This window comes from Streptomyces sp. JLBT605 (assembly GCF_058215555.1).
Genome location: NZ_CM177087.1, coordinates 3,975,649 through 4,090,660 on the forward strand (window position 1 = coordinate 3,975,649; position 115,012 = coordinate 4,090,660).

The window sequence follows — 115,012 nt, forward strand, 5'->3', positions numbered from 1 at the left end:
GCTGTATCTGACCCGCTCCACGATGCGCAGCGCCTGGGGCCAGCCCTCGTACAACCCGCCCTCCCGCTTCCTGGAGGAGATCCCCGACCAGTATCTGCACTGGAAGCGCACCGGCCCTTCGGCGCCCTCGGCCTCCATGAACTCCATCGGCGCCGGCTCCGGCATCGCCTCGTCGCTGTCGTCGTCGGCCTCCCGGTCGTCCTCGCGCTCGAGGGGGGCCGTGGGCGGCGGGGCGAGCGGCTTCGCGACCCGGCGGGCCAAGGACCGGCCGGTGGTCTCGCTGGCGATCGGCGACCGGGTCACCCACGACTCGTTCGGGCTGGGCACCGTGGTCGGCGTCAAGGGCAGCGGGGACGCGGCCGAGGCGACCATCGATTTCGGTGACGAGAAGCCGAAGCGGCTGCTGCTGCGGTACGCACCGGTGGAGAAGCTCTGACGGAGCAGCGCTGATGGCGGCGGCCCCGGCCGGTGGGCCGGGGCCGCCGCCATCAGTCGGTGGGCTTGATCAGCGGGCCTGTTATGTGGGGTCGAGCCCGTGCGTGCGCAGCCAGGGGAGCGGGTCGACCGCGGAACCGCCGCCCGGGCGTACTTCGAAGTGCAGATGCGGCCCGGTGGAGTTGCCGGAGTTGCCGGAGTAGGCGATGACGTCCCCGGCCTTCACCGAACCGGACCGGATCTTGGTGCTGCTCAGGTGGCAGTACCAGGTCTCGGTGCCGTCGGGCGAGGTCACTATCGCCATGTTGCCGTAGGCGCTGTTCCACTGGGTGCGTACGGTGCCGTCGGTCGCCGCCATCACCGGCGTGCCGTAGCTGACCGGGAAATCTATGCCGGTGTGCACCGACATCCAGTTGATGCCCGCCTGGCCGAACTGGGCGCTGAGGCCGTGCTGGGTGACCGGGAGTGCGAACTTCGGGCGCAGCGCCTCCTTGCGCGCCGCCTCCGCCGCCCTGCGCTTCTTCTCGGCGGCCTGCCGCTCCTTGAGGTCGATGCGCTCCTGGGTGCGGCTGGCCCGGTCGGCGAAGTCGTCGGCGCGGTCGGAGAGTCCGGCGAGCTGGGTGTCGAGCTTGCTGTTGGCGACCGACGGTTTGACCGAAGCCGCGTCGGGCGCGGCCTGGGTGGTCGAGTCGTCCTTGTCGCTGTCGCCGCCGACACCGCTGACGGCGGCCGCGGCCACGGCCGTCACGCCCATGATGGCGACGGAGGGCACGGCGACGGTGAGCAGCGCGGACCGCTTGGGGCGGGCGGCGGTACGGCGGCGGCCGCGTGCGCCGTCCCGGCGGGAGCTCTCGCGACGGGAGCCGTCGCGGCGCGGGCCGTCGGGGTAGGAGGGGGCCGAGACCAGGACCGGCTCGTCGTCGGTGCGGTCGGCGCCATCGGCGTGCGGGGCCTCGCCGGCTTCGCCGCTGCCATCGGCCTGGTGGGCGTCGTGGATCCGGTGGTTCCCGGCGCCGCCGCTGCCGTCCGTGCCGGCCGCCGCGTCGAACGCGTCGCCCGAGCCGTCCGAGGTGCCGTACGGCTCGCCGCCGGGCTGCTGTTCGTAGATCGAGTCGCCGGCTGTCCAGGCGGTGGCGTCCCAGGTCTGGGTCAGCCCGGTGTCGACTCCGGTGGTCTCGTACGCGCCGGCCTCATCCCAGGGCCGGTTCTCGTCCCACTGACCGGAGTCCGCGCCGCCGGTCTCCCACAGCGCGCTGGTGTCCCACTGGCCGGTGCCGTCCGCCTGGCCGCTCAGGTCCCACTGGCCGGTGGCGTCCGTGGTCTGCTGGGCGGGGATGGCGCCGGAGAGCTGATAGCCGGTCTCGCCCCACGCCGCGGCGGTGTCGTAGCCACCCGTCGGGTAGCCGCCGGTGCCGGGTTCCGTGGACTGCTGGGGGATGCTGCCGAGGCTCCACTGCCCGGAGGCGTCCCACTGTCCGGTCTCGTAACTCCCGGTGTCGTACTGGCCGAGGTCGTAGCTGCCGGTGGCGTACTGACCGGTGGTGTCGTACTGACCCGTGCCGGTGTCGTACAGGCCCGCCGTGAACTGCCCCGTCGGGAACTGGCCGGTGCCGTAGGCGTCGCCCGCGAGATCGGTGAGGAGTGGATCGGTGCCGTCATAGGCCGCGCCGAGCTGGCCGAAGTCGCCGGTGGAGTAGCCGTCGTACCCGGCGTAGCTCTGCTCACTGCCCTGCTGCTCGTCGTACGCCCCATAGAACTGGGCATATGAGGCGTCAGCAGCGGGGACGGTCGGGATCGAGCTCCCCGACGGGTGACGGTCGTTCACCACCAACTTCTCTTTCGCCTCGGCAGCAGGAGAATTAGCGGCGACTGTACCCGGCGGTATGCGACGCCGACAATCTTCGGCAGGTTTCCGACGGTGCGGGAAAGGGCATTTGGTCGCCTTTCGGCGTCCTGTGTGCCATTACTTGGCCGGGTGTTCGATTGCTGTTCGGTAATGATCCGCGTGATCAAGCAACCGATGCGGCCCCGGAAGCGTCGTCCCCGCCGTCCTGCCCGGCATGCCGGGGTTCCGTTTTCTGCCGTTCCGTCAGTGCCTGGCACACGCCGCCCGCGACGATCCGGTGCACGGGGAGGGCGAGATGGCCGATTCCGGTCACCCGCACGTTCTCGGCCGCCAGGTCGGGGTGGTCGATGCGGGCCATTTCCGCCGGTGTCACCACGGGATCCACATCGCTCCAGAAACTCACGAAGCGGGTGCGGCAGTGCGGCGCCGGCTGTCGCAGCGCCTCGATCACCGGGGAGCCCGGCCGCATCTGCCGCACGATCGGGTGCGCCGACAGCAGCGGGGCCACCACCCGGGTGCCGCCATGCGGGGTGCCCAGGGTGACCAGCGTCCGCACGCGCGCGTCACCGCCCAGCAACTGCACGTAGTAGCGGGCGATCAGCCCGCCCAGGCTGTGCCCGACGAGGTCGACGCGGTCGTGCCCGGTGCGCCGGCAGACCTCCTCGACGCGGTTTCCGAGGGCCGCCGCGGCGGTCGGGACGTCGCAGGTCAGCGGTGAGTAGTTGAGGCCCTCCACGTGGTGACGGCCGGCCTGGCGCAGGGAGCGGCGCAGGAGCACGAAGACCGAGCGGTTGTCGATGAACCCGTGCAGCAGCAGCACCGGGCGGTGGGCGGCGGACCGTCTCCCGCCCGGGGCGGACGGGTCGGGTACGCCGTCCGGGCGATCCGCGCCGGCCGGTCCCTCCGACGCGGCCGGTCCATCCGGGCCGTCCGGTGCGTCCGGACCGTCCAGCGTGCCCGGCTCGCGGTACGGGCGCTCCTGGGCCAGGCCGGTCGGATAGAGGATGACGTGTGCGGCGAGGACCGCCGCGTCCACCGCGGTGGCCCGGACCAGGGCGGTCGACGAGCGCAGCGGCCCGATCAGCGAGAGCGGAAAGGGCAAGGTCTTCATGGCCGGCCTCCCGAACGACCCGCGGAAGCGGCTCTGCTCCGCGTGCCCTGACGAGCAGCCGAGGCGGGTGGGCCGGGCTCGAGGATCCGTCGCTCCGGGGGCCGTCGCTCCGGTCGGTCTTCCCGGTGACCGCACCACCGCGTCGGCCGGCTCGCGACACCGGTTCACGACGCGGCGGTGCGACTTCCCCGCTGCGGTTGCTGTGCGGCCGAACCAGGCGAACGGCGGCCCCGCCCCCTGACGGCGCGGGACGGGCTCGGCCGGTGCGGCTCCGTGTGGACGTGTCCCACTGTGTGATTTCCCCCTCGCTGCTCGCCGCGAAACTGCTGCGTGCGGGAAGCTGGCGATAACGTTCGTTCACCGCTTACCGCCGGTGACGGCAGTCGAGCACGGAGGCATGGAGGCAGTGATGGGAGTGACCGGTCCGATCCGAGTGGTGGTGGCCAAGCCGGGGCTCGACGGCCATGACCGCGGGGCCAAGGTCATCGCGCGAGCGCTGCGTGACGCCGGTATGGAGGTCATCTACACCGGGCTGCACCAGACGCCCGAGCAGATCGTCGACACCGCGATCCAGGAGGACGCCGACGCGATCGGGCTGTCGATCCTCTCGGGTGCGCATATGACGCTCTTCGCGAAGGTGCTGGAGCTGCTGCGGGAACGCGAGGCGGAGGACATCAAGGTCTTCGGCGGCGGCATCATCCCGGAGGACGACATCCCGCTGCTGAAGGAGAAGGGCGTCGCGGAGATCTTCACTCCGGGTGCGACGACCACCTCGATCGTGGAGTGGGTCCGGGCGAACGTCCGCCCCGTCGCCGCCTGACCCCGGCACACCGCGCGTCGGCCGGGTGCCGTGATGTGCCGGAGGGCACGTCAGGGCACCTCGGCACGCGCCGGGGCACCCGGGGAGCAGCCCGCGGTGCCCGGGCGCGGCCGGGGACTTCAAGTCCCAGGTCCGAGCGTCTGGGGGCCAGGCCGCAGGTTCGGGGCGCCCGGGAGGCGGGCCGAGGCGCCGGGCGCGGCGGGGGAGTCAAGTCCCGGGTCCGGGCGTCCGGCAGCTCGAGCCGCAGGTCCGAGGCGGCCGAGGGTCAGGCCGCTGGGTCCGGCGCGGCCCGGGGCTGCGGGGGCCCGTCGAGCTCGGCCCGCATCGTGGCGCGCAGCCGCAGGGTCCCCACCAGCCGCTGGAACGCCTCGGACCAGTACCCCACCGCGCCCGGAGCGCCGTCTTCCGGTTCGTCCGGTATCGCGGTGAGAACCTCCAGACAGTCCGCCTGGGCCGGGTCCAGACACCGCTCCGCGAGCCCCATCACCCCGCTGAAGCTCCACGGATAACTGCCGGCGTCCCGCGCGATGTCCAGGGCGTCGACCACGGCTCGGCCCAGGGGCTCGCTCCAGGGCACGGCGCATACCCCCAGCAGCCGGAAGGCGTCGGACAGCCCGTGCGCGGCGATGAACTCCGCCACCCATACGGCCCGTTCCTCCGGCGGCAGCGCGGACAGCAACTTCGCCGGATCCCGCCAGGACGCGGCGACCGCGGCCGCCGCCTGCGCGGGCTCGCCCGCCGCGTGCGGCGCGGTGGGCGAGGCGGTCGGGGAGCCCAGCAGCGCGCGCGACCACGCGGGGTCCCGCTGCCGGACGGCGGCCCGGCACCAGGCGGCGTGCAGGTCCGGCTGCCAACCCTCGGCGACCGGCAACGCGACGATCTCGGCCGCGCCCCGGCCGCCGAACCACTCCGTCCAGCATTCCAGCGGCGTCGCCTCCACCAACTGGCCCAGCCACCAGGAGCGTTCGCCCCGGCCCGACGGGGGCTTCAGGACCACGCCGTCCCGCTCCATCCCGCTGTCGCACTCCGCCGGGGCCTCGACCTCGATACACAAAGCCGTGCCGTCAGGCGAAGTCGCGCCGTCGGGCGACCTGCCGTCTGGCGAAACCGCGCCGTCGGGCGACTCCGCCAGACGTACCAGCGCCCGGGCCCGTCCGGCCATCCGCAGCGCCAGCCGTGAGCCGGGCAGTGCGGCCAGCAGCTCCGCCGCGGTGGCCCGCACATTGCGGCTGCGGTCGGACAGCGCCTGCTCCAGGAACGGCTCGTCGCCCGGAGCGAGCTCGTCGCGGAGCGAGTCCAGGAACATCAGCCGGTCCTCCGCCCGCTCCGTCGCCCAGGTGCTCGCGAGCAGCGCCAGCCCGGCCGCCGGGTCGCGGTGGCGCTCCACCGCCAGCAGCGAGACGCGCTCCGCGAACAGCCCCTCCTGCCAGAGCTTCGTCACCTCCTCGGGGTCGGCCGTCTCGCGCGGAGCCGCTCCCGGACCCCGGCCAGGCCCGCCGCGCCGTACGAACTTCCACTCGTCGTTCAGCTGGGCCAGCCACCGGCCGCGCGGTCCGGCGAGCGCCAGCGCTTCCGGGCGCAGATCGGTACGGGAGCGGGCCGCGTCGAGCAGCGCGGGCAGCAGCGCGTCAGGCGCGCGATAGCCGCGGCCGTTGGCCATCGCCAGCCATTGGGGGAGGAGTTCGGTGAGATCGGGTGCGGTGCGCGGAGTGGACTGCCCTGGGCCGGCGCGGTCGGCCAGCAGCAACGACAGCCGGCGGCGGGCCGCGGCGGGCAGCGCTGGACGGGTGTCGGCCGGTGCGGGCGCCGGGAGCGGCCAGGCGGCGGCGGGCCGCAGCCCGGCCCGCCGCGTCACGGTGCTCAGCGCGGCGGCGTCCAGCAGCGCGGTCGGCACCTGCTGCCCGGGGCGCACGGCGACCGGTGGGGTGCGCCGCTCGGTCCCCAGCAGCGCGGCGGCCAGCAGCTCCTCCCAGGGCGCGGCCCTGGTGGCGGCCTCGCCCGGGACGGCGCAGGTGGCGACGGCAGCGGCTGCGGCGGCCTGCTGGGCGGTGGGGCCCGCTTCCGCGCCACTTGCTTCGGCGCCAGTCGTCTCCGCGCGAGTCACCTTCGCGTCAGTTGCTTCGGTGGCACGTGTTTCTCTGGCTGTCGCCTTCGTCGTGGTGGCCGCGGGTGTGGTGGTCGCGCATGCGATGCCCTCGACGAGGGAGGTGGTCGCGGCGGTGTCGGCGACGGCGTCGGTCGCGGTACGGGTCACGGCGTCCCTTCGTGCGGTGTCGAGTCAGGTGCCGGGTGCGGGCGGAGCCGAGTCGGTGGGTGGGATCAGAGCGACACGGGAGCGGGGTCCCAGGTGGTGATGGGTGCGAAGCCACGGTGGCCGCATTCGCCGAAGACCGTGACCGGGGCGCCGCCGGAGACCGCGGTGAGCTGCCAGAGATTGACGCGGTCCAGGCAGCGCGGGTCCACCGGGAGAGCGGTGGCCGTCCGCGCGTCCGCCAGCTGCCAACCGGCGGGGCCGGGTATCGGGGTCACGTCGGTGAGCACGGTGGGCCAGGCGTCCAGCCAGGGATCGTCGCGCAGCCCCTCGCCGTAAGCGGCGAGCGCGGCCGCCAGGGGGATGCCGGGCGGAGCGGATTCCTCCGCTGGCGCCACCGGTGGTCCGTGGCGGGCGCCGAGCACGGCGCGCAGCGGGCGCGCGGACGGGTAGTAGACGAGGTCGGCATCGACCACGAGCCCGGTGGGCAGGGCCGGCTCGGGAGCACGCCCGGCCGCGCCGAAGGAGAGCAGCAGCGCCATCCGGCCGCTCTCCTCCCCGCGCAGCCACACCCGGCGTGTGGTGATCCTTCCGTCGCTGCTGTCCTGCCGGCCCAGCACCAGCCAGCCGTCCCGGACGACCGGGCCCGAGGCGAGCAGCTCGGCCGCGTTCGTCGTGATGCCCACCCGGGCTCTGGTGGTGGCGGCCAACTCCGGCGGCAGCTCGTCCTGGTGGAGAAAGCCCTGGTTGAGCAGGTGGGTGAGCGCGCACTCCTCCAGCAGCCGGGCCGGCCAGCCGGGGCCGGAGGAGCGCACCGCCGCCAACTCGCGGACCCGGGTCCCCAGCCCGGGTGCCTGCGCGTCGACCATCCGTGCAGCCGTCTCGTCCCAGGCGGCGTAGCCGGCATGCGAGTCGTCGGTCGTGGCCAGCCCCTCGCGCAGCAGATCCGCCAGACGCTGCTCCAACTCCGAGGCGCCCGCCGCGATCCGCTGCGCACGCTGCTCCGCCCGGCGCCGCACCGCCGCCGGATCGGCGGCCCCCGCGCCGCTTCCGACCGCGTGCTCCGGCCCAGTGCTCCCCGAGACGGCGTCCCCGGAGACAGCGCCGCCGGAGACGGTGTCGCCGGTGGCGGTGCCCCCCGAGACCGTTTCGCCGGTTGCGGTGTCGGTGGAGGCAGCGTCCGCGGCCTGGCGCCCGGTGCGCTGCCGCCGACCGCTCAGCCACTCCTCGGCCCACTGAGGCGGCTGCTCCGCCTCCCGCACACTCCCCTCTCCCGTCTCGCCCGCCCACAGCAGCAGCAGGCCGAGCGCGTGCTTGCACGGAAACTTGCGGCTCGGACACGTGCACCGGTATCCCGGGCCGTTCCCCCCTGCCAGGTCGACGACGGTCTGATACGGCTTGCCGCCGCTGCCCTTGCAGAGCCCCCACACACTCCGCTCGCGCGTCCCCGTCCCCGACCACGGATCGGCCGTGGCGAGCTTGCCGCCCGCCTTGCGTGATGCGGCGTCAGGAGCCAGCGCGAGCACCTGTTCCGCCGTCCAGCGTTCCCCCTGCGGATTCATGTCCACGACGCTACGGGGCACCACTGACAATCGCCTCTGACCTGCGGGTTCGCCGTGCCGGCGGTCGATTGTCAGTGGTCGGGTGCAAGGTGGGTCATGTATCCGGAGACGGACTGAGTGCGAGTTGGGGGAGCTGTGACCATGACTGTGCCCGGAACCGACACCACGCCTGATACCGCGACACCTGATGCCATGACAGAAGAAGGCGCGGGTGGTCCGCAGGCCCTGCGCCCGCACGCGGAGCACGCCTTCGCCGACGAGCTGAAGGCCCTGGCGGCCGCCGACGACCGGCCCCGGCCCGCCCGCTGGCGGCTGTCCCCCTGGGCCGTCGCCACCTATCTGCTGGGCGGCACCCTGCCGGACGGCACCGTCATCACACCCAAGTACGTGGGCCCGCGCCGGATCGTCGAGGTCGCCGTGACGACCCTGGCCACCGACCGCGCGCTGCTGCTGCTCGGCGTGCCGGGCACGGCCAAGACCTGGGTCTCCGAGCACCTCGCGGCCGCCGTGAGCGGGGACTCGACCCTCCTGGTCCAGGGCACCGCGGGTACCCCGGAAGAGGCGATCCGGTACGGCTGGAACTACGCCCGGCTGCTCGCCCACGGGCCCAGCCGGGAGGCACTGGTCCCCAGCCCCGTCATGCGGGCCATGGCGGAGGGCATGACCGCCCGGGTCGAGGAGCTGACCCGCATCCCCGCCGATGTGCAGGACACGCTGATCACCGTGCTCTCCGAGAAGACCCTCCCCATCCCGGAGTTGGGCGAGGAGGTCCAGGCGGTGCGCGGCTTCAACCTGATCGCCACGGCGAACGACCGTGATCGCGGGGTCAACGAGCTGTCCAGCGCGCTGCGCCGCCGGTTCAACACCGTGGTGCTCCCGCTGCCCGACACCCCGGAGGCCGAGGTCGGCATCGTCGCCCGGCGGGTCGACCAGATCGGCCGCTCCCTGGACCTGCCCGCGACACCGGAGGGGCTGGACGAGATCCGCCGGGTCGTCACGGTCTTCCGCGAGCTGAGGGAGGGCGTCACCAGCGACGGACGCACCAAGGTCAAGTCGCCGTCCGGCACGCTCTCGACGGCGGAGGCCATCTCGGTGGTCACCGGCGGGCTGGCGCTGGCCGCGCACTTCGGCGACGGGGTGCTGCGAGCGGGTGACGTGGCCGCCGGCCTCCTCGGCGCGGTGGTCCGCGATCCGGCGGCCGACCGCGTCATCTGGCAGGAGTACCTGGAAACGGTGGTCCGGGAGCGGGACGGCTGGAAGGACTTCTACCGCGCGTGCCGGGAGGTGAGCGCATGACGGCCGCGGCACGCGAGGCGCCCGATCTCGCCGAAGGGCCGGTGCTGCTGGGCGTGCGGCACCACGGCCCCGGGTCCGCGCGGGCCGTGCGGGCGGCGCTGGAAGCCTGCCGGCCGAGCGCCGTGCTCATCGAGGGGCCGCCGGAAGGGGACGCGCTGGTCGGCCTAGCCGCCGAGGAGGGGATGCGTCCGCCGGTCGCTCTGCTGGCGCACGCGGCGGATGATCCGGGCCGTGCCGCCTTCTGGCCGCTGGCCGGGTTCTCGCCCGAGTGGGTGGCCATCCGATGGGCTCTGGAGCAGCAGGTTCCGGTGCGTTTCATCGACCTCCCGGCGGCGCATTCGCTGGCCCTCGCCGGGCGCGACGACTCGGCTGAGGGCGACGGAAACGGGGGAACGCAGGGCGCGGACGCGGCGCCGGGGCCGGAGGAGCTGCGGGTCGATCCGCTCGCCGTACTCGCCCGGGCCGCCGGGCAGGACGACCCCGAGCGCTGGTGGGAGGACGTCGTCGAGCACCGTGGCCCGGGCCGGGCGACCGCGGCCGCGGAGACCGGCGAGGTCGCCGGGCCGGCCGCGCGAGCCGCCGCACTGGAGCCGTTCACGGTGCTCGGCGAGGCGATGGCGGCCCTGCGCGCCGAGTTCGGGCACGGCGGCCACCCGCACGACGCGGTGCGCGAGGCCCATATGCGGCTGCGGCTGCGCGAGGCGCGACGCGAGTTCGGCGACGGCGTCGCCGTGGTCTGCGGCGCCTGGCACGTCCCGGCGCTGTCCGAGCGGGCCAAGGTCACCGCCGACCGGCAGCTCCTCAAGGGGCTGCCGAAGGTCAAAGCCGAGCTGAGCTGGGTGCCGTGGACCCACCGCCGGCTCTCCCGGCGCAGCGGTTACGGGGCCGGGGTCGCCTCGCCCGGCTGGTACGGCCACCTCTTCCACGCCCCTGACCGGCCGGTCGAGCGGTGGCTGACCAAGGTCGCGGGGCTGCTCCGCGCCGAGGACTACCCCATCTCCTCCGCGCATGTCATCGAGGCCGTGCGGCTCGCGGAGACGCTGGCCGCGATGCGCGGCCGGCCGCTCGCCGGGCTCACCGAGACCATCGACGCGGTGCGGGCGGTGATGTGCGAGGGATCCGATGTGCCGCTGGCGCTCGTCCAGGCCCGGCTCGTCGTCGGGGACGTGCTGGGCGAGGTGCCCGACTCGGCCCCCGCCGTCCCCCTCCAGCGGGACCTCACCCGTATCCAGCGCTCGCTGCGCCTGAAACCCGCGGCGATGGAGCGGGAGCTCGATCTGGACCTGCGCAAGGAGACGGACGCGGCGCGCAGCCGCCTGCTGCACCGGCTGCGGCTGCTGGGCATCGACTGGGGCACCCCGGCGCGTTCGGCCCGCGGCAGCGCCGGCACCTTCCGGGAGACCTGGCGGCTGCGGTGGGAGCCGGAGCTGTCGGTGCGGGTCGCCGAGGCGGGGGTGTGGGGCACGACGGTGGGCTCCGCCGCCACCGCCAAGGCCGAATCGCTGGCGCTGGGCGCGGCGGCGCTCGGCGAGGTGACCGAGCTGGCCGAGCGGTGTCTGCTGGCCGGGCTCGGCGACGCGCTCCCGGTGGCGATGCGGGTGCTCGCCGAGCGGGCCGCACTCGACGCGGACGTCGGCCACCTGGCACAGGCGCTGCCCGCCCTGGTCCGCTCGGTGCGGTACGGGGATGTGCGGAGTACCGACACCGCCTCGCTCAGCGAGGTGGCCGTCGGGCTGGCCGAGCGCGTCATCGTCGGCCTGCCGCCGGCCTGCGTGGGGCTGGACACGGACGGCGCGGCGGAGATGCGCGGCCACATGGAAGCGGTGCACCAGGCGATCGGCCTGCTCTCCGAGACGCGCGGGACCGAGGCTTCCGCTGCCTCGCCACCCGGCGCCGCGCCGCAGGCGGCATCGGTCGCGGGGGCCGGGCTGCGGGGCCGGTGGAGCGGGGTACTGCGGGCCCTCGCGGGGCGCGACGGCGTCTCCGGGCTGATCCGCGGCCGCGCCGCGCGGATGCTGCTGGACGACGGCCGCCTCACCGAGGACGAGGCGGCCCGGCTGATGCGGCTGGCACTCTCGCCGGGCACCGCGCCGCCCGAAGCGGCCGCCTGGATCGAGGGGTTCATCGGTGGTGGGGCGGGCGGAGGGATGCTGCTGGTCCACGACGAGCGGTTGCTGGCGCTGGTCGACGGCTGGCTGACGGCCGTGTCGGCGGAGGCGTTCACCGATGTGCTGCCGCTGCTCCGCCGCACCTTCTCCGCGTACGAGCCCGGGATACGCCGCACGCTGGGCGAGTTGGTCCGCCGAGGCCCGTCCGCGGCCGCCGCTCCGACGGCCGGCGGCGGTCCGCTCGCGGCACCGCCCGCGCCCGGGTTCGGCCCCGGCCTCGATCCGGAGCGCTCGGCGGCGGTGCTGCCGACGCTCCGCCTCCTGCTGGGCATCGGCGCCGTCGGGGAGCCCGAGAAGCCCGGGGCGACAGAGAACCCCGGGGAGCCCGGTGGGCAGGTGGAGGCAGGGTCTACCGAGCCAGGTGGGTCTGGTGGTGCGGGCGCGCGCGGGGACGCGGGCCAGGCCGTCGCGGACGAGGCTGTCGCGGGCGCGGCGTGACGAGGGCCGCGCGCGTCATGAGACGGCGGATACCTGCCGCGTAAGGGGCCCCGGGCCACGGACGCACGGGGCGGATGGGCGCGGACGCACGGGGCGGATGGGCGCGGCTGACCGGGGTGGGTGGCGCGGCTGACGGGGTGTGTGGCGCGGCTGACGGGACACGCCGCGTGTGTGGGGTGACGGATGGTTGGGACGCGGGCGGATGGGACGGGCGGATACGGCGTGAGGGGAGAGGGCATGAGCGTCGCGGTGGACGACGGCGGGGTGGCCGCTCAGGAGCGGCTGCGGCGGTGGCGGTTGGTGCTCGGCGGGGAGACCGGCGGCAGCGGTGGGTCGGCTGACGGCACGGGATACGTGCCGACCGGCCGGGACGCGGCGATGGACCGCACCCTCGACGCGCTGTACGGGGGGCCGGGAGCCGGCGCCCCGGGGTCTGGCGGCGCGGGGGGCGGCCCGCGGTCCGCGGGGCTCGGCGGGTCCGCGCCCCGGGTGGCCCGCTGGCTGGGCGACATCCGCGCCTACTTCCCGACCTCGGTCGTCCAGGTCATGCAGCGGGACGCGATCGACCGGCTCGGCCTGTCGGCCCTGCTGCTGGAGCCCGAGATGCTGGAGGCGGTCGAGGCGGACGTCCATCTGGTCGGCACGCTGCTGTCGCTCAAAGCGGCGATGCCGGAGACCACCAAGGAGACCGCGCGGGCGGTGGTCCGCAAGGTGGTCGACCAACTGGAGGAGAAGCTCGCCACCCGCACCCGCGCGACCCTCACCGGCGCGCTCGACCGCTCCGCCCGGATAAGCCGTCCGCGCCACCGGGACATCGACTGGGACCGCACCATCCGGGCCAATCTCAAGAACTACCTGCCCGATCAGCGGACGGTGGTGCCGGAGCGGCTGGTGGGTTACGGGCGGGCGGCGCGCGGGGTCCGCAAGGACGTCATCCTCTGCGTCGACCAGTCGGGATCGATGGCCTCCTCCGTCGTCTACGCCTCCGTCTTCGGCGCCGTGCTGGCCTCGATGCGCTCCATCGCCACCCGCATCGTCGTCTTCGACACCGCGGTCGTCGATCTGACGGACCAGCTGGACGACCCGGTGGACGTGCTGTTCGGCACCCAGCTCGGCGGCGGCACGGACATCAACCGGGCACTGGCCTACTGCCAGTCCAAGATCACCCGCCCCGCCGACACCGTCGTCGTGCTCATCAGCGACCTCTACGAGGGCGGCATCCGGCAGGAGATGCTCGGCCGGGTCGCGGCGATGAAGGCGGCCGGCGTGCAGTTCGTGGCGCTGCTCGCGCTCTCCGACGACGGCGCGCCGTCCTACGACCGGGAGCACGCGGCGGCCCTCGCCGCCCTCGGTGCGCCTGCTTTCGCCTGTACGCCCGACTTGTTTCCGGATGTGATGGCGGCGGCGATCGAGAAGCGGCAACTGCCCATACCGGACAAGGCCCCGCAACGGTAACCGGGGGCTTGCGCGGCCCCCCGTGGGTCGTGCGAGGATCACCGCACCGGCCGGGGCGTGTCGCTGTCCGTCCGTCCGGCCCCTCCATTCCAGACGCATTCGATCCGCATTCGCGCCGACGCCCGCTCGTCGGTCCCATTCCCCACCGGAAGGCCCCTCGTGTCCGCTGTTTCCGTCGTTGCCGCGACCGTGCGCCCAGTGCGCACCGTCGTGCTGCGGCGGGCGCTGCTGGCGGTGCTGTTCCTCGGGGGCTTCCTGTTCCTCGGCTTCGTCTTCGGCGGCAGCGCTCAGGCCGCCGCGCGGGACGGGCTGAGCCTGCCGGACGGCGGGCGGACCAGCAGCTCGGAGCGGACGTTCGACGCCGACGGCGCCGACACCCTGCGTCAGCGGGCCAAGGAGGGCGCCGCGGCGTCCTTCGAGCGGTCCGCCGAAGCGGCGGACGAGACGTCCGAGAAGACCTCCGACAAGACCTCCGAGACCCGGTCCCGCGTCACCGAGACGGTCACGCGCCAGGCGCTGCGGCCGGTCGAGGACGGGGTCCGGTATGTCACCGACCCGGTCGGTGACATGGTGCGCGACACCACCGGCGCGCTGCCCGTGCGGCTGCCTGGAACCGGTCTGGTGACGGGCGAGGACGGGATTCTCGACGCACATGAGCTCGCCGGCCGGCAGTCGGCCGGGGCCGGTGCGTCCGCGGACGACACCGCGGTGGCGCACCGCCGGACGGGCATAGCGGGCAACGACTTCCTGGCGTGGACCGCGGCATGGCCGCAGCCCGCGACCGGGTGTGCCGGAGCCGATGACGAGCGGGTGGCACCGGTCGCCCAAGCGGCCGCGGACAACGGCCTCTCGGGCCACCACGCCCCGTTCCAGGCTCCCTTCCCGCAGGCTCCCTCCGGGATGGCACCGCAGTACACCGGCGACAACGGCGTGCCCCGTGGCGGGGAGCACCACGCTGCGCTGCCGCCGGCCGGCTCCGCGCGCTTCGGGCTGGTGCCCGGCGCGGTCGCCGCCGACAGCTCCGCGCCGACGCGTGAGCGGTTCAACGAAGTCCTCGAATTCCCTGGCTAGGGCAGACCTTCCCCCGTCTGCTGAGACCTGCCGCGCGGGGGCGGGACAGGTCTGCCCAATGCCAATCTCCGGACTTCGTAAGGACGTTCCCTCATCATGCGTAACAACATCCGCCGTTCCATCCTCGTCGCCGCCGCTGCCACCGGGATCTGGGCGCTCGGCACCGCCGCCGCCAGCGCCGACGAGCTGCCGGAGGTGCCCTCCACCGACACCGTCACCACCACGGTGACCAGCGCGACCAACACCGCCCAGGACACCCTGCCGGCCGACGCCTCCCAGGTGACCGGCGCGACCGGCACCGTCAAGGGCGCGGTGGACGGCGCCGGTTCGAAGGTGACCGACACCTTCCGCGGCGGGCTGCCCGGTACCCCGGACGTGACCGGCGTGACGGACGGCATCGGCGGCGTCGGTGGCACCGACGTGCTCGACGGCGTGACGGGGCAGGCCGGCCAGGCCACGAAGACGGACGCCGCCAAGACCGCGAAGCAGGCGCAGAAGACGGCGACCAAGACCGCCAAGAAGGCCGCCAAGGGCGCCGACCTGGACCTGCCCACCGGCGAGGTCCCCGGCACCGTTCCGGCCGTCCCGGGCCTGCCCTCCGCTCCGGCCGTCCCCGCCACCCCGGGCGTGCCGACCCTCCCGGCCACCCCCAAGGTGCCCGCCACCCCTGAGCTGCCCACCCCCGGCTCCGCCGACGACCTGCTGGCCGCCCTGTCCGGCGCGGGTGTCCGTCCCGAAGAGCTGACCGGCGCGGTCCAGCGGGCCATCGCCCAGACCCGGCCGACCGTCGACGGTGTCGCCGCCGACGTGCTGCCGCCGGTCGCGCACCGCACCGTCGTCCAGGTGCTGCCGGTCGCCGAGAAGGCCGTCGGCAACGCCGGTGAGCTGGCCGGCCACGTGGTCGTCCGCACCACCCCGTTCGCCCAGCAGGTCGTGGGTGACGTGCGCTTCTTTGTGACCGGTGTGGCCGGTGACGCGCAGACCCTGGCGACCGGTGTGACCGCCGACGCCACCCCGTACGCCCAGGGCCTGGCCGGCACCGCCGTCCAGGACGCCCGGGGCACCGTCGCCGACGCGACGGCCGGCGTGCAGCGGCTGGCCCCGGCCGTCCCGGGCCTGCCCGCGGCCCCGGCGGTCCCCGCGGCCCCGGCCGTTCCGGCCGCGGACCTGCCCGCTGTCCCGGCGACGCCGGCCGTGCCCGCCGTCCCGGCTGCCCCGGCCGCGGACCTGCCCGCCGTCCCGGGTCTGCCCTCCGCCCCGTCCGTGCCCGCCGTTCCGGGCGTCCCCTCCACCCCGTCCGTGCCCGCCGTCCCGGCCGTCCCCTCCACCCCCGCCGTCCCGGCCGTCCCGGCGGCTCCGTCGGTGCCGTCCCTGCAGGCCCTCCCGGCGGTGCCCGTCGACCTGACCGACGCCGCCAACATCCCGGCGCTCCCGGTGCTGCCCACCACCCTTCCGGCCACCGGCGGTCTCGGCGTCTGACACCGGCGCCCACCGAGTCGGCTCAAGGGGAATCGAGCCACCTCGGTCGTGCCCGTCAGTCATGTCACTCGGACTGATCCACAACCCCGTCACTGACCCAGGCGCCTGTCGCCGTCACTGACGTACACACCTACGACGCACCATCCCCGCCATTCGGCCCTACGGCGGTTCGGCCGAACGGCAGGTGTGTCAGCCGACCGGGCAGCCCTCTTTGGGGAGAGGGCTGCCCGGCCGCCGTGTGCGGGCCTACCGGTGTTTCCCGGGCCGTGGCCGGTCGCGGGATCTGTGACCGTAATCACCGCGTGAGTGTGACCTGTGATTTAGGGGTCGACGTCCAGCGGGGATAACCTGCGTGGCGGACATGCCGCGTACCCGGCGCACGTGTGCCGCCCTCGTAAAAGATCGCGTCGTCACGCTGCCCCTGCGGCACGCCCGCGCAGACAACGAACCGCGATTTCCAGGAAAAGGGACGGACGCGCGTGGACCTGTTCGAGTACCAGGCGAGGGACCTCTTCGCCAAGCACGGTGTACCGGTGCTGGCCGGTGAAGTCATCGACACGCCTGAGGCGGCGCGCGCGGCGACTGAGCGCCTGGGCGGCAAGTCGGTCGTCAAGGCCCAGGTCAAGGTCGGTGGCCGTGGCAAGGCCGGCGGCGTGAAGCTGGCCGCCACCCCGGATGAGGCCGTCGCCCGCGCGACGGACATCCTCGGCATGGACATCAAGGGCCACACGGTCCACAAGGTGATGATCGCCGAGACGGCTCCGGAGATCCTCGAGGAGTACTACGTCTCCTACCTCCTCGACCGCACCAACCGCACCTTCCTGGCCATGGCCTCGGTCGCGGGCGGCATGGACATCGAGGAGGTCGCGGAGAAGACCCCCGAGAAGCTCGCCAAGATCCCGGTCGACGCCAACGAGGGTGTCTCCAAGGAGAAGGCCCAGGAGATCGTCGCCGCGGCGAAGTTCCCGGCCGAGGTCGCCGACAAGGTGGCCGACGTCCTGGTGACCCTGTGGGAGACCTTCATCAAGGAGGACGCCCTCCTCGTCGAGGTCAACCCGCTGGCCAAGGTCGCCTCCGGTGACGTGATCGCCCTCGACGGCAAGGTGTCGCTGGACGCGAACGCCGAGTTCCGTCACCCCGAGTTCGAGGAGCTCGAGGACAAGGCGGCGGCCAACCCGCTGGAGGCCGCGGCCAAGGCCAAGGGCCTCAACTACGTCAAGCTCGACGGCGAGGTCGGCATCATCGGCAACGGCGCGGGTCTGGTCATGTCGACCCTCGACGTCGTCGCGTACGCCGGTGAGAACCACGGTGGCGTCAAGCCCGCCAACTTCCTCGACATCGGTGGCGGCGCCTCCGCCGAGGTCATGGCGAACGGCCTGGAGATCATCCTCGGCGACCCGGCCGTCAAGTCGGTCTTCGTCAACGTCTTCGGCGGCATCACCGCCTGTGACGCCGTGGCCAACGGCATCGTGCAGGCCCTGGAGCTGCTCAAGTCCAAGGGCGAAGAGGTCAACAAGCCGCTGGTCGTGCGCCTCGACGGCAACAACGCGGAGCTGGGTCGCAAGATCCTCACCGACGCCAACCACCCGCTCGTGCAGCAGGTGGACACGATGGACGGAGCGGCCGAGAAGGCCGCCGAGCTGGCTGCGAAGTAAGGGACGAGGGACACCAACACCATGGCTATCTTCCTCACCAAGGAATCCAAGGTCATCGTCCAGGGCATGACCGGCTCCGAGGGCCAGAAGCACACCCGTCGGATGCTCGCCTCCGGCACCAACATCGTCGGTGGTGTGAACCCGCGCAAGGCCGGCACCTCCGTCGACTTCGACGGCACCGAGATCCCGGTCTTCGGCTCCGTGGCCGAGGCCATCGAGAAGACCGGCGCGGACGTCACGGTCATCTTCGTCCCGGAGAAGTTCACCAAGGACGCGGTCATCGAGGCGATCGACGCCGAGATCCCGCTGGCCGTGGTGATCACCGAGGGCATCGCGGTCCACGACACCGCCAGCTTCTGGGCGCACGCCCAGGCCAAGGGCAACAAGACCCGCATCATCGGCCCGAACTGCCCGGGTCTGATCACCCCGGGTCAGTCGAACGCCGGCATCATCCCGGCCGACATCACCAAGCCCGGCCGCATCGGTCTGGTGTCGAAGTCCGGCACCCTGACCTACCAGATGATGTACGAGCTGCGTGACATCGGCTTCTCGTCCTGCGTCGGCATCGGCGGTGACCCGATCATCGGCACCACCCACATCGACGCCCTGGCCGCCTTCGAGGCCGACCCCGACACCGACCTGATCGTGATGATCGGCGAGATCGGCGGCGACGCCGAGGAGCGGGCCGCGGACTTCATCAAGGCCAACGTCTCCAAGCCGGTCGTCGGCTACGTCGCGGGCTTCACCGCGCCCGAGGGCAAGACCATGGGCCACGCCGGCGCCATCGTCTCCGGCTCCTCCGGCACCGCCCAGGCGAAGAAGGAGGCCCTGGAGGCCGCGGGCGTCAAGGTCGGCAAGACCCCGTCCGAGACCGCGCGTCTGGCGCGCGCCGCGCTCGAGGGCTGATTGGCTCACCCGGACCGCTGAGCCGCCTACTCGAAGGCTGAGTGACGGCACCCGGCTGGACCATCGCGGGCCCGCACCCCTGATATGGGGGTGCGGGCCCGTGGTCGTTGCGGGCGGTTCGTCGGCCGGCCGGGTTGCGAGCCGGATGCCAGGGGGGTTCAGCGCGCCCGCCGTCCTCGTCGACGCCCGCCCGCCGTCCTCGTCAGGGCGACGCCGCGGGGGCGGGGCGGGCCGGCTCGGAGGACGGGTCGTCGCGGTCCTGCCCGACCAGCGTCGTCCCGGCGGCGCCCAGCACCAGCACCGCCAGGAACCCGGCCGCCGCTTGCGTCCACCGGCGCATGGCCCGCTCGCTGCCCGCCCGTACGGCCCCCGCCGGGGGGATCTCCAGGGAGTGCGCGTCGGCGGCGGCGTCGGCCAGCTGTCCCCGGAGGATCCGACTCCGCTCGTCCGGCCCGGCGGACCGCAGCTCGGGCAGGTGCGCGGCCAGCGCCTCATGCGCGTGCCGCAGACGGTTGGCGGTGGCCCGCGTGGTCGCCTCCGATTCGGCGGCGGTCTCCGGGAGGCCGAGGCCCACCCCGTCGAAGAGCAGCAGGGCACGCCGGTACGGGCGGGGCAGGCAGAGCAGCGCGTCGAGCAGGGGCGGGAGGCTCTTGCCGGGGCGGCGGTCGCGAGGCCGTGGGCGTGGCGAGAGCGCGTACTCATAGGCGGCCGCGCGCACCCAGCCCGCCGGGTCGCGGTCCTTGGCGACCTGCGGCCAGCGCTGCCAGGCCAGCCGGAAGGCGCGCTCCACGGAGCGCCGCGCCGCGCGCGGGCTGCCGGTGAGGAGATACGCCTGACGGGTGAGATCCGCCGCGTGGTGGGCGTAGAGGACGTCGAAGGCCCTGGCCGGGGTGGCGCCGTCGGCCGCCGCCGTGGGACCGGGCGGGCCGACGCCGGCGGGCACCACGGGCAGCGGAACGGTGTCCTCCTCGTCCGTGCCGGGCTCAGGGCCGGGCCCGGCACCGGCTATGCCGGGCGCCATATCGCCTCACCCGTCTCGTCAGAGGTGTCACTCGCGCTGCAACCGACAAACTGTGCGAAATGTGGCATACCGACATCTTCCGCGACACGGCGACTATTCGCCTGCTGCGCGAACAAATCGGATGTTCTTGGCAGCATGGCCGGGTGACCCAATTGACCGACCGCAGCCCGTCGTTGTTTCCCCGTGGCTACTCCGCGGCCCGTGACACCTCGGCGGTCGGGCAGGCGTTCTTCAGCGGAGTGGTGGCCGCCGCGCTCGGCCTGGGCACCCTGGCCGTCGTGGTCCTGCTGCTGTGGATCAGCTCGCCCTTCCCGGGCACCGCACCGAGCGGAGCGCTCCACACCGCCGCGGATCTGTGGCTGCTGGCGCATGGCGCGCCCCTGGTGCGCAGCGAGGCCGTGGGCGGCGGTTCCGCGCCCATCGGGCTGCCTCCGCTGCTGCTCGGCCTCCTGCCGTGCTGGCTGCTGCACCGTGCGGCCCGGTATGCGATGGAGCCCCCGGAGCCGGTGTCCTGGGGCGCCGGCCACACCGCCCCGCCCGTCCTCCTCGCGCTGTCCACGCCCCCGCTCGTACCGCGCCGGGCCATCGCCTGGGTGACCGGCGGCTATCTGCTGGTGGGCCTGGCCGCGGTGGTGTACGCCTCGCAGGGCCCGGTACGGGTGGAGCCGTTCGGGGCGCTGCTGCGGCTGCCCGTGGTCACGCTGGTCGTGGTCGCGGCCGGCGCCTGGTCCGGCAGCGGGCGCCCCTACGCGCTGCTGCCCGCCGCCGTGCGCCGGCTGCTGAGCCGCGCACCGGCGCTCGGCGGCCCGCGGCTCGCCGAGGCGCTGCATGCCCCGGGCTGGCTGAACCGCCGCCGCCGGGCCGCCGCGCTTCGGGCCACCGGGGGTGCGATGCTCGCCATGATCGGCGCCGGGGCACTGCTCACCACGCTCTCGCTGGTGGTCCACGCGGGCCCGGTCCACGGCACGTTCGCGCAGCTCACCACCGCTGTGTCGGGCCGCGTCTCGGTGCTGCTGCTGAGCCTGGCGCTGCTGCCGAACGCCTTCGTCTGGGCCGCCGCTTACGGGCTGGGGCCCGGCTTCACCGTGGGTGCGGGGAGTGTGGTGGGCCCGCTCGCCATGACGGGCTACCCGGAACTGCCGCCCTTCCCGCTGCTGGCCGCGCTCCCCGAGGAGAGCGCGCAGGGCTCGCTGCTGCACTGGATCCCGGCGGCGCTGGTGCCGCTCGCGGTGGGGCTGTCGGTGGCCTGGTTCGTCTCCGGCGCGGCGGTGGGCACGGCGCCACTGCCATCGCCGCCGGGCCCAGGTCCCGCGCCCGGCGGCGCTGTGGGGGCCGGTGGTGGCGTGGGGGCCGGTGACGGAGCCGCGGCGCGTTCGGCGTCCGGCAGCGCCGGTGCGCGCGCGGGGGCTGGTAGCGAGGCGGGTCGCGGTGATGCGGGGGTGGGGTCGCGAACGGCGCCGCGCGCCGGGTCCGCGGCCACGAGCTGCGCCGACGCAGAGGCGGCAGCCGGCCCCATGGCGGCGGCAGAGGACGGCGACGCGGCTGTGCCCGGGGCGGCGGGCTGCGGCGGTACGGGGTCGGGAGCCGGGCCTGGGGCGGCGGGCTGTGGTGGTGGGGCTGGGGGCGCTGGGTCCGTGGCGGCTGGGGGCGGAGGCGCGCAGATGGGGGCTGGGCCTGGGGCTGCGGGCCGCGATGGTGCGGCGGCGGGGGCCGGGGCGGAGCCGACGGGCTGGGGTGGGGGCGCTGGGTCCGCGGTGGCAGGGGGCGGAGGCGCGGCTGTGCCCGGGGCGCCGATGCCCGCTGGGCGGGGATCGGCGAGCGGCGGTGGTGCGGCGGCCGGAACGGGGGCTGCGGCAGTGGGTTGTGGCGACGAGGCAGGGGGCGAGACGTCCGCGGCGGCCGGGCGCGAAGGCTCGGCCGTGGCGGCTGGGCCTGGGGCAGCGGGCCCCGGCGGTGCGGCGGCGGGAGCGGGGGCTGGATCGGCGGGGCCTGGCGGTGCGGCGGTGGGAACGGGTGCAGAGTCGGCGGGCTGCGACGGCGGGGCTGGGGGCGCTGGGTCCCTGGCGGCCGACGGAGTCGCGGGGGCGGGCGATGAGAGGCCGACGGCAGACGGCCGGGAAGTGGCGGCGGACGCGCCGGTGTGGGGCTGGTGGGAGACCGCGCTGACCGCCATGCTCGCGGCCCTCGGCTGCGGCTGCGTGACGACCGTGCTGGCTCTGCTCGCAGGCGGCCCGCTCGGCTCGCGGGCGCTCGCGGACTTCGGCCCCAACGGGTGGCTCACGGGCGCCGCGGCCCTCGGCTGGAGCGCGATCATCGGGGTGCCGGGCGCCCTCGGGCTGCGTTGGTGCCGACGGCTGCACCGGACGATCAGGCGCCGCCGGGCAGAAGCGGCGGCCAGCGCGGCACGTGCGGCACGTGCGGCCGACGCGGCGAGAGCCGCCGGCGAGGCTGAGGCGAATGCGGCCGCCGCGGACTCCGGCGCAGCCTTCGGCGGAGATGCGGACGTGGCGGGCAGGGGGCGCCACAACGAGGCGGAGAGCGCGGGCGGCGGAAGGTCCGGCGGGCTGACGGGGGCGGTCGCGCGGCAGCGGGAGGGGCGGGAGCGGGAGGCGCGGGAGCCTCGGCGAGGGCTGCGCGGCGTGTCCCGCCGGCTGCCGCGGCCGCCCCGCCGCGGGCGGCCGGAGCGGCGTGTGGGGTCCGGCGCGGGACGGCCGGCCCCGCAGGCCGGTGGCGCGGGTGGTGAAGGTGGTGCTCGCCCCTCGGCGACGCCCGGCGATGGCTGGAGCGCCGCCGCGGCCTTCCGGGAGTACGACGCCCCGCTCTACGACGACGCGGGGGCCGACGGGCCGGTGGCCGATGCCCGGGCGGGCGAGGGGCCGGCGGTGGTGCCGATTCCGGCCGAGGACGAGACTGGCCGGGACGCGCGGCCGATCGACGAGGTGACGATCGGCGGCGCATCGGACGGCACGCCCCGAGGGCCCCGCGCCGGTCTGCCCGGCCGCCGCCCCTCGGCCGCGTACGGCGGGAGCCAGCCCGGCCAGGACGGCCCGGCGGCCCGGCGGAGAGCGGCCGTACCGCCCTTCGCCTACGGCGTGCCCCCGGAGGCGGAGGACCAGGACTGATCAGTATTCGGGTCGGCCGTTCCCCGCCGGCCCAGCGGCCACCAGTGCCGGCCTGGCGGCCTACCCGAGCCCACCCGGCGGCTACCCCTGTCGGCCCGGCGGCCACCCATGCTGGCCCGGCCACATGCCGGCCTGGCGGCTACCCGAGCCCCCGGCGGCTACCCGTGCCTGGCCTGGCGGCCGCGTCCGCCGACTCGGCGGACTACCTGTGACGGCCCCGCGGCCACCCGTGCCCGCCTGGCGGACTACCCGTGCCAGCCCGAGGATCGTCCCAGCCAGCAGCCAGCAGCCAGCAGCCAGCAGCCAGCAGCCAGCAGCCAGCAGCCAGCAGCCGGCCCGGCCGTCAGTCGTCCGTGCTGAGCAGGGGGCGGAGCTGGTCGGGGAGGAGGTCTTCGCAGGTCTGGCGGGACTGCTGGGTCAGGGCGTCGTCCACGCAGGTGTAGTAGTCCTGGTAGACGATCTGGGCGCTGAAGGTGGCCGCCACGATGGCGAGCGCGATGCCACCCGTCACCAGACCGCTGATCGCCGCCGTGGCCTGCGGCTTCGCCGACTGCGGCCGGGGCGCGGGGAGCGGGGTGCGGACGGCGTCCGGAGCCGGCGGAGGTGCGTCCAGCGCGGCTGCCGGCTGGTCCGGGGCGGGGCGGGGCGGCTTGGCCCGCAGCGAGCTGACGCCCCAGTACGTCGCCAGCGCGCCGAGCAGCAGGGCGATCTCCGGGAGGCTGAAGAGCGCGAAGAAGAAGGCCCACATGCCCGAGAGCAGTGCGTATCGGGCGCGCCGCTGGGCCGGGTCGGTGGGGTCCCAGCGCAGGCCGGGGCCGCGCTGGCCGTTCGGGCCGGTGGGGCGCTCGCCGGGCCTGTCGCCGAAGCCACCGCCGCCCTGCCGGCCGGGCTGACGGCTGCTCCACTGGCTGCCCCAGGCCGGAGGCTGCGGCGGCTGGTCGGGTCGCGGCGGCTGCCCGCCGTCGGCGCCCTCGCCGGACCCACCGTTGCTGTCGCCGGATCCGCCACGGCCGTCGCCGGACCCGCCATCGCCCTGGCCGGAGCCCGAGCCGTTGCCGCCACCGCCAGGGCCCCAGCCGCCGCCGCCGGGCCCCCAGCCACCGCCGGAGCCGTTGCCGTCACCGCCGTGCCCGGAGCCGCCACCGGCGCCGGGGCCGCCGTGGGGCTGCTCGCCGTGGCCCGGGTCGGTCATCGGGTGGTGCCGGGGCTGCCAGGGCTGGTCCGGGCTGTCCTCCGGGGGCGGCGCGAACGGGTTGTGCTCGCCCTGGCCTCCGGGCGTGCCCCCGGGGGTGGGGGAGGACGAAGGGGACTGCCGCTCCCGCGTCAGCGGTGCGTGCGGCATGCGGGCGCGCCTCATCGCGGCCCCCCGGTCGAGTCGGGGGTCGGGGCGGGGCAGTGAGCCGCGCGGCGGCGTCGGTCCGGCATGTGGAGTGTGTCTTCCCCTTGTGTCGTCATCGTGTACCCGGGGGCACGGTACGGGGTAGCGCGTAGGTACGCGATACGGAAGTGCCGCCGCCCCCAGGCGGTACATCGGTACCGCCACTGCCACCACGGTGTCTGTGGGCTTGTCCTGCCCAGACGCTACCTCCCGCGCCCGCACCCGTCCCGTGGGGGCCGTCCGGAGTGCCGGTATCGTTGCCGACGGTCGGCGGCTTCGTAGAGTTCCCTGGAATCGGATGCTTCGTCGGCTTGTAGGACCATACAAAGCCCGACCGCGTGAACCCCGACCGCGCCAAGCCGACCGCACGAACCCCGACCCCAGCCCGACCCCAGCCCAGCCCCACCCAGCACCGTCACCGTGAGAGAGAACCCCGCCGTGGCCTCTGCGCCTTCTCCCGCCTCGCCGGCTCCGGCCCGCCTGGTCGTCCTCGTGTCCGGCTCGGGCACCAATCTGCAGGCGCTGCTCGATGCCATCGCCGATCACGGCGCCGCCGTCTACGGGGCTCAGGTGGTCGCCGTGGGCGCGGACCGGGACGGCATCGTCGGGCTGGAGCGCGCCGAGCGGGCCGGGATCCCCACCTTCGTGTGCCGGGTGCAGGACTACGGCTCCCGCGCCGAGTGGGACCGCGCGCTCGCCGAGGCGACCGCCGCGCACGAGCCCGACCTCGTCATCTCGGCGGGGTTCATGAAGATCGTGGGGCCGGAGTTCCTCGCCCGCTTCGGCGGCCGCTGTGTGAACACCCACCCCGCGCTGCTGCCCAGCTTCCCCGGCGCCCACGGCGTGCGCGACGCGCTCGCGTACGGCGCCAAGGTCACCGGCTGCACCGTGCACTTCGTCGACGAGGGTGTCGACACCGGCCCGATCATCGCCCAGGGCGTGGTCGAGGTCCGGGACGAGGACGACGAATCCGCCCTGCACGAGCGGATCAAGAAAGTCGAGCGTTCACTGCTCGTCGATGTCGTGGGGCGTCTGGCCCGCAACGGCTTCCGCATCGAGGGACGAAAGGTAAGAATCCCGTGACCGCCACCAACGCCGAGGCCACCACCGTGAGCGACACCGCCCGGCGCCCCATCCGCCGCGCCCTGGTCAGCGTCTACGACAAGACCGGCCTTGAGGAGCTGGCCCAGGGTCTGCACGCGGCCGGTGTGCAGCTCGTCTCCACCGGCTCGACCGCCGCGAAGATCGCCGCGGCCGGGGTCCCGGTCACCAAGGTCGAGGAGCTGACCGGCTTCCCGGAGTGCCTGGACGGCCGGGTGAAGACCCTGCACCCGCGGGTCCACGCCGGCATCCTCGCCGACCAGCGGCTGGAGGCGCACCGCGCGCAGCTGGCCGAGCTGGGCGTCGAGCCGTTCGAGCTGGTGATCGTCAACCTCTACCCGTTCCGGGAGACCGTCGCCTCCGGCGCCACCCCCGACGAGTGCGTCGAGCAGATCGACATCGGCGGCCCCTCGATGGTCCGCGCCGCCGCCAAGAACCACCCGTCCGTGGCTGTGGTCGTCAACCCGGAGCGCTACGGCGACGTCCTGAAGGCGGTCGCGGACGGCGGCTTCGACCTGCGCTCGCGCAAGCGGCTGGCGGCCGAGGCGTTCCGGCACACCGCGGCGTACGACGTGGCCGTGGCCAACTGGTTCGCGGCGGACTACGCGGCCGACGACGAGGGCATGGGCTTCCCGGCCTTCGCGGGCTCCACCTACGAGCGCAAGAACGTGCTGCGCTACGGCGAGAACCCGCACCAGCCCGCCGCGCTCTACGTCAGCGGCTCCACCGGCGGCCTCGCCACCGCCGAGCAGCTGCACGGCAAGGAGATGTCGTACAACAACTACGTCGACACCGAGGCCGCGCGCCGGGCGGCGTACGACCACGACAAGCCGTGCGTGGCGATCATCAAGCACGCCAACCCCTGCGGCATCGCGATCGGCGCGGACGTCGGTGAGGCCCACCGCAAGGCGCACGCCTGCGACCCGCTCTCGGCCTTCGGCGGCGTGATCGCCGTCAACCGGCCGGTGACGCTGGAGATGGCCGAGCAGGTCGCGGAGATCTTCACCGAGGTCATCGTGGCGCCGTACTACGAGGAGGGCGCCGTCGAGGTCCTCTCCCGGAAGAAGAACATCCGCGTGCTGCGCTGCCCCGACGCCCCGGCGCAGGCGCTGGAGGCGCGCCCGATCGAGGGCGGGATGCTGCTCCAGAGCCGCGACCGGCTCCAGGCCGAGGGCGACTCCCCGGCCAACTGGACGCTTGCCACCGGCGAGGCGCTGGACGCCGCCGAGCTGGCCGAGCTGGCCTTCGCCTGGCGCGCCTGCCGCGCGGTCAAGTCCAACGCGATCCTGCTCGCCAAGGACGGCGCCACCGTCGGCGTCGGCATGGGGCAGGTCAACCGCGTCGACTCCGCCCGGCTCGCCGTCCAGCGGGCCGGCGAGGAGCGCGCGGCCGGTTCGTACGCCGCCTCCGACGCCTTCTTCCCCTTCCCCGACGGCCTTGAGGTGCTGACCGCGGCCGGCATCCGGGCCGTGGTGCAGCCGGGCGGCTCGGTCCGCGACGAGCTGGTGGTGGAGGCCGCCAAGGCGGCCGGCGTGACCATGTACTTCACCGGAACCCGCCACTTCTTCCACTGACCGGAGCGTCGGCGAACGACATATGACGGCGCGGGCCGCCCTCCCCGAGGCGGGGGCGGCCCGCGCCGTCACGCCGGCCGACCACCTCGTACCGCGCGGCCGAAGGCCCGGTGCGGCCCCTGACTGGAACCGACGTCCCCGCATCCGGGAGGATGACCCCATGACCGCCCAGATTCTCGACGGCAAGGCCACCGCGGCCAAGATCAAATCCGACCTCGCCACCCGGGTCGAGGCGCTGAAGGCCAAGGGCGTCACCCCTGGCCTGGGCACCCTGCTGGTCGGCGACGACGTCGGCAGCCAGAAGTACGTGGCGGGCAAGCACCGCGACTGCGCCCAGGTCGGCATCGCCTCGATCCAGCGCGAGCTGCCCGGCACCGCCACCCAGGAGGAGATCGAGGCGGTCGTCCGCGAGCTCAACGAGAACCCGGAGTGCACCGGCTACATCGTCCAGCTGCCGCTGCCCAAGGGGATCGACGAGAACCGCATCCTGGAGCTGATGGACCCGGCCAAGGACGCGGACGGTCTGCACCCGATGAACCTGGGCCGCCTCGTCCTGAACGAGCCGGGCCCGCTGCCCTGCACCCCGTACGGGATCGTCACGCTGCTGCGGGAGCACGGCGTGGAGATCGCGGGCGCGGAGGTGGTGGTCGTCGGCCGCGGGGTGACCATCGGCCGGCCGATGCCGCTGCTGCTCACCCGCCGCTCGGAGAACGCGACGGTGACCCAGTGCCACACCGGCACCCGTGACCTCGCGGCGCACCTGCGCCGGGCGGACATCGTGGTCGCCGCGGCGGGCGTGCCGCACCTGGTCAAGCCGGAGGACGTCAAGCCGGGCGCCGCCGTTCTCGACGTCGGTGTCTCGCGGAACGCGGACGGCAAGATCGTCGGCGATGTGCACCCGGGCGTCGCCGAGGTGGCGGGCTGGCTCTCGCCGAATCCCGGCGGGGTGGGCCCGATGACCCGCGCCCAGCTGCTGGTCAATGTGGTGGAGGCGGCCGAGCGGGCCGCCGGGATCGGCGATGCCGGCTGAGGCCGGCGCCGCCGCTCCGGGGATGTCAGGCGGTGAAGCTGTGACGACCGGACCGACCGGACCGACCGACTCGACGGGGTCCACGGGATCGACCGGCCCGACGGGGCCGACCGGACCGACGGGGTCCACAGGGCCGACGGGCTCGACGGGGCCGACCGGGCCCGGGACGCCGGAAGGCGACCGGGCGCCTCAGGAGCCCGGGGCCGCGGGCTCCGGCGCTCCCGGGAGCACCGGCGGTCCGGACGCGCCCCGGAAGTCGCGACGCTTCCCCATGATCACGCGGGACACCGCGCGGCCGGAGGGCGGCGGCCGCGCCGCGCCCGGGGGCGCCCCGGCGCCGGTGCGGCAGTGGCCGCTGCTGACCGTGATGGCCGGGGTCGGCGCCGGGCTGCTGATCGTCGCCTTCGACGCCTTCCGGGCCGGCACGCTGATCATCGGGCTGTCGCTGCTGCTCGGCGCGGTGCTGCGCTGGACGCTGCCCGAGGTGGGCATGCTGGCGGTGCGCTCGCGCTTCACCGATCTGCTGACCTACGGCGGACTCGGCTTCGCCATCGTGATGCTGGCGATGATGGCGCAGCCCAATCCCTGGCTGAACTTCCCGGTCCTCAACGATGTGGTCCGCTTCACCGTGCGCTGAGCAGCTTCGCGGCCTTGCCATGTGTGAGCTCCGCGGCTTTTCCGCGCGCTGGGTTTCGCGGTGCGCGGCCGACGGTGGCCCGTCCCCCCCGTGGGGACGGGCCACCGTCGTGCTGTGATCAGCCGCGCACGGCGGCGAGCCTGACCGAGATCTCGTTACCGCGGTGCCAGCCGGTCTTGATCAGCGGGCTGTGGTGGCTCTCGTCGCCCCAGCCGTAGTAGTGGTGCCACGTGACGGGCATCAGCACGTCGCCCGATCCCCAGCCGGCCCGCACGTGGACCTGCGCGATCTTGCCGTCGTGCTTGTTGTCCCAGAGGTAGATCTCGGCGGACGTCTTCCGATACGGGCCCGACCCCGTGTCGCACTCCCGGTACTTCGCGCCCGCGGCGTTGTTGTCGACCCGGATCTCCTTCCAGCCGGTGCAGCGGACGGCGGCGGTCCGGGCCGTCTGGTCGGCCTGGTCCGCGGGTGCCGCCATGGCGGCACCGGAGGCGAGGGCGACGGTGGCGGTGGCGAGCACGACCGCCTTGCTGATGGTGCGCATGGACATGTGGGTTGTTCCTCCCCCTGTGTGGTGAGGGCGGCGCGGGTGGAGAACCGCGCCGCCCGGCTTGCCCTTCCGAGACTGCGGGCCGACCCGGCCGCCGGGCCAGCAAGATCGGCCCGGCTGGGAGAGCATGGGACGTCCCACGCGCTGACCTGCTGGGATGCCGGTGGACCGGACACCTTTCGCGGACGGCGATGGGATGGCCGACCGACCGGAGCGCAACCTTCCGGGCGGCCGGTCCGTCTTTCCGCATGCTGAATCGGGGCCACACGGGGGGTGGAATCAGTGGCGCGTTGGACAGCGCTGCCCGGGGAACTGCCGTCGGAAGTCCGGCATTTGATCGAGCAGCTGCGGCGGCTCAAGGACCGCACCGGGCTCAGCCTCGTCGCCCTCGCGGACAAGACCGCGTACAGCAAGTCCTCCTGGCACCGCTATCTCGCCGGCCAGAAACTGCCGCCCCGTCAGGCGGTGCTGGCGATCGGCGCGGTGGCGGGCGCGGACCCGCGGCGGCTGACCGTGCTGTGGGAGATGGCGGCCGCCGCCTGGCCCAAGGACGAGTTCACGACGGGGAAGACGGCGCCGGAGACGGCGACCGGGACGAGACCGGAGCCCGAGCCCGAGCCGAACCCCGAGCCCGAGCCGGGGCAGGAGCCGGGGCCCGAGCGGGGAGCGGAGCCCGAGCGGGGAGCGGAGCCGGATCCGTCGACGTCCGGAGGTGACGTCCTCCCGGAGCCGCCGCGCCGGGCGGACCGCTCCTGGCGATGGCGGTGGCGGCCCCGGCTGCCGGTGGCGATGGCCATCCTGCTGGCCGCCGTGGGCGGCGGGCTCGCCGTCGCGGCGGGGGCCTGGGGGCTGGGGGAGCAGGGGGAGAGCGCCCGCTGCCGGGGCGCCGAGTGCTCCAACCGCGACCCCGCCGCGTACCACTGCGCGGATGACAAGCAGCGTGTGACGCAGGGGAAGGCCCACGGAGTGCGGTTGCGGATCTGGTACAGCCCGCGCTGTCACGCCGCCTGGGGCGAGATGGAGACCGAGGAGGCCGTCGCCACCCTGGAGGCCGACTCGGACGAGGCGCGCTCCCGCGTCCGGCCTGCCGAGGACGGCGTCGACCGGACCCGGATGGTGGCGACCGCGTCACCCGAGGCGGTGACCCTCACCGCGGCGGTCGACGGCGGCGAGGTCGTGCTCACCGGCGACAGCGACGGCGAGCCGGATTTCATCACCGTCGGCTCTGAAGGCTCTGAAGGCTCAGAAGGCCCGGAAGGTCCGGAAGGTTCGGACGGGCTCACGGGGGAGTGGTCCGGTTCGGAGGGCCCGCCGGAGGGCGGCCCCTTCGAACCGGGGGAGAGCGCGCCCGGGGGCCCTTGGCGGGAGGCCGAGGGCGGTGGTGAGGCACCGTCCGATGAGGCAGAGCCCGGGGATGTCGCGACGCCGACAGCCTCGCTGGATGTCGAAGAGGGCAGTCTGTGCCGGCACTCCGGGAAAAACTGCCGATGAATCTGGCATGAGCACGCAGATCCGGGGCAGGCGCAGGTCAACCCCCCACGGGTGACACCCATGGCGGCCGTCTGCACTCCCCCCTCCTGAGCGGGCAGGCGGCCGCCAGTACGTCCCGTCGGCAACGGATCCGCACCCGCTCACCCTGCTCACCCTGGGGTCACCCCGCTCGCGCGCCGTACCCTGCGTGACGCCGTGGTGACAAGGGACACAACGGGGGCGGCGGGCCCCGGACGCGGCCGGGTCGGATAGCCTGACGCGGGTATCTCGACACCAAGAGATCTAAGCTCTGATAACACGCTGGAGACCGCCATGACCCGCACTCCCGTCAATGTCACCGTCACCGGCGCCGCCGGCCAGATCGGCTACGCGCTGCTCTTCCGCATCGCCTCCGGTCACCTCCTCGGCGCGGACGTGCCGGTCAAGCTCCGCCTGCTGGAGATCCCGCAGGGGCTGAAGGCCGCCGAGGGCACCGCCATGGAGCTGGTGGACAGCGCCTTCCCGCTGCTTCAGGGCATCGACATCACCGACGACCCGAACGTCGCCTTCGACGGTGCCAACGTCGCCCTGCTGGTCGGCGCCCGCCCGCGCACCAAGGGCATGGAGCGCGGTGACCTGCTGGAGGCCAACGGCGGCATCTTCAAGCCCCAGGGCAAGGCGATCAACGACCACGCCGCGGACGACATCAAGGTCCTGGTCGTCGGCAACCCGGCCAACACCAACGCGCTCATCGCCCAGGCCGCCGCGCCGGACGTACCGCGCGACCGCTTCACCGCGATGACCCGCCTGGACCACAACCGGGCGCTGGGCCAGCTCTCGAAGAAGACCGGCGTCCCGGTCTCCGAGATCAAGAAGGTCACCATCTGGGGCAACCACTCGGCCACCCAGTACCCGGACGTCTTCCACGCCGAGATCGCCGGCAAGAACGCCGCCGAGGTCATCAACGACGAGAAGTGGCTCGCCGAGGACTTCATCCCGACCGTGGCCAAGCGCGGTGCGGCCATCATCGAGGCCCGGGGCGCCTCCTCCGCCGCCTCCGCGGCCTCCGCCGCCTTGGACCACGTCAACACCTGGGTCAACGGCACCGCCGCGGGCGACTGGACCTCCATGGCCATCCCGTCGGACGGCTCCTACGGCGTCCCGGAGGGCCTGATCTCCTCCTTCCCGGTCACCACCAAGGACGGCAAGTACGAGATCGTCCAGGGCCTGGAGATCAACGAGTTCTCCCGCACCCGGATCGACGCCTCCGTCCAGGAGCTCTCGGAGGAGCGCGAGGCCGTCCGCGCCCTCGGCCTCATCTGAGCCTGACGCACAGCGGCGCGCCGTACCGGCGCCGGATCGCTCGAAGGGCCGCCCCGGAAGACTTCCGGGGCGGCCCTTCGCCGTGTCTGCGAGCTGCTGGAAAGTCCCTACGCTCGGCGCGTTCTGCAGCGCCGGCAGTCGCAGAGGGGCCAGGAGCTGCTGAGCAGGGGCGGAGCGAACTGCCGCTGGGCGGCTGCAGGATAGGCGTACCGCGGCACGCGTTCGCGCCGGTCGCTGAGTTCACGTCGTACACGCGCAGCGTCATCACCGACATCACCAGTCCTCCTCGACGGTTGCTCGCCCCGTCGGCCGCCACTTGCGGGCCGGGATGCGGATCGCGGCCGAGCGGGCCATTCAGGCGGCAGAGCGATCAGGGGACCCGCTCGGCGTCTTCGCCGGGATCTACCGGCTTGCCCACGCCTTTGTCCGGCTCCGCCGTTTCGATCAGGCGGAACATGCCGCGGAGTCGGCCGTGGCCGCACTCAAGCGGCACGTTGACGAGAACGCACGCCCCGAAGCGCTGTCGCTGCTCGGATCGCTGCACCTGGTGCTCGCACTGGACTACGCACGCGCGGGAGACCGTTCCCGGGCGCGGGCGGAGACCGGTCGGGCGCGACGTCTGGCAGCGCAGCTGGGCTCCGACCGCAATGACTTCAACGTGGAGTTCGGGCCGACCAACGTGGAGATCCAGGCCGTCTCCGTGGCTGTCGACCTCGGTGACGCCGGATCGGCGCTGGACCTCGGCGAGGGTATCGACGCCACGCACCTGTCGGTGGAGCGGCAGGCCCGGCTGTCCATGGACCTCGCACGGGCCCATGCCCAGCTGCGGCACGTGGGTGAGGCCGTCGAACACTTCCAGCGCGCGGAGCGACTGGCCCCCGAGATGATCCAGACCCACACCGCGTCCCGTGCTGCCATCCGCGACCTGAGGCTCGTGTCCGGACGCTCCGCGCCTCCGGAGCTGAAAGCTCTCGCGCGGCGCGCGGACGCGATGCCGTGAGCCCGCGCGGAGCCGCCTGGGTAGCGCCCGCCACCGGTGCGGGGTGATCCCGCCTCATCCCACATGCTCGCCATCGCGCGAGCCTGACGGTGGCCGGAGCCGGGCTCCGGCCACCGGGGCCGGCTCAGCGGCTCGCCGTCACCGCCGCGCCGGTGGTGAAGGTGTGCGCGAGGTGGGGGGTGGAGGTCGCGACGTCCACGGTGTAGACCTCCACGGTCAGCTTCTCCGCGGCGGCCTTCAGGACCATGAAGCCGCTGTGGGAGAAGTCCTGCCAGCGCGCCGGGTTGGAGCCGTGGGCCTTGCCGTCGCCGGACTTGCCCGCCGCTCCGCAGACGATCTGCCGGGTGCCGCGGCTGCGGGTGGTCGGCTCCAGGATCTGCAGGGTGTGGTCGTGCCCGGACAGGATCAGGTCGGCCCGCCCGCACACCACCTCCTCGTACAGCTCCTTGAGGTGGATGCCGCTGGTGTAGTTGCCGATGACGAAGCCGTCGTAGGAACCGGCGTTGCCGTGCTTGCCGTTGTTCAGATACGGGTGGTGGCCGATGACGATCTTCCACTTGGCGCGGGAGGCGGTCAGCGCTCCGTCCAGCCAGCGGCGCTGCTCCCGCATGTACGGGCCGTCCCAGCGGAAGTACGGGTCCAGCTGCACCACGGAGGAGGCCACCGGGTTGGTGTCGAGTGCGAAGAACTCCACCAGCGGGGCCGAGGAGCCGGGGGCCGCGGGCAGCGCGACCGAGTAGTAGCGGGCGGGCATGTACCAGCGCCGTGAGGTGGTGGCGTAGGCGACCTCGCGGTCACCGCGCGACGGGTCGCCGCCGCTGCCGGGTATCAGCCCGGAGCAGTCGTGGTTGCCCAGCACCATCAGCCAGGGCACGTCGATACCGGTGTTGGGCTGCTCGAACTTGGTCGCGAACTCGTCGTCGTGCGCGGACTCCGGGCCGTTCTCGTAGAGGTTGTCGCCGAGCCCGACGGCGAGCCCCACGCCGCTGGTCGCGCAGATCCGCTTCGCCGCGGCGGCCACCGCGTGCTGGACCTCGTCGCCGGTGCCCGCGTCGCCGGTGAGCAGCACGGTGTACGCGCCGTCCGCGCCGGGGCCCTCGGGCAGGGGGTACTTGGCGACCGGGGCCGCGGCCCGGGCGGTCTCGGCCTTGGGTGTCGCGGCCTGCGCCCGGTCCCCCGTCAGCTGCGGCAGCACGGTCAGGGCGGCGGCGCCGGCGACCGCTCCACCCAGCACCCTGCGCCGGTTCACCCGGCCGGACGCCGGAACGGTCCGCCCGGTGGTGGTCACGCTCCGGTCGAGATCGAGCCACTGCGACTCGGTCAGATCCGGGCGGGGCGGGGTGAGTTCGTCATCGCACATGCCATGTTTCTCGCAGGTAACTTCCACGCGCTGGTGAAGAACCGACGAAGGATGGGTGAAGTGTTTTGGCGCCGGGTGTGGTGGCTGGATGCCGACGCCCCCGGCGGCCGGGTGGCCGCCGGGGGCGTCAAGGGGTGGGGGGTGGGGCCGCCTGTGCGGCAGCCGCCTCTTCGGCCGGGTCCGCGGCCCGGCCGGTGGTTCAGCCGGCGGGGCTCAGGCGCCGAGCTGCTCCAGCTTGGAGACGTCCATGGACTCCGCCTTGGTGGGCGTCTTGGTCGGCACCGGCTTGCCGAAGTCGGAGAAGGAGGCGCTGCCCGGGTCGGTGCCGCCGATCTGCTCCATCTTCAGCGGGTGCGGCTTGCCCACGGTGGCGACGTAGACCGTGATGGTGTTGCCGCCGGCGTGCTTGCCCTTGACCGAGACGACCTTCTGGCCGTTGACGGTGGTGGTGCCGCCCTTGGTCAGGCCCGTCGCCGGCCACATCGAGCCGGTCATGTCGGACTGCAGGTCGGCGAGCTCGCAGATCCCGGCCATGTCCTTCATCATGTCGTCGGACGTGGTGCCGTGCAGCCACCGGCCCTTGAACAGCTCGGCGGCGCCCGCGCCCTGCGTGCCCAGGTTGGCCTTCCAGAACGCCTCGTCCGGCTTCATCCAGACCTTGTCGCCGAGCTTGATGATCTCGAAGGAGCCCATCGAGCCGGCGGAGAAGGACCCGGCGCAGTTGCCCGTGGAGTCCAGGGTGAGGTCGATCTTCGTCTTCTCGCCGTCCTCGACGGTGGACTGCGTCACGTGCAGTGACTTCGCGCCCTTGAGCTCCGCCTTGGCCTTGTCGGCGATCTCCTGGGCGGTCAGCTTCTCCACGCCGTTGCCGGCCGGGGTCTTCACGCCCCCGGTGGGCTTGTCGCCGCCCTTGTCCTCGTCACCGCCGCAGCCGGTGACGCCCATCACCATGACCGCACACGCGGCCACGGCCCATGCTCTGTGCTTACGTGCCATAACGGCGCCCTACCCCTTGATCAAAAAACGTGCTTACCAAGTGCTCACAAAGTGCCTACTTACGAGCGCTTTACCTTACGATCCGCGCGCGCGTGCGCGCACACTCGATCACGCATTCGACGGCAAGAGGTGTGGCGCGTTCGTGACGAGGGCCACTTTCGGCCGCCAATCGGGCATACGAACGAGTCTTCCGGTTAGGGGTCCTTCGTTGCTGGCGTGGCCAGCAGGGAAAGACCTGGGAAAAACCGGAAGGCAGAACACGTGTCGGCAGTCGAGACGATTCATGTGAACGGGGTGTGGCGGGCAGCCGCCTCCGGGGCGCAGCGGGAGATCCTCGACCCCGCCGACGCCAAGACCCTCGCGGTCGTCGCCGAGGGCGGCGCCGAGGACACCGACGCGGCCGTGGCCGCCGCGCGCCACGCCTTCGACCACGGCCCCTGGCGGCACACTCCGGTCGCCGAGCGGGCCGCGCTGCTGCGCCGGGTCGCCGACCTGCTGCAGCGCAACCGGGAGGCCATCGCGCTGATCGAGAGCCGCGACACCGGCAAGACCCTGGAGGAGGGCCGGGTCGACGTCGACGACGTGACGGCCGCCTTCCGCTACTTCGCCGACCAGATCGTCGCCGAGCCGGCCGGCCGGGTGGTGGACGCCGGCGATCCGCAGGTGCACAGCGTCGTGGTGTACGAGCCGGTGGGAGTGTGCGCGCTCATCACCCCGTGGAACTACCCGCTGCTCCAGGCCAGCTGGAAGATCGCCCCCGCGCTCGCCGCCGGCAACACCTTCGTGATCAAGCCCAGTGAGATCACCCCGATGTCCACCATCGAGCTGGTGACCCTGCTGGTGGAGGCCGGGCTGCCGGACGGCGTCGCCAATGTGGTGACCGGCGCCGGCGACCCGGTCGGCGCCCGGCTGGCCGACCACCCCGATGTGGACCTGGTCTCCTTCACCGGCGGCCTGACCAGTGGCACCAAGGTCATGCGGGCCGCCGCCGACAGCGTCAAGAAGGTCGCGCTGGAGCTGGGCGGCAAGAACCCCAATGTCGTCTTCGCCGACGCCTGCGCCACCGCCGAGGGCTTCGACACCGCCGTCGACCAGGCGCTGAACGCCGCCTTCATCCACAGCGGGCAGGTCTGCTCGGCCGGCTCGCGGCTGATCATCGAGGAGTCGGTGCGCGAGCGCTTCGTCGCCGAACTCGCCCGCCGCGCCGAGCGCATCAAGCTGGGCCGGGGTACCGAGGACGGCGTCGAGTGCGGTCCGCTGGTCTCGGCGCAGCAGCTGGACAAGGTCGAGGCGTACGTCGCCTCCGCCCTCGCCGAGGGGGCCGCGCTGCGCTGCGGCGGGACCCAGCCCGAGCCGTCCGCCACTCGCCCCGCGACCGGCTACTTCTACCTGCCCACCGTGCTGGACCGGTGCGACCGCCGGATGCGGGTGGTCCGCGAGGAGACCTTCGGCCCGATCCTGACCGTGGAGTCCTTCACCACCGAGGACGAGGCCGTGGAGCTGGCCAACGACACCGAGTACGGGCTGGCGGGCGCCGTCTGGTCCTCCGACACCGCCCGCGCCCGCCGGGTCGCCGCGCGGCTGCGGCACGGCACCGTCTGGATCAACGACTACCACCCCTACCTGCCGCAGGCGGAGTGGGGCGGCTTCGGCAAGTCCGGCATCGGGCGCGAACTCGGCCCCTCGGGACTGGCCGAGTACCGCGAGTCCAAGCACGTCTACGAAAACCTCCGGCCCCGGCCGGTCCGCTGGTTCGCGGGCTGACCCCGCCGGCCGGACCCGATCCGGACCCGTACCCGTACCCCGGACCGGGCCCGGACCGGCGTCCGGCCGCCAGGCGAAACCCGCTCATTACGCCACGCACCTTATGCGTCAAGGAGTCACCCCCATGTCCCCCAAGCCCACCTACGACTATGTCGTCATCGGCGGCGGCACCGCAGGATCGGTGATCGCCTCCCGCCTCGCCGAGGACCCCGGCACCACCGTCGCGGTCATCGAGGGCGGGCCCTCCGACATCGACCGCCCCGAGGTGCTCACCCTGCGCCGCTGGCTGGGGCTGCTCGGCGGTGAACTCGACTACGACTACCCCACCACCCCGCAGCCGCGCGGCAACTCCTTCATCCGGCACAGCCGCGCCAAGGTGCTGGGAGGCTGCTCCTCGCACAACACCCTGATCTCCTTCAGGCCGCTGCCCGGCGACTGGGACGAGTGGGCCGAGGCGGGGGCCAAGGGCTGGGGCGCGGCCGCCATGGACCCCTACTTCGAACGGCTGCGCAACAACATCGTCGCCGTCCACGAGAAGGACCGGAACGCCATCGCCCGGGACTTCGTGCAGGCCGCGCAGGAGGCCGCCGGAGTGCCGCGCGTGGAGGGTTTCAACGCGGCGCCCTTCCACGAGGGCGTCGGCTTCTTCGACCTCGCCTACCACCCGGAGAACAACAAGCGCTCCTCCGCCTCCGTCGCCTACCTCCACCCGCACCTGGAGGCCGGCGACCGGCCCAACCTCCACCTGATGCTGGAGACCTGGGCGTACCGGCTGGAGTTCGACGGCACCCGCGCCACCGGCGTCCGGGTCCGCACCAAGGACGGCGAGGAACTGCTGGTCGAGGCGGCCCGCGAGGTCGTGGTGTGCGCGGGCGCGGTGGACACCCCCCGGCTGCTGCTGCACTCCGGGATCGGTCCGGCCGATGATCTCCGATCGCTGGGCATTCCCGTCCTCCGCGACCTGCCGGGCGTCGGGGAAAACCTTCTCGACCACCCCGAGTCGGTGATCGTCTGGGAGACGAATGGTCCGATTCCGGAGAATTCCGCGATGGATTCCGATGCCGGGCTCTTTGTGCGCCGGGATCCCGAATCCCGCGGCCCGGACCTGATGTTCCACTTCTACCAGATTCCGTTCACCGACAATCCCGAGCGCATCGGCTACGAACGGCCCGAGCACGGTGTGTCGATGACCCCGAACATCCCCAAGCCGCGCAGCCGTGGCCGCCTTTACCTCACCAGCGCCGACCCCCAGGTCAAACCGGCCCTGGACTTCCGGTACTTCACCGACGAGGACGACTACGACGGCCGCACCCTGGTCGACGGGATCAAGCTGGCGCGGGAGATCGCCCGCACCGAGCCGCTGGCCGGCTGGCTGAAGCGCGAGGTCTGCCCGGGGCCGGATATCACCTCCGATGAGGAGCTGAGCGCCTATGCCCGGCAGGTCGCGCACACCGTCTACCACCCCGCCGGCACCTGCCGGATGGGCGCCGCCGACGACGAGCTGGCCGTCGTCGACCCGCAGCTGCGGATCCGCGGCCTGGAGGGCATCCGCATCGCCGACGCCTCCGTCTTCCCGACCATGCCGGCGGTCAACCCGATGATCGGAGTCCTGATGGTGGGGGAGAAGTGCGCCGAATTGCTCGCGGGGGGCCCGACCGCTGGAGGTGGTGCCCGATGAGCACCGACAAACTCGACCCCAAGAAGACCGCCGGCCCGGTGACCGCCCCCGGCGCGGCCGACGCGAGCGAGGCCGTACGCGCCGCGAACGGCACCGCCCCGGTCTTCTCGGTCCGCAACCTGTGGAAGGTCTTCGGCCCGAAGGCCGAGCGCGTGCCCGGCAGCCGGCTGGCCGAGCTGTCCGCCGAGGAGCTGCGCCGGGAGAGCGGCTGCACCGCCGCCGTCCGCGACGTCTCCTTCGACGTCCGGCCCGGTGAGGTCTTCGTCGTCATGGGCCTGTCCGGCTCCGGCAAGTCCACCCTGGTCCGCTGCCTGACCCGGCTCATCGAACCGACCTCGGGGAGCCTGGAGATCGACGGCGAGAACGTCCTCGCCATGGACAAGGCCCGGCTGCGGGACCTGCGGCGGCACCGCGCCGCCATGGTCTTCCAGCACTTCGGCCTGCTGCCGCACCGCAGCGTGCTGGACAACGTCGGCTACGGCCTGGAGATCCAGGGCGTGGCCAAGGCCGAACGCCGCGCCCGCGCCGCCGAGATGGTGACCAAGGTGGGCCTGGCCGGCCTGGAGCGCCGCCGCCCCGGCCAGCTCTCCGGCGGCCAGCAGCAGCGCGTCGGGCTGGCCCGCGCGCTCGCCGTCGACCCCGAGGTGCTCCTCTTCGACGAGCCGTTCAGCGCGCTCGACCCGCTCATCCGCCGCGACATGCAGGAAGAGGTCATCCGGCTGCACCGCGACGAGGGCCGCACCATGGTCTTCATCACCCACGACCTCGGCGAGGCGCTGCGGCTCGGCGACCGGATCGCGCTGATGCGCGACGGCCGGATCGTGCAGCTGGGCACCCCCGAGGAGATCGTCGGCTCCCCGGCCGACGACTACGTGCGCGACTTCGTCCGCGATGTGCCGCGCGAGCAGGTCCTGACGGTCCGCACCGCGCTGCGCCCCGCCGAGTCCGGCGAGGCGGACACCGGCCCGGCCCTCGCGCCCGACACCACGGTGGCCACCGCCATCGAGGCGGTCGCCCGCAGCGGCGGCCCGGCCCGGGTCATGGACGGCCCGCGGCTGCTCGGCGTCGTCGACCACCAGAGGCTGCTCGCCGTCGTGGCGGGCCTGACGACCGAGGGGGCGGCGGCATGAGCGTGACCCTCCGCTACCGCCACCAGCAGCGCGTCCTCGTCCGCCGCGGCACGATGCCCGCGCATCCGTCCCGCGGCGCGGCGACGAGTAGCGCCCCGACCGGGCACGCGCCGACTGGCGGTGCCCCGTCCCGTGGCGCCCGCACCGGCGGCGCCCTTGGCACCGCGGCGGCCCGCCGCGCCGCGCGAGCGCGGCGGTTCCGCACGGCCTTCGCCGCGTCGCCCGCCGCAGGCGCGACGGCAGGTGCGCCGCGCGAGCCCGCGTGGAGACGCGCCGCGGAGAGCCGTGGGGAGCGCGCATGAGTTCCACCGCTTCCACCGCCAAGACCGCCACTGCCAAGACCGCCGCCACCAAGACCGCTGTCGGCGCGACCGCCGTTGCCAAGACCGCCGCCGCCGGGGCCGGGCGGGCCGGGGACATCTCCGCGCCGGCCGGGGCGCTGCGCGCCCTGTCGGCTCACCGGGCCGTGCGGAAGCTGCTGGTGCTGGCCGTGCTGGCCGCCGTGCTGGTGCCGCTGGCGCACGCCCGCTGGGCGAGCGGCAGCTGGCCGCAGGCGCTGACCGTCGACGTGTCCGAGCCGCTCGGTGACGCCAGCGACTGGATCATCGACAACCGGGACAGCCACCCGGTCTTCCTCTACTTCTTCGGCCACATCAGCAACGCGATCATCGTCTCGGTGCGGGCCGTCTACCTCACCCTGCTCGCCCTCGGCTGGGCCGGGGTGACCGCCGCCGCCACCCTGCTGGCCTGGCGGGTCGCCGGCGTGCGGGTCGCGCTGACCGCCGCCGGGTCCTTCGCGGTGTGCGGGCTGCTCGACATGTGGGTGCCGACCATGCAGACGCTGGCCCTGATGGCCGTCGCGGTCAGCGTCTCGGTGCTGGTCGGCGGCGCGCTCGGGCTGGCCGGCGGGCTGTCCGACCGCATCCACCGCATCCTGCGGCCGGTGCTGGACACCATGCAGGTGCTGCCCGCCCTGTCGTACCTCCTCCCGTTCGTCATGATCTTCGGCATCGGTGTGCCCGGCGCCGTCCTGGCCACCGTGATCTACGCCGCGCCGCCGATGGCCCGGCTCACCGCGCTCGGCCTGCGCCAGGCGGACGCCGGCGTCATGGAGGCGGTGACCTCGCTCGGCGCCAGCAGCCGTCAGCGGCTGCTGTCGGCCCGGCTGCCGCTGGCCCGCAAGGAACTGCTGCTGGGCGTCAACCAGACGATCATGATGGCGCTGTCGATGGCCGTCATCACCTCCATGATCGGCGGCGGCGGTCTGGGCGACCGCGTCTACCAGGCGCTCTCCACCGTCGACGTCGGCAAGGCGCTGGCTGCCGGCATCCCCATCGTGCTGCTCGCCGTCGTCCTGGACCGCACCACCGCGGCGGCCGGCGAACGCGTCGGCACCCAGCCCACCGGCCCCCGTCTGCTGCGCGGCGCCCCCGCCTGGGCGCTGGCCGTGGCCCTCACCGCCGCCGCGGCCCTGGCCGGACGCGCGGCGGGCGCCCTGAGCTGGCCGGACGGCTGGACCGTGGCCATCGCCGAGCCCGTCAACGAGGCCAAGGAGTGGATGGTCGACCACCTCTACTCCGACGTGCCCGTGGTCGGCGGCACCGCCGACTGGGCCGAGCACTACGTCAAGTGGGTGCTGGACCCGCTGCGTGACGGACTCCTGGCCCTGCCCTGGTACGCCATGCTGCTGATCGTCGCCGCCCTGGCCTGGCTGATCGGCACCTGGGCCACCGCCCTGACCGCCACCCTCGCCATGGCCGCGATCGGTGTGCTCGGCAAGTGGGAGCCGTCGATGGACACCCTCTCCCAGGTGCTCGCGGCCGTCGCCATCACCCTCGTCCTCGGTGTCGCCATCGGCGTCGCGGCCGCCCGCAGCCCCCGCCTGGAGCGGCTGCTCCGGCCGGTCCTGGACATCTGCCAGACCCTGCCGCAGTTCGTCTACCTGATCCCCGTCGTCGCCCTCTTCGGTGTCGGCCGGGCCCCGGCGGCGGCCGCGGCGATCGTCTACGCGCTGCCCGCCGTCATCCGCATCACCACCCAGGGGCTGCGGGGCGTCGACCCGGCGGCGATGGAATCCTCCCGCTCGCTGGGCGCCACCCGCACCCAGCAGCTGTGGCAGGTCCAGCTCCCGCTGGCCCGGCCCGCCCTGCTGCTCGCCGTCAACCAGGCCGTCGTCCTGGTCCTGGCCGTCGTGATCATCGGCGGTCTGGTCGGCTCCGGCGCCCTCGGCTACGACGTCCTCTTCGGCCTGGCCCAGGGCGATCTGGCGACCGGCATGGTCGCGGGCGTGGCCATCGTCTGCCTGGGACTCATGCTCGACCGGGTGACGCAGCCGACGGCGCGCCGCCCGCAGAAGGGAGCCTGACATGGCTCGCACCCGTACCAAGACCCTCATCGGCGCGCTCACCGGCACCGCGGCCCTGCTCGCCGTCACCACCGGCTGCGGCAAGGCCGACATGACCAAGCAGTCCTCGCCGTACGCAGGCGCCGACGGCGCGAAGACGGTCACGCTCTCCGTGCAGTCCTGGGTCGGCGCGCAGGCCAACGTCGCCGTGGCCCAGTACCTGCTCGAACACGAGCTGGACTACCGCGTCGACACCGTCCAGGTCGACGAGGTGCCGGCCTGGGACGCGCTCAGCCAGGGCCGGGTGGACGCGCTGCTGGAGGACTGGGGCCACCCGGAGCAGGAGGCCCGGTACGTCAAGGACAAGAAGACCATTGCCTCCGGCGGCGACCTCGGGGTCACCGGCCACATCGGCTGGTTCGTCCCCAAGTACTTCGCCGACGCCCACCCCGACGTCACCGACTGGAAGAACCTCGACAAGTACGCCGGGCAGTTCCGCACCGCCGAGAGCGGATCCAAGGGCCAGCTCCTGGACGGTTCACCCTCCTACGTCACCAACGACAAGGCGCTGGTGGACAACCTCGACCTGGACTACCGGGTGGTGTTCGCGGGCTCCGAGGCGGCGCAGATCACCCAGATCAAGCAGTTCGCCAAGAAGAAGCAGCCGTTCCTGACCTACTGGTACGAGCCGCAGTGGCTGTTCAACGAGGTGCCGATGGTGGAGGTGAAGCTGCCGAAGTACACCGACGCCTGCGCGGCGAAGGGCACCGAGGACCCCACCACCGTCGACTGCGCCTACCCCACCACCCCCCTGCAGAAGTACCTCAACGCGGACTTCGCGCGGGAGGGCGGCAAGGCGGCGGCGTTCCTGAAGAAGTTCCACTGGACCAAGGAGGACCAGAACGCCGTCTCGGAGATGATCGCCTCGGAGGGGATGACCCCCGAGGACGCGGCGGAGAAGTGGGTGAAGGAGAACCCGGAGGTCTGGAAGAAGTGGCTGCCGTGATCCCGCCGCCCCCACTGGCCCCGCTGGGCCGCGCGGGCTGCCGGCGGTGGTGACGACGCCGAACCGCTGCCACTGCTGCTGACGTTGTGGCAGTGGCAGTGGCGGTGGCGGTGGCAGTGGCAGTGGCCGGCGTCGGCGCCTCAGCCGCGCAGCCGCTCCGCGGTCTCCCGCAGGGCGTCCATCGTGGCGCGCTGGAGGTCGCCGCCGAAGGTGACTCGGGTGGCGCCCAGTTCGGCCAGGCGGCGGGGGCTGGGGCCGTCGAGGGAGGCGTATGCGTTGAGCGGCGCCGGGATGGCGGCGGCGAGCTGCGGGAGCAGCTCGGCCGGGGCGGTGATCGGGTAGACGCAGTCCGCGCCGGCCTCCACGTAGGCCCGGGCCCGCTGGATCGCCGCCTCCGGCGCCGGGTCACCGCGCAGGAAGGTGTCGACGCGGGCGTTGACCACCAGGCTGCCGGCTGCCGCCGCGCGCACCTCGGCCAGCCGGTCGGCCTGCCGTGCCGGGTCCACCAGCCGCTTGGTCGTCCGGTCGCTGTCCTCCAGGTTGCAGCCCACAGCCCCGGCCTCCAGCAGCCGTTCGACGAGCTCCCGGGGGGCGAGGCCGTACCCGTCCTCGATGTCCGCCGTCACCGGGACGTCCACCGCGCGGGTGATCCGGGCGATGGCGGCGAACATCTCGGCGGGTGGGGCCGCGCCGTCGGCGTACCCGAGCGACGCCGAGACCCCCGCGCTCGGCGTCGCCAGGGCCGGGAACCCGGCGTCGGCGTACACCCGCGCGCTGGCCGCGTCCCAGGGGCCCGGCAGGACCAGGGGGTCGCCCGGGGCACGGTCGTGGTGCAGGGCGCGGAACGCCTCGGCGCGGCTCACCGGTGCTGGCCCGGCTGGTAGGAGCCCGGCTCCATGCGGGTGGTCACGCCGATCCGGTTCCAGGCGTTGATGACCAGGATGAGGGAGATCAGCTGTGCCAGCTCCTGCTCCTCGAAGTGGAGGGCCGCCCGCTGGTACACCTCGTCCGGCACGAAGCCGTCGGTCAGCACGGTGACGGCCTCCGTCAGCGCCAGTGCCGCCTGCTCCTTCTCGGTGTAGTAACCGGCCGCCTCCTCCCAGGCGTTGAGCAGGTAGATACGGGCTTCGGTCTCGCCCGCGTGCCGGGCGTCCTTGATGTGCATGTCGAGGCAGAAGGCGCAGTGATTGAGCTGCGAGGCGCGGATCTTGACCAGCTCGACCAGGACCGGGTCCAGCCCCTTCCGGGCCGCCGCGTCCAGATTGATCATGGCCTTGTAGACGTCCGGGGCGAGCTTGGCGAAGGGCATCCGGGGACCGTGCGTCGAGGTGTTCTCCTGGGGACTCATGACCACCACGCTAGGCGGCGGACGGCCCGGGGATATGGTCCATTCCCATGGAGGATTCATGGGCCAATGAGGTGTCATCCGGGGCGGCGCGGGACGCCGGACCGGGGATGGGCCCGGAGGCGGTCTCGGGGCAGGCCCCCAAGGCGGCCCCCGGGGCGGTCGGCGATACCGCCGCGGAGGCCCTCGCGCGGGTGGGCAGCGATCTCCACCTCGATCTGACGGAGCTCGGCCGGGCGCGGGCCAGGGCCGGCGACGCGGCGAGCGCCGGGGGTGCCGGAGGCGCCGGCGCAGGCGATGCCGGGGACGCGGGCCGGGGGGCCGGGGGCATACGGGCGGCCCTGATCCGCGCGCTGCGCGACGCGGTCCGCGACGGACGGCTGGCCCCCGGCACCCGGCTGCCCTCCTCCCGCACCCTCGCCGCCGACCTCGGCATCGCCCGCAACACCGTCGCCGACGCCTACGGCGAGCTGGTCGCCGAGGGCTGGCTGACCGCCCGTCAGGGCTCGGGCACCCGGGTCGCGCGGCGCGTCGTGCCGCCCGAGCCGGCCGGACCCCGCCCGCCGCGCCCCGCCGAGCCGCTGACCCGGCCGCGCTACAACCTGCTGCCCGGCTCGCCGGACGTCTCCGCCTTCCCCCGCGCCGCCTGGCTCTCCGCCGCCCGCCGCGCCCTGACCACCGCCCCCCACGACGCCTTCGGCTACGGCACCGCGCGCGGGCGGCCCGAACTGCGCGAGGTGCTGGCCGAGTATCTGGCGCGGGCCCGCGGGGTACGCGCGCACCCGGAGCGGATCATGGTCTGCGCCGGCTTCATGCAGGGCCTGGGGCTGCTCGCCAGGGCGCTGGGGGAGCGCCATGGCGATGCCGGCGAGGTGGCCGTCGAGTCCTACGGGCTGGATCTGCACCAGGACGTGATCACCCGGGCCGGGCTGCGCACGGTGCTGCTGCCGGTCGACGAACACGGCGCCCGCACCGATGAGTTGGCCGGGCTACCGGATGTGCGGGCGGTGCTGCTGACCCCGGCGCACCAGTTCCCGACCGGCCACTCGCTCCATCCGGACCGGCGGGCCGCCGTGGTGGACTGGGCGTCCCGCCACGGCGGGCTGGTCCTGGAGGACGACTACGACGGCGAGTTCCGCTACGACAGGCAGCCGGTGGGCGCGCTTCAAGGGCTGGACCCCGAGCATGTGGTCTATCTGGGCACGGCCAGCAAGAGCCTGGCGCCCGCGCTGCGGCTGTCCTGGATGGTGCTGCCGGAGTGGCTGATGGAGGCGGTGCTGGAGCTCCGGCGCACCGGGGAGTGGCAGACCGGCGGGATGGAGCAGCTGACGCTGGCGGAGTTCATCCGCTGCGGCGCCTACGACCGCCATGTGCGCGGGATGCGGCTGCGCTACCGGCGCCGCCGGGACCAGCTGGTCGCGGCGCTGGCCGAGCGGGCGCCGCACATCAAGGTGACCGGTATCGCGGCCGGGCTGCACGCCGTCATCGAACTGCCGCCGGGCACCGAGCTGTCGGTGGTGCAGGGCGCGGCCTGGCAGGGTCTGGCGCTGCACGGTCTGGCGACCTACCGCCGCGCGGCGGGCGAGGGGCCGGACGCGCTGGTCTTCGCGTACGGCACCCCGCCCGACCACGCCTTCACGGGCGCCCTGGACGCGCTCTGCCGGGTGCTGCCCCCGCCGTGATCAGCACATCCGGGCGCGTCAGCCGGTGACGAGCTTGCCGTCGCGGATGTGGAACCGGTGCACCGGCGAGCACCCGATGGACGGGGTGACCAGCAGGCTCAGTCTGATCCGCTGCGGCTTGACGCTCGCGGTGGAGAACTCGCACACCGACTGCGGCCCGGTGAGCGGGAACCAGAACCAGCTGTCCTTCTTCCCCACCAACCTCCTGTCCTGGAGCCGCCACTGGTGGTCGATCTTGGCGAAGGTGGTCAGCCGGACGCTGGCCGCGAACTCGTCGGTGGTGGAGCGCACGGCGGTGACGGTGACCAGGAGCTGGTTGCTGACCGTGGCGGCCGCGATGGTCCGCGTCCGCGGGTTGGTCTTGGCGTCGGGGCCGGGGCCCGGGGCCGCCCCGGCCGGAACCGCCCCGGCCACCGCGACCGTTCCCATGGCCACGGCGCTCGCGGTCAGGACGACCTGACGGATTCGGCGTGCATCGGTCTTCATGCTGATCTCCTGATGAGAGAGTCGGGAGTTTCGGCCGCATCTCGCCCATGCGGTGACACCGTTTGTCTGCTTATCAGATGAGACACATGCCAGCTTTGTCCGGTTGTACGGGGTGTCCGTGTCGGGTGGAGAGTTCGCCCGCCCGGAGCAGCGCGGGGGATAACCCCCGCATGGATCGGCGGGGCTGCGGGATGGGCCGGCGCTCCCGCGCCGACCAGCATGGACACCACGAGAAGGAGTCGATCCGCAGGAGGACCGGACCGTGTTGCCGAAGAGTTCCGTTGCCAGGGTGGTGACCGCGGCCGCGCTGCTGGGCGCCGTGGGCGGGGCGGCCTTCGTCGCCTGGCCCGACGACTCCGCGCACGCCGCGGCAGAGAAGGCACCCGCGGCCGGGACGGCGTCCGTGGAGGGCGTCTGGCGGATGGACGGCTACGGAACCGTGCTGGAGATCTCCCACGGGCGGCTCCAGGAGTACCAGACCACCGCGGTCAGCTGCATCGAGGGCGACTCCGCCCGGCGCACCGGCGGGGGCGGCGGCGCCGCCACGTACACCAGCGCCGACAAGACCGTCTACCGGCTGCGGACCGGCGCCGGCCACCGGGCCGGACCCGCCGGACAGGCGTGGCTGCACATCGACGGAGCCCCCAACGACCGAGGGCTGCGGCGGATCGCCGCGCTGCCCGGCGACTGCGCCACCGCCCCGGCGTCCGGTGCGGAGAAGACCGAGGGCCGGGCCGGGCGCTCCACGGCCACCAGCGCCGCCCCCGGCCCCGACTCCGACTCCGCCCACGACCCCGTGCACGTCTTCGACGTCTTCTGGCGCACCTTCGAGGAGAACTACCCCTTCTTCGCCGCCAAGGGCGTCGACTGGCACGCCGTCCGCGACCGCTACCGCCCGAAGGTGCACGCCGGGATGAGCGACCGGCAACTCCGCGACGTCCTGCGCGAGATGATCGCCCCGCTGAACGACGCGCACGTCTACCTCGCCGACCCCAGCGGCGTCTTCGCCAGGACCCGGCCCGGCACCGTGCTGCCCGGCCCCGAGCTGGACAAGCGGGCCGTCTCCCTGATCGAGGAGCGGGACCTCGCCGGCCGCCGGCTGCGGCGGTTCGCGCGCGGCCGCATCGGTTACGCCGACCTCCCGCACGACCAGGGCTATCTGCGGATCTCCGGGTTCGGTGGCTACACCGACGACCGCGACGACAGCTACGCCGCCAACAGCGCGGAGCTCGACAAGGCCCTGGACGCGGTGTTCACGCACCGCCGCACCGCCCGGCTGCGCGGCCTCATCATCGACCTGCGGATCAACGGCGGCGGCTCCGACAGCCTGGGGCTGAAGATCGCCGAGCGCCTCACCGACCGCGGCTACCGCGCCTACGCCAAGCAGGCACGCAACGACCCGGACGACCCGGCCCGCTTCACCCGGCTCCAGCCCATCCCGGTGCGCCCCGCCGACGGCCCCCGCTACACCGGGCCGGTCGCCGTCCTCACCGGCGGCTCGACCTTCAGCGCGGGCGAGACCTTCACCCAGGCGCTGATGGACCGGCCCGGCGGATCCATCCGGATCGGCGAGCACACCCAGGGCGTCTTCTCCGACGTCCTGGTGCGCGCCCTGCCGAACGGCTGGGAGTTCGGCCTGCCGAACGAGGTGTTCCGCACCCGCGACGGGCGCACCTTCGACGGCCCCGGCATCCCGCCGGACTTCTCCGAGCCGGTCTTCACCGAGGAGGAGTTCCGCCTCCACCGCGATTCCGCCTTCGACCGGGCCGTCGCCGTCCTGCGCGCCCGCCGCTGAACCGGCGCCGGTGCGCGGCGGCGGACGGACGCCGCCCCGCGCACCGGCCGGTGGGCTCAGGCCCACCGGCCGGTGGGCTCAGGCGCTCAGCACCTCGCGCAACTGCTCCAGCCCCCAGTCCAGGTCCTCCTTGCTGATCACCAGCGGCGGCGCGATGCGGATCGTGCTGCCGTGGGTGTCCTTGACCAGCACCCGCCGCTCCATCAGCCTGGCCGAGATCTCCCGGCCGGTGCCACGCGCCGGATCGATGTCGACACCCGCCCACAGGCCGCGGCCCCGCACCGTCTCCACCGCGCCCTGGCCGATCAGCAGCCCCAGCTCGTGGTGGAGGTGCTCGCCCAGCTCCGCGGCGCGCTGCTGGTACTCGCCGGTGCGCAGCATGGCGATCACCTCCAGGGCGACCGCGCAGGCCAGCGGGTTGCCGCCGAAGGTGGAGCCGTGCTCGCCGGGGCGGTAGACCCCCAGCACCTCGCGGGAGGAGACCACCGCGGACACCGGCACCACGCCGCCGCCCAGCGCCTTGCCCAGGATGAATACGTCCGGGACGACGCCCTCGTGCTCGCAGGCGAAGGTCCGGCCGGTGCGGCCCAGGCCGGACTGGATCTCGTCCGCCATGAACAGCACGTTCCGCGACCGGGTCAGCTCCCGGACCCCGGCCAGGTAGCCGGCCGGCGGCACCAGCACGCCCGCCTCGCCCTGGATCGGCTCCAGCAACACCGCCACGGTGTTCTCGTCGACCGCCGCCTCCAGCGCGGCGAGGTCGCCGTAGGGGACGATCTCGAAGCCGGGGGTGTACGGGCCGAAGTCGGCGCGCGCCTCCGGATCGGTGGAGAAGCTGACGATGGTGGTCGTCCGGCCGTGGAAGTTGTTCTCCGCCACGACGATCTTCGCCTGGCCGTCCGGCACGCCCTTGACGCGGTAGCCCCACTTGCGGGCCGTCTTCACCGCCGTCTCGACCGCCTCCGCGCCGGTGTTCATCGGCAGCACCATCTCCATGCCGCACAGATCCGCCAGCGCGGCGCAGAAGTCCGCGAACCGGTCGTGGTGGAAGGCGCGCGAGGTCAGCGTGAGCCGGTCCAGCTGCGCCTTGGCGGCGTCGATCAGACGGCGGTTGCCGTGACCGAAGTTGAGTGCGGAGTAACCGGCGAGCATGTCCAGGTAGCGGCGGCCCTCGACGTCGGTCATCCAGGCGCCCTCCGCCGACGCGACGACGACCGGCAGCGGGTGGTAGTTGTGCGCGCTGTGAGCCTCTGCTGCGGCGATGGCGCGTTCCGTTGAGGTCAACGTGTGCTCCGTTCGGTCTCGCGGCTGACGTCGGATCATTTCTATCGTCGCGCGGCCGGAATGCGAAGAGACCTTGTGGTAAGGAGATCGTGACGGGCGGCTTCGTCCAGCGATCCTCGAGACCGGCCGCAGGGTCTTCGGACGGGCCCCGGTGGGCGGGTGTCACCGCCCCTGCCGCCGTAGACTTGTCAGCGCGCACCGTGACTGGCACACGTGGAACGGACCACGAGGAAGCGGTGTGCGGCCAGCCGCCACGAGGTGCCGCCTGCCTGGGCACCCCGGGAACACGACCGGAACACCAGCCGTCGCCCCGGAGGACCTGACCGATGAGCCTGCCGCTTTCCCACCCCGCCCTGACCGCCGCCGACCCGGAAGTGGCCGCTCTCGTCGGCTCCGAGGAGCAGCTCCAGGCGGCCACCCTGCGCATGATCGCCAGTGAGAACTACGTCTCCGCGGCCGTCCTGGAGGCCGGTGGCACCGTCCTGCAGAACAAGTACAGCGAGGGCTACCCGGGCCGCCGCTACTACGAGGGCCAGCAGGTCATCGACCAGGTCGAGGCGCTGGCCGTGCGGCGCGCCAAGGAGCTGTTCGGCACCGGGCACGCCAATGTGCAGCCCTACTCCGGCTCGCCCGCCAACCTCGCCTGCTACCTCGCCTTCGCCCAGCCCGGGGACACCGTGATGGGGATGTCGCTGCCGATGGGCGGCCACCTCACGCACGGCTGGGGGGTCTCCGCCACCGGCAAGTGGTTCAGGGGCGTGCAGTACGGCGTGCGCCAGGACACCGGCGTCGTCGACTTCGACGAGGTGCGCGACCTGGCCCGCAAGGAGCACCCGAAGCTGATCTTCTGCGGTGGCACGGCGGTGCCCCGCACCATCGACTTCGCCGCCTACGCCGAGATCGCCCGCGAGGTGGGCGCGGTGCTGGTCGCGGACGTCGCGCACATCGCCGGGCTGATCGCGGGCGGCGCGCACCCCTCGCCGATGCCGCACGCCGATGTGATCTCCACGACCACCCACAAGACGCTGCGCGGCCCGCGCGGCGCGATGCTGCTGGCCCGCGAGCCGGAGAACCTCGGCAAGGCCATCGACAAGGCGGTCTTCCCCGGTCTCCAGGGCGGCCCGCACAACCAGACCACCGCCGCCATCGCGGTGGCCCTGCACGAGGCGGCGCAGCCCGCCTTCCGCACCTACGCTCACGCCGTCGTCGCCAATGCCAAGGCGCTGGCCGAGGAGCTGCTGGCGCGCGGCTTCGACCTGGTCTCCGGCGGCACCGACAACCACCTGATCCTGATGGACCTCACCCCCAAGGACGTGCCGGGCAAGGTCGCCGCCAAGGCCCTGGACCGGGCCGGGATCGTCGTGAACTACAACACGGTCCCCTACGACCCGCGCAAGCCCTTCGACCCCTCCGGCATCCGCCTCGGCACCCCGGCGCTGACCTCGCGCGGCCTGGGGGTCACGCACATGCAGGAGGTGGCCGAGTGGATCGACCGGGGCGTGGGCGCGGCGCGGACCGGTGACGAGGAGACGCTGGCCAAGATCCGGGCCGAGGTCGCCGAGCTGATGGCCGCCTACCCGGCGCCCGGCCTGCCGACGTAACCGGTCACCGGACCGGAGGGACTGATCACCTTCACCGGGGGAGGGGACTGATCACCTTCCCCGGGGGCGGTCGGGGGACGGCCGGGCACCTGAGACAATAGGAGCCATGGCTCTCTCCCGACCGCGTGCGCTCTCCGGTATCCAGCCCACCGCAGGCTCCTTCCACCTCGGGAACTACCTCGGCGCCGTCCGCCAGTACGTCGCGCTGCAGGAGACCCACGACGCCTTCTACATGGTGGTGGACCTGCACGCGATCACCGTGCCGCAGGACCCCGCGGAGCTGCGCGCCAACACCCGGACCGCCGCCGCCCAGCTGCTGGCGGCCGGCCTGGACCCGGACCGCTGCACGCTGTTCATCCAGAGCCACGTCCCCGAGCACGCGCAGCTCGGCTGGGTGATGAACTGCCTCACCGGCTTCGGTGAGGCATCCCGCATGACGCAGTTCAAGGACAAGTCGGCCAAGCAGGGCGCCGACCGCACCACGGTGGGCCTGTTCACCTACCCGGTGCTCCAGGTCGCCGACATCCTGCTCTACCAGGCCAATCACGTGCCGGTGGGCGAGGACCAGCGCCAGCACATCGAGCTCACCCGCGACCTGGCGGACCGGTTCAACGGCCGCTTCGGTGAGACCTTCGCCATCCCGGACCCGTACATCGTCAAGGAGACCGGGAAGATCTACGACCTCCAGGACCCGGCGATCAAGATGAGCAAGTCGGCGTCCACGCCGAAGGGCATCATCAACCTGCTCGACGAGCCCAAGGTCTCCGCGAAGAAGATCAAGAGCGCGGTCACCGACACCGGCACCGAGATCGTCTTCGACGAGGAGAACAAGCCGGGCATCAGCAATCTGCTGACCATCTACGCCACGCTCACCGGCACCTCCATCGCCGATCTGGAGACGCGGTACCAGGGCAAGGGGTACGGTGCGCTCAAGACCGACCTCGCCGAGGTGATGGTCGAGTGGGTGACGCCCTTCCGGGCCCGCACCCAGGAATATCTCGACGACCCGGAGACGCTGGACAAGATCCTGGCCAAGGGCGCGGAGAAGGCCCGCGCGGTCGCCGCCGAGACCCTCGCCCTGGCCTACGACCGGATGGGGTTCCTGCCGGCCAAGCACTGATCTCCACCGGGGGCGGGTCGCGGCGGAAGGGGCCGTTGACCCGTACCCCCGCCGGACCGACGCAGGTAGCCGCGGGGGCGGCACAGCAGCCACACTGACACGGACGTGAGCGCCGAGCCCGCGAGGGCCCGCACAGGAGGGAGATCGCAGTGGGAACCGTCACGCTCGGCGTTTCGATCGCGGTCCCGGAGCCGTACGGCAGCTTCCTCCAGGAGCGGCGCGCGGGCTTCGGGGACCCTGCCGCGTACGGCATTCCCACCCACGTCACGCTGCTGCCGCCCACCGAGGTGGAGTCCTCGGCGCTGCCCGGCATCGAGGCGCACCTGGCCCAGGTGGCGGCGGGGCACCGGGCCTTCCCGATGCGGCTGGCGGGCACCGACACCTTCCGCCCGCTCTCCCCGGTGGTCTTTGTCAAGATCGTCGAGGGCGCGCAGGAGTGCACGGTGCTCCAGGAGCGGGTGCGGGCGGTCTCCGGGCCCTGCGCGCGGGAGCTGCAGTTCCCCTACCACCCGCACGTCACCGTGGCACACGGCATCGACGAGCCGGCCATGGACCGGGCGCAGCGGGAGCTGCGGGACTTCGAGGCGGCCTGGACGACCGGCGGCTTCGCGCTCTACGAACAGGGCGTGGACGGCGTCTGGCGGCTGGAGCGCGAGTATCCGTTCGGCCAGATCGCGGGGTCAGGGGTGCCCCGGCAGATCGACCTCTCCCGGCCGGCCGCCCCCTCGGTCTGAGCACCGGTCCGCCCATCAGCCGGCCCCCTCATCCTCCCGTCCGTCGTATCCGCCCGCTGGTCGTATCCGCCGGTCCGGCGTATCCGGGGCCCCGGCTGATCACAGCGGCAGGCGGCGGAAGACCGGGCGCGGCACATGCCGCAGCGCCGACATCACCACCCGCAGCCGGCCCGGCACCCAGACCGTCTCCGCGCGCCGCCGCAGCCCCGTCTCGATGGCCGCGGCGACCGCCTCGGAGGTGGTCGCCAGCGGCGCCGGCGGCAGCCCGGCGGTCATCTTCGTCCGGACGAAGCCGGGGCGGACCACCATCACGTGCACCCCGCTGCCGTGCAGCGCGTCCCCGAGGCCCTGCGCGAAGGCGTCAAGACCGGCCTTGCTGCTGCCGTAGATGAAGTTCGCGCGGCGGGCCCGCTCGGCGGCCACCGAGGAGAGCACCACCAGCGAGCCGTGGCCCTGCCGGCGCAGCGCCTGGGCGCAGATCAGGGCGGCGGAGACGGCGCCGGTGTAGTTGGTCTGCGCGACCCGCACGGCCGCCAGCGGCTCGCCCTCGTCCCGCTCCTGGTCGCCCAGCACCCCGAAGGCCAGCAGCACCATGTCGATGTCGCTCTCGGCGAAGACCTTGCCGAGCACCGTCTCGTGCGACTCGGGGTCCAGCGCGTCGAAGGACACCGTCCGCACATCGGTGGAGTCGGCCCGGCGCAGCTGCGCGGCGGCGGCCTCCAGGGCGGGGGAGGGGCGGCCCGCCAGCCAGACGGCGCGGGTGCGCCGGGTGATCAGCCGGCGGGCGGTGGCCAGGGCGATCTCGGAGGTGCCGCCGAGGACGAGCAGCGACTGCGGGGCGCCGAAGGCGTCTTTCATGGATGCTCCAGGGTGCGGTGGGGGCTCCGGACGGCGTGCGGGTGAGCTCCTGGCGACGGCGTGCGGGTACGCGTCGGGGCGCGGGGTCACAGCCCCAGCCGGCGGGCCATGTCCGAGGTGAAGATCCCGTGCGGGTCCAGCGAGCGGCGCAGCGCCCGGAAGTCCGACAGCCGGGGGTACATCGCGTCCAGGACCTCAGGCCGCACCCGCGCGTCCTTGGCGAGGTAGATCCGGCCGCCCGCGGCGGCGACCTCCTCGTCCAGCTCGTCCAGGAAGCGGCCGAGGCCCGGCAGGCCGAGGGGGATGTCCAGGGCGAGGGTCCAGCCCGCCGAGGGGAAGGAGAGCCAGCCCGGATCGGCCTCGCCGAAGCGTTTGAGGACGGCGAGGAAGGACGGGCAGCGCTGCCGGGCGATGCGCCTGACCACACGGCGCAGGGTCTCCTCCCGGCCGTGGCCGACGACGAACTGGTACTGCACGAAGCCGGCCGGCCCGTAGATCCGGTTCCAGTGCGGCAGGCCGTCTAGCGGGTGGAAGAAGGCGGGGATGGTCTGCAGCTCGCCGGTGCGCAGCGCGGGCGCCTTGCGGTACCACAGCTCGTTGAAGAGGCCCACCGTGGTGCGGCTGAGCAGTCCGCCGGGCAGGCACCGGGGCGCGGGCGGCAGCCGGGCCGGGCGGAAGTCCAGCGGCCGGCCGGCGCGGCGGGCGCGCGGCGGCAGGGCGTCCAGCGGGGCGTGCTCGCCGCGGGTGAGGACCGCGCGCCCGGTGGCCGCGCCGCGCGCCAGCAGGTCGATCCAGGCGACCGAGTAGCGGTACCGGTGGTCGGTGGCGGTGAGCCGGGCCATCAGGTCGTCCAGGTCCCGGGCCCGCTCGGTGTCCACCGACATCAGCGAGGTCTCGACGGGCAGCAGCCTGATCGTCGCGGAGACGATCACTCCGGTCAGGCCCATCCCGCCCGCGGTGGCCCGGAACAGGGCCATGTCCGGGGTGAGGGTGCGGATCCGGCCGTCGGCGGTGATCAGCTCCAGTGACTGCACATGGCGGCTGAAGGAGCCGGACACATGGTGGTTCTTGCCGTGGATGTCGGCGCCGATCGCGCCGCCGACGGTCACGAAGCGGGTGCCGGGGGTGACGGGGACGAACCAGCCGAGCGGCAGCAGCACCGCCATCAGCCGGTGCAGGCTCACCCCGGCGTCGCACACCACCTCGCCGCGTTCGGCGTCGATCGAGCGGATGCGGTCCAGGCCGGTCATGTCGAGCACGGCGCCGCCCGCGTTCTGAGCGGCGTCGCCGTAGGCCCGGCCGAGGCCGCGGGCGATGGAGCCGCGCGCCCCGCAGCCGCGCACCGCCTCGGCCGCCTCCTCGTGACTGCGCGGACGGAGCAGCCGGGCCGGTGCGGTGGGGGCGGTGCGGCCCCAGCCGGCGGTGACACCGGTGGTGACAAGGGACATGACCGCGACCGTATCGCCGTCTCCGCGTCGATTGCGCTGATACGCACCCTTAGCTCTGCGTTCTCGCCGAAAAGGGTGATTAAAGGTGTGTCAGACAACCTGTGCGGCGCGGGCGACCGCCCGGGCGGGGAGAGTCGTGGGGAGACGGGCGGTACGCCCCGGACCTCGTCCGGGGGCCCATGACGCGAAGGACGCATGAGGAAGGGGGTGGGCAGGCTGTCCCCGCACGACATCGACCGCCGGCTGCTCGTGGCCCTGCGCGCCCGGGGCACCGACCCGCGGGTGGCCGCCCTCGCCCGGGCGCTCTCCCGCACCGGGGAGCACGGCGCGCTGTGGCTCGCCGGCGGGCTGGCCGGTGCCGCGCGGGCGGGCGCGGCCGGCGACGCCGCCCGCCGGGCCGCGTGGCTGCGCGGCACCGCCCTGGTCGGCACGGCGCACCTGGCGAGCATGGCGGTCAAACGGGTGGTGCGGCGGTCGCGCCCCGAGCTCGCCGGCCACCCGCCGCTGGTCCGCACCGCCTCCCAGCACTCCTTCCCCAGCTCGCACGCGGCCTCCTCGGCGGCCGCCGCGGTCGCCTTCCGGGCACTGCGGCCGGCCGGCCGCTGGGTGCCGGGGCTCGCGGCGGCGGTGTGCCTGTCGCGGCTGGTGGCGGGCGTGCACTACCCGACCGATGTGGCCGCCGGCGCCCTGCTCGGCGCCCTGACCGCCCGCCTGGCCTCCAGAGGGTGTCCCCCTGGCCGGGACGCCGCACGAGCCGACGCCGGAGGGACCGATGGCTGACCCGGGAACCCTGTTGGAGGAGACCCCGCCGCCACCCGGCCGGAGCCCGGACGGCGTGCGGCCGCGGACCGGCGGGCTGCCCGGCGGCCTGCTGCGCACCGTCCGCCCCCGCCAGTGGGTGAAGAACGTGCTGGTCATCGCCGCGCCGGCGGCGGCGGGCGAACTGGCCTCACGACAGGTGGTGGGCCGGCTCGCCCTGGTCTTCGTGCTCTTCACCGCGGCCGCGTCCGCCGTCTACCTGGTCAACGACGCGCTGGACGCCGAAGCCGACCGCGCCCACCCGGACAAGTGCCGCCGCCCGGTCGCCGCCGGGGAGGTGCCCGCCGCGCTCGCCTTCGCGGTCGGCGGCGCCCTGGCCCTCCTGGTGCCCCTCGCGGCGGTCGCGCTGTGCAACCCGGCCACCGCCGCGCTGCTGGTCGCCTATGTCGCCATGCAACTCGCCTACTGCGTCGCGCTGAAGCACGTACTCGTCGTCGACCTGGTCGTCGTCACCACCGGCTTCCTGCTCCGCGCCATGATCGGCGGCGTGGCGCTCGGCATCCCGCTCTCCCGCTGGTTCCTGATCACCACCGGTTTCGGCGCACTGTTCATGGTCTCCGCCAAGCGCTACTCCGAGGCGCTGCTGATGGCCGAACGGACCCGTCCGGGCCGGGGGGCACCGCCGAGAACGCCGGAGTCGCGGGCGCTGCTGCGCGAGTACACCGTCGGCTATCTGCGGTTCGTCTGGCAGCTGGCGGCCGGTGTCGCGGTGCTCGCCTACTGCCTGTGGGCGCTGGAGGCCGGGAGCGACTCCGGGATCCTGTCCTGGCGGCAGCTGTCCATGATCCCGTTCATCCTCGCCGTGCTGCGCTACGCGGTCTTCGCCGACCGCGGCACCGCCGGGGCGCCCGAGGACGTGGTGCTCTACGACCGGCCGCTGGCGGTGATCGCCCTGGCCTGGATGGCCCTCTACGGCATGGCGGTCGTCGGGCTGTGACGCCGGCGAGCAGCCCGGGGGAGCCGCCGGTGAGCCGCCCGGGGGAGCCGCCGGCCGTCGTGGGGCGCGCCCGGTCGGCGGCGCGGCAGGCGGCACTCTGGCCGGAACTGGCCGGATTCGCCCTCGCCGGGGGTGCCGCGTACGCCGTGGACCTGGCGCTGTTCCTGTGGCTGCGCGGCACCGCCGGACTCGGGCCGCTGCCCGCCAAGGCGCTGTCCTTCCTGGCCGCCTGCACCGTCGCCTACCTCGGCAACGCCATCGGCACCTACCGCCGCCACCTGGCGCGCGGCCCCGCGTCCCCGGGCCCCGGCGGACCGGGGTCCGGGGGCGGCGCGGTGCGGCGGTTCCTCGTCTTCTGCGTGGTCAACGCCGCCGGCGCCGCCGTCCAACTGCTCTGCCTGGCCTTCTCGCACTACGGCCTCGGGCTGACCTCCGCCCGCGCCGACGCGGTCTCCGGCGCCGGGGTCGGCATGGTCCTCGCCACCGCCCTGCGCTTCTGGGGCACCCGGACCCTGGTCTTCCGCGTGCGACGGGGCAGGAACGGCGAGCACGGACCCAGCGGGCATGAATGCTGACGAAACGGTAAGAGCTGGATCATGGAATGGCTGACCAGACTGCCGTGGATCGGGCCCGCCGCCGCCCGCCTGATGCGCACCCATGCCTGGCGGTCCTACGAGACGCTGGACCGCGTGCACTGGACCCGGCTGGCGGCCGCGATCACCTTCGTCAGCTTCCTGGCGATTTTCCCGTTGATCACGGTCGCCGCCGCGATCGGCGCGGTGGTGCTCAGCGAGCACCGGATGGCCGAGCTGGAGCGGAAGGTCGCCGAACAGGTGCCCGGCATCTCCGGCCAGCTCGACCTCAGCGCGCTGGTGGACAACGCGGGCACGGTCGGCGCCGTCGCGGGCGCCCTGCTGCTGCTCACCGGCATCGGCTGGGTCGGTTCGCTGCGCGAGTGCCTGCGCGCCGTCTGGGAGCTGGAGGAGGACCCCGGCAACCCGGTGAAGCGCAAGCTCAAGGACGCCGTCGTCCTCCTCGGCCTCGGCGGGGTCGCGGTCGGCTCCCTCGCCGTCTCCACCTTCGCGGCCACCGCGGTCGGCTGGGCCGCCTCCGAGATGGGCATCTCGGAGAACGGCGTCGGCGGCTGGCTGCTGCGGCTGGCGGCCTTCGCGGCCGCGGTCGCCGCCGACTTCCTGCTGCTGTGCTACGTGCTGACGCTGCTGCCCGGGGTGCAGCCGCCCCGCCGGACGGTCATCACCGCCGCGCTGATCGGCGCGATCGGTTTCGAGGCGCTGAAGCTGGCGCTCAGCAGCTATCTGCAGGGAGTGGCGGCGAAGAGCATGTACGGGGCGTTCGGGGTGCCCGTCGCACTGCTGCTGTGGATCAACTTCACCGCCAAACTGGCCCTGTACTGCGCCGCCTGGACGGCCACCGGAGAGCACCGCGCGGACGCTGACGCGGACGCCGGCCCCCCGGTCCCCGACCGGCCGGAGCAGCCCGACCGGCCGGGCCGACCCGAGCACCCCGACCGTCCGGACGATTCCGACAGGCCGGACCGGCTCGACAAGCCGGAGGGGGCGGAGAAGCCTGACCGGCCCGAATCGCCGGACCGGCCCAATCACCCCGACCGGCCCGACGAGGCGGACGGGGTCAGCGGCGGCCCGGCCTCCGGCGCCGGGCCGCGACCGGCAGCGGACGGCGACGCGGCCGGCGACGACGCACCGCGAACACCGCCGCGCCCAGCACCGCCAACGCACCGCCCGTGACACCCGCCGCGGTCCACATCCCCCCGGAGCCGGAGTCCTCCGCCGAGGCCGATGAGGGCCCGTGCATCCCCCCGGTGGCCGGCTTGCGGCCCCCCGGGTTCTTGCCGTTGGCCGGGCCGTCGGCGGCCGGGTCGACCAGGGTGCCGACCGGGTCGGTCTTCCCGGCCGCAGCGAAGCCCCAGTCGAGGAGTGCGGCGGTCTCCTTGTAGACCTCGTTGTACTCCTTCGTGGCCGGATTCATGACCGTCACCAGCAGCTCGCGGTCGCCGCGCCGCGCGAGCCCGGTGAAGGTGGCGCCCGCGTTGGTGGTGTTGCCGTTCTTGACCCCGGCGATGCCCTTGTACGCCGGGACGCCGAAGCCGGTGAGCAGCCGGTTGGTGTTCTGGATCCCGAAGTACTCCCGCTCCGGCCTGCCGCCGCTCTTCACGCCCTTCTCCGGCTTCTTCACCTCCCCGGGGAACTTCGCCGTGGCCGTCGCGCAGTAGTCCCGGAAGTCCGCCTTCTTCAGGCCGGAGCGGGCGAACAGCGTCAGGTCGTACGCGCTGCTGACCTGCCCCTTCTCGTCATAGCCGTCGGGGCTGACGACATGCGTGTCCAGTGCGCCCAGCTCCTTGGCGTGGGCCTGCATGTCCCGCACGGTCTTCGGCTTGCCGCCGTTCATCGCGGACAGCACATGCACCGCGTCGTTCCCGGAGCGCAGGAAGACGCCCAGCCACAGGTCGTGGACCGAGTAGGTGTAGTGCTCCTTGATCCCGACCAGGCTGCTGCCCTCACCCATGCCGGCCAGGTCCTCCGGCTCGACCTTGTGCTCCTGCGTCTTGGGGAACTTGGGCAGCACCGTGTCGGCGAAGAGCATCTTCAGGGTGCTGGCCGGGGGCAGCCGCCAGTGGGCGTTGTGCGCGGCCAGCACGTCCCCGGTCTTCGCGTCGGCCACCAGCCAGGCCCGGCCGCTGAGCCCCTTCGGCAGCGCGGGCGCGCCCGGCCGCAGGGCGACCTGCGTCCCCGGGCGGCCCAGCCGCTCGCCGCCCACCGTGGACATCCGGGCAGGCGGTTTGGGCTCCTTGGGCCCGGCTTTCCCCGGGGCGGGCCCGCCGGCGGCATAAGCGGGCGCGGCGGCCAGCAGCAGGGATACGGCAAGGGTCACGGTTGCCACGGAGGCGGTGGCGGTGGCGGTCGAAGTCGTCGGCACGGGGGTGAACGTATCGCTAGCGCCTTGACATACGCCGGGAGCCTCGGCGGAAGGCGACCCACCCGGACGTATCGTCCGCCCGGTCCCCATACTGGAACCCATGCTCCGTCGATCGGGGGACGACCCCCGCACCCCCCTCATCACCAGCCGCCGCGTCTCCTGGTTCCTGCTCTCTTTCGGCGTGTGGAGCTGGTTCATCTGGTTCACTTTCGTCAAGAACTTGTGGAAGGACAGCAGCGGGCTCGCCTTTGACGACTCCGGTGATCCGACCGCGTACTTCTGGGTGCATCTGCTGCTCGCGATCACCTCGTTTCTCTTGGGGACGGCGATCGGAGTGATCGGGTTGCGCGGCGTGCGGGGCCTGCGGGCGCAAGCGCGGCGGAACGATGCCGGAGCCCCGGTCGTCGATATGGAGGGGTAGCCGTACGCCGGGTCCTCCCGCAGCTACCGCTGGGTGGGGGTAGCCCTGGGGGCACCTCCCGGACGGAGTCTGGGGGAGAAGCCAGGGGGAGTGCTCCCAGGCGTACGCCGCGTCGGAGGGGGAGGCACCGGGGTGATCCTGGTCTTCGTGCTGGTCGTGCCGGCCGTGCTCGGTCTGCTGGCCGGGGTGCACTGGTATCTGTGGCGGCGGCTGGTCCGGGACACCACCGCACCCGGTGGCCGCGCCCGCCGCGCGGGCACCATCGCCGCCTTCGCGCTCCCGCTGATCAGCGTCGCGGCCCTGGTCAGCGGCCGGGCCGGGGCGCCCTTCACCCTCCAGCGGCTACTGGCCTGGCCCGGCTACCTCTGGCTGGCCCTGGTCCTCTACCTGACCCTGGCCCTCCTCGTCGGCGAGGCCGTCCGCCCCCTCCTCCTCCACTGGCTGGAACGCCGCAGGCCGGAAAATCCAGCCCGTCCGGCGTTTGAGGACCGGGGTTCGGGGCGGAGCCCCGACGACAAAGCGGAAACCCCGCGCCGCGACAGCACCTCGTCCCGCCGCCTCTTCGTAGCCCGCTCCGTAGCCGCCGGCGCCGCCATCGCCGCCTCCGGCACCGTCGGCTACGGCATGTACACCGTCCTGCGCGGCCCCAGCCTCAAGCGGGTCACCGTGCCGCTGGCGAAACTGCCCCGTGCCGCGCACGGCTTCCGGATCGCCGTGGTCAGCGACATCCACCTCGGGCCGATCCTGGGCCGGGCGCACACCCAGCGGATCGTCGACACGATCAACCGCACCAGCCCCGACCTCGTCGCCATCGTCGGCGATCTGGTCGACGGCAGCGTGGCGGACCTCGGCCCGGCCGCCGAGCCGCTGCGCGAGCTGCGGTCCCGCCACGGCTCGTACTTCGTCACCGGCAACCACGAGTACTTCTCCGGCGCCCAGGAGTGGCTGGCGCACATCCGGGAGCTCGGGCTGCATCCGCTGGAGAACGCGCGCACCGAGCTGCCCGGGTTCGACCTCGCGGGCGTCAACGACGTCTCCGGCGAGAACCACGACCAGGGGCCGGACTACGACCGGGCGCTCGGCGACCGGGACCCGGCGCGGGCCTCCGTCCTCCTCGCCCACCAGCCGGTGATGATCCACGAGGCCGTCAAGCACGACGTCGACCTCCAGCTCTCCGGGCACACCCATGGCGGGCAGATGTGGCCCGGCAACTTCATAGCGGAGCTGGCCAACCCGACCCTCGCCGGGCTGGAGCGGTACGGCGACACCCAGCTCTACGTCACCCGGGGCGCGGGCGCCTGGGGGCCGCCGGTGCGCGTCGGCGCCCCGTCGGACATCACCGTGGTCGAGCTGGCCGCCACCCGCGCCTGATCCCCACCCGAGCTGAGCCACCCGCGCCTGGTCCCCACCCGCGCCCGAGCCCACCTCCGCCCGACCCCCATCCAGCCCCGCACCGCCCCTGACCTCACACATCTCTCCGGGACCCTGTATCCGACCCTCGTCTGACCCTGTATCAGACGGCGGCACCCGAGAATGCGCTGGACGAGCCGTGATGTTCCGGGACACAAGGCTCCATCGGCGCAGGCGAGTTGGTGACGACGGCCCGTCCCGTGTGGTTGGCTGCTAAACAACACTGGACGGGCGTGCGAGTGCGGTCGCACGCCCGCGGTGCGTTGTGCCGGAGGGACGCATGCGCAAGGTCGGAATACAGGTCGCCGTCGGGTGTGTGGTGCTGGCGGCCGTCGGTGCGGGCGGCCTCACGCTCATCTCCTCCGCGGATGAGGGCGACGAGGAGATACAGGTCGCCACCGCGGAGGTGGTGACCGGTCTGGACCCGGCCGGCGTCTACGACAGCGGCTCCTGGGCGCTGTTCAGCAACCTCTACCAGTCGCTGATGACCTTCACGCCCGGCACCCTGCAGCCGGTCCCGGACGCCGCGACCGGTTGCGACTTCGAGAACGAGAAGCTGCTCACCTACGTCTGCACGCTCCGCCCCGGTCTGCGCTTCTCCAACGGCCACGAGCTGACCGCCAGCGATGTGAAGTTCTCCTTCGACCGCATCAAGGGCATCCGCGACCAGCAGGGCCCCAGCTCGCTGCTGAGCACGCTGGCCAAGGTCCGCACCGAAGGGCCGCGGAAGATCATCTTCGAGCTCCGCACCCCGGACGCCACCTTCCCGTACAAGATCGCCACCGGTGCCGGTTCGATCGTCGACGAGGAGTCCTACGCCGCGGACAAGGTGCGCACCGACAACGAGGTGGTGGGCTCGGGGCCGTACGTCCTCACGGAGTACAAGGACGGCGAACGGGCGGTGCTGCGGGCCAACGACAAGTACGAGGGTGCCGCGGGCGACGCGGACGCCAAGCCGGTCACCGTGCGCTACTTCGACTCCGCCGCCGCGCTGCACAAGGCGTGGAAGGCGCACGAGGTGGACGTGGTCGGCAGCGGTATGCCGCCCGCGGAGCTGGCGAAGATCAACCCTGCCGACCCGAACATCAAGGTCATGGAGGGCGCGGCGCCGGTCATCCGGACCCTCGTCCTCGACATCCGCAAGGACGCGCCGATGGGCGACCGGGCCGTGCGGCGCGCGGTCGCCGCGGTGATCGACCGCGAGGCCCTGGTCCGCGACGTCCACCAGCGCACCGTCGACCCGCTCTACTCCCTGATCCCGCAGGGCGTGAACGGCCACAAGACGCCGTTCCACGACAACTTCCCCAAGCCCGACGCCGACCAGGCCCGCGCCATCCTCCGCGCCGCCGGGCACACCAAGCCGGTGACCTTCACCCTCGGATACCCGGAGGGCAAGACGCACAAGGCGGAGGCGGAGCTGCTGCGCAAGCAGTTGGAGGCCACCGGGCTGTTCACGGTGAAGATGGAGCGACGGAGCTGGGAGGACTACCAGAACAGCTTCGCCAACCACGAGTTCGACGCCTGGGTCATCAGCTGGGTCGCCGACTTCCCGGACCCGGACACCTTCACCACCCCGCTGGTCGGCCCGGATCCGGTCTGGCCCAACGGCTACCGGAACAAGCGGGTGCAGCAGCTCATCCTCAACACCCAGCGGGAGGACGAGCGGACCGCGACCGTCGGGGACTTCCGCACGATTCAGCGGATCGTCGCCGACGACGTGCCGATGATCCCGCTGTGGCAGCAGAAGGAGCACGTGCTCTCCACGAGCAGCATCTCCGGCACCGAGTACCTCTCGGACGGCACCGGCATGTGGCGGCTGTGGAAGCTGGACCGCATCTGACGGCCTCGCCAGCTCCCGCAGACGGAAGGGCCCTGTATCCCGAGGGGGGATACAGGGCCCTTCGCCATGCCGTCGGCCGGTCAGAAGCGCCGCGTGATCAGCGCGCGCTTCACCTCCTGGATGGCCTTGGTGACCTCGATGCCACGCGGGCACGCGTCGGTGCAGTTGAAGGTGGTGCGGCAGCGCCAGACACCGTCCTTGTCGTTCAGGATCTCCAGCCGCTGCTCACCGCCCTCGTCACGCGAGTCGAAGATGAAGCGGTGCGCGTTGACGATCGCCGCCGGGCCGAAGTACTGGCCGTCGTTCCAGAACACCGGGCACGAGGAGGTGCAGGCGGCGCACAGGATGCACTTGGTGGTGTCGTCGAAGCGCTCGCGGTCGGCCGCGGACTGCCGCCGCTCGCGGGTCGGCTCGTTCCCGGTGGTGATCAGGAACGGCATCACGTCGCGGTAGGCCTGGAAGAACGGCTCCATGTCCACGACCAGGTCCTTCAGGACCGTGAGGCCCTTGATGGGCTCGACCGTGATCGGCTTGAAGTCGCCGTTCTTGTCCGCGCTGGTGATGTCCTTGATCAGCGTCTTGCACGCCAGCCGGTTGCGGCCGTTGATGCGCATCGCGTCCGAGCCGCAGATGCCGTGCGCGCAGGAGCGCCGGAAGGTCAGCGAACCGTCCAGATCCCACTTGATCTTGTGCAGACCGTCGAGGACCCGCTCCTTGGGGTCGATCTCGATCGGGAAGTCCTGCCAGATCGCCTCGTCCGAGACCTCCGGGTTGAACCGGCGGACCCGGAAGGTGACCGTGATGTACGGAGAGGCGTCCGACGCGGCGGTCTCGTCCTTGTCCAGAACAGGGGTAGCCATCAGTACTTACGCTCCATCGGCTGGTAGCGGGTCTGGACGACCGGCTTGTAATCGAGGCGGATCGACTGGGTGCCGTCCGCGGCCACCTCGCGGTACGCCATGGTGTGCCGCATGAAGTTGACGTCGTCGCGGTTGGGGAAGTCCTCGCGGTAGTGACCGCCGCGCGACTCCTTGCGGGCCAGCGCGGAGACGGCCATGACCTCGGCGAGGTCGAGCAGGTTGCCCAGCTCGATGGCCTCCAGCAGGTCGGTGTTGAACCGCTTGCCCTTGTCCTGGATGGCGACGTTCTTGTAGCGCTCGCGCAGCTCGGCGATCTTCTCGACGGCCGTCTTGATGGTCTGCTCGGTACGGAACACCATCACGTTGGCGTCCATGGTCTCCTGCAGCTCGCGGCGGAGCTCGGCCACCCGCTCGTTGCCGGTGGACTCGCGCAGCTGCTCGACCTGCTCGCGCACCAGCGCCGCCGGGTCCTCGGGCAGCTCGACGAAGTCGGCCTTCGCGGAGTACTCCGCGGCGGCGATGCCGGCGCGGCGGCCGAAGACGTTGATGTCGAGCAGCGAGTTGGTGCCCAGGCGGTTGGCGCCGTGCACGGAGACGCAGGCGACCTCGCCGGCGGCGTAGAGGCCGGGGACGACGGTGGTGTTGTCGGACAGCACCTCGCCCTCGACGTTGGTCGGGATGCCGCCCATGGCGTAGTGCGCGGTCGGCTGGATCGGGATCGGGTCGGTGTACGGCTCGATGCCCAGGTAGGTGCGCGCGAACTCGGTGATGTCCGGCAGCTTGGCGTCCAGCTGCTCCGGCGGCAGGTGGGTCAGGTCCAGGAAGACGTGGTCGCCCTCGGGACCGCAGCCGCGGCCTTCGCGGATCTCGGTGTAGATCGAGCGGGAGACGACGTCGCGCGAGGCGAGGTCCTTCATGACCGGCGCGTACTTCTCCATGAAGCGCTCGCCGTCCTTGTTGCGGAGGATTCCGCCCTCACCGCGGGCGCCCTCGGTGAGCAGGATGCCCATGCGCCAGATGCCGGTCGGGTGGAACTGGAAGAACTCCATGTCCTCCAGCGGCAGTCCGCGGCGGTAGACGGCGGCCTGGCCGTCACCGGTGAGGGTGTGCGCGTTGGAGGTGACCTTGAAGAACTTGCCGCAGCCGCCGGAGGCGTAGATGACGGCCTTCGCCTGGAAGACGTGGATCTCGCCGGTGGCCAGCTCGTAGGCGACCACACCGGCGGACTTCTTGACCCCGTCGACCTCGGTGATCAGCTGGTCCAGGACGTAGAACTCGTTGAAGAACTCCACGCCCTCCTTGACGCAGTTCTGGTACAGCGTCTGGAGGATCATGTGGCCGGTGCGGTCCGCGGCGTAGCAGGACCGGCGGACCGGGGCCTCGCCGTGGTTGCGCGAGTGGCCGCCGAAGCGGCGCTGGTCGATGGTGCCGTCCGGGGTCCGGTTGAACGGCAGGCCCATCTTCTCCAGGTCCAGGACCGAGTCGATGGCCTCCTTCGCCAGGATCTCCGCGGCGTCCTGGTCGACCAGGTAGTCACCGCCCTTGACCGTGTCGAAGGTGTGCCACTCCCAGTTGTCCTCCTCGACGTTCGCGAGGGCGGCGGCCATGCCGCCCTGGGCGGCGCCGGTGTGGGAGCGGGTCGGGTAGAGCTTGGTCAGCACGGCGGTGCGGCTGCGCTTCGTCGCCTCGATGGCGGCGCGCATGCCGGCGCCGCCGGCCCCGACGATGACGGTGTCGTACTTGTGGATCTTCATGATTCTCGCAGCCCCGTGCCTAGCGGATGTTCGGGTCGAAGGTGAAGATCACCAGCGTGCCCAGCAGGATGGTGAACGTCGCGGCCGTGTAGAGCAGCGCCTTCAGCCACAGGCGGGTGGTGTCGCGCTCGGCGTAGTCGTTGATGACCGTACGCAGACCGTTGGCGCCGTGCAGCGTGGCGAGCCAGAGCATGAGCAGGTCCCAGGTCTGCCAGAACGGCGAGGCCCAGCGGCCGGCCACGAAGGCGAAGCCGATCCGGCTGACGCCGCCGTCCAGCACCAGCTGGATCAGCAGGTGGCCCAGGACCAGGACGACGAGCAGGATGCCGGACAGGCGCATGAACAGCCAGCCGTACAGCTCGAAGTTGGTGCGGGTCGCCTTGGGCGTCTTGCGGGTGCGCGCCCGGGGCGGCTCGATGACCGGCGCCGGGTGGTCCACGTCATAGAGGCTGACGGAGTCGTTCACGGGGTTCTCGTCGCTCGCGGTGGCGGTCGTGGAGGTGGACATCGTCAGCTCCCGAAGATTTCACGCAGCGAGTGCTGGAGGATCGGGTAGAAGGAGCCGGCCATCAGCACGGCCCAGACGCCCACCACTGCCCAGAGCATCTGCTTCTGGTAGCGCGGGCCCTTCGACCAGAAGTCCACGGCGATGACCCGCAGGCCGTTCAGCGCGTGGAAGAGGATCGCGGCGACGAGGCCGTACTCCATCAGGTTGACGACGGGGTTCTTGTAGATCGCGATCGTGTCGTCGTACGCCTCGGGCGAGACGCGGACGAGCGAGGTGTCGAGCACGTGCACGAACAGGAAGAAGAAGATGAGGACGCCGGTGACTCGGTGAGCCACCCACGACCACATGCCTTCCCGGCCGCGGTACAGCGTTCCAGCCGACACGGAAACCCTCCGGAAGCGGGGATGCGGGGGACCTGCCGCCAGCTTCTGAGAAGAAAGAGGTGTTCTGCCGGTCGGGCCCGGCCGGGTCCATTCCACCGGCCCTCGCCATCGTAGCGACGTGCTGTCGATTCGCTCGCCCGGGGTCCATCGAGGTTGATAATCAGCCACTTACGGGCTACCAGACCGGACTTAAGCAGTCGATATCGGATAGTAATGGGATTAACGATGACAAGACGGGTCATTCGGAACCTCTGAGGAGGTCGACGCCGTGCGGTTGCCCTTCCGGATCTCCCGCGGCCAGGCGATCTGGGCGGCCGGAGCCGTGGCCGCCGTCGCCCTCATCGTGACTGTTGTCACCCTCAGCTGGGGCAATGACGAGGACGACCGGGGCGGCGGCACCGAGCCCACCGCCCGGCTCTCCCGCACCCAGCGCTCCACCCCCTCCTCGTCCCCGCTCCCCACGCCACCCGCCTCGCCGACGCCCTCGCCCTCCGCCCGCCCCGTCCCGCCGCCGCGGACCATCCCCGCCGTCCGCGAGGCCGCCACCGTCGCCGGACCGGGCTGGCGGCCCGCACCGGGCGCCCGCGTCGTCGCCGACCTGGACGGCCCGCTCGCCGACGAGGCCCGCACCGTGGCGGCCGAGCTGCGCCTGCCCGCAGCCGGCGGCCCGGCCCGGCGCGGCGATCTGGAACTGGTCATCGACAGCGGCAACACCCGAGGCCCGGAGGCGTACACCCTCACCGTCCAGGACGGTCGGGTCCGGATCACCGGCTCGGACGACGCCGGGGTCTTCTACGGCACCCGCACCGTGCTCCAGGCCGTCCGCGCCACCGGCTCGCTCCCCGACGGCGAGATCCGCGACCGGCCCGACCGCCCGCAGCGCGGCCTCCACCTCGACACCGCCCGCAAACACTTCTCCGCCGCGTGGATCGAGGCCCGGCTGCGCGACATGGCCGACCTCAAGCTCAACCAGCTCACCCTGCACTTCTCCGACGACCAGGGCTTCCGCGTCCAGAGCGACACCCACCCCGAGATCGTCTCGCCGCGGCATCTGACCAAGGCCGAGGTCCGGCGCATCGTGGCGCTCGCCACCCGGCTGCACATCACCGTCATCCCGGAACTCGACTCACCCGGCCACCTCGGCGCGGTGCTGCGCGCCCACCCCGACCTCCAGCTGCGCAACGCCGCCGGGATCCCGATCACCGGCGCGGTGGACATCGCCAACCCCGCCGCCGCCCGCCTCGTCGACGACCTGCTGCGGGAGTTCACCCCGCTCTTCCCCGGCCCCTGGTGGCACCTGGGCGGCGACGAGTACCGCGCCCTGATGGCCTCCGACCCCGAGGCGTCCTATCCGCGGCTGGCCGCCGCGGCCCGCCGCGACTTCGGTGCCCAGGCGCGGATCCAGGACCTGGCCACCGACTGGCTCAACGACCGGGCGGCCGTCGTCGGCAAGCTCGGCAAACGCCCCAAGGCGTGGAACGACGGCTTCTTCCGCACCGGGGTGGTCAAGCCCGACCGGAGCTTCGAGATCGAGTACTGGACCGGGAAGGAGATCGGAGCGCGGCCGCCCGCGGAGTATCTGCGCGAGGGCTGGACGGTGGTCAACCTCAACGACGAGTTCCTCTACTACGTCCTCGGCCAGCCCAATCAGTTCTTCTATCCGACGGGCAAACGCATTTACGAACAGTGGTCGCCCGCCGTGCTGCGCGGCACCGCGCCCGTCCCCGGGCCCGCCGCCACCGGCCCCGACCGGGTGCCCGGCGCCCGCCTCGCCGTCTGGGGTGACATCCCCTCCGCACAGACCCCCGAGCAGGTGGCCGCCGGCATCCGGATGCCGCTGCGGGCCCTGGCGCAACGCCTGTGGGACCCCCGGAAACCGTCGCTGAGCTGGGCGGACTTCACAGCGCTGGCCGGCCGGGTGGACTGAAGCGACGGCCGGCGCGGGCCCGGAAAACGAAGGACGGCCGGGGCCGCCACCCCCCACAGGAGAGGCCCCGACCGTCGTCCGGTCCGAGCCCGCGTACGGGCTCGTACCACCTACAGCGTCGCACGCCGTGATTTCGTCACACCCGGGCGTCCCACCGGCTCTGGACGCGGCCCCGCCGATGCCCGTAACGTGCAGGTCCGCGCCCTGCGCGCGGTGTGATGGCTATTCCGTGCGTGGCTCCTTCAGCCAGGCCACGCCCCTGGGGGACTCAGAAGAACATGTATCCGTGTGGGAACTGCCGCGCTGCCGCCGTCGGACCGGACGGCCGCTGCGCGGCTTGCGGCACCTATCAGCAGCAGCTGCAGCAGGCCGCTTCCCCGGCCGGGGCCTACCCTGCCGCGCCGCCTGTCGCCTACCCGGCCGCACCCCCGATGGGGATGCCGGTCGGCGGTGTGGACCTGCGCCGCGGGCTGTCCACGGCCCTGATCGTGATGCTCGGCGTGTCGATCGGGCTGCTGGTGCTGGCCCTCATCGCGCGTGGCGGCCAGTACGGCCAGTACTCGGACTTCCTCGACGGCCACATGCCGACCCGGGAGGAGATGGAGGACGCCGATGACTTCTACGCGGTCATGTGGTTCCTCTCCACGCTGTCCATGGCCGCGGTCGCCGTGCTGTGGGCGATCTGGTTCCGCCGGCTGCGGCTGAACGCGGAGGTGTTCGCGCCGGGGCAGCACCGCTTCAGCTCCGGCTGGGCGGCGGGTTCCTGGTTCACCCCGGTGGTCAACTTCTGGTTCCCCAAGCAGATCGCCAACGACATCTGGCGGGCCAGCTCCCCGCAGGGGCCGCAGCACGTCAGCCGTGGACTGCTCAACGCCTGGTGGGTGACCTGGATCGTCAGCGGTGTCCTCTTCGTCGGGTCCGCTGGGTCCTACGCCGGCACCAAGGACGATGCCGAGGACAAGGGCATCTTCGTGACGAAGGGCGACATCGAGGACGTGCAGACCGCGCTGGGCGCGCATCTGCTGGCGTATGTGGTGACGATCGTCGCCGCCATCCTCGCCCTGCTGGTCGTCCGCCAGATCACCGCCATGCAGACCCAGCGCGCCGCCCTGCCGCCGCAGCCCGGCCCGGCTCCCTACGGCATGCCCGGTTACCCCGGTCAGCCGGCTCCCTACGGTCAGCCCGCCCCCGGCCAGCCCGGTCCGTACCCGCCCTATGGCTCCGGACCCACGGGCTACTGACGGGGGGCGACGACCACGGCTGACTACGGCATAAGCATCGGCAGCGGGATCACCGGCGGTATCGGCGGCGGCATCACCGGCGGCATCGACATCGGCATCGCGAGACCTCAATTTCTCCGAGTGGGGCAGGAAGAGGGCGTGCAGGGGGACGACGGGGAACTGACCGCCGCGGTCCGCGCGGCGCAGGACGGGGACGAGACGGCGTTCCGGACGGTCTACCGCTCGGTGCATCCGCGGCTCCTCGGCTATGTGCGAACGCTCGTCGGAGAGATGGACGCGGAGGACATCACCTCCGAGGCGTGGCTGCAGATCGCCCGTGACCTGGGCCGGTTCAGCGGCGACGCGGACCGCTTCCGCGGCTGGGCGGCGCGCATCGCGCGCAACCGGGCGCTGGACCACATCCGTATGCGCGGTCGCCGCCCGGCCATCGGCGGCGACGAGACCGAGCTGGAGGGCCGGCCCGCCGACGCGGACACCGCCGGCGAGGCGCTGGAAGCGCTCGGAACAAACCGGACGCTCGGATTCATAGCCCAGCTTCCGCAGGACCAGGCGGAGGCCGTGGTGCTGCGGGTCGTGCTCGGACTCGACGCCAAGAGCGCCGCCGCCGTGCTGGGCAAACGCCCTGGTGCGGTGCGGACCGCCGCTCATCGGGGGCTGCGCCGGCTGGCCGATCTGCTCGACGGTGCGGGCGGCGAGGCGGAGGTGCTCGACGGCGTGCCCGCGCAGCGCGAGTCGCGTGGCGGCGCGGCGAACCCGGCAGGTGTGACGGATTCGCGCGCGCGGACGCAGAAGGACATGTGATGGCCGACGACCACCGCTACAGCTGGTTGGACAACGATGCCGTGGAGCGGTTGCTGCGCGGTGAACCGGTGGACACGTGCCGCAACTTCGATCACCAGGACGGCCTGGCGCGCGCCGACGCCGACCGGCTGGCCGCCGCCCTCGACGCCCTGGCGACCGCGCCCCCGCCGCCCGTCGAACCGCTGCCGGGTGAGGACGCGGCGGTCGCCGCCTTCCTCGCGGTACGGGCGGAGGGCATCGCGAGACCGGAAGCCGCCGCGCGTTCCGGGCGTTCTACGCGCGCTGCGGGAACCGCCGTCCGCCGTGACGGCGCCGTCCGGCAGCTGAACGGGCGCCAGGAGCTGGCCGTGCTGCGCACGGTGGGTAACCGGTTCGGCAGGCCCGTCACCGCGCGCCCCTCCCGGCTGCGGCGCCCGCTGCGGGCCGGGATGGTCGCGATGCTGGCGGGCTGCGCCTTCGGCGGGGTGGCGGTGGCCGCCGGAGCCGGAGTGATCCAGTTCGGGCCGAGCGACGCCGAGCCGCGGCCCTCGTCGAGCGTCACGGCCGGGGGGCGGAGCGGGGGGAGCATCGAGCCCGAGCTGTCCCCCGGGCCTTCCGCCCCGGAGCCGGGTACGCCCGGCGGCCATCGGGACAGCGCGTCCGGCGCGACCGGCACCGGCCGGGACACCGACGCCCCGCCGAGCGGGAGCACCGACCCCGACCAGGAGGGCCGCCCGGACGACTCCCCCGCCCCCTCGGACGACACCCCGCCGCCGACCGGTGAAGACGCCCACAAGAAGTGGGTGATCACCGCCTGCCGTCAGTATCTGGCCGGCGAGGTTCCGGACATCGACCCGGTGAAGCTGAAGAAGCTGGAGCAGTCGGCGGGCGGCCCGGCCGCGGTGCGCCACTACTGCGAGCGGATCATCCGGGGCGAGGGCGGCGCTGGCGGCGGCGCGGACTCCGGCGGCAGCGATGGCGAGGACTCCGGCGGCGGCGAGGACGGCGGCGGCGACGGCGGCAATGGGGGAAACAGCGGCGGGGGCGACGGCGGATCGAGCGGCGGTGACTCCGGCGGCGGGGACGGCGGATCCGGAGGCGGCACCGGCAGCCCGCCACCACCGGCCACATCTCCACCCACCGACGCCGGGACCCCGGAGCCGACCGAGGCCGCCTCGCAACCGGGCACGGTGACCGGAACCACAGCCCCGGCCTCCACCACCATGACCTCCACCACGACGTCCACCGGCGGGACCACCGACCGCACCGGCGCCGCGGGCGGGACCGAAGCCGCCACCGCGCGCACCGGCGACGCGAGCGCCACCACCTGAGGCACCACCGGGACCCGACCGGGACCTCACCGGCACCCCACCCGTAATCCACCTGTTTCGGCCATGTTCGCCGCCCCCGCGACCGCTCCCGGAGCCGTGCGGAAGCGCCCGTGACCAGGGGGTGTGACGTTTTCAGCCCCGGTGACGCTGTAAGAAACGGGCCGACTGGTCATCGGCCGCGCAGGTGCCGGGGTTCCCCCCGTACCAACGGCATCGCGCATCCCCGGCGCGGGTGGGGCTCGTTCCCCCGGCCCCGCCCGCGCCCCCTTCCGCTCTTCGCGCTACTTGTAGACGACGACCTTGTCCCCGGTGCGCACCTGATCGAAGAGCCGGGCGAGCTTCGCCCTGTCCCGCACGTTCACACAGCCGTGCGACGCGCCGTTGTAGCCGCGAGCGGCGAAATCGGCGGAGTAGTGCACCGCCTGGCCGCCGCTGAAGAACATCGCGTACGGCATCGGGGTGTGGTAGATCGACGAGACGTGGTTCCGGCTCTTCCAGTAGACCGTGAAGGCCCCCTCACGAGTCGGGGTGTACTGCGCGCCGAAGCGCACGTCCATGGCCGTCCGCACCTTGCCGTTGACCATCCAGGTCAGGGTGCGGCTCTTCTTGCTGATGCACAGCACCCGCCCGGTCAGGCAGCGCCTGTCCGGTTTGGCGATCGGCCGGGTGGTGACCGGATACAGCTCCAGGCGGGTCGGCTTCCTGGTGGAGGCGTTGAGCGCCTTCCAGGTCAGCGGGCCCGCGTTGCCGGTGGTCCGGATGTGGTGCCGGCGCTGGAAGGCCAGCACGGAGTTCTTGGTGATCGGCCCGAAATAGCCGGTCGGGTTGAGCTTGAAGTACCCGCCCTGCTGGAGACGCGCCTGCAACTCGCGCACCTTCACCCCGGACGAGCCGACCGACAGCACTCCGGACTGGCGCCCGGCCAGGCTCGCCACCGCCGGTGCCGCGCCCACCGCGCCGCTCCTGGCCGTCTTCCCGGAGAGCGTCCCGGGCAGGGTGCCGACGGCGTTCACGGTGCGGGCGTCCACGGTCTGCCCCACCGGGCCCGTCTCCAGCGCCACTTCCTGGTCCGCGGCCCGCTCCGCTCTGCGCTCGGCGGCGATCACGGCAGTGTCCGCCTTGGTGCCCGGCCGCTGCTCACCGGTGCGGCCGCCACCGGCGCCCCGGTCGTGCCCGCCACCCGAATCCGCGGCCCCGCAGCCGGCGGTCAGCGCGGCCGCCGCCGCGACCACGATCGCGGTCCGTACCACCGATGCCCGGTGCGCCTGACCTATCCGGATCATCTGCCATCCCCTCCCTTTGCACTTCTCTCCCGCACATCCTCTGATGCCCGCGCCGCCGCCTGCGCGAACATCCGACAATCCCGTGCGGAATCCGGCGCGCAGGGCACTCCCGGCGCGCCCCCCGCGCGTCCTGGCGCCGTGCACCACCGCCGCCGCTACAGTGCGTTGACCATGGCGCGCGAATCCGAGTCGGGACTGCCCATCGAGCCGGTGTACGGACCGCAGGCGCTGGACGGCTGGGATCCGGTGGACCGCCTGGGCGAGCCCGGCCGGTATCCGTACACCCGCGGCGTCTACCCCTCGATGTACACCGGGCGTCCCTGGACGATGCGCCAGTACGCGGGCTTCGGCACCGCCGCCGAGTCCAACGCCCGCTACCGCCGGCTCATCGAGCACGGCACCACCGGCCTGTCGGTCGCCTTCGACCTGCCGACGCAGATGGGCCATGACTCGGACGCGCCGCTCGCGCACGGCGAGGTCGGCAAGGTCGGGGTGGCGATCGACTCGATCGACGACATGCGGCTGCTGTTCGAGGGCATTCCGCTGGACCGGGTCTCCACCTCGATGACGATCAACGCGCCCGCCGCGCTGCTGCTGCTCCTGTACCAACTCGTCGCCGAGGAGCAGGGCGTGGAGGCGGAGGCGCTGACCGGCACCATCCAGAACGACGTGCTCAAGGAGTACATCGCCCGGGGCACCTACATCTACCCGCCGGCCGCCTCGCTGCGGCTCACCGCCGACATCTTCCGCTACTGCCAGGCCGTGATGCCCCGCTGGAACACCATCTCGATCTCCGGCTACCACATGGCCGAGGCCGGGGCCTCGCCCGTGCAGGAGATCGCCTTCACCCTGGCCGACGGCATCGAGTACGTCCGCACCGCCGTCGCGACGGGCATGGACGTCGACGACTTCGCGCCCCGCCTGTCCTTCTTCTTCGTCGCCCGCACCACGCTCCTGGAGGAGATCGCCAAGTTCCGGGCGGCGCGCCGCATCTGGGCGAGGGTGATGCGCGAGCAGTTCGGCGCGCGGGACCCGAAGTCGTGGATGCTCCGCTTCCACACCCAGACCGCGGGTGTCCAGCTCACCGCCCAGCAGCCCGAGGTGAATCTGGTGCGGGTCGCGGTGCAGGCGCTCGGCGCGGTCCTCGGCGGCACCCAGTCGCTGCACACCAACGCCTTCGACGAGGCCATCGCCCTGCCGACCGAGACCTCCGCCCGGCTGGCGCTGCGCACCCAGCAGGTGCTGGCGTACGAGACGGATGTGACCGCCACCGTCGATCCGTTCGCGGGCAGTTACGCCATCGAGTCGCTGACCGACCAGGTCGAGGCGGCGGCGGTCGGCCTGATGCGGCGGATCGAGGACCTCGGCGGGGCGGTGGCCGCCATCGAACAGGGCTTCCAGAAGAGCGAGATCGAGCAGAGTGCCTACCGGGTGGCCCGGCAGACGGAGGAGGGCGAGCGGATCGTGGTCGGCGTCAACCGCTTCCGGCTGGATACCGAGGAGCGCTATGAACCGCTGCGCGTGGACCCGGCGATCGAGGTCCAGCAGGTGCGGCGGCTCGCCCGGCTGCGCGCCGAGCGCGACCGGCGGGCGGTGGACGCGGCCCTGGGGGCGGTGCGCGCGGCGGCGGCCGGCCCGCCGGGCGCGGCCAATGTGCTCCACCCGATGAAGGACGCGCTGGCGGCCCGGGCCACGGTCGGCGAAGTCTGCGGGGCACTGCGGGACATCTGGGGTACGTATGTGCCCAGCGACGCCTCCTGACGACGAGGCCAGGCGGCGCGCCGAAGGACGACAAGGGGGGAGCGGTGGTGCGGAACACCTGGACACGCGGGGTGGTGGCGGTGGCAGGGCTGGCGCTGGTGGCGGCGGTTGTCACCGGATGCTCCGGCGACAGTGACGACGAGGGGGGCGGCAAGCGGGGCCCGGACCGGGAGAACGAGGCGGTGCCGCTGCCGGGCACGGCGGAGCCCAGCGCGTCGAGGACGCCGCGGCCGGGCCCGGTGAAGCCGCTGGACCTGCGGCTGGTGGAGCGGGAGGTACCGGGCGCCTGCCCGCCCGGCGCCCCGGCGGGCACGGCCTACCCGGATGCCAAGGCGGGCAGTTGCCTGTACGTGGCGGCGGCCGGATCCGGCATGACCGTCGCGCAGGCGAAGTCGGCGACGGCGGAATTCGACAAGGCGAACGGGGCCGGGCCCATGGTGAGGGTGGAGCTGGCCGACCACGATGCCGCGGAGTTCGCCGCACTCACCGCCGAGGCGGCCACCCGGCCCGCCCCGCAGAACCGGATCGCCATGATCCAGGACGGCAGGCTGCTGTCCGCCCCGTCCGTCATGCAGAGCATCACCGGGGGCGAGCTGCAGATCACCGGCGGCTTCACCATGGACGCGGCGCGACGCCTGGCCCGAGACCTCGGCGGCGGCTGAGCGCCGGTCCGCGTCCGTAGCCGTGCCTGCCCGCGTCCGTAGCCGTGCCCGCCCGCGGGCAGGCAGCGGTCAGCCGAGCAGGCGGGTGGCGATGCGTACGTCCCGGTCGCCGGCCGTGAGCGCCTCGCACAGCGCGTCGCCCGCGGCGGCCAGCGCGTCGTCGTCCATCGGGCCGAGCGCGTCCAGGATGAACACCGCGCGGGTGGTGGCGTGGGTGAGCCGGGTGCGGGTGCACTGCCGCCAGTTCCAGCGGCGGCAGGTGATGCCCGCGTCGTCCCGCCAGACGACCTCGCCCGGCGCGGGGTGCTCCACGACCGCTTCGCCGCCCGCCGTGGTGTCGAACTCCTCGGTGCCGTCGGCCCGGGTCAGCAGCGCGGCCCCGGTGTAGTGGTCCAGGTCCTCACCGCCGATCGGCAGCACATGGGCGACCGAGACGGCGTTGTAGATGTCGGTGAGCCGGTCGACCCGGGGCAGGCCGGCGGCGGCGCGCCGCAGCAGGGCGTCGGCGCTGGGCCGGGTGCGCTGCGGCTTCGCGCCGAACGCCCGGAACGCCGCGCGCCATTCGACCAGATGCGGATGGTCCGGCCCGGACGCTTCCCGCGCGCGGGCGGCCGACTCGGCGGCGGTGAGCAGTGCCTCACTGGCCTCGTCCCCGGGGCCCGGCCGCAGGCCCTCCGCGGTGATCAGCAACGCGCGGTAGTCGGGGCGCAGTTCGCGGACCGAGGGGTCGACCGCCGCCTTGTCCAGCCAGGCCCGGGCATCGGTCATCGCTGCTCACCTCACGCGTCACTCGGTCGATAGAGCAGTGCACTGTACCAGGGGATCATTATCCTGCACTGTGAAGGGCTGGGGTGGGTGCGGCGATCCGGTGGGAGTCGGCCGATCAAGTCCTGTCAAAGTAAGGGGAGTTGCGGGATGGTGACCCCAGTGGTTCCGGGGCCCCGCGCCCGGCGAGGAGGCAGAGGTGACCGAGGTGCTCGGCGTCATGACGGAGGGGCTGGCCGCGGCGGCCCGCGCGCTGGCCGAGGGCGAGGTGTCCTCCCGCGCCCTGGTCGAGGAGTCGCTGCGGCGCATCACCCGCACCCAGCCCACGCTCAACGCCTTCCGCCGGATCCGCGCCGAGGCGGCGATGGCGGAGGCCGAGGCGGCGGACCGGCGGCTGGCCGCCGGGGAGCGGCTGCCGCTGCTGGGGGTGCCGGTCGCGGTCAAGGACGACACCGATGTGGCCGGGCTGCCGACCGCCTTCGGTTGCCCGGGCGACTTCCCGGCCAAGACCGAGGACGCCGAGGCGGTGCGGCGGCTGCGCGCCGCCGGGGCGGTGATCGTCGGCAAGACCAACACCCCCGAGCTGGGCCAGTGGCCGTTCACCGAGGGCCCGGCCTTCGGCCGGACCCGCAATCCATGGCGGCTGGACCACACCCCGGGCGGCTCCTCCGGTGGCTCCGCCGCTGCCGTCGCCGCCGGACTGGTGCCCGCCGCGCTCGGCTCGGACGGCGCGGGTTCGATCCGCATCCCCGCCGCCTGGACCCATCTGGTCGGCATCAAACCGCAGCGCGGCCGGATCTCCACCTGGCCGGAGGCCGAGGCGTTCCACGGAGTCACCTGCCACGGCACCCTGGCCCGTACGGTCGGCGACGCCGCGCTGCTGCTGCACGTGGCCTCCGGCAGCCATGACGCGGACCGGCACCGGCCGCCCGCGGTCGACGTCCGCTCCGCGGTCGGCCGCGACCCCGGACGGCTGCGCGTCGCACTCTCCTTCAAGGCGGCCTTCACCGGACTCCCGCTGCGGCTCGACGCGGAAGTGCGCGCCGCCGTGGTTCGCCTCGCGGAGCGGCTGGCCGCGCTCGGCCACGAGGTCTTTGAGGCCGATCCGCGCTACGGCCTCATCGGCCCGGCCTTCCTGCCGCGCGCCATGGCGGGGGTGAGGGATTGGGCCGGCCGCGTGCCCGACGCGGCGCTGCTGGACCCGCGTACCCGGTCCACCTCCCGCGGCGGACGGCTGATGGGAGGCAGGCTGCTGCGGGCGGCCCGGGCCGCCGAACTCCCGCTGCACCGCAGGGTGGGCGCGATCTTCCGGCAGGCCGATGTGGTGCTGACCCCCACCACGGCGGCCCCGGCGCCCCGGATCGGGACCATGGCCGAGCTGCCCGGCTGGGCCACCGACCGGGCCATGATCCAGGCCTGCCCGTACGCCTGGCCGTGGAATCTGCTCGGCTGGCCCGCGGTCAACGTCCCCGCCGGGCTGACCCGCGCCCGGCTCCCGGTCGGCGCCCAGCTGCTCGGCCCGGCCGGAAGCGAGCCGCTGCTGATCTCGCTCGCCGCCCAACTCGAAGCCGACCAGCGCTGGTACGAGCAGCGCCCGCCGCTCCCGCCGCCCGCCGCGGGATGAAGGGCCGCACAGACCCGGCCGTACGGACCCGCAGGTCGATCCGGCAGCTAACTCGGGCGGGGCGGCCTGGGATTCACGGGAGCAGGGTTTACGCTGGGTGTCCAGCCCCTACAGTGAGTCACCAGGATCGGGGGTCACGATGTCAGTGGAGCAGCCCTTCGACCAAGTCCAGCCCTTCGACCACATCCAGCCGTGCGACGCGCGATATCCGTGCGAACCGGCCCGTGGTTGCGAACCCGGAGCGCGACCCCAGCAGCAGGTGGTGATCAGCGGCAGCTCCGTGGTGAACGTGCTCGGCAGTGCCCACGTCCCCGCCCCGGCGCCCGACACCACCGGCCCGGCCGCCGCGACGCCTGCCGCGCCCGACCTGACCACCCGCCGTCAGGAGTTCTTCTTCAGCTTCCTCGGGCAGGCGCTCAGACAGGCGGCGACCACCTTCCGGCTCAGCGCGGTCTTCATGTCCGCGGGCGCGGTCATGGTGCTCCTCGGCGCCGGCCTCGCCCTCGCCAACGCCGGTGATCCGGAGGCGAGTTACCTGCCCGCGCTGACCAGCCTGAGCGGTGCGCTGATCACCACCTGTGGCGGTGCCTTCGCGCTGCACTCGAACCGGGCGCGCCGCCATCTGACCGCCCAGGCCGAGCGGGTGCACGAGAGCATGCAGGCGGATCTCACCCTGGACCAGACGCTGTGCCTGATCGACCGGGTCGAGGACCAGGTGCTCAGGGACCGGCTCAAGTCGGTGACCGCGATGCGGGTACTGGGCCTCGGCCCGGATCCCGACATGGTGACCAACCGCCTGCTGCCCACCCCCGAGGACCCCGGCCCGCCCCTGCCCACCCCGCCCTGACCCCTGCCCCCTGGCGCCGGGCCGGACCGGGCCGTGGGCCCCGTAACGCCTGACCGGGCCGCTCGCCCCGTCTGAAAGGGGGCGAGCGGCCCGGTCCCGGGTCCGGTCAGGCGCGCGGCGGCGTCAGGGATCGTTTCAGCACCGGCGTCAGCCGCTGCTCCACCAGCCGGTAGAGCAGATACGCCAGCAGCAGCATCGCCACGATGGTCAGCGGGAAGGTGGCGTACGACGGCAGCCCCAGCTCGCGGTGGAGATACTCCACGGTGACCCAGCCCAGGTGCTCGTGGACCAGGTAGAACGGGTAGGTCAGGGCACCGGCGACGGTCAGCCAGCGCCAGTTCGCCCACCCCAGCTTGCCGCAGGCCACCAGCGCCACGGCCAGGTAGCCGAAGGCGACGACGGCGATGATGCCCAGCTGGGAGCGGTTGGAGAAGTAGTCGGGGTTCGGCGGGTGCCAGAGCCCGGCGACCGCGTAATGCTGGCCGAGCAGGAAGCTGAGCGCGACGATTCCCCAGGCCAGCGCATCATGGCCGAAGCGGTGGATCAGATAGAGCCCGATGCCGCCGACGAAGTACGGGGCGTACTCCGGCATCAGCAGGACCTTGAGGAACTCCTGGCCGGAGGCGTCCGCGAGGGCCGCCGTCAGTGTCCACACCGCGCAGAAGAGCACCACCCGGTGGCGGCCGGCGCCGGGCAGCACGACGAAGACGGCGAACAGGGCGTAGAAGCGGAGTTCGGCCCACAGGGTCCAGCACACGCCCAGCACCCGGTCGGCGCCGATCGGCTGCTGGAGCATGGTGAGATTCACCAGGGTGTCGCTCGCCGAGACGGACTTGTACGCGACCCAGGGGAGGGCGAAGACCAGGGTGACGATGATGATCGCGGCCCAGTAGGCGGGGAAGAGCCGGGCGACCCGGGAGGCGAAGAAGCTGCGCAGTGGCCGCCCCCACCCGCTCATGCAGATCACGAAGCCACTGATGACGAAGAAGATCTGGACGCCCAGGCACCCGTACGCGAAGTAGCCGGAGAGGCTGGGGAACTGCTCGCGGGGCGAGCTGCCCCACGCATGGCTTATCTCACCGTCCCGGCCGCCGAAGTGGTACGCGGCGACCATCAGCGCGGCGAGCAGGCGCAGCCCGTCCAGCGCTCGGAGTCTGGCCGGGGGCGCGTCCTTCTTCTCGCGCGCCCCCGGGGCTATCTTCGGCTTCCCGTCGCTTCCGGCCTCCTGGCCGGCCGCTGCCGGTCCGGAGGCCGTGGGCGAGGCCGGGAGGGTGCCCGGGGCTGTCATCCGAAAGCGGTCCTCTTCTTGATCTTGCGCTGGACGGCGCGGGCCCGGCGTGCCACCCGGCGGACCGTCTCGTTGCGCGGGATGAAGGAAAGCTGCGAGGGCATCGCGCCCGGCAGGCCGAGCGCGGTCAGGCGGCGCCGCTTGAAGTACCGCCAGGTGTGCTCGTCCAGGTGCCGGACGAGATAGCGCTCCGCCGCGGGCCGCAGCCGCGGGTAGATCTGGGCCTGCATGCAGAAGCCGACCGCGGCGACCAGCCCGGTCAGGTCCTGCTTCACGGCGGCCCGCTCGCCGTCGGCGGGCGTCCAGCCGGTGACCGCCCGGCGGTCCTCCAGGTCGGGCAGCAGGGCGTCGACGATGGTCACCGGCACGCGGTTGCTGTTCTGGTAAGGGCTGAGCCGCTCCAGCAGCAGTTCGGTGCCGATCCGGGCCGCCGGCAGCCCGTAGAAGGCGGTGGCGGTGAGCAGCGCGGTGGAGAAGCAGCCGACCACCAGGGCCGGGCGCATCCGCTGGTAGAGCACCTCGGCGAGGACCGGCGAGTCCAGCACGGTCAGCGCCGCGCCCAGCTCCCCGGCCTCCTTCTCCAGCATCCGCGACCAGCGGGCCGGGGCGGTGGGATGCGGCTTGAAGACGATGTTGCGGTGGCCCAGCGCGTAGGCGCCGCGCACCATGCGGACGTGCAGCTGCTCCTCTTCCTCGGGGGTGAGGATGTTCAGCGCGGAGAGGTACTGGCCCAGCAGCAGGGCGGGACGCTCGGCCGAGGCGCCGAGTGCCTCCAGCTCCGGGTCGGGATCCGGGGCGGCGTGCGCGAGGTCGGCGAGCACCTTGGTGAAGACGTCGGTGGGGATGATCTCCGGCTCCACCCCGAACTCGGTGAGCAGCAGCGGCTTGAGGCCGGGCACCAGGTCGAGGTGGAGCAGCCGGCGGACGCGGGTGCCGACCAGCGGGTCGAGCTTGTTGCGGGTGGGGCCGTAGCTCATCAGCCCGTCGGCGTACACCTCCAGCGGCGCGTCCGGGAAGAGCCGGGCCAGCGCCAGGGCCGGGTCGACCTGGATGGACTCCACGACGAGCTCCACGTGGTCCTCGCCCAGGCCCCACAGCAGCCGCAGGTGCCGCTCCCACAGCGGGACGTCGTCGCCGCGCGGGGACCAGCCGCCGGGGTGGAAGGGGTAGATCGTCTCGTTCCAGGACAGCAGGCCGTCGAAGCGGTCGCGCAGCAGGTCGAAGCCGGCCATCTCGTCCAGGCCCGGGGTGGTCTCCGGGGTCGCGGCGTTGTTGCTGATCAGCAGCAGCCGGCGGTCGGCGGCGGGGAAGCGGTCGGCGTCCAGCGCGGCGGCCAGGGTGGCCGCCCCGTAGAGCGTGGAGGCCATGAAGATCTGGGTGCGCTTGCGCGCGGTGCGGGCGTGCATCAGGCCGCCACCTCTCCGGCCACGGGCCGGCGGCGGACCCGCCGAAGCCGTGCGGCACGCTCGTAATCCATCGAATCCAGCGCCTCATCGAGGACGTGCTGCGGCATGCGCTTCATCGCCGCCGCGCTCATGGTGCGCAGCTTTCGAGCCACCGCCGGCTCGAATCTTTCGATATTGCCCAGGTGATGCGAAATGATGGCGCAATATGTTCGGACGGCTTTTGGAAGTAGTTTTTCCGCGTCCCGGTCGCGCGCCGTTTCCTCGATAACCTGATCGAATGCGCGAATGAAGTCGAGCTGCCGCACATCGCCGATCTGGGTGAGCGAGGTGGCCACGCCACGCCGGTAGAAAACCCCGAGCAGACCGACCACCGCGAAAGTCTCCGCCTCGCGGTGCAGCCGCCAGATCCACGGGCGGTCCTCGGCGGTGCGCAGACCGTGCGTGAAATGCAGCAGCCCCTGGTCGGCCAGCCGCCGGTGGTAGATGCCGGCCCAGGCGTAGGCGTAGTCCACCGAGGTGGACCGGTCCGCGGGCAGTATCACCTCACGCGGGTTCAGCGCCACGCCGCGGCGGCCGACCGGCACCCGGTGGATGGAGCGGGACCGGGCGGTGCACTGGACGTGGTCGGTGCGCAGGAAGTCGACGCCCAACTCCTCGATGGCACCGAGCAGTTGCTCGTAGTAGCCCGGGGCGAGCCAGTCGTCCCCGTCGAGGAAGGCGATGTACTCGCCGCTCGCCGCGTCCAGCCCGGTGTTGCGGGCGGTGGCGAGCCCGCCGTTCTTCTCGTGCCGCACCAGGACGGCCCCTGGCAGCTCGCGCTCGGCGCGCTCCAGGATCTCCACGGTCCCGTCGGCCGAGCAGTCGTCGACGAGGATGAATTCGAAGTCGTCGCGCGCATTCGCGCGCAGACTTCGCAGGGTGTCAGGGGCATAGGTCTGCACGTTGTAGAACGGCACGATGACGGAGAGCTTAACCACTCGGGTGACGGTAGGTCGCCGTCTGGCATTCGTCTTGACCTACGGCGTACCTGAAGGTGAACGAAGAACGACCAAATGGTTAACCCGGTCCGCCGGCCTGCCGATTCGCCAACCGTCGACGTGCTGTTAACCGTTTGTTGCATCGGCGTTGGGCCGTGAATCGGAATCGCTTCCTACCGTCAGCGACGTGCCCAGTCGTACCAATCCCCCTCTGCGCGCCGCCGTGCTCGCCGATTCCGACACCCGGTGGAAGTGGGGCGCGCTCACCGCGCACCGCCTCGTCTCCGACCGGACGGAAAACCGGCCCGGCGGCCACCGGGACGTCGCGCTCCACGGCTACCTGCTGCGCGGCCGGGCGACCCCGACGGTCCGCCAGCTCGCCGAGGTGGGGGTCCGCGCCCAGCAGATGCGTGAGGTCACCGGGGTCGAGTTCGTCCGCACGGTGAACCGCGACGCCTACGACGTGATCGTGCTCTCCTGCGTCGGCGGCGCCGTCCAGGCCATCGTGCACGGACTCGCCAAGGCATGGGAGGGCGCCGAAGCCCGCCCGGTCGTCGTCACCGGCTACGTCGGCGTGGTCTACGAGAAGCTCGCCGACGGCCTGCTGCTGCGGCACGGCGCCGACATCGTGCTCGCCAACTCCCGCCACGACGCGGACCGCTTCCGCGAGGTCTACCGGGGCGTCGGCGCGGACGCGGACAGCGTCGTCGAGTGCGCCCTGCCCTTCCTCGGCGGCGCCCCCTACGACCCGAAGGCACGCCGCACCCGCGACTACCCGGGCGGCACCGTGGTCTTCGCCGTCCAGCCCTCCGTGCCCGACAACCGCGCCGACCGCGCCTACCTGCTGCGCCGCGCCGTCGAGCACGCCCGCAAGAACCCCCACCGCGAGGTGCTGGTCAAGCTGCGCAGCAAGCCCGGTGAGCACACCACGCACATCGAGGAGCTGCCGTACCAGAAGCTGGTGGCCAGGCTCGACGGCGGCACCCCGGCCAACTTCCGGCTCGCCTACGGGAACATGGGCGAGGTCCTGGACACCACGGACCTGCTGGTCACCGTCAGCTCGACCGCCGCCATGGAGTCCCTGCACCGCGGCATCCCCACCGCCGTCCTCACCGACCTGGGCATCCGCGAGACGCTCGGCAACCACCACTTCCTCGGCTCCGGCTGCCTCGCCTCCTGGGACGAGATCGACGCCGGCTACCTGCCCGAGCCCGACCCGGCCTGGGTCGCCCGGCAGGGAGTGGGCGCGCCTCCGGCCGCCCCCGGCGCCTCGCCCGCGCCGGCCTCGGAGCAGGCGGGGCCAAAGACCACGGCCGGCTGGTACGCCACCGCTTTCGACGCCGCCCGCGACCGGGTCGCCGAGCTGGCCGGGGCCGGGCAACTCCCGCCGCTGTCCCCTTACTACACGCCCATCACCGCGCCCGGATACCTGCCCCGCGTCCTGGGCCGCTACGGCTTCCGGCCGGACGGCACCCCGATCCCGGGAGCCGGTGGCCAGGAGGCCGCCGAGGCCGCCGGGCTGCGGCGCGTCGTCCGCAACACCGTGCGGGAAGCGGCCCGCGGCGCCTACCGGCACGGCGTCCAGCGCGTGGCGCCGGTGATCCGCCGGATGGGGGAGCTGTGAGCGGCGCGGGTCAGGCCACCGGGCCGCAGGCGCAGGAAGGCGGGAGCTCAGCGCCTCGCCGGCGGAGAAGCCGACCAGCAGGAGCTGTGACCGCGATCGACCACGGCATCGAAGGAGCCGCAATGCCCCCCACCCCCGAGCGGCGTGTCGTCGCCGTGATCCCCGCCCGCGGCGGATCCAAGGGCGTACCCGCCAAGAACCTCGCCGCCGTGGGAGGTGTCCCGCTCGTCGCCCGCGCCGTCCGCGAATGCCTGGCCGGCCGCCTGGTCACGGACGTGCTGGTCTCCACCGACGACGCCGGGATCGCCGCCGCCGCGCGCGGCGCCGGCGCCGAGGTGATCCAGCGGCCCACCGACATCGCGGGCGACACCGCCACCAGCGAGGCCGCCGTGCTGCACGCGCTGGACGTCTTCGAGGCCCGGCACGGCACGACCGCCGAGGTGGTGCTGCTCGTCCAGTGCACCAGCCCGTTCATCGTCCGCGAGGACGTGGACGGCGTGGTCGCGGCGATCGTCGAGGACGGCGCGGACAGCGCGCTGACCGTGGCGCCCTTCCACGGCTTCGTCTGGCGCGACGGCGCCGACGACAGCGACTTCGCGGACGCCTCCGCGGCGGGCGGAGCGCGCGGCACGGACGGGGTGGCGGCCCGCGTCCCGGCAGCGGCCGCGCCGGCCACGGCCCCGGCAGCGACGGCCGCCGCGCCGGCCACGGCCCCGGCCGCCCCGGCCCAGGGCCAGAGCGGCACGGGCCACCCGGCGGGGGCACCCGCCGAAGGCGGCCGCGGCACCGGGCAGCCCGCCCCGGCCCCCGCCGCCGAAGGCGGCTCCCGCGGCTACGGCGTCAACCACGACAAGGCCTTCCGGCCCCGCCGCCAGGACCGCCCGCAGGACCTGCTGGAGACCGGCGCCGCCTACGCCATGCGGGTGCCCGGCTTCCGCGCCGAGCGCCACCGGTTCTTCGGCCGCACCGCGCTGGTCCGCACCGACGCCGCGCGGGTCCTGGAGATCGACGATCCGCACGACCTCGCCCGCGCCCGCGCCCTGGCCCCGCTGCTGGACGCCCCGCGCCCCGGCGCCCTCCCCACCCGCGACGACGTCGACGCGGTGGTCATCGACTTCGACGGCACCCAGACCGACGACAGGGTGCTGATCGACTCCGACGGACGCGAGCTCGTCGCCGTACACCGCGGTGACGGCCTCGGGATCGCCGCGCTGCGCCGCTCCGGCCTCGCGCTGCTGATCCTGTCCACGGAGCAGAACCCGGTCGTCGCCGCCCGCGCACGGAAGCTGAAGATCCCCGTGCTGCACGGCATCGACCGCAAGGATCTCGCACTCAAGCAGTGGTGCGAGGAGCAGGGCATCGCCCCCGAGCGCGTGCTCTATGTCGGAAACGACGTCAACGACTTGTCGTGCTTCGACCTGGTCGGTTGGCCGGTGGCGGTGGCCTCCGCGCACGACGTCGTGCGCGGCGCCGCCCGAGCGGTGACCTCCACACCCGGAGGACACGGAGCGATCCGCGAGGTCGCCGGCTGGCTCCTCGGAAAGGAGCTCTCCTGACCCGACGTCCCACGGCGGCCCACCGGACACCCCCCGGGCGCCCTCACCGCCGCCCCCGCACCTGACGGCGCGACCCACCGCGCCACAAGCCCGATCGACGCTGTTCCGCCCCCGGCCGGCCCCACGGCCGGGACCACCCGAAAGGTTTCACGTGAGCTCCAACATCCGCCTCCGCACCCTCGGCGACAAGATCGCCGGCCCCGGCCACCCGGTCTACGTCACCGGTGAGATCGGCATCAACCACAACGGCGACCTGGAGAACGCGTTCAAGCTGATCGACGCGGCGGCCGACGCCGGCTGCGACGCGGTCAAGTTCCAGAAGCGCACCCCGGAGATCTGCACCCCCCGCGACCAGTGGGACATCGAGCGCGACACCCCGTGGGGCCGGATGACCTACATCGACTACCGCCACCGGGTGGAGTTCGGCGAGGACGAGTACCGCGCCATCGACGAGCACTGCAAGAAGCGCGGCATCGCCTGGTTCGCCTCCCCGTGGGACACCGAGGCCGTCGCCTTCCTGGAGAAGTTCGACCTCCCGGCCCACAAGGTGGCCTCCGCCTCGCTCACCGACGACGAGCTGCTGCGCGCCCTGCGCGCCACCGGCCGCACCATCATCCTGTCGACCGGCATGTCCACCCCCAAGCAGATCCGCCACGCCGTGGAGGTGCTCGGCAGCGAGAACATCCTGCTCTGCCACGCCACCTCGACCTACCCGGCCAAGGCCGAGGAGCTCAACCTGCGGGTGATCAACACCCTCCAGGCCGAGTACCCGAACGTCCCGATCGGCTACTCCGGCCACGAGACCGGCCTGCAGACCACGCTGGCCGCCGTCGCCCTCGGCGCCGTCTTCGTCGAGCGCCACATCACCCTGGACCGCGCCATGTGGGGCTCGGACCAGGCCGCCTCCGTCGAGCCGCAGGGCCTGGAGCGCCTGGTGCGCGACATCCGCGTGATCGAGGCGTCGCTCGGCGACGGCGTCAAGAAGGTCTACGACAGCGAGCTCGGCCCGATGAAGAAGCTGCGCCGCGTCGCGGGCGTCGTCGCCGAGGCGGGCGACCGCGAGCCGGTCGCCGTCTGAGTAACCGATCCGAGACCCGATCCGAGACCCGATCCGGACAGGACTGACAGGTCACTGGTGGACACCACACCGGCCGGGCCGCCCGACGGCCCGCCCTCCCCGGAGGCGGCGCGTGACCACACGCACCGCCTCCGGGCCACGCCCCGGGAGACCGGGAGAACGGCCGGCACCCTCGCCTTCGTCGAGAGCCCGGTCCAACTGCTCAACGTCCTGGAGTGGGCCTACGCCGACGCCTCCCGGACCACCGGCGCGAGCGATCACGCCGGCCTCACCGTGATCGTGCTCTCCCCGCACGACCCGATGACCCGCGGCCAGCTCCGCCGTATGGCGGAGCTGGCCCGCGACGAAGGGGTGACCGTCCGCTGGGAGGAGGCCCGCGGCGGGGCCGGCGCCCCCCTGCGCACCATCGGCGGGCTCTCCGGCCTGCTGCGGCGCGCCGGGCGCATCGTCATCGGCGACCCCTTCTCCCGGTACGTGCAGCTGCTGCTGACCCTCACCCGGGCCCGGGACCTGGTCGTGGTCGACGACGGCACCGCCACCATGGAGTTCATCTCCCAGCTCAGCCGGGGCGAGCCCCTGGTCCGCTGGCACCGGCGCGGCACCGGCCGCGGGGCGCGGGACATCGTCTTCGCCCCGGTCTCCGCGTCCGCGCGCCGCAAGCTCACCCCGGACGGCCACCACCGGGTCGAGGTGTTCAGCTCGATGCCGGTGGAGCCGCCGAAGGACGTCACCGTCACCGCCAACGACTTCGCCTGGACCCGCGCCCGGTTCGGCCCGCCGCGCCTGACCCGGGGCACCGACCTGGTCGGCACCTCGCTGGTGGAGACCGGCGTGGTGGATCCGGCCCGTTATCTGGAGGCGGTCGCCTCCCTCGCCCGCACCCACGGCGCCACCCGCTACTTCGCCCACCGCAAGGAGAGCACCGAGAAGCTGCACCGGGTGAGCACCGAGATCGGCCTGGAGATCGTCCGGCCGGACCTGCCGCTGGAGGTGATCGCCCGGCGCGGCCCGATCGGCCACACCATCGTGAGCTTCCCCTCGACGGTGGTGCACACCCTGCCGCTGGCGCTGACCGGCACCGGTGTCCAGGTGGCCGTGTGCGACGTGGACCCGGCGTGGCTGACCAGCGGGGCATCGCCGCGCGCGCAGGGCTTCCTGTCCGGGGTCACCGGCAGCGCCCGGGACGTGCGGCGGCTGCGCTCCGCGCCGTCCTAGAGACGTCCGACGCGGTGGCCGACGGGGTGGCCGAGGGGGTCTGCGCGGCGAAGGTCCCGGCGGGCCGTACCCCGGACGCCGTCCGGCAGTTGGCGCCACCGCGGGGCGGAGCCGCCGTGGCGACCTGCCGTCCCACAGTGTGAGAAGACCGGAAATCGCCGCCCGATCACACCACTTGGCGAAGAAGGCGCAGGTATACCCCCTGACTAGGGAGATCATGCGCGACCCGGCCCGCTTTCCGTCCCCTATGGGGCTGAAATTCTCTTGATCCAGCCCCGTTGACCCCGTGGATCGGCATACGCTTCCTCAGGTGAACCACGTGATGTCCCCCGAGACCGGGCGTGAAGCCGACACCACCGCGGGAGCGGAACTCGCCGGCACCCTACCCGAGGGGCTGCGCGCCGAACTCATCGCCTTCCGCCGCGACTTGCACATGCACCCCGAGTTGGGGAACGCAGAATTCCGCACCACCGCGGCGATCAAGTCGAGACTGGAGCGGGCCGGCCTCAGCCCGCGGGTGCTTCCCTCCGGTACCGGTCTCCTCTGCGACATCGGCACCGACGATGGCGCGGTTCCGGAGGGCATCCTCGCGCTGCGCGCGGACATCGACGCGCTGCCCATCCCGGACGTCAAGACGGTGCCCTACCGCTCGACCGTCCCCAACCGCGCACACGCCTGCGGCCACGATGTGCACACCACCGTCGTGCTCGGCGCCGGACTCGTGCTGGCCGAGCTGCACCGCGCGGGCCGGCTGCCCCGTCCGGTGCGGCTGGTCTTCCAGCCCGCCGAGGAGGTGCTGCCCGGTGGGGCGGCGGACGTGGTGGCGGCCGGCGCGCTGGACGGAGTCGAGCGGATCCTCGCGGTGCACTGCGACCCCAGGGTCGATATGGGGCGGATCGGGCTGCGCACCGGGCCGATCACCTCCGCCTGCGACCGCCTGGAGATCGCGCTGCACGGCGCGGGTGGCCACACTGCCCGCCCGCACCTGACCACCGATCTCGTCACCGCCGCCGCGAAGGTCGCCACCGAGGTGCCCGCGCTGCTGTCCCGCCGGGTCGACACCCGCTCGGGTCTCGCCGTCACCTGGGGACGGCTGGAGACCGGCCACGCCCCCAATGTCATCCCGCAGCACGCCGAACTCTCCGGTACCGTGCGCTGCCTGGACCTGCCCGCCTGGCGGGACGCCCCCGACCTGGTGCACGCCGCGATCGACGAGATCGCCACGCTGCACGGCGCCAAGTCGGAGATCACCTACGTCCGGGGGGTCCCCCCGGTGGTCAACGAGGCATCTTCGGTCGGACTGCTCCGGCGGGCCATGGTGGCGCGGCGCGGCGCGGCGGGGGTGGAGGACACCGAGCAGAGCCTGGGCGGCGAGGACTTCTCGTGGTATCTCGAAAGGGTCCCCGGCGCGATGGCCCGGCTGGGCGTCCGGCGGCCCGGCGACACCGCCCGGCGTGACCTCCATTGCGGTGATTTCGACGTGGACGAGGGAGCGATCGAGGTCGGGGTGGAACTCTTCACCGCGACGGCTTTGCTTGATCGTCACGTTCTGTAGGCCGAGAGGCCCGGCAGGGTTCGCGACGATCCGATAACGGCTTCGAAGCGGCCCTTTATCTGACATCTACGCGCGTTACGATCGCGGCGAACCAGCGCCAACGGAGGCGCTTCAAGCTCTGAAGGGGACCCTCGTGCGCCGGGTATCCACGATCACCGTCGCGGGCATCGCCACCGCGACCCTTGCTCTTTCCCTCACCGCCTGTGGCAGCAGCTCCGAAGAGAGCGGCGGCGACAAGGGCGTCGGCCTCGCCTTCGACGTCGGCGGCCGCGGTGACCACTCGTTCAACGACTCCGCAGCCAAGGGCTTCGACAAGGCCAAGGAAGACTTCGGCATCGGGGGCAAGGACCTCGTCGCCAAGGACAGCGACACCGAGGCCGACCGCTACCAGAAGCTGGCCGACCTCGCCGAGGCCGGCTACAACCCGGTGATCGCCGTTGGTTACAAGTACAACGCCGCGGTGGCCAAGGCCTCGGCGAAGTTCAAGGACACCGACTTCGCGATCGTCGACTCGGTGGTCGAGGCCAAGAACGTCACCAACCTGGTCTTCACCGAGAACGAGAGCTCGTACCTGGCGGGCGTGGCGGCGGCCCTGAAGTCCAAGACCGACAAGGTCGGCTTCATCGGCGGCACCGACAGCCCGCTGATCAAGAAGTTCGCGGCCGGCTACCAGCAGGGTGTCAAGGACACCAAGCCGAAGGCCACCGTGGACATCCAGTACGTGGAGAAGGACGAGCGCGGCTTCGGCATGCCCGACCGCGGCAAGGACATCGCCGACGGCATGCTCGACAGCGGCGTCGACGTGATCTACTCGGCGGCCGGCGGCTCCGGTGTCGGCGCGATCGAGGCGACCGCCAAGAAGAAGGGCACCTGGTCCATCGGCGTCGACAGCGACCAGTACCAGGACCCGGCGCTCAAGGACTACAAGGCCACGATCCTGACCTCGGCCGTGAAGAACGTCGACATCGCGGTCTACGACTTCATCGAGAGCGTCGTCAAGACCAAGAAGCCGCTCAAGGGCACCCAGCAGTTCTCGCTCAAGGACGGCGGCGTGGGCCTGGCCACCTCCGGCGGCTTCCTCAAGGACATCCAGCCCAAGCTGGACGAGGCCAAGAAGAAGATCGTCGAGGGCAAGATCAAGGTGGCCGACTCGCTGTAAAGGCCGACGGACTGCCCTGTCCGAACGCCGACACATAGTGTCCGATGGACCTGGGGGGATGACACACCGTCCGCCCGGGTCCATCGTTTCGCTCACATCCGTAACACCAGGCCGGTACGCACGCGATGCGGCGCCGCTCAGCGCGGCACCGCGGTCCCCAAGCCCGTACACCGCCGCCCACATCCCCCTCAGGAGTGCGCCATCAAAGCCGCCAGCGCCCCCCAAGGCAAGCCACCCGCAGACGCCTCGTCCGGAATCGCCGTCGAACTGCACGGAATCACCAAGCGGTTCCCGGGAGTCGTCGCCAACCACGACATCGACATCACCGTGCGCCGCGGGACCGTGCATGCCCTCATGGGCGAGAACGGCGCGGGCAAGTCGACCCTGATGAAGATCCTCTACGGGATGCAGCGTCCCGACGAGGGCACCATCGCGATCGACGGCACCGAGGTGGAACTGCACTCCCCGGCCGACGCCATCGCGCGTGGTGTGGGCATGGTGCACCAGCACTTCATGCTGGCCGACAACCTCACCGTGCTGGAGAACGTCACCCTCGGCGCGGAGAAGCTCCACGGCATCGGCGCCAAGGCGCGCGCGAAGATCATGGAGATCTCCGACGCGTACGGCCTCGGCGTCCGTCCCGACGTCCTGGTCGAGGACCTCGGCGTCGCCGACCGCCAGCGCGTGGAGATCCTCAAGGTCCTCTACCGCGGTGCCCGCATCCTCATCCTCGACGAGCCGACCGCCGTGCTGGTCCCGCAGGAGGTCGACGCGCTCTTCGACAACCTCCGCGAGCTCAAGAGCGAGGGCCTGACCGTCATCTTCATCTCCCACAAGCTGGGCGAGGTGCTCTCGGTCGCCGACGACATCACCGTCATCCGGCGCGGCACCACCGTGGCCTCGGTCGTTCCCTCCGAGACCACCCCCAAGCAGCTCGCCGAGCTGATGGTCGGTGCCGAGCTGCCCTCGCCGGAGACCCGCGAGTCGACCGTCACCGACACCGCGATGCTCACCGTCGACGAGCTGCACCTGACCGCCCTGGACGTCGACGGCGTCGAGCGCGCCGTGCTCGACAAGATCAGCTTCACCATCCACAAGGGTGAGGTGCTCGGCATCGCCGGTGTCGAGGGCAACGGCCAGGCCGAGCTGGTCGAGGCCATCATGGGCATGCGCGACCCGGACTCGGGCGTCGTCACCCTGGACGGGACGGACATCAGCCACGCCTCCACCCGCAAGCGGCGCGAGGACGGCATCGGCTACATCCCCGAGGACCGCCACCGGCACGGCCTGCTGCTGGAGGCCCCGCTGTGGGAGAACCGCATCCTCGGCCACGTCACCGAGCGGCCCAACAGCAAGCGCGGCCTGCTCGACCCGGCCGCCGCCCGCCGCGACACCGAGCGCATCGTCCGCGACTACGACGTGCGCACCCCCGGTATCGAGGTCACCGCGGCCTCGCTCTCCGGCGGTAACCAGCAGAAGCTGATCTTCGGCCGCGAGATGAGCCACGAGCCCAAGCTGCTGATCGCCGCCCACCCCACCCGTGGTGTGGACGTCGGCGCCCAGTCGCAGATCTGGGACCAGATCCGCAAGGCCCGCCACGAGGGCCTGGCGGTGCTGCTGATCTCCGCCGACCTGGACGAGCTGATCGGCCTGTCCGACACCCTGCGCGTCATGTACCGCGGCCGCCTGGTCGCCGACGCCGACCCTGCCACGATCACCCCGGAGGAGCTCGGCTCGGCGATGACCGGCGCGGCCAGTGGCCACCTCGAGCACACCGAGGGGCCGGCCGAGCCCACCGAGGGGCCGGGAGAGGACCGATGAAGACAACTGCACAGGACCAGCAGGGCGGCCGGGGAGCCGGCTCGCTGCTGCGACGGATCGACAAGGAGCGGGTGATCCTGGCGGTCGCCGCTCCGGTGCTGGCGCTGGCCGCCGCCTTCCTGCTGACCGCACTGGTGCTGGCGGCGACCGGCAAGGAGCCGTTCAACGCGTTCAGCATCATGTTCGACTACGGCTTCAAGTCGGACAGCCAGGTCTACATCGTCAACAAGGCGACCCCCTACTACCTCGCCGGTCTCGCGGTGGCCATCGGCTTCCGCATGAACCTGTTCAACATCGGCATCGACGGCCAGTACCGGCTGGCGGCCTTCCTCGCCGCCGCCCTCGGCGGTGCCCTGAACGCGCCCGGCTTCGTGGCGATCCCGCTGATCATCCTGGTCGCCATGCTGGTCGGCGCGATGTGGGCGTCCATCGCCGGTCTGCTGAAGGTCTACCGCGGCGTCAGCGAGGTCATCAGCACCATCATGCTGAACTCGCTGGCCACCTCGCTGATCAGCTACCTGATCGTCGACGGGCGGCTGGGCACCCTGGACAAGAGCACCAACATCCTGTCCACCGACCCGCTGCCGGGCTCCAGCCACTTCTTCACCATCCCGGCGGGGGCCGGCCTGGACCCGGTCTACGGCTTCGTCGTCATCGCCGCGCTGGCCGGCGCCGGCTACTGGTTCCTGCTGGGCCGTACCCGCTTCGGCTTCGACCTGCGCGCGGTGGGCCGCTCCGAGTCCGCCGCCCAGGCCAGCGGCGTCAACGTCAAGCGCATGGTCATCACCAGCATGCTGCTGTCCGGCGCGATGGCCGGACTGGTCGGCATGCCGACCCTGCTCAACGAGACCTACATGTTCACGCCGGACTTCCCGACCACCCTCGGCTTCACCGGCATCGCCATCGCCCTGCTCGGCCGGAACAACCCGGTCGGCATCGCGCTCGCCGCGCTGCTGTGGGGCTTCCTGGAGCGAGGCGTCGCCCGGCTCGAGTTCGAGGGCTACGACAAGGAGATCCTCGGCGTCATGCAGGGCGTGATCGTGCTCTGCGTCGTCATCGCCTACGAGCTCGTGCGCCGTTACGGGCTCAAGCGGCAGCAGCAGCGGGTCGGCGCCGAGCTGGCCGCCCAGGCCAAGAAGCAGGAGGTGGCGGCATGAGCATCGATGCTGCCAAGAGCACGACCGCGCCCAAGGCGCACTCCAAGACCCCACCCCGGCGGCTGTCCTTCGCCAAGGCGCTGCTGCTGTTCGCCGGCGCGCTGGTCCTGCTGTCGGTGGTGACCGCGCTGGTCCAGGAGGACCAGAAGAACGCGTTCTACGCCATCACCTCCTCCGGTCAGGTGGCCGCCGCGCTGTCCATGGCGGTGCCGATCGGACTCGCGGGCCTGGGCGGCCTGTGGGCCGAGCGGGCCGGCGTGGTCAACATCGGCCTCGAGGGCATGATGATCCTGGGCACCTTCTTCGGCGCCTGGGCCGGCTACCAGACCAACCCCTGGGTGGGCGTGCTGGCGGGCGTGATCGGCGGCGCGGTCGGCGGCCTGGTGCACGCCGTCGCCACCGTCACCTTCGGTGTCGACCACATCATCTCCGGTGTGGCGATCAACATCCTGGCCCTGGGCGCCACCACCTACCTGGCCAAGCGCTGGTTCGCCCCCCTCACCGACCAGGGCGGCAGCCCCCGGCAGTCCCCGAAGGTCGACGACATCCCGGACTTCACCGTCCCGTGGCTCTCCGACAAGCTCATCGAGATCAAGAACCACCACTGGTTCTTCGTCTCCGACCTGGCGGGCGTGCTCGGCGGCCTGGTCACCGACATCTCGGCGCTGACGCTGCTGGCCATCGCCCTGGTGATCGGCACCTACTTCGTGCTGTGGAAGAGCCCCTTCGGCCTGCGACTGCGCTCCTGCGGTGAGAACCCGACCGCCGCCGAGTCCCTCGGCGTCAACGTGTACCTCTACAAGTACGCGGCCGTGGTCACCTCCGGCGCCCTGGCCGGCCTCGGCGGCGTCTTCCTCGCCATGGTCCGCTCGCACATCTACAACGAGGGCCAGACCGGCGGCCGCGGCTTCATCGGCCTCGCCGCCATGCTCTTCGGCAACTGGCGGCCCGGCGGGCTGGCCGCGGGCGCGGGCCTGTTCGGCTACTCCGACGCCCTCCAGCTGCGCAACGGCGGCCCCACGGTGCACGCCCTGATCCTGCTGATCGCCATCGGCCTCGCGCTCTTCGCGCTGTGGAGGGCGTACGGCAGGAAGTGGGTCGCGGCCGGGGCCAACGGCGCCGTCGCCGCCCTGCTGATCGTCTGGTACCTGTCCGTCGACACGGTGCCGACCCAGCTGGTCAGCGCCACGCCGTACATCGTGACCCTGCTGGTCATGGCCCTGGCGGCGCAGCACCTGCGCATGCCCAAGGCGGTCGGCCGGCCCTATCGCAAGGGTCAGGGCAAGTGACCGGCACGACCGACTCCTTCGACTGGGAATCGCTGCGCGCGCAGGCCCGGGACGCCATGTCCCGGGCCTACGCCCCCTACTCCGGCTTCCCGGTGGGCGCCGCGGCCCTGGTCGACGACGGCCGTACCGTCAGCGGCTGCAATGTGGAGAACGCCGCCTACGGGGTCGCGCTGTGCGCCGAGTGCGGACTGATCTCCGAACTCTTCGCCACCGGCGGCGGTCGTCTCACCGCCTTCACCTGCGTGGACCGGCATGGTGACGTCCTGATGCCGTGCGGCCGCTGCCGCCAGCTGCTGTGGGAGCACGGCGGCCCCGGCCTCCAGGTGGACACCGCCGCGGGCATCCGCCCGCTGGCCGAACTCCTGCCGGACGCGTTCGGCCCCCTGGACCTCGAACGCTAACGTCGGTCCCACGACCACCCCGTCCCACCGCGGGGGCGCGCGCCGTCGGACCCACTGGGGTCTACGCGCGTCGCCCCCGCGTCACCAGAAAGGCTGCCCGCACCCATGGACGCCATCTCCGTCATTCGCGCCAAGCGCGACGGCGGCCGCCTCACCGACGGCCAGATCGACTGGATCATCGACGCCTACACCCGTGGCGAGGTCGCGGACGAGCAGATGTCCGCCCTTGCGATGGCGATCTTCCTCAACGGCATGGACCGTGCCGAGATCGCCCGCTGGACCGCCGCGATGATCGCCAGCGGTGAGCGGATGGACTTCTCCTCGCTGCCCCGCCGCACCGCCGACAAGCACTCCACCGGCGGCGTCGGCGACAAGATCACCCTGCCGCTGGCCCCGCTGGTCGCCGCCTGCGGCGCCGCCGTGCCCCAGCTCTCCGGCCGGGGCCTGGGCCACACCGGCGGCACCCTGGACAAGCTGGAGTCCATCCCCGGCTGGCGCGCCCTGCTCTCCAACGAGGAGATGCTCCAGGTGCTGACCGACGTCGGCGCCGTCATCTGCGCAGCCGGCGACGGCCTGGCCCCGGCCGACAAGAAGCTCTACGCGCTGCGCGACGTCACCGGCACGGTGGAGTCCATCCCCCTCATCGCCTCCTCGATCATGTCCAAGAAGATCGCCGAGGGCACCGGCGCGCTGGTCCTGGACGTCAAGGTCGGCTCCGGCGCGTTCATGAAGGACATCGAGGCCGCCCGCGAACTGGCCTCCACCATGGTGGGCCTGGGCACCGACCACGGCGTCAAGACCGTCGCCCTGCTCACCGACATGTCCACCCCGCTCGGCCTCACCGCGGGCAACGCCCTCGAGGTCCGCGAGTCCGTCGAGGTGCTGGCCGGCGGCGGCCCCGCCGACGTGGTCGAGCTGACCATCGCCCTGGCCCGCGAGATGCTCGTCGCCGCCGGCCTGCCGGACGCCGACCCCGCCAAGGCCCTGGCCGACGGCTCCGCGATGGACCACTGGCGCCGCATGATCATCGCCCAGGGCGGTGACCCGGACGCCGAGCTGCCGGTCGCCCGCGAACAGCACGTGATCAACGCCCCCTCCTCCGGCGTCCTCACCGCCCTCGACGCCTACGCCGTCGGCGTCTCCGCCTGGCGCCTGGGCGCGGGCCGGGCCCGCAAGGAGGACCCGGTGCAGGCCGGCGCGGGCATCGAACTGCACGCCAAGCCGGGCGAGACGGTGACCGCGGGCCAGCCGCTGCTGACCCTGCACACCGACACCCCCGAGAAGTTCGACTACGCGATCGCCGCCCTCGACGGCGCCATCGCCATCGCCGCTCCCGGCACCGAGTTCACCCCGAACCCGATCGTCCTGGACCGCATCAGCTGACGCGGCGAGTTTTTTGCCGGCGTACCGCCGGAATGAGCCTGGGCCCCCGCCACGCTTCTTTGAACATGGCGGGGGCTTTCGGCTGTTCGGGGCCAGGCGGGACTAGGCGGCGCTGTGCGTGCCGAGCAGGAGGCCGAGCAGGAGCAGGACGGTGCCCGTCCCGATGCCCCACACGATGCCTAAGAGCCCGTCGAGGGTGACGCGCACGGCGCGCCGGTGACGCGGTCTTGACCTCCAGCCCGGGCTCGCTGCCGGCGGGCGGCGGCTCCGCCTCGTACCGGCCGCGCAGCCAGGCGACTGCCGGACCCGTATCCGTCCAGGTCAGCGTGGGGCGCGCATTCGCGTTCACGCTGCCCCCCGCCTATTGCCTACTGGCATAGATGATCACGGCGGTGAGGCGAGGGCCGATCGGATTCGATAGCGCGCTCCGTCATCGCCCAGGGTGGTGGTCGCTGACCCTTCCCGCGTTCGCGTGAGCGGGCTCGATCGAGGACAGGAAGTCCGTCAGGTCCCCTATGGTCAGACCGCAGTACGCTGCCCGGTGGGCCGCCATGAGCAGCAGATGCGCGACGGTCTGCTGATTGACTTCCTCGTTGATCCACTCCTGGGGCTTTTCGATCCCGGCGTCGACGAGCAGTACGCCGTGCCGCTCGGCCACCACGGCCACCACTTCCGCGATGGCGTGGAACGTGGACTTCGCCTCCCGGCTGCCGGTGATCCCGGGGCAGTGCCCCCACGTCTCGTAGGAGAAGGTGAAGCCGGCGGGCGGGCCGGCCTCCAGTGACGCGAAGTGTTCTTGGCGCTTCTGCGGCCAGTTCGCGTGAATCAGCGTTACATCGTGAGTGGATATGCACGGATGGTGACACGAGGGTCTGACCACGGGTCCGCACGTGCGGTACCGGGCCGCAGGGACACGGCGGCCCGGGGCAGGCAAGGCGCGAGCCGCGGCCGGTGCGCCCTGCCCGGACCTGGAGCGAGGATCAGCGTCCCGTCAGCCGGGGCAGGGTCAGGGACGGCCGGGCCGGGTGGGCGGCGCGGGCGGCTCGTTCGGCGCGGGCCGCCCGGGTGCCGTGCAGGGTGATGCCGGCCGCGGCCAGCACCGCCGCCAGGCCCAGCAGGACCGTGCCGGACCAGCCCGCCGCGTGGAAGGCGAGGGCGCCCAGCGTGCCGCCCGCGCTGCTGCCCAGGTAGTACGTGGTCTGGTAGAGCGCCGACGCCTGGGCGCGACCGGTCTTCGCGGTCCGGCTCACCGAGGAGGACGCCACCGCGTGGCCGGCGAAGAAGCCCGCGGTGATCAGTACGAGGCCGAGCAGGACGGCCGCCAGCGAGGCGGCCAGGGTCAGCAGCAGACCGGCGGCCGTGGTGCCCACCGCCAGGTACAGCGCGCCGCGCCGCCCCAGCTTTCCGACCACCCGGCCGGCCGTCGCCGAGGAGAGGGTGCCGACCAGGTACACCAGGAAGATCGAGCCGACGACGCCCTGCGGAAGCCCGAACGGCTCGCCCACGAGCCGGTAGCCGATGACCGTGTAGACCGCGCCGAAGACCGTCATGAAGAGCGCGCCGATCGCGTACAGCCGGCGCAGCAGCGGGTCGGACAGATGCCCGCCCACCGTGCGGGCCACCGCGCGCGGGCTCAGCGGGCTCGGGGTGAAGTTGCGGGCCCTGGGGATCAGCAGCCGGAAGACGATCGCCGCGACCACGGCCAGCGCACCCACCGCGCCGAGCGCGGCCCGCCAGCCCCATGCCTGTGCCACCCAGCCGGTGACGATGCGGCCCGACATGCCGCCGATGCTGTTGCCCGCCACGAACAGGCCGATCGCGCCGACCAGCGCCCTCGGGCGCACCTCCTCCGCCAGGTACGCCATCGCGGACGCCGGCAGCCCGGCGAGCGCCACACCCTGCACGGCGCGCAGCGCGATCAGCCAGCCGAGGCTGGGCGCGAACGGGATCACCAGCGAGACCAGGGCGGCCCCGCAGAGCGACGCCGTCATCATGGTGCGCCGCCCGAACCGCTCGGACAGCGCGCTGAGCGGCAGCACCGCCAGCGCAAGCGCGCCGGTCGCGGCCGAGACCGTCCAGCTCGCCTGATCCGGCGTCACACCGAGGTCGGCGGAGATCGCGGGCAGCAGGGCCTGGGTGGAGTAGAGGAGTGCGAAGGTCGCGACGCCCGCGGCGAAGAGGGCGAAGCTCATCCGGCGGTAGCCGGGGCCGCCCGGGTGCAGCTGCGCGGGCCGGTCGCAGGAGGAGGTCGGGCGGGAGTCGGACGGCACCGTCGGGATCGGGTCGGACAGGGCCGTCGAGGTGGCGGCGTCCACGCGGATCGCGGTGGACGCCCCGGTATCGGCATCAGGCATGCCACGACGTTAAGGACCCGGCAGCTGATGCGTCCAATGCATAGAGGGGCAATAATCGATGCTGTGCAGCATGAGCAGAGGTCAGAGCGGTCCCTGTCACGCCACCGCAACGAAAAAGACGTACCGACCGAGGTCGATGTGGAGGCCGAGTCCTGGGCCCGGACGCTGACCCCGCGGCTGGCGCAGTTCGCCGCCGTGGCCCGGCACGAGCACGTCACCCGCGCCGCGCAGCAGCTCGGCGTGCCGCAGTCCACCCTCAGCCGCGCCATGGTCAGGCTCGAACAGGACCTGGGGGTCGCGCTGTTCGCCCGCCGCGGCCGCGCCGTCTCCCTCACCCCGGTCGGCCGCACCTTCCTCGCCTCCGCCGAGCGCGCGCTGGCCGAGGTGGAGCGGGCGGCCGAGACGGTGCGCGCCGACGCCGACCCGGCCACCGGCCAGATCGCCTTCGGCTTCCTGCACACCCTGGGCACCGAGACCGTACCCGGCCTGATCCGCGCCTTCCGGGTCGACCATCCCCGGGTCCGCTTCCAGCTCATCCAGAACTACGGCGAGGCGATGATCGAGCGGCTGCGCGCGGGCGGCCTCGACCTCTGCCTCACCTCACCCGTGCCCGACGCCCCCGACCTGGTCGCCCGTCGTCTGGACGAGCAGCGGCTGCGGCTGGTCGTCCCCGATGACCACCGGCTGGCCGGACGCAAGCGGGTCCGGCTGGCGGAGGCCGCCACCGAACTCTTCGTCACCCTGGAGCCGGGGTACGGACTGCGCCGCATCACCGACGCGCTGTGCGCCGAGGCCGGGTTCAGCCCACGGGTCGCCTTCGAGGGGGAGGAGGCGGAGACCCTGCGCGGTCTGGTCGCGGCGGGCCTGGGCGTGGCGCTGCTGCCGCCCCCGCCGGTGCCCCGGCCGGGCGTCGTCGAGCTCACCGTCACCGCGCCGCGCGCGGTCCGCGAGATCGGCGTCGCCTGGCTGGAGGGCCGCCCGGACACCCCGCCGGTGGCCGCCTTCAAGCGCTTCCTGCTGGCCCAGCGCGGGCACCTGCTGGCGTGACCCAGTCCGGGGCGCCGGCGCGTCCGCCGTCGTCGGGCGGCGCGATTCCGGTCGCCGGGCGCCACCCCGTCGTCGGGCAGCGCCTCCTCGGGCCGCAGCGCCTCCCCGGTCGTCAGTGGTGCAGGGTGCGCCCGAAGCCCGATGCCAGCGGCATCCGCAGCCCCAGCGGCGGCGGGGCCGCCAGCGCGTCCGCGACCGGCCGGGAGAAGCCGCGCGCGAAGAGCGAGCCGAGCAGGAAGTCGACGGCCAGCGCCTGGACTTCGGCGCGGTGCTGGTGCAGCCTGTGCCGGTCCGAGTGCACCTCGAACCGGCACACGTCGCGGTTGACCTTCTTGGCCCGCTCCGCCAGCCGGTAGGACAGGTCCGGGTCGGCGCGCTCGTCGTTGGTGCCGTGCGCGATCAGCACCTGACGGCCCACCAACTGCTTGACCGGCTCGGGGTCGAGGGCCTGCGCGGGCTCCGGAAGCCAGGGCGACAGCGCCAGCACCGAGCTGACCGCTCCATGGCCGGCGGCGTGCAGCGCGGCGCGGGCGCCCATGCCGTGCCCGGCCAGGCAGACCGGGACGTCACCGTAGCGGCGCACCACCTCGTCGGCCGCCCAGTGCGCGTCTTCCACCGGGTGGGCCGCTGAACCGTTCCAGCCGCGGTGGCGATAGCGCAGCACATGGGCGGTGAGCCCTTCCGCCGCACCCGCCCGGATCAGCTGCCGGGCCAGTGGCCGTACCGCCGAAGCGGCCAGCGGGGACGGCCGTCCGGTCCCCTCGGCGACGCCGCCGGGGAGCAGCAGCACCACCCCGTGAACGGTCTCTCCCGCCCTCGCCGCGCCCATCGGACGCCCCAGCCGGGCGCCGCGTTCCGGCAACGTTTGCTGAGCCATGGGAAGAACGATGGCAGAAGGCCGCGTGTACTCCACCCCGCCCGTCGGTCACCGTTGGATATCTTTCGGAAGCGATCTACGCGCGTAGGGGCTATTGTGCGGAGATGACGAGCGAGAACCACGAGACTCCGACCCAGGAACAGATCCGTCGCGCCCCCAAGGTGCTGCTCCACGATCACCTCGACGGCGGGCTGCGTCCCGCCACCATCATCGACCTCGCCCGGGAGACGGGCTACGACAGCCTCCCGGAGACCGACCCGGCCAAGCTCGGGGTCTGGTTCCGCGAGGCCGCCGACTCCGGTTCGCTCGAGCGCTACCTGGAGACCTTCTCGCACACCTGCGCCGTCATGCAGACCCGTGAGGCGCTGGTGCGGGTCGCCGCCGAGTGCGCCGAGGACCTGGCCGCCGACGGCGTCGTCTACGCCGAGGTGCGCTACGCCCCCGAGCAGCACCTGGAGGCCGGCCTCACCCTGGAGCAGGTGGTCGAGGCGGTGAACGAGGGCTTCCGCGAGGGTGAGCGCCGCGCCAAGGAGAACGGCCACCGCATCCGGGTCGGCGCGCTGCTGACCGCCATGCGGCACGCCGCCCGCGCCCTGGAGATCGCCGAACTCGCCAACCGCTACCGGGACCTGGGCGTGGTCGGCTTCGACATCGCGGGCGCCGAGGCCGGCTTCCCGCCCACCCGCCACCTCGACGCGTTCGAGTACCTCAAGCGGGAGAACAACCACTTCACCATCCACGCGGGCGAGGCCTTCGGTCTGCCGTCGATCTGGCAGGCGCTCCAGTGGTGCGGCGCCGACCGCCTCGGGCACGGCGTGCGGATCATCGACGACATCCAGGTCGCCGAGGACGGCACCGTGCGGCTCGGCCGGCTGGCCAACTACGTCCGGGACAAGCGCATCCCGCTGGAGATGTGCCCCACCTCGAACCTCCAGACCGGCGCCGCCACCTCGTACGCCGACCACCCGATCGGCCTGCTGCGCCGGCTGCACTTCCGGGCCACGGTCAACACCGACAACCGGCTGATGAGCGGCACCAGCATGACCGCGGAATTCGAGCACCTCGTCTCCACCTTCGGCTACACGCTCGATGACATCCAGTGGTTCACGGTCAATGCGATGAAATCCGCCTTCATTCCTTTCAGTGAACGTCTCGCCATGATCAATGATGTGATCAAGCCCGGGTACGCCGAGCTGAAGTCCGAATGGCTGTTCCGCCCGACTGCCGTCGGGGCGCCGCTGGCCAGCGATCCTTCCCTCGCGCAGGGCTGAAATCGCCGGTAACGGTTAAATGAAAAGCGGTCGGGAGGAAACCTTCCGGCCGCTTTTCATGTTTGCCGTGGGGGAGAAAGTGCGGCTATTTTGCAGTGCCGCTCAAGACCCCCAACAAGGACAGATTTCATATGAAGCAGGGAACCATCAAGACCCTTGGCACCGTCGTCCTCGGCGCGGCCGCGGTCGTCGCCGGTGCCGGCTCCGCGTCCGCCGAGTCCTCTGGCCCGCTGGTCAGCCCGGATGGGGCGGGGGCGAACCTCGGCGTGCTGACCAGCGGCGTCCGCGAGGTCGTCGCGCCGCATGCTGACACCCGGCAGACCGGTGGCTACGCGAAGTGGCAGACCAGCGGCAACCGGGGAGTCGTCGGCGTCCCGTTCGACGGGGTCGTCAAGACGCTGGGCTCCGTCGGCGGACTGAGCTCCGGCCCGGGCCCGATTACGAATCAGTAGTCGTCGTACGCGAATGGAACAGGCACGTGGTGGGCCGCACACCCGCGCGGGGTGTGCGGCCCACGCGCCATATGTCAAGATCGCTCACCGATGTGGCGCTGCGATGGATGCGATCCATGCCATCCACGCGATTGATCAACGGGGTGAAGTCACGTGAACAAGGTGGTATTCCGCGACCGGCCCGGACGGGCGGGAATGCGGGCCAAGTCGGCGGCTGTAGTGGCCCTGCTGACCGTTTCCGCGCTGGCCACGGCCTGCGGCGGTTCGGACGGCGGCGGTGATCCGGCCCCGACGTCCAAGCCCACCGGGCAGGACGACAGCGGGCGCACCTCTCCGCTGGAACCGCTGATCATCACCCAGCGGGAACTCAAGGGCCATGTGGTCACCGTCCGCAAGGGCGACGCGACGGCCACGCCCCGGTCCCTGGACGGAAAGTGCGAACCGCTCGCCGCCTCCACCGGGTTCAAGCCGAGCAGGCACGCCCGGGACACGGTCAGCCGGGGCATCACCAAGAGCGCCGACCCGACGAAGTTCGTCACGGTCAGCCTCAGCTCCTACGCGCCCGGCGGCGCCAAGAGCGCCAAGCGCTTCATGAAGGAGCTCAAGACGGCGGTGGCCGCCTGCGCGTCCGGCTTCGACACCCGCCTGAAGGGCGAAAAGGGCCGTTACAGCCATGTCCGGGAGATCCCCGTGACGGCGCGGGGCGACGACTCGATCGCGTACGCCATGACCGCCCGGTCGGAGGGCCACAAGGTCGAACTGAACCTGACCGCCGTGCGCTCCGGTCGGACGGTCGCGTTCTTCGCGGGCCTGGACATGAAGAACTACGCCGCGGGGTACCGGGTCCCGCAGAAGATCATCGACAGGCAGGTGGCGAAGCTCCAGAAGCACCGGGGCGAGGGGAAGAAGCAGGCCGGCTGAACCGCTCACCGGCCGGCCGGCGGCCTCACCACGCCTCGCGGTACTGCTGCTCCTCGGCGGGCAGCACGATCCACAGCGCCAGATAGAGCAGGAACTGCGGGCCGGGCAGCAGACACGACGCCACGAAGATCACCCGCATCGTGGTCGCCGACATCCCGAAGCGCCGAGCCAGTCCCGCGCAGACTCCGGCGATCCGCTTGTTGTGAAGGGGGCGGACAAGAGGGGCAGCCATGGTGACTCCTGGTGGTCATACGTCTGGTCGTCCAGGCCGCGTTTCCGGGATCTTCCCGGCGACCCGATGACTCAACGTTACGACCGGGGTCGGGGCAGGGCATCGCTCCAGCGAGCGATCCCGACCCTGGGGATCCTCGGGGTCACCGGCTGGAGGGCCTCCTCCTCCCGGGGGAGGGAACCCGTACGGTGCCGCTCGCCGCGGCGGCGGAGCCAACCGCGCGCGGCGGGCACGACGGCGAGATGCGCCAGCGCCACCCCGGCGGTGTTCAGCAGCATGGTGTCCACGTTGACCTGCTGACCGGTCGGCCAGCTCTCCGCCACCCCGACGGCCAGTGCGGTCATCGCACCCGCGAAGACGGTCCGGGCACAGGAGGTGAACCAGCGGGCCTCCACCCGGCCCCCGGCCAGCGGCAGCAGCACCCCCAGCGGGGCCAGCAGCAGCAGGCCGCCGCCCAGGGCGCGCACCGCCTCGCCGGGCCCGCGCGCGAGATCGGCCCGGATGGTGGACAGCGGCTCCATCGTCGCGGGAGTCACCCAGGCCACGTCCACCGGGCGCAGGGTCAGCCACCACACGCACGCGAGATGGGCGATGAGGAGTACGCATCCCGCGGCGCGGAAGCGGAAGGCGGCCGTTCGGCCGGAACCATGACCCTGCACGCCACTTAAGGACGCCACCAGCGGGGGTTGCGGTTCCGCTCGCACCCCGCTGGTCAGAACCCGGTTACCGACCGGTCGGCCCGATCATGCCCCAGCACCCTCCGGTCACCCGCGAACGCGGCCGACCCGGCCGGCCATACGTACCGCTCAGCCGCACACCCCGCTCGGCCGGCCGCCCCGCTCAGCCCACCGGTACGCCGGAGCTGAGCGCTATCGAAGGGTGCTCGCGCATGCGCGCGTCGCAGGTGTAGCGCTTGGGCGGTTCGGCGGTCTCCGGCCCGCCCAGGATGACCGAGTCGCGCTTGTCGGCCGTCGCCGCCGAATGCGCGTAGGTGCACACCAGTTGGGCCAGCCCGAACGGCGACAGCTCCTCGGGCAGCCGGTTCAGCCGCAGCGTCCGCTTCGGGTCGCTCCCGGCCGGACCGAAGACCTCGACGCCCTCCAGCACATCCGAGCCGAACCCGGCCTCGCTCTCCGCCGCCGAAGGCTCCTCCTGCAACTGCCCCAGCAGCTCACGGGCGAACAGCAGCGGTTCGGCGGCGGCCTGGGCGTCACCGAGCTGGGCGCTGCGCTGCACCGCTTGCAGTTGCGAGGCGCACACCAGATACACCTTGACCGGGACCCGGCCCGCCAGCTGCGGGGCGCGTCCGTCCTTGGGCGCCGCACAGGACGCGCGGGACGGCGCCGGCCCGGCATCGACCGGCACCGAGGTGCCGCGGATGCCGCACCCGCCGAGCAGCAGCGCGACCGCGCCGAACGCGGCGGCCCGCACCGCCGCGGGCATCCTCCTCATCGCGGGCCCTCCTTGCCGTTGTCCTGCTCCGAGGACTCCACCCGGGACGAATCGCGCGGCAGCCGCAGGGTGAAGACCGCGCCGCCTTCGTCCGAGTTCGCGGCCTCGATCTCCCCGCCGTGGATGTGCGCGTTCTCCAGCGCGATGGACAGTCCCAGACCGCTGCCCTCCGACCGGGGCCGGGAGGCGCTCGCCTTGTAGAAGCGGTCGAAGACGTGCGGCAGCACCTCCTGGGGAATGCCCGGGCCGTGGTCCCGCACCCGGATCACCAGCTCGTCGTCCTCGGTGAGCACCGAGACCCGCACCGGCGAGCCGCCGTGCTTGAGCGCGTTCCCGATCAGGTTGGCCAGGATCACGTCCAGCCGCCGCGGATCCAGCCGGGCCATGATCCCGCGCTCCGCGTCCAGCTCCACCGCGTCCAGCCAGGCCCGCGCGTCGATGCACGCCGTCACCTGGTCCGCCACATCGACGTCGTCGAGCACCAGCCGCGCGGTGCCCGCGTCGAAGCGGGTCACCTCCATCAGGTTCTCCACCAGGTCGTTCAGCCGCCGCGTCTCGCTGACCACCAACTGCACCGCCGGGGCGATCATCGGGTCGAGCGAGTCGGCCTCCTCCTCCAGTACCTCGGTCACCGCGGTGATCGCGGTCAGCGGGGTGCGCAGCTCATGCGACATGTCGGCGACGAAACGGCGGCTGGCCGCCTCCCGCGCGCTCAGCTCCGCGACCCGCTTCTCCAGCCGCTCCGCGGTCCGGTTGAAGGTCCGGGACAGATTGGCGAGCTCGTCCGAGCCGGAGACCTGGAGCCGGGTGTCGAGCTTCCCCTCGCCCCACCGCTGCGCCGCCTCGCCCAGCCGCTGCACCGGCCGCAGCACCGTGGACGCCGCGGCCTGCGCCAGCAGCGCCGAGCCGATCAGGGCCAGCGCGGTGGCGATGCCCAGCGACCAGGCCAGCGAGTTGAGGTCCTGGCGCTCGTTCTCCAGCGACTTGAGCATGTAGCCGGTGGGGCCGCCGCCGATCACCTTGGCGCCGCCCACCAGGTACGGCTTGCCGTCCTTGGTGATCCGCTGCCAGTACAGGTGGTACGGGGCGCTGTTGGAACCGCTCACCGCGCGTTCCTTGTTCACCGCACGGCGCAGCGCGGGCGGCACCATGTCGAGGGTGAACACCTCCGGGTCGGAGGCGGCCGGGCAGGCCCCGCCGCCCTCGGTCGGGGTGATCAGCAGCACCTCGTACTTCTGCGCGTTGTCCGCCATCTCCCGCGCGGCGTCCTGCAGCGCGGGGCAGGTGGGCACGCGCGCCAGCAGCCCCGCGGTGTCCTTGAGGGACTTGTGGAACTCGTCCAGCGCGGCGTCCTGGGTACGGGTCAGCACGGCGTCCCGGTTCAGCCAGTACGCGATCGCCGACGCGGACACCGCGGCGACCAGGGCCACCAGCGCGAAGACCAGCATCAGGCGCAGCCGCAGACTGAGCCACCGCAACAGCCCCGCCGCCCAGCCCCGTGCTCGACCGGGCTCTTCACTCACAGCGCGGTGTCCTCACATGTCCTCGTGTCTCATGCCTGCCGTCACCGTGGACCCTGCCGCCCCCACCGGTGGTGCCGTGCCCACCGGGCGCGCCGCCGCCACGGACCGCCCCGTCACTGCGGCGCGTCCAGCCGGTACCCGACACCGCGCACCGTGCGGATCAGCGTCGGCGAGGACGGCACGTCCTCCACCTTGGCGCGCAGCCGCTGCACACAGGCGTCCACCAGCCGCGAGTCGCCGAGATAGTCGTGCTCCCACACCAGGCGCAGCAGCTGCTGGCGGGAGAGCGCCTGCCCCGGCCGGCGGCTCAGCTCCAGCAGCAGCCGCAACTCGGTCGGCGTGAGCTGGAGGTCCTCGCCGTTCTTGGTGACCGTCATCGCGGAGCGGTCGATCACCAGGCTGCCGAAGGTCGCGGAGTCGTTGGCCTCCCGCTCGCCGCGCCGCAGCACGGCCCGGATACGGGCGTCCAGCACCCGGCCCTGCACGGGTTTGACGACGTAGTCGTCCGCGCCTGACTCCAACCCCACCACGACGTCGATGTCATCACTGCGCGCGGTCAGCAGAATGATCGGCAGCTGGTCGGTGCGCCGGATACGGCGGCACACCTCGAAGCCGTCGATGCCGGGCAGCATCACATCCAGCACGATCAGGTCCGGCCGCTGCTCACGCAGCAGCTTCAGACCGTCCTCGCCCGTCGCCGCCGTCGCCACGCGGTGGCCCTGGCGGGTCAGGGAGAGTTCGAGGGCCGTGCGGATGGCGTCGTCGTCCTCGATCAGCAACAGGAAAGGCACGTTGGTCATTCTGGCCTACCGGGGGCCTCCAGTTCGACCGGCGGGCGCTCCTCTCACCAGACCTCCCCCTGTGACAGGCCTGTGACAGTCGACAGACAACGCGATGAAACTGGCCCGGCAGTCTTTTGAGCACCGGGAACGACAGCCCGGGAAGCCAGCGAATCCGAGCAGGCTCCACCGACGGGGGGCGCGAGATGAACACACTGCACAGCAGCAGCAAGAGCGCAGTCATTCGCACGCGCCTTCACGACGCCGGTCGGAGCACAGAGAAGTCCGGTGCCGTGAGCGGGCGGGGGTGCGCTCGCGGCACCGGACGTGGACGCCCGCCGTACATGGTGGCCATCGACGCCACCACCACGGGGGACCACGGGGGAAGCACGTACGGGGAGGTACCGGGGGAGCGGCGCCCCAAGGCGCGGTCGGGGGAGGCCGAAGCGGCCTTCACCGCCTACGTCCAGGAGCGCCGCGCCTCCCTGTACGCCACCGCCTACCACCTGACCGGCGACCGGTACGAGGCCGAGGACCTGCTGCAGAGCGCACTGTTCTCGACCTACCGCGCCTGGGACCGGATCAGCGACAAGGCGGCGGTCGGCGGGTACCTGCGCCGCACGATGACCAATCTGCACATCAGCGCCTGGCGTCGGCGGAAGCTCAACGAGTACCCGACCGAGGAACTGCCGGAGACGGCCGGCGACCACGACGCGATGCGCGGCACCGAGCTGCGCGCCGTGCTGTGGCAGGCGCTGGCCCGGCTGCCCGAGACGCAGCGCACGATGCTGGTACTGCGCTACTACGAGGGCCGCACCGACCCGGAGATCGCCGACATCCTGAACATCAGTGTCGGAACGGTCAAGAGCAGCATCTGGCGCTCGCTGCGCCGGCTGCGTGAGGACGACGTCCTGAGCTTCGGCCGGGACGAGGAGGAGTCCTTCGGCGAGCTCGTCGCCTGAGCGCCGAAGGCATCGGGGGGAACCCACGGGGGACACGGGGGTACAGGCGACACGGGGGAAAGTACGGGGGAAAACCGGGGGAAAGCGGGGGAACCACGGGGGAAAACGGGGGTCCGCCACTCGGGGGAGTGGCGGGAAGCACAGTGAAGCGGGACCGGACAGCCCGGGGGGGCCTGTCCGGTCCCGCTTCGTGTGTTCTGCCCGGTGTTCCGCTCCGGTGTTCCGCTCGGGCCTTCTGTCCGGGCCTCCCGCCGGAGGCGCGTCGCTCAGGCCCGGACGTGCTCGCGGCGCCGGCCGGCCGCCGCGGACGCGATCCGTCCCATCGCCTCGTCCCGCCCGCAGGGGTGGGCGCCCAGCGCGGTCTGCCGGGAGACCACCCCGCGCTCCGCCCGCATCAGCCGCAGGCCGCGGCGCACCAGATACGGCGCCGACTTGCGGCCCTCCCGCAGGTCCCGCGCCAGCCGTCGGCGGAAGGTGGTGACGGGCCGGCCGCACAGGCACAGCGCGTCGGCCAGCACCCCGAGCCGGCGGCAGTCCTCGATGATGTCCGCGGCGAAGATGCCCTCCGCGATGAACACCGGCGTGCGGCCGATGTCCAGGAAGTCCTCGCCGACCCGGCCGTTCGCGGCGATGGAGTAGACCGGCACCGCGGCGCGGGTCGTGCGGCAGAGCGTCTCGATCGCCGCCACCGCGTCCTTCGCGTGCCAGGACAGCGGCGAGTCCCAGTCGGTGCCCCCGCCGCCCGGCAGCTGCGGCAGCGTGGGGTCGTCACCGTCCTTGTAGAAGTCGTCGAGGTTCAGCACCGGCAGCCCGGTCAGGGTGGCCAGGGACGACTTCCCGGAACCGGACGGGCCGGACAGCAGGATGACGCGAGCGGGAACGGGATGTGAAGTCACGGAACACCAGTGTGAGGCATTGGTCCCTCCGGGGGACCCTCCGGGGCCTGGGAATGACGTGCCGGGTGGCACTCAACTACGCTGCGCAGTCGATCCATCACGTTCCACAACCGTCTGGCAGGTGGCCATGGCCTCGTCCGCACATCACGCACGTACTCCGCAGCCTCTCCGCTCACGCGCCCTGCTGCGCGCCGGTCTCGCCGTCTCGGCGGCTGGTGCGGCGCTGGTCGCGGGCGGCGCGTCGGAGGCCGTCGCGGCACCGACCGGGAACACCTCCTCGACGCCGAACAAGGTGAGCCTGCTGACCCCGGTGCCGGCCCTCAACACGCACATGGTGAAGGGCCAGCCGATCTCGCCGCCGGCCGCGCTGGGCGTGCTCAAGAACTTCCAGCCCAACCCGTGGGCGCAGACCCCCGCCGACCCGTTGAACAACAAGGTCGAGACCCAGGTCGCCGACTTCAAGCCGGTGAGCACCGGCGCGGCCACCGATGGGCTGTCGAGGGGCGACAAGGTCAAGCAGCTGCCGGTGCTCGGCACGGCCACCAAGTCGCTGCCGGGCTGATCACACCGGCCGGCCGATCGCGCCGGCCCACCGGGTGCCACCCGAAGTGGGCGTCGGCATCCGGCGTCGGATATCCGGCATCCGGCATCGGCATCCGGCGTCGGGTCCGGCCTCGGCATCCGGGCCGGTGCCCGGCATCGGCGCCGGGACGGCGAACGGCGGCCCCGACCGGCAGGAATGCCGGTGCGGGACCGCCGTTCGCGCGTCGCGTCCGCGGACCGCCGTGCGCGCCGTCCGCGGACCGCCGTGGGTGTGCCCCCGCCGCGGCCCTGAGTCGGCCAGTGAGCCGGCCCGGGGGGCGAGGGGGCGCCGTTTCAGATACCGATCGGGTGCCAGACCGTCTTGGTCTCCAGGAACGCCAGCATCCGGTCGGTGCCCGGCGCGGCAGTCCAGTCCACGTCCCGGGGACGGACCACTCGCTTGAGGTTGTCCGCGGCGGCCGTCTCCAGTGCCACCGCCAGCTCGCCGTGGAGCTCCCCGAACGCCCCCGCGATGTCGATCGCGTTGACGTCCTGGTGCGCGGCGAGCGGCCCGGACAGCTCGTTCGTCTTCCCCGACAGCACGTTGACCACTCCGCCCGGCACGTCGGAGGTGGCCAGCACCTCGGCCAGCGACAGCGCGGGCAGCGGGGCCTTCTCGCTCGCCACCACGACCGCCGTGTTACCGGTGACGATCACCGGGGCCAGCACGGAGACCAGGCCCAGGAAGGACGACTCCTGCGGCGCCAGGACCGCCACCACGCCGGTCGGCTCGGGGGTGGACAGGTTGAAGTACGGCCCGGCCACCGGGTTCGCCGCACCCGCGATCTGGGCGATCTTGTCCGACCAGCCCGCGTACCAGACCCAGCGGTCGATCGCGGCGTCCACCTGGGCCGCGGCCTTGGACTTCGACAGCCCCTCGGCGTCCGCGACCTCGGCGATGAACTGGTCCCGGCGGCCCTCCAGCATCTCCGCGACCCGGTACAGCACCTGGCCGCGGTTGTACGCCGTGGCGGAGGACCAGCCGCCGAACGCCTTGCGCGCCGCGACGACCGCGTCCCGCGCGTCCTTGCGCGAGGCGAGCGGGGCGTTCGCCAGCCACTTGCCCTTAGGGTCGGTCACCTCGTACACCCGCCCGCTCTCGGATCGGGGGAACTTGCCCCCGACGAACAGCTTGTAGGTCTTGAGAACACTCAAACGATCAGACATTGAGGTACGCCTCCAGACCGTGACGGCCGCCCTCGCGACCGAAGCCCGACTCCTTGTAGCCGCCGAACGGCGAGGTGGGGTCGAACTTGTTGAACGTGTTGGCCCACACCACACCGGCCCGGAGCTGGTCCGCCATCCACAGGATGCGCGAGCCCTTCTCCGTCCAGATGCCCGCCGACAGGCCGTACGGGGTGTTGTTGGCCTTCTCCACGGCCTCGGCCGGGGTGCGGAAGGTCAGCACCGACAGCACCGGGCCGAAGATCTCCTCGCGGGCGACGCGGTGCGCCTGGGTGACCCCGGTGAACAGGGTCGGCGCGAACCAGTAGCCGCTGGAGGGCAGTTCGCACTCCGGGGCCCAGCGCTCGGCGCCCTCCGCCTCGCCCGCGTCGGCCAGCGCCTTGATGCGGGCCAGCTGCTCGGCCGAGTTGATCGCGCCGATGTCGGTGTTCTTGTCCAGCGGGTCGCCGATGCGCAGCGTCCGCATCCGGCGCTTGAGCGCGTCCAGCACCTCGTCCGCGACCGACTCCTGCACCAGCAGCCGGGAGCCCGCGCAGCAGACATGGCCCTGGTTGAAGAAGATGCCGCTGACGATGCCCTCGACGGCCTGGTCGATGGGGGCGTCGTCGAAGACGATGTTCGCCGCCTTGCCGCCCAGCTCCAGGGTGAGCTTCTTGTGGGTGCCCGCGACGGTCCGCGCGATCGCCTTGCCGACCTCGGTGGAACCGGTGAAGGCGACCTTGTCGATGCCCGGGTGCGCGACCAGCTCGGCGCCGGTCGAGCCGTCACCGGTGATGATGTTGACGACACCCTTGGGCAGCCCGGCCTGGCGGCAGATGTCCGCGAAGAACAGCGCCGACAGCGGAGTGGTCTCGGCGGGCTTGAGGACCACGGTGTTGCCCGCGGCCAGCGCCGGGGCGACCTTCCACGCCAGCATCAGCAGCGGGAAGTTCCACGGGATGACCTGTCCGGCCACGCCCAGCGGCTTCGGGTCCGGCCCGAAGCCCGCGTGGTCGAGCTTGTCGGCCCAGCCCGCGTAGTAGAAGAAGTGCGCGGCGACGGTCGGCAGGTCGAAGTCGCGGGACTCGCGGATCGGCTTGCCGTTGTCCAGCGACTCCAGCACCGCCAGCTCGCGCGAGCGCTCCTGGATGATCCGGGCGATCCGGAACAGGTACTTGGCGCGCTCGGCGCCCGGCAGCGCGGACCACTTCTCGAATGCCTTGCGGGCCGCCTTGACCGCCCGGTCCACGTCCTGGGACCCGGCCTGGGCCACCTCGGAGAGGGCCTCCTCGGAGGACGGGGCGAGAGTCTTGAAGACCTTGCCGTCGGCGGCGTCGGTGAACTCGCCGTCGATGAAGAGGCCGTACGACGGGGCGATGTCGACGACCGCGCGCGACTCGGGCGCGGGAGCGTACTCGAATGCGTTCATGATCGGATCAGTCCACCGTCACGTAGTCGGGACCGGAGTAGCGCCCGGTGCTCAGCTTCTGGCGCTGCATCAGCAGGTCGTTGAGCAGGCTGGAGGCGCCGAAGCGGAACCAGTCGGGGGTCATCCACTCCGGGCCGGCCGTCTCGTTGACCATCACCAGGTACTTGATGGCGTCCTTGGTCGTCCGGATGCCGCCCGCGGGCTTCACGCCGACCTGGACCCCGGTGGCGGCCGCGAAGTCGCGCACCGCCTCCAGCATCAGCAGGGTGACGGGCGGGGTGGCGTTCACCGCGACCTTGCCGGTGGAGGTCTTGATGAAGTCCGCCCCCGCGAGCATCGACAGCCAGGAGACCCGGCGGACGTTGTCGTAGGTCTGGAGCTCACCGGTCTCGAAGATCACCTTCAGGTGGGCGGCGGTGCCGTCCTCGCGGGCGCACGCCTCCTTGACCGCCTTGATCTCCTCGAAGACGGACATGTACCGGCCGGAGAGGAAGGCGCCCCGGTCGATCACCATGTCGATCTCGTCGGCCCCGGCCGCCACCGCGTCGCGGGTGTCGGCCAGCTTCACCGGCAGCGCGGCGCGCCCGGCGGGGAAGGCGGTGGCCACCGAGGCGACGTGAACGCCGGAGCCGGCCAGCGCCTCCTTGGCGGTCGCCACCATGTCCGGGTAGACGCAGATCGCGGCGACCTTGGGGACGGTGCGGTCGGTGGGATCGGGATGGACACCCTTGGCGCACAGCGCCCGGACCTTGCCCGGGGTGTCCGCGCCTTCGAGCGTCGTCAGGTCGATCATGGTGATGGCGAGGTCGATGGCGTACGCCTTCGCCGTGGTCTTGATCGAGCGGGTGCCGAGATTCGCGGCCCTGGCCTGGAGGCCGACCGCGTCGACGCCCGGCAGGCCGTGCAGGAAGCGGCGCAGCGCGGCGTCGGAGGCGGTTACGTCCGCCATCGACGACAGTCGCTCCGCGGCGTCTTTGCCGTATGCGGGAACTGTGGTGGGCATGGTCACCAGATGAGCATATCTACGCGCGTAGCGCCTTGTCACCCCCCGAGGCCGGCTTCGCCGGATCGTTGTAGAGCGGACCGCCTCCCGGTGGGCCGGGCAGGTGATCAGCTGATGCCGTTTCGCAATGTCCGGATGGTGGGACGTCGGGCAGAATCGGGCGCATGACCGACCAGCAGACACCAGAGCCCGACTACGCCGATCGCGTCTTCCGGTCATCGAGCGGTATCGCGGGAGGGGTGCTGCTGCTGGCGCTGGGGGCCTGGCTGGGGATCGACGCGGTGATCAACGGCGAGGGGCAGACGCCCTGGGTGGCGCTGGCGGGGCTGCTGTGCGCGGTGCCGCTGGTGGTGGCCTTCACCCTGCGGCCCGCCGTCTTCGCGGGCGCCGACCGGCTGCGGGTTCGCAACCCGTTCCGGACGATCACGCTGCCATGGGCCTCGATCGAGGCGGTGCGGGCGAGCTACACCAGTGAGGTGCTGGCCGGCGGCGCCACGTACCAGCTCTGGGCCGTCCCGGTCTCGCTGCGACAGCGCAAGCGGGCGTCCCGGCGCCAGACGCAGGCTGCCGCCGACGACCTGTCCGGCCGCACCTCGCCGCACAGCGGCGTGGACACCGACAAGGCCACGCGAGCCGTCGCCGACCAGACCATCGCCGACCTGCGCGAGCTGGCCGAGACCAACGCCTCGCGCGAGGGCGCGCAGGGCGCGCCCGAGGTGCG

General features: G+C 72.8%; 96 protein-coding genes, 1 pseudogene and 1 riboswitch (2 of these 98 running past the window's edge). Of the genes and pseudogenes, 60 read left to right on the forward strand and 37 right to left on the reverse strand.

The window, feature by feature from the left end; all coding sequences use genetic code 11:
* Positions 1-436: the final stretch of a DNA helicase PcrA gene (pcrA, locus tag AC4BDD_RS17290; RefSeq protein ID WP_490686342.1), read on the forward strand. The gene continues 2,087 nt to the left of window position 1, outside the view; the window shows 436 of its 2,523 coding nt (coding positions 2,088-2,523); its start codon lies off the left edge, out of view; its stop codon occupies positions 434-436.
* Between the two features lie 81 nt (positions 437-517).
* Here pcrA and AC4BDD_RS17295 read toward each other — a convergent pair whose 3' ends face one another.
* Positions 518-2,260 carry a M23 family metallopeptidase gene (locus tag AC4BDD_RS17295; protein ID WP_490686343.1) on the reverse strand — a complete coding sequence of 581 codons (1,743 nt, stop codon included), beginning with the start codon at positions 2,258-2,260 and terminating at the stop codon, positions 518-520.
* A gap of 184 nt (positions 2,261-2,444) precedes the next feature.
* The gene (locus AC4BDD_RS17300; RefSeq protein ID WP_490686344.1) at positions 2,445-3,392 is read right to left on the reverse strand and encodes an esterase/lipase family protein; all 948 of its coding nucleotides are present in this window, start codon (positions 3,390-3,392) and stop codon (positions 2,445-2,447) included.
* Positions 3,393-3,801: 409 nt separating this feature from the next.
* On the opposite strand from AC4BDD_RS17300, the gene icmB reads away from it, so the two are divergent.
* On the forward strand, positions 3,802-4,212 hold the full coding sequence (icmB, locus tag AC4BDD_RS17305) for a coenzyme B12-dependent isobutyryl CoA mutase small subunit (RefSeq protein ID WP_490686345.1): 411 nt from the start codon (positions 3,802-3,804) through the stop codon (positions 4,210-4,212).
* A gap of 265 nt (positions 4,213-4,477) precedes the next feature.
* On the opposite strand, the gene AC4BDD_RS17310 is transcribed toward icmB, so the two are convergent.
* Complete coding sequence (locus AC4BDD_RS17310) at positions 4,478-6,316, reverse strand: DUF5691 domain-containing protein (RefSeq protein ID WP_490691812.1); 1,839 nt, start codon at positions 6,314-6,316, stop codon at positions 4,478-4,480.
* 215 nt (positions 6,317-6,531) lie between these two features.
* On the reverse strand, positions 6,532-8,025 hold the full coding sequence (locus AC4BDD_RS17315) for an SWIM zinc finger family protein (protein WP_490686346.1): 1,494 nt from the start codon (positions 8,023-8,025) through the stop codon (positions 6,532-6,534).
* A gap of 192 nt (positions 8,026-8,217) precedes the next feature.
* Between AC4BDD_RS17315 and AC4BDD_RS17320 the strand changes: the two genes are divergently transcribed.
* The 7 genes from AC4BDD_RS17320 to sucD all read left to right on the forward strand — a co-directional run bounded on the left by AC4BDD_RS17320 (position 8,218) and on the right by sucD (position 18,493).
* Positions 8,218-9,321, forward strand: a complete 1,104-nt coding sequence (locus AC4BDD_RS17320) for an ATP-binding protein (RefSeq protein ID WP_490686347.1) — start codon at positions 8,218-8,220, stop codon at positions 9,319-9,321.
* Positions 9,318-11,927, forward strand: coding sequence for a DUF5682 family protein (locus AC4BDD_RS17325; RefSeq protein WP_490686348.1), 2,610 nt, complete (start codon positions 9,318-9,320; stop codon positions 11,925-11,927). Before AC4BDD_RS17320 ends, AC4BDD_RS17325 begins: the two co-directional genes overlap by 4 nt.
* Before the next feature lie 237 nt (positions 11,928-12,164).
* A complete protein-coding gene (locus AC4BDD_RS17330; RefSeq protein WP_490686349.1) occupies positions 12,165-13,382 on the forward strand; it encodes a VWA domain-containing protein in 1,218 nt (405 codons plus the stop codon).
* Positions 13,383-13,580: 198 nt separating this feature from the next.
* Positions 13,581-14,453: a hypothetical protein gene (locus AC4BDD_RS17335; protein ID WP_490686350.1), complete on the forward strand. Its 873-nt coding sequence runs from the start codon at positions 13,581-13,583 to the stop codon at positions 14,451-14,453.
* Positions 14,454-14,549: 96 nt separating this feature from the next.
* On the forward strand, positions 14,550-15,932 hold the full coding sequence (locus AC4BDD_RS17340; RefSeq protein WP_490686351.1) for a hypothetical protein: 1,383 nt from the start codon (positions 14,550-14,552) through the stop codon (positions 15,930-15,932).
* Positions 15,933-16,411: 479 nt separating this feature from the next.
* Complete coding sequence (sucC, locus tag AC4BDD_RS17345) at positions 16,412-17,587, forward strand: ADP-forming succinate--CoA ligase subunit beta (protein ID WP_490686352.1); 1,176 nt, start codon at positions 16,412-16,414, stop codon at positions 17,585-17,587.
* Positions 17,588-17,608: 21 nt separating this feature from the next.
* On the forward strand, positions 17,609-18,493 hold the full coding sequence (gene sucD / locus AC4BDD_RS17350; protein WP_490686353.1) for a succinate--CoA ligase subunit alpha: 885 nt from the start codon (positions 17,609-17,611) through the stop codon (positions 18,491-18,493).
* Between the two features lie 202 nt (positions 18,494-18,695).
* Here sucD and AC4BDD_RS17355 read toward each other — a convergent pair whose 3' ends face one another.
* Complete coding sequence (locus AC4BDD_RS17355; protein ID WP_490686354.1) at positions 18,696-19,514, reverse strand: RNA polymerase sigma factor; 819 nt, start codon at positions 19,512-19,514, stop codon at positions 18,696-18,698.
* 143 nt (positions 19,515-19,657) lie between these two features.
* On the opposite strand from AC4BDD_RS17355, the gene AC4BDD_RS17360 reads away from it, so the two are divergent.
* A complete protein-coding gene (locus tag AC4BDD_RS17360; protein WP_490686355.1) occupies positions 19,658-22,636 on the forward strand; it encodes a cell division protein PerM in 2,979 nt (992 codons plus the stop codon).
* A gap of 343 nt (positions 22,637-22,979) precedes the next feature.
* Here the strand turns inward: AC4BDD_RS17360 and AC4BDD_RS17365 are convergent, their stop codons facing one another.
* Positions 22,980-23,978, reverse strand: a complete 999-nt coding sequence (locus AC4BDD_RS17365; RefSeq protein ID WP_490686356.1) for a hypothetical protein — start codon at positions 23,976-23,978, stop codon at positions 22,980-22,982.
* A 474-nt stretch (positions 23,979-24,452) separates the two neighbouring features.
* On the opposite strand from AC4BDD_RS17365, the gene purN reads away from it, so the two are divergent.
* The 4 genes from purN to AC4BDD_RS17385 all read left to right on the forward strand — a co-directional run bounded on the left by purN (position 24,453) and on the right by AC4BDD_RS17385 (position 28,356).
* Positions 24,453-25,097, forward strand: coding sequence for a phosphoribosylglycinamide formyltransferase (gene purN, locus AC4BDD_RS17370; RefSeq protein ID WP_490686357.1), 645 nt, complete (start codon positions 24,453-24,455; stop codon positions 25,095-25,097).
* The gene (purH, locus tag AC4BDD_RS17375; protein ID WP_490686358.1) at positions 25,094-26,689 is read left to right on the forward strand and encodes a bifunctional phosphoribosylaminoimidazolecarboxamide formyltransferase/IMP cyclohydrolase; all 1,596 of its coding nucleotides are present in this window, start codon (positions 25,094-25,096) and stop codon (positions 26,687-26,689) included. Before purN ends, purH begins: the two co-directional genes overlap by 4 nt.
* 160 nt (positions 26,690-26,849) lie before the next feature.
* The gene (locus AC4BDD_RS17380; protein ID WP_490686359.1) at positions 26,850-27,719 is read left to right on the forward strand and encodes a bifunctional methylenetetrahydrofolate dehydrogenase/methenyltetrahydrofolate cyclohydrolase; all 870 of its coding nucleotides are present in this window, start codon (positions 26,850-26,852) and stop codon (positions 27,717-27,719) included.
* A gap of 271 nt (positions 27,720-27,990) precedes the next feature.
* On the forward strand, positions 27,991-28,356 hold the full coding sequence (locus tag AC4BDD_RS17385; protein WP_490686360.1) for a DUF3017 domain-containing protein: 366 nt from the start codon (positions 27,991-27,993) through the stop codon (positions 28,354-28,356).
* A gap of 118 nt (positions 28,357-28,474) precedes the next feature.
* Here the strand turns inward: AC4BDD_RS17385 and AC4BDD_RS17390 are convergent, their stop codons facing one another.
* Positions 28,475-28,906, reverse strand: a complete 432-nt coding sequence (locus AC4BDD_RS17390; RefSeq protein WP_490686361.1) for a hypothetical protein — start codon at positions 28,904-28,906, stop codon at positions 28,475-28,477.
* Between the two features lie 282 nt (positions 28,907-29,188).
* On the opposite strand from AC4BDD_RS17390, the gene AC4BDD_RS17395 reads away from it, so the two are divergent.
* From AC4BDD_RS17395 to AC4BDD_RS17405, 3 genes are all read left to right on the forward strand, one after another.
* Positions 29,189-30,397, forward strand: a complete 1,209-nt coding sequence (locus AC4BDD_RS17395; protein ID WP_490686362.1) for a helix-turn-helix domain-containing protein — start codon at positions 29,189-29,191, stop codon at positions 30,395-30,397.
* Between the two features lie 312 nt (positions 30,398-30,709).
* Entirely contained in the window at positions 30,710-31,699 is a 990-nt protein-coding gene (locus AC4BDD_RS17400) for a malate dehydrogenase (RefSeq protein ID WP_490686363.1), read from the forward strand.
* 328 nt (positions 31,700-32,027) lie between these two features.
* The gene (locus AC4BDD_RS17405; protein WP_490686364.1) at positions 32,028-32,699 is read left to right on the forward strand and encodes a transcriptional regulator; all 672 of its coding nucleotides are present in this window, start codon (positions 32,028-32,030) and stop codon (positions 32,697-32,699) included.
* A 124-nt stretch (positions 32,700-32,823) separates the two neighbouring features.
* Here the strand turns inward: AC4BDD_RS17405 and AC4BDD_RS17410 are convergent, their stop codons facing one another.
* On the reverse strand, positions 32,824-34,059 hold the full coding sequence (locus AC4BDD_RS17410; RefSeq protein WP_490686365.1) for a metallophosphoesterase: 1,236 nt from the start codon (positions 34,057-34,059) through the stop codon (positions 32,824-32,826).
* Between the two features lie 213 nt (positions 34,060-34,272).
* Complete coding sequence (locus AC4BDD_RS17415) at positions 34,273-35,055, reverse strand: hypothetical protein (RefSeq protein ID WP_490686366.1); 783 nt, start codon at positions 35,053-35,055, stop codon at positions 34,273-34,275.
* A 261-nt stretch (positions 35,056-35,316) separates the two neighbouring features.
* Between AC4BDD_RS17415 and AC4BDD_RS17420 the strand changes: the two genes are divergently transcribed.
* The 5 genes from AC4BDD_RS17420 (at position 35,317) to AC4BDD_RS17440 (ending at position 42,977) form a co-directional block, all read left to right on the forward strand.
* Positions 35,317-36,819, forward strand: a complete 1,503-nt coding sequence (locus tag AC4BDD_RS17420; RefSeq protein WP_490686367.1) for an aldehyde dehydrogenase family protein — start codon at positions 35,317-35,319, stop codon at positions 36,817-36,819.
* Between the two features lie 124 nt (positions 36,820-36,943).
* Positions 36,944-38,497, forward strand: coding sequence for a GMC family oxidoreductase (locus AC4BDD_RS17425; RefSeq protein WP_490686368.1), 1,554 nt, complete (start codon positions 36,944-36,946; stop codon positions 38,495-38,497).
* A complete protein-coding gene (locus AC4BDD_RS17430; RefSeq protein ID WP_490686369.1) occupies positions 38,494-39,627 on the forward strand; it encodes a quaternary amine ABC transporter ATP-binding protein in 1,134 nt (377 codons plus the stop codon). The genes AC4BDD_RS17425 and AC4BDD_RS17430 overlap by 4 nt, the downstream gene beginning before the upstream one ends.
* Positions 39,628-39,925: 298 nt before the next feature.
* Positions 39,926-41,992 carry an ABC transporter permease gene (locus AC4BDD_RS17435; protein WP_490686370.1) on the forward strand — a complete coding sequence of 689 codons (2,067 nt, stop codon included), beginning with the start codon at positions 39,926-39,928 and terminating at the stop codon, positions 41,990-41,992.
* 1 nt (position 41,993) lies between these two features.
* The gene (locus tag AC4BDD_RS17440; protein ID WP_490686371.1) at positions 41,994-42,977 is read left to right on the forward strand and encodes an ABC transporter substrate-binding protein; all 984 of its coding nucleotides are present in this window, start codon (positions 41,994-41,996) and stop codon (positions 42,975-42,977) included.
* A 140-nt stretch (positions 42,978-43,117) separates the two neighbouring features.
* On the opposite strand, the gene AC4BDD_RS17445 is transcribed toward AC4BDD_RS17440, so the two are convergent.
* Positions 43,118-43,840 (reverse strand): isocitrate lyase/PEP mutase family protein, encoded by a 723-nt coding sequence (locus tag AC4BDD_RS17445; protein ID WP_490686372.1) that lies wholly within the window; start codon positions 43,838-43,840, stop codon positions 43,118-43,120.
* The gene (locus AC4BDD_RS17450) at positions 43,837-44,325 is read right to left on the reverse strand and encodes a carboxymuconolactone decarboxylase family protein (RefSeq protein ID WP_490686373.1); all 489 of its coding nucleotides are present in this window, start codon (positions 44,323-44,325) and stop codon (positions 43,837-43,839) included. Before AC4BDD_RS17450 ends, AC4BDD_RS17445 begins: the two co-directional genes overlap by 4 nt.
* 47 nt (positions 44,326-44,372) lie before the next feature.
* Here AC4BDD_RS17450 and pdxR point away from each other — a divergent pair, with 47 nt between their 5' ends.
* The gene (gene pdxR / locus AC4BDD_RS17455; protein ID WP_490686374.1) at positions 44,373-46,004 is read left to right on the forward strand and encodes a MocR-like pyridoxine biosynthesis transcription factor PdxR; all 1,632 of its coding nucleotides are present in this window, start codon (positions 44,373-44,375) and stop codon (positions 46,002-46,004) included.
* Between the two features lie 18 nt (positions 46,005-46,022).
* Here pdxR and AC4BDD_RS17460 read toward each other — a convergent pair whose 3' ends face one another.
* A complete protein-coding gene (locus tag AC4BDD_RS17460; RefSeq protein WP_490686375.1) occupies positions 46,023-46,490 on the reverse strand; it encodes a hypothetical protein in 468 nt (155 codons plus the stop codon).
* A 319-nt stretch (positions 46,491-46,809) separates the two neighbouring features.
* Between AC4BDD_RS17460 and AC4BDD_RS17465 the strand changes: the two genes are divergently transcribed.
* Positions 46,810-48,285 carry a S41 family peptidase gene (locus AC4BDD_RS17465; protein ID WP_490691813.1) on the forward strand — a complete coding sequence of 492 codons (1,476 nt, stop codon included), beginning with the start codon at positions 46,810-46,812 and terminating at the stop codon, positions 48,283-48,285.
* Between the two features lie 78 nt (positions 48,286-48,363).
* Here the strand turns inward: AC4BDD_RS17465 and rocD are convergent, their stop codons facing one another.
* Positions 48,364-49,569, reverse strand: a complete 1,206-nt coding sequence (gene rocD, locus AC4BDD_RS17470) for an ornithine--oxo-acid transaminase (protein ID WP_490686376.1) — start codon at positions 49,567-49,569, stop codon at positions 48,364-48,366.
* A 190-nt stretch (positions 49,570-49,759) separates the two neighbouring features.
* A riboswitch (ZMP/ZTP riboswitch) is annotated at positions 49,760-49,851 on the forward strand.
* A gap of 44 nt (positions 49,852-49,895) precedes the next feature.
* Between rocD and glyA the strand changes: the two genes are divergently transcribed.
* The 3 genes from glyA to AC4BDD_RS17485 all read left to right on the forward strand — a co-directional run bounded on the left by glyA (position 49,896) and on the right by AC4BDD_RS17485 (position 53,024).
* Positions 49,896-51,170: a serine hydroxymethyltransferase gene (gene glyA, locus AC4BDD_RS17475; RefSeq protein ID WP_490686377.1), complete on the forward strand. Its 1,275-nt coding sequence runs from the start codon at positions 49,896-49,898 to the stop codon at positions 51,168-51,170.
* Between the two features lie 106 nt (positions 51,171-51,276).
* Complete coding sequence (trpS, locus tag AC4BDD_RS17480; protein ID WP_490686378.1) at positions 51,277-52,290, forward strand: tryptophan--tRNA ligase; 1,014 nt, start codon at positions 51,277-51,279, stop codon at positions 52,288-52,290.
* 149 nt (positions 52,291-52,439) lie between these two features.
* Positions 52,440-53,024 (forward strand): 2'-5' RNA ligase family protein, encoded by a 585-nt coding sequence (locus AC4BDD_RS17485; protein WP_490686379.1) that lies wholly within the window; start codon positions 52,440-52,442, stop codon positions 53,022-53,024.
* Between the two features lie 99 nt (positions 53,025-53,123).
* Here the strand turns inward: AC4BDD_RS17485 and dprE2 are convergent, their stop codons facing one another.
* Both dprE2 and dprE1 read right to left on the reverse strand, forming a co-directional pair.
* On the reverse strand, positions 53,124-53,882 hold the full coding sequence (gene dprE2, locus AC4BDD_RS17490) for a decaprenylphospho-beta-D-erythro-pentofuranosid-2-ulose 2-reductase (protein ID WP_490686380.1): 759 nt from the start codon (positions 53,880-53,882) through the stop codon (positions 53,124-53,126).
* Positions 53,883-53,968: 86 nt separating this feature from the next.
* Entirely contained in the window at positions 53,969-55,330 is a 1,362-nt protein-coding gene (dprE1, locus tag AC4BDD_RS17495) for a decaprenylphosphoryl-beta-D-ribose oxidase (RefSeq protein ID WP_490686381.1), read from the reverse strand.
* 195 nt (positions 55,331-55,525) lie between these two features.
* Here dprE1 and AC4BDD_RS17500 point away from each other — a divergent pair, with 195 nt between their 5' ends.
* The 4 genes and pseudogenes from AC4BDD_RS17500 to AC4BDD_RS17515 form a co-directional block, all read left to right on the forward strand.
* Positions 55,526-56,110: a phosphatase PAP2 family protein gene (locus AC4BDD_RS17500; RefSeq protein ID WP_490686382.1), complete on the forward strand. Its 585-nt coding sequence runs from the start codon at positions 55,526-55,528 to the stop codon at positions 56,108-56,110.
* Positions 56,103-57,086 carry a decaprenyl-phosphate phosphoribosyltransferase gene (locus tag AC4BDD_RS17505; RefSeq protein WP_490686383.1) on the forward strand — a complete coding sequence of 328 codons (984 nt, stop codon included), beginning with the start codon at positions 56,103-56,105 and terminating at the stop codon, positions 57,084-57,086. The genes AC4BDD_RS17500 and AC4BDD_RS17505 overlap by 8 nt, the downstream gene beginning before the upstream one ends.
* A 29-nt stretch (positions 57,087-57,115) precedes the next feature.
* On the forward strand, positions 57,116-57,661 hold the full coding sequence (locus tag AC4BDD_RS17510; protein ID WP_490686384.1) for a GtrA family protein: 546 nt from the start codon (positions 57,116-57,118) through the stop codon (positions 57,659-57,661).
* A 21-nt stretch (positions 57,662-57,682) separates the two neighbouring features.
* Positions 57,683-58,573: pseudogene (locus AC4BDD_RS17515) on the forward strand (YihY/virulence factor BrkB family protein); the annotation flags it as partial.
* Between the two features lie 163 nt (positions 58,574-58,736).
* On the opposite strand, the gene AC4BDD_RS17520 reads toward AC4BDD_RS17515, so the two are convergent.
* Positions 58,737-60,041: a D-alanyl-D-alanine carboxypeptidase family protein gene (locus AC4BDD_RS17520; RefSeq protein WP_490686385.1), complete on the reverse strand. Its 1,305-nt coding sequence runs from the start codon at positions 60,039-60,041 to the stop codon at positions 58,737-58,739.
* A 100-nt stretch (positions 60,042-60,141) separates the two neighbouring features.
* Between AC4BDD_RS17520 and AC4BDD_RS17525 the strand changes: the two genes are divergently transcribed.
* The 3 genes from AC4BDD_RS17525 (at position 60,142) to AC4BDD_RS17535 (ending at position 63,712) form a co-directional block, all read left to right on the forward strand.
* Positions 60,142-60,462 carry an SCO4848 family membrane protein gene (locus AC4BDD_RS17525; RefSeq protein ID WP_490686386.1) on the forward strand — a complete coding sequence of 107 codons (321 nt, stop codon included), beginning with the start codon at positions 60,142-60,144 and terminating at the stop codon, positions 60,460-60,462.
* A gap of 132 nt (positions 60,463-60,594) precedes the next feature.
* Positions 60,595-61,833, forward strand: a complete 1,239-nt coding sequence (locus AC4BDD_RS17530) for a metallophosphoesterase (protein WP_490686387.1) — start codon at positions 60,595-60,597, stop codon at positions 61,831-61,833.
* 319 nt (positions 61,834-62,152) lie between these two features.
* Entirely contained in the window at positions 62,153-63,712 is a 1,560-nt protein-coding gene (locus AC4BDD_RS17535) for an ABC transporter substrate-binding protein (protein WP_490686388.1), read from the forward strand.
* An 80-nt stretch (positions 63,713-63,792) separates the two neighbouring features.
* Here AC4BDD_RS17535 and AC4BDD_RS17540 read toward each other — a convergent pair whose 3' ends face one another.
* The 4 genes from AC4BDD_RS17540 to sdhC are packed head-to-tail and all read right to left on the reverse strand — an operon-like array spanning position 63,793 to position 67,217.
* The gene (locus AC4BDD_RS17540) at positions 63,793-64,572 is read right to left on the reverse strand and encodes a succinate dehydrogenase iron-sulfur subunit (protein ID WP_490686389.1); all 780 of its coding nucleotides are present in this window, start codon (positions 64,570-64,572) and stop codon (positions 63,793-63,795) included.
* Positions 64,572-66,326 (reverse strand): succinate dehydrogenase flavoprotein subunit, encoded by a 1,755-nt coding sequence (gene sdhA / locus AC4BDD_RS17545; RefSeq protein ID WP_490686390.1) that lies wholly within the window; start codon positions 66,324-66,326, stop codon positions 64,572-64,574. Before sdhA ends, AC4BDD_RS17540 begins: the two co-directional genes overlap by 1 nt.
* A 19-nt stretch (positions 66,327-66,345) precedes the next feature.
* The gene (locus tag AC4BDD_RS17550) at positions 66,346-66,834 is read right to left on the reverse strand and encodes a succinate dehydrogenase hydrophobic membrane anchor subunit (RefSeq protein WP_490686391.1); all 489 of its coding nucleotides are present in this window, start codon (positions 66,832-66,834) and stop codon (positions 66,346-66,348) included.
* 2 nt (positions 66,835-66,836) lie between these two features.
* Positions 66,837-67,217, reverse strand: coding sequence for a succinate dehydrogenase, cytochrome b556 subunit (gene sdhC, locus AC4BDD_RS17555; protein ID WP_490686392.1), 381 nt, complete (start codon positions 67,215-67,217; stop codon positions 66,837-66,839).
* 268 nt (positions 67,218-67,485) lie between these two features.
* On the opposite strand from sdhC, the gene AC4BDD_RS17560 reads away from it, so the two are divergent.
* The 4 genes from AC4BDD_RS17560 to AC4BDD_RS17575 all read left to right on the forward strand — a co-directional run bounded on the left by AC4BDD_RS17560 (position 67,486) and on the right by AC4BDD_RS17575 (position 72,496).
* Positions 67,486-69,144, forward strand: a complete 1,659-nt coding sequence (locus AC4BDD_RS17560) for a beta-N-acetylhexosaminidase (RefSeq protein ID WP_490686393.1) — start codon at positions 67,486-67,488, stop codon at positions 69,142-69,144.
* Positions 69,145-69,422: 278 nt separating this feature from the next.
* The gene (locus AC4BDD_RS17565) at positions 69,423-70,385 is read left to right on the forward strand and encodes a DUF4328 domain-containing protein (RefSeq protein ID WP_490686394.1); all 963 of its coding nucleotides are present in this window, start codon (positions 69,423-69,425) and stop codon (positions 70,383-70,385) included.
* A gap of 138 nt (positions 70,386-70,523) precedes the next feature.
* Positions 70,524-71,186 carry an RNA polymerase sigma factor gene (locus AC4BDD_RS17570; RefSeq protein WP_490691814.1) on the forward strand — a complete coding sequence of 221 codons (663 nt, stop codon included), beginning with the start codon at positions 70,524-70,526 and terminating at the stop codon, positions 71,184-71,186.
* Positions 71,186-72,496, forward strand: coding sequence for a hypothetical protein (locus AC4BDD_RS17575; protein ID WP_490686395.1), 1,311 nt, complete (start codon positions 71,186-71,188; stop codon positions 72,494-72,496). Before AC4BDD_RS17570 ends, AC4BDD_RS17575 begins: the two co-directional genes overlap by 1 nt.
* Before the next feature lie 281 nt (positions 72,497-72,777).
* Here the strand turns inward: AC4BDD_RS17575 and AC4BDD_RS17580 are convergent, their stop codons facing one another.
* A complete protein-coding gene (locus AC4BDD_RS17580; RefSeq protein WP_490686396.1) occupies positions 72,778-73,779 on the reverse strand; it encodes a L,D-transpeptidase family protein in 1,002 nt (333 codons plus the stop codon).
* Between the two features lie 171 nt (positions 73,780-73,950).
* On the opposite strand from AC4BDD_RS17580, the gene AC4BDD_RS17585 reads away from it, so the two are divergent.
* Both AC4BDD_RS17585 and AC4BDD_RS17590 read left to right on the forward strand, forming a co-directional pair.
* On the forward strand, positions 73,951-75,540 hold the full coding sequence (locus AC4BDD_RS17585; protein ID WP_490686397.1) for an acyl-CoA mutase large subunit family protein: 1,590 nt from the start codon (positions 73,951-73,953) through the stop codon (positions 75,538-75,540).
* A 44-nt stretch (positions 75,541-75,584) separates the two neighbouring features.
* Positions 75,585-76,202 (forward strand): SecDF P1 head subdomain-containing protein, encoded by a 618-nt coding sequence (locus AC4BDD_RS17590; RefSeq protein ID WP_490686398.1) that lies wholly within the window; start codon positions 75,585-75,587, stop codon positions 76,200-76,202.
* A gap of 69 nt (positions 76,203-76,271) precedes the next feature.
* Here AC4BDD_RS17590 and AC4BDD_RS17595 read toward each other — a convergent pair whose 3' ends face one another.
* Positions 76,272-76,970 (reverse strand): B3/B4 domain-containing protein, encoded by a 699-nt coding sequence (locus AC4BDD_RS17595; RefSeq protein ID WP_490686399.1) that lies wholly within the window; start codon positions 76,968-76,970, stop codon positions 76,272-76,274.
* 217 nt (positions 76,971-77,187) lie between these two features.
* Between AC4BDD_RS17595 and AC4BDD_RS17600 the strand changes: the two genes are divergently transcribed.
* The gene (locus tag AC4BDD_RS17600) at positions 77,188-78,591 is read left to right on the forward strand and encodes an amidase (protein WP_490691815.1); all 1,404 of its coding nucleotides are present in this window, start codon (positions 77,188-77,190) and stop codon (positions 78,589-78,591) included.
* Positions 78,592-78,730: 139 nt separating this feature from the next.
* Positions 78,731-79,438, forward strand: a complete 708-nt coding sequence (locus tag AC4BDD_RS17605) for a TRADD-N-associated membrane domain-containing protein (RefSeq protein WP_490686400.1) — start codon at positions 78,731-78,733, stop codon at positions 79,436-79,438.
* A 106-nt stretch (positions 79,439-79,544) separates the two neighbouring features.
* Here the strand turns inward: AC4BDD_RS17605 and AC4BDD_RS17610 are convergent, their stop codons facing one another.
* The 3 genes from AC4BDD_RS17610 to AC4BDD_RS17620 are packed head-to-tail and all read right to left on the reverse strand — an operon-like array spanning position 79,545 to position 83,109.
* Positions 79,545-80,726: an acyltransferase family protein gene (locus AC4BDD_RS17610; RefSeq protein WP_490686401.1), complete on the reverse strand. Its 1,182-nt coding sequence runs from the start codon at positions 80,724-80,726 to the stop codon at positions 79,545-79,547.
* Positions 80,723-82,132, reverse strand: coding sequence for a polysialyltransferase family glycosyltransferase (locus AC4BDD_RS17615; protein ID WP_490686402.1), 1,410 nt, complete (start codon positions 82,130-82,132; stop codon positions 80,723-80,725). The genes AC4BDD_RS17610 and AC4BDD_RS17615 overlap by 4 nt, the downstream gene beginning before the upstream one ends.
* A complete protein-coding gene (locus AC4BDD_RS17620; protein WP_490686403.1) occupies positions 82,132-83,109 on the reverse strand; it encodes a glycosyltransferase family 2 protein in 978 nt (325 codons plus the stop codon). The genes AC4BDD_RS17615 and AC4BDD_RS17620 overlap by 1 nt, the downstream gene beginning before the upstream one ends.
* A gap of 187 nt (positions 83,110-83,296) precedes the next feature.
* Here AC4BDD_RS17620 and AC4BDD_RS17625 point away from each other — a divergent pair, with 187 nt between their 5' ends.
* The 11 genes from AC4BDD_RS17625 to AC4BDD_RS17675 all read left to right on the forward strand — a co-directional run bounded on the left by AC4BDD_RS17625 (position 83,297) and on the right by AC4BDD_RS17675 (position 97,347).
* Positions 83,297-84,733, forward strand: a complete 1,437-nt coding sequence (locus tag AC4BDD_RS17625; protein WP_490686404.1) for a DUF6716 putative glycosyltransferase — start codon at positions 83,297-83,299, stop codon at positions 84,731-84,733.
* A gap of 122 nt (positions 84,734-84,855) precedes the next feature.
* Positions 84,856-86,289: a cytidylyltransferase domain-containing protein gene (locus AC4BDD_RS17630; protein ID WP_490686405.1), complete on the forward strand. Its 1,434-nt coding sequence runs from the start codon at positions 84,856-84,858 to the stop codon at positions 86,287-86,289.
* Positions 86,290-86,440: 151 nt separating this feature from the next.
* Positions 86,441-87,367, forward strand: a complete 927-nt coding sequence (locus AC4BDD_RS17635; protein ID WP_490686406.1) for an N-acetylneuraminate synthase family protein — start codon at positions 86,441-86,443, stop codon at positions 87,365-87,367.
* A 198-nt stretch (positions 87,368-87,565) separates the two neighbouring features.
* Positions 87,566-88,582 (forward strand): polysialyltransferase family glycosyltransferase, encoded by a 1,017-nt coding sequence (locus AC4BDD_RS17640; protein WP_490691816.1) that lies wholly within the window; start codon positions 87,566-87,568, stop codon positions 88,580-88,582.
* 322 nt (positions 88,583-88,904) lie between these two features.
* Positions 88,905-90,137, forward strand: a complete 1,233-nt coding sequence (locus tag AC4BDD_RS17645; RefSeq protein ID WP_490691817.1) for an amidohydrolase — start codon at positions 88,905-88,907, stop codon at positions 90,135-90,137.
* A 133-nt stretch (positions 90,138-90,270) separates the two neighbouring features.
* Positions 90,271-91,296 carry a BMP family lipoprotein gene (locus tag AC4BDD_RS17650; RefSeq protein ID WP_490686407.1) on the forward strand — a complete coding sequence of 342 codons (1,026 nt, stop codon included), beginning with the start codon at positions 90,271-90,273 and terminating at the stop codon, positions 91,294-91,296.
* A gap of 201 nt (positions 91,297-91,497) precedes the next feature.
* The gene (locus AC4BDD_RS17655; RefSeq protein ID WP_490691818.1) at positions 91,498-93,117 is read left to right on the forward strand and encodes an ABC transporter ATP-binding protein; all 1,620 of its coding nucleotides are present in this window, start codon (positions 91,498-91,500) and stop codon (positions 93,115-93,117) included.
* Positions 93,118-93,164: 47 nt separating this feature from the next.
* The gene (locus tag AC4BDD_RS17660; protein WP_490691819.1) at positions 93,165-94,274 is read left to right on the forward strand and encodes an ABC transporter permease; all 1,110 of its coding nucleotides are present in this window, start codon (positions 93,165-93,167) and stop codon (positions 94,272-94,274) included.
* Entirely contained in the window at positions 94,271-95,563 is a 1,293-nt protein-coding gene (locus tag AC4BDD_RS17665; protein WP_490686408.1) for an ABC transporter permease, read from the forward strand. The genes AC4BDD_RS17660 and AC4BDD_RS17665 overlap by 4 nt, the downstream gene beginning before the upstream one ends.
* Before the next feature lie 56 nt (positions 95,564-95,619).
* Positions 95,620-95,964 carry a cytidine deaminase gene (locus AC4BDD_RS17670; RefSeq protein WP_490691820.1) on the forward strand — a complete coding sequence of 115 codons (345 nt, stop codon included), beginning with the start codon at positions 95,620-95,622 and terminating at the stop codon, positions 95,962-95,964.
* A 105-nt stretch (positions 95,965-96,069) separates the two neighbouring features.
* Entirely contained in the window at positions 96,070-97,347 is a 1,278-nt protein-coding gene (locus AC4BDD_RS17675) for a thymidine phosphorylase (protein ID WP_490686409.1), read from the forward strand.
* Positions 97,348-97,777: 430 nt separating this feature from the next.
* Here AC4BDD_RS17675 and AC4BDD_RS17680 read toward each other — a convergent pair whose 3' ends face one another.
* On the reverse strand, positions 97,778-98,227 hold the full coding sequence (locus AC4BDD_RS17680) for a hypothetical protein (RefSeq protein WP_490686410.1): 450 nt from the start codon (positions 98,225-98,227) through the stop codon (positions 97,778-97,780).
* 100 nt (positions 98,228-98,327) lie between these two features.
* The gene (locus AC4BDD_RS17685) at positions 98,328-99,701 is read right to left on the reverse strand and encodes an MFS transporter (RefSeq protein WP_490686411.1); all 1,374 of its coding nucleotides are present in this window, start codon (positions 99,699-99,701) and stop codon (positions 98,328-98,330) included.
* 63 nt (positions 99,702-99,764) lie between these two features.
* On the opposite strand from AC4BDD_RS17685, the gene AC4BDD_RS17690 reads away from it, so the two are divergent.
* The gene (locus tag AC4BDD_RS17690) at positions 99,765-100,748 is read left to right on the forward strand and encodes a LysR family transcriptional regulator (RefSeq protein ID WP_490686412.1); all 984 of its coding nucleotides are present in this window, start codon (positions 99,765-99,767) and stop codon (positions 100,746-100,748) included.
* Between the two features lie 112 nt (positions 100,749-100,860).
* On the opposite strand, the gene AC4BDD_RS17695 is transcribed toward AC4BDD_RS17690, so the two are convergent.
* Positions 100,861-101,625 (reverse strand): alpha/beta fold hydrolase, encoded by a 765-nt coding sequence (locus AC4BDD_RS17695; protein WP_490686413.1) that lies wholly within the window; start codon positions 101,623-101,625, stop codon positions 100,861-100,863.
* A 104-nt stretch (positions 101,626-101,729) separates the two neighbouring features.
* Between AC4BDD_RS17695 and AC4BDD_RS17700 the strand changes: the two genes are divergently transcribed.
* The 3 genes from AC4BDD_RS17700 to AC4BDD_RS17710 all read left to right on the forward strand — a co-directional run bounded on the left by AC4BDD_RS17700 (position 101,730) and on the right by AC4BDD_RS17710 (position 104,269).
* Positions 101,730-102,896: an adenosine deaminase gene (locus AC4BDD_RS17700; RefSeq protein WP_490686414.1), complete on the forward strand. Its 1,167-nt coding sequence runs from the start codon at positions 101,730-101,732 to the stop codon at positions 102,894-102,896.
* A gap of 131 nt (positions 102,897-103,027) precedes the next feature.
* The gene (locus AC4BDD_RS17705) at positions 103,028-103,348 is read left to right on the forward strand and encodes a hypothetical protein (protein WP_490686415.1); all 321 of its coding nucleotides are present in this window, start codon (positions 103,028-103,030) and stop codon (positions 103,346-103,348) included.
* A gap of 153 nt (positions 103,349-103,501) precedes the next feature.
* Positions 103,502-104,269, forward strand: coding sequence for a hypothetical protein (locus AC4BDD_RS17710; RefSeq protein ID WP_490686416.1), 768 nt, complete (start codon positions 103,502-103,504; stop codon positions 104,267-104,269).
* Between the two features lie 25 nt (positions 104,270-104,294).
* Here the strand turns inward: AC4BDD_RS17710 and AC4BDD_RS17715 are convergent, their stop codons facing one another.
* The 5 genes from AC4BDD_RS17715 to afsQ1 form a co-directional block, all read right to left on the reverse strand.
* A complete protein-coding gene (locus AC4BDD_RS17715) occupies positions 104,295-104,501 on the reverse strand; it encodes a PspC domain-containing protein (RefSeq protein ID WP_490686417.1) in 207 nt (68 codons plus the stop codon).
* Positions 104,502-104,578: 77 nt separating this feature from the next.
* Entirely contained in the window at positions 104,579-105,160 is a 582-nt protein-coding gene (locus tag AC4BDD_RS17720; RefSeq protein ID WP_490686418.1) for a VanZ family protein, read from the reverse strand.
* 181 nt (positions 105,161-105,341) lie between these two features.
* Complete coding sequence (locus AC4BDD_RS17725) at positions 105,342-105,953, reverse strand: hypothetical protein (RefSeq protein WP_490686419.1); 612 nt, start codon at positions 105,951-105,953, stop codon at positions 105,342-105,344.
* Positions 105,950-107,401, reverse strand: coding sequence for an ATP-binding protein (locus AC4BDD_RS17730; RefSeq protein ID WP_490691821.1), 1,452 nt, complete (start codon positions 107,399-107,401; stop codon positions 105,950-105,952). Before AC4BDD_RS17730 ends, AC4BDD_RS17725 begins: the two co-directional genes overlap by 4 nt.
* 188 nt (positions 107,402-107,589) lie before the next feature.
* The gene (afsQ1, locus tag AC4BDD_RS17735) at positions 107,590-108,267 is read right to left on the reverse strand and encodes a two-component system response regulator AfsQ1 (RefSeq protein WP_490686420.1); all 678 of its coding nucleotides are present in this window, start codon (positions 108,265-108,267) and stop codon (positions 107,590-107,592) included.
* A 194-nt stretch (positions 108,268-108,461) separates the two neighbouring features.
* Between afsQ1 and AC4BDD_RS17740 the strand changes: the two genes are divergently transcribed.
* Positions 108,462-109,217 carry a SigE family RNA polymerase sigma factor gene (locus AC4BDD_RS17740; protein ID WP_490686421.1) on the forward strand — a complete coding sequence of 252 codons (756 nt, stop codon included), beginning with the start codon at positions 108,462-108,464 and terminating at the stop codon, positions 109,215-109,217.
* 266 nt (positions 109,218-109,483) lie between these two features.
* Here AC4BDD_RS17740 and AC4BDD_RS17745 read toward each other — a convergent pair whose 3' ends face one another.
* Complete coding sequence (locus AC4BDD_RS17745) at positions 109,484-110,113, reverse strand: ATP-binding protein (protein ID WP_490686422.1); 630 nt, start codon at positions 110,111-110,113, stop codon at positions 109,484-109,486.
* Positions 110,114-110,240: 127 nt separating this feature from the next.
* On the opposite strand from AC4BDD_RS17745, the gene AC4BDD_RS17750 reads away from it, so the two are divergent.
* Positions 110,241-110,675, forward strand: coding sequence for a hypothetical protein (locus AC4BDD_RS17750; RefSeq protein WP_490686423.1), 435 nt, complete (start codon positions 110,241-110,243; stop codon positions 110,673-110,675).
* Between the two features lie 314 nt (positions 110,676-110,989).
* On the opposite strand, the gene AC4BDD_RS17755 is transcribed toward AC4BDD_RS17750, so the two are convergent.
* Genes AC4BDD_RS17755 through deoC form a run of 3 tightly spaced genes read right to left on the reverse strand, consistent with a single transcriptional unit; the run spans position 110,990 to position 114,291 of the window.
* Positions 110,990-111,862, reverse strand: coding sequence for an aldehyde dehydrogenase family protein (locus tag AC4BDD_RS17755; protein WP_490686424.1), 873 nt, complete (start codon positions 111,860-111,862; stop codon positions 110,990-110,992).
* On the reverse strand, positions 111,855-113,288 hold the full coding sequence (locus tag AC4BDD_RS17760) for an aldehyde dehydrogenase family protein (RefSeq protein WP_490686425.1): 1,434 nt from the start codon (positions 113,286-113,288) through the stop codon (positions 111,855-111,857). The genes AC4BDD_RS17755 and AC4BDD_RS17760 overlap by 8 nt, the downstream gene beginning before the upstream one ends.
* Before the next feature lie 7 nt (positions 113,289-113,295).
* A complete protein-coding gene (gene deoC, locus AC4BDD_RS17765) occupies positions 113,296-114,291 on the reverse strand; it encodes a deoxyribose-phosphate aldolase (protein ID WP_490691822.1) in 996 nt (331 codons plus the stop codon).
* A 164-nt stretch (positions 114,292-114,455) separates the two neighbouring features.
* On the opposite strand from deoC, the gene AC4BDD_RS17770 reads away from it, so the two are divergent.
* Positions 114,456-115,012, forward strand: partial view of a PH domain-containing protein gene (locus AC4BDD_RS17770; protein WP_490686426.1) — the 5' portion only. 73 nt of this gene lie beyond the right edge of the window; the window shows 557 of its 630 coding nt (coding positions 1-557); the start codon lies at positions 114,456-114,458; its stop codon lies beyond the right edge, outside the window.

Coding starts and splice junctions, on each gene's coding strand:
- AC4BDD_RS17760 (WP_490686425.1), bottom strand. CDS start 113,288: ATGAACGCATTCGAGTACGCTCCCGCGCCCGAGTCGCGCGCGGTCGTC.
- AC4BDD_RS17400 (WP_490686363.1), top strand. CDS start 30,710: ATGACCCGCACTCCCGTCAATGTCACCGTCACCGGCGCCGCCGGCCAG.
- AC4BDD_RS17330 (WP_490686349.1), top strand. CDS start 12,165: ATGAGCGTCGCGGTGGACGACGGCGGGGTGGCCGCTCAGGAGCGGCTG.
- AC4BDD_RS17315 (WP_490686346.1), bottom strand. CDS start 8,025: ATGAATCCGCAGGGGGAACGCTGGACGGCGGAACAGGTGCTCGCGCTG.
- glyA (WP_490686377.1), top strand. CDS start 49,896: ATGAGCCTGCCGCTTTCCCACCCCGCCCTGACCGCCGCCGACCCGGAA.
- AC4BDD_RS17700 (WP_490686414.1), top strand. CDS start 101,730: ATGACGAGCGAGAACCACGAGACTCCGACCCAGGAACAGATCCGTCGC.
- AC4BDD_RS17365 (WP_490686356.1), bottom strand. CDS start 23,978: ATGCCGCACGCACCGCTGACGCGGGAGCGGCAGTCCCCTTCGTCCTCC.
- AC4BDD_RS17325 (WP_490686348.1), top strand. CDS start 9,318: ATGACGGCCGCGGCACGCGAGGCGCCCGATCTCGCCGAAGGGCCGGTG.
- AC4BDD_RS17750 (WP_490686423.1), top strand. CDS start 110,241: ATGGCCTCGTCCGCACATCACGCACGTACTCCGCAGCCTCTCCGCTCA.
- AC4BDD_RS17695 (WP_490686413.1), bottom strand. CDS start 101,625: ATGGCTCAGCAAACGTTGCCGGAACGCGGCGCCCGGCTGGGGCGTCCG.
- AC4BDD_RS17575 (WP_490686395.1), top strand. CDS start 71,186: ATGGCCGACGACCACCGCTACAGCTGGTTGGACAACGATGCCGTGGAG.
- AC4BDD_RS17390 (WP_490686361.1), bottom strand. CDS start 28,906: ATGTCCATGCGCACCATCAGCAAGGCGGTCGTGCTCGCCACCGCCACC.
- AC4BDD_RS17440 (WP_490686371.1), top strand. CDS start 41,994: ATGGCTCGCACCCGTACCAAGACCCTCATCGGCGCGCTCACCGGCACC.
- AC4BDD_RS17320 (WP_490686347.1), top strand. CDS start 8,218: ATGACAGAAGAAGGCGCGGGTGGTCCGCAGGCCCTGCGCCCGCACGCG.
- AC4BDD_RS17670 (WP_490691820.1), top strand. CDS start 95,620: ATGTCCCGGGCCTACGCCCCCTACTCCGGCTTCCCGGTGGGCGCCGCG.
- pdxR (WP_490686374.1), top strand. CDS start 44,373: ATGGAGGATTCATGGGCCAATGAGGTGTCATCCGGGGCGGCGCGGGAC.
- AC4BDD_RS17410 (WP_490686365.1), bottom strand. CDS start 34,059: ATGTGCGATGACGAACTCACCCCGCCCCGCCCGGATCTGACCGAGTCG.
- AC4BDD_RS17415 (WP_490686366.1), bottom strand. CDS start 35,055: ATGGCACGTAAGCACAGAGCATGGGCCGTGGCCGCGTGTGCGGTCATG.
- AC4BDD_RS17380 (WP_490686359.1), top strand. CDS start 26,850: ATGACCGCCCAGATTCTCGACGGCAAGGCCACCGCGGCCAAGATCAAA.
- sucD (WP_490686353.1), top strand. CDS start 17,609: ATGGCTATCTTCCTCACCAAGGAATCCAAGGTCATCGTCCAGGGCATG.
- AC4BDD_RS17355 (WP_490686354.1), bottom strand. CDS start 19,514: ATGGCGCCCGGCATAGCCGGTGCCGGGCCCGGCCCTGAGCCCGGCACG.
- AC4BDD_RS17630 (WP_490686405.1), top strand. CDS start 84,856: ATGCCCCCCACCCCCGAGCGGCGTGTCGTCGCCGTGATCCCCGCCCGC.
- AC4BDD_RS17300 (WP_490686344.1), bottom strand. CDS start 3,392: ATGAAGACCTTGCCCTTTCCGCTCTCGCTGATCGGGCCGCTGCGCTCG.
- AC4BDD_RS17705 (WP_490686415.1), top strand. CDS start 103,028: ATGAAGCAGGGAACCATCAAGACCCTTGGCACCGTCGTCCTCGGCGCG.
- AC4BDD_RS17615 (WP_490686402.1), bottom strand. CDS start 82,132: ATGCACGCCCGCACCGCGCGCAAGCGCACCCAGATCTTCATGGCCTCC.
- AC4BDD_RS17425 (WP_490686368.1), top strand. CDS start 36,944: ATGTCCCCCAAGCCCACCTACGACTATGTCGTCATCGGCGGCGGCACC.
- AC4BDD_RS17405 (WP_490686364.1), top strand. CDS start 32,028: ATGCGGATCGCGGCCGAGCGGGCCATTCAGGCGGCAGAGCGATCAGGG.
- AC4BDD_RS17740 (WP_490686421.1), top strand. CDS start 108,462: ATGAACACACTGCACAGCAGCAGCAAGAGCGCAGTCATTCGCACGCGC.
- AC4BDD_RS17585 (WP_490686397.1), top strand. CDS start 73,951: ATGGCGCGCGAATCCGAGTCGGGACTGCCCATCGAGCCGGTGTACGGA.
- sdhA (WP_490686390.1), bottom strand. CDS start 66,326: ATGAAGATCCACAAGTACGACACCGTCATCGTCGGGGCCGGCGGCGCC.
- AC4BDD_RS17565 (WP_490686394.1), top strand. CDS start 69,423: ATGTATCCGTGTGGGAACTGCCGCGCTGCCGCCGTCGGACCGGACGGC.
- AC4BDD_RS17725 (WP_490686419.1), bottom strand. CDS start 105,953: ATGAGGAGGATGCCCGCGGCGGTGCGGGCCGCCGCGTTCGGCGCGGTC.
- AC4BDD_RS17525 (WP_490686386.1), top strand. CDS start 60,142: ATGCTCCGTCGATCGGGGGACGACCCCCGCACCCCCCTCATCACCAGC.
- dprE1 (WP_490686381.1), bottom strand. CDS start 55,330: ATGTCCCTTGTCACCACCGGTGTCACCGCCGGCTGGGGCCGCACCGCC.
- AC4BDD_RS17435 (WP_490686370.1), top strand. CDS start 39,926: ATGAGTTCCACCGCTTCCACCGCCAAGACCGCCACTGCCAAGACCGCC.
- AC4BDD_RS17610 (WP_490686401.1), bottom strand. CDS start 80,726: ATGACAGCCCCGGGCACCCTCCCGGCCTCGCCCACGGCCTCCGGACCG.
- AC4BDD_RS17645 (WP_490691817.1), top strand. CDS start 88,905: ATGTCCCCCGAGACCGGGCGTGAAGCCGACACCACCGCGGGAGCGGAA.
- AC4BDD_RS17540 (WP_490686389.1), bottom strand. CDS start 64,572: ATGGCTACCCCTGTTCTGGACAAGGACGAGACCGCCGCGTCGGACGCC.
- AC4BDD_RS17755 (WP_490686424.1), bottom strand. CDS start 111,862: ATGTCTGATCGTTTGAGTGTTCTCAAGACCTACAAGCTGTTCGTCGGG.
- AC4BDD_RS17605 (WP_490686400.1), top strand. CDS start 78,731: ATGTCAGTGGAGCAGCCCTTCGACCAAGTCCAGCCCTTCGACCACATC.
- AC4BDD_RS17535 (WP_490686388.1), top strand. CDS start 62,153: ATGCGCAAGGTCGGAATACAGGTCGCCGTCGGGTGTGTGGTGCTGGCG.
- AC4BDD_RS17715 (WP_490686417.1), bottom strand. CDS start 104,501: ATGGCTGCCCCTCTTGTCCGCCCCCTTCACAACAAGCGGATCGCCGGA.
- AC4BDD_RS17505 (WP_490686383.1), top strand. CDS start 56,103: ATGGCTGACCCGGGAACCCTGTTGGAGGAGACCCCGCCGCCACCCGGC.
- AC4BDD_RS17600 (WP_490691815.1), top strand. CDS start 77,188: ATGACGGAGGGGCTGGCCGCGGCGGCCCGCGCGCTGGCCGAGGGCGAG.
- icmB (WP_490686345.1), top strand. CDS start 3,802: ATGGGAGTGACCGGTCCGATCCGAGTGGTGGTGGCCAAGCCGGGGCTC.
- AC4BDD_RS17450 (WP_490686373.1), bottom strand. CDS start 44,325: ATGAGTCCCCAGGAGAACACCTCGACGCACGGTCCCCGGATGCCCTTC.
- trpS (WP_490686378.1), top strand. CDS start 51,277: ATGGCTCTCTCCCGACCGCGTGCGCTCTCCGGTATCCAGCCCACCGCA.
- AC4BDD_RS17595 (WP_490686399.1), bottom strand. CDS start 76,970: ATGACCGATGCCCGGGCCTGGCTGGACAAGGCGGCGGTCGACCCCTCG.
- AC4BDD_RS17430 (WP_490686369.1), top strand. CDS start 38,494: ATGAGCACCGACAAACTCGACCCCAAGAAGACCGCCGGCCCGGTGACC.
- AC4BDD_RS17580 (WP_490686396.1), bottom strand. CDS start 73,779: ATGATCCGGATAGGTCAGGCGCACCGGGCATCGGTGGTACGGACCGCG.
- AC4BDD_RS17500 (WP_490686382.1), top strand. CDS start 55,526: ATGAGGAAGGGGGTGGGCAGGCTGTCCCCGCACGACATCGACCGCCGG.
- AC4BDD_RS17550 (WP_490686391.1), bottom strand. CDS start 66,834: ATGTCCACCTCCACGACCGCCACCGCGAGCGACGAGAACCCCGTGAAC.
- AC4BDD_RS17685 (WP_490686411.1), bottom strand. CDS start 99,701: ATGCCTGATGCCGATACCGGGGCGTCCACCGCGATCCGCGTGGACGCC.
- AC4BDD_RS17675 (WP_490686409.1), top strand. CDS start 96,070: ATGGACGCCATCTCCGTCATTCGCGCCAAGCGCGACGGCGGCCGCCTC.
- AC4BDD_RS17340 (WP_490686351.1), top strand. CDS start 14,550: ATGCGTAACAACATCCGCCGTTCCATCCTCGTCGCCGCCGCTGCCACC.
- dprE2 (WP_490686380.1), bottom strand. CDS start 53,882: ATGAAAGACGCCTTCGGCGCCCCGCAGTCGCTGCTCGTCCTCGGCGGC.
- AC4BDD_RS17385 (WP_490686360.1), top strand. CDS start 27,991: ATGATCACGCGGGACACCGCGCGGCCGGAGGGCGGCGGCCGCGCCGCG.
- deoC (WP_490691822.1), bottom strand. CDS start 114,291: ATGCCCACCACAGTTCCCGCATACGGCAAAGACGCCGCGGAGCGACTG.
- AC4BDD_RS17665 (WP_490686408.1), top strand. CDS start 94,271: ATGAGCATCGATGCTGCCAAGAGCACGACCGCGCCCAAGGCGCACTCC.
- AC4BDD_RS17730 (WP_490691821.1), bottom strand. CDS start 107,401: ATGCTGGTCTTCGCGCTGGTGGCCCTGGTCGCCGCGGTGTCCGCGTCG.
- AC4BDD_RS17460 (WP_490686375.1), bottom strand. CDS start 46,490: ATGAAGACCGATGCACGCCGAATCCGTCAGGTCGTCCTGACCGCGAGC.